Below are 114,421 nucleotides of genomic sequence, written 5' to 3'. Positions count from 1 at the left end.
CAGGTCCTCTCGCTCGACGTGGCACCGGGCGAGGTGACCGCCGTCGTCCAGGGCTCCCGGGCGAAGCCGTACCGGGTGTCGATCCGGTTCCGGCCGTTGACCGAGCGGGTCTGGACCCGGCTGGAGAGGCTGCTCGCCGCGCAGGCGCTGTTCAGCGCGCGGCTGCTGGCCGGCGACGTACCGCCGGAGCTGGAGGCGGTCTTCGCCGAGGCGGGCGCGCCACTCTTTCCGGCCGGGGTGGACGAGCTGACCCAGCGCTGCGACTGTCCCGACTTCGCCGTGCCGTGCAAGCACCTGGCCGCGACCTTCTATCTGCTCGCCGAGGCGTTCGACGCGGATCCGTTCCAGCTGCTGCACTGGCGGGGGCGGGACCGGGCCCGGCTACTGGCCCGGCTGCGGGCGCTGCGCGGTGCCGAATCCGGCGACGGCGGGGCGGCGCGGCGGAGCACCGACCCGGGGCGTGGTCGCGGGCCGGCGGGCCGGCGTGGGGCACGTACCGGTGCGTCCGACAGCGACACCGACACCGACACCGCCGGGCTGCCGGTTCCGACCGACCCGGGCCCGGCCGACTCACCGCCGGTCGGAGCCGGGCCGGCCCTCGCCGACCTGCCCGCCGAACCGTTGGCCGGAGCGCTCGACCGGTTCTGGGTCGCCCCGGTGCCGCTGCCGGCCCGCGCGCCCACCCTGGCGACCGAACCGGAGCTGGTACTGCGCCAGCTCGGACCGCCGGCCGCGGCGATCGGCGGGCCGGGCCTGACCGAGCGGCTCCGCCGCGCCTACCGCCGGTTCGGCGAGAGCGAGCCGGTCTGAGCCTGCCGTGTTGCCTGCCGTGTTGCCTGCCGTGTCCGGTTCGGCGACGACTGCGCTGCCCTCGCCCGAGCTCACCGGATCCGCCGGGCCTGCCACATCATCAGGGTGGCCGCGACCAGGACCGCCGGGGCGATAGCGACGGCGAGCCAGCCGCCGAGCACGACCAGGGCCGGCACGGTGGCCCAGAGTACGAAGGTCAACACGAGTATCAGCCGAGCGCGCCGCAGTTTGCCCCGGTCGCTCAACCGGGCGACGAACTCGGGATCGCTTATCCGGAGCTGGTGCGTGATCTCGTCGAATCGGCGCTGATCCTCTTTGCTGAGCATGGCGTGGGCCCTTTCCTCAGGCGTCAACCAGTCCGGCGCCGGATTACCCGGTCCGGGGCCGCTCTCACGCTCCTCGTACCCCTGCTACCAGCCCGGTCGCCGGCCAGGCGCGTCGCACCGGCCCGGCCGGCGCGAGCCCGCGCGGGCCGGGCCCGACGTGACCGCCCAGCACGGGCGACGGTGCCCGGGAGACACCCGGAAGGCATCCGGAGCGGGAACCGGCCACTCCGGGGCAGACGCGGCGGGAACCGACGATTCCGGCCCAGGCTAAGCGGAAACCCGGCGATTCCCGCCGAGACGCCGGCGGCGACCGACGATCCGGTGCCCTCAGTAGCCCCGGCGGGGGGCGGGCAGGTGGGCCGGGAAGAGCGGCTCGGGCAGCGCCGGAGCGACCGCCTCCAACGCCTCGACGATCAGCTCCTGGACGCCGTACGGGTCGGCCAGGCGCCAGCAGGTCTCCTCCGGGGACACCAGCCAGCGCACCGTCCCCTCCGGCAGCCGGGTCGGCGGGGCAGGAATCCACGAGCCGGAGCCGTGCCGGACCACGTAGAGGTTGTGTTCCAGTTCGGGCCGGAGCGGCTCGCCGGGGCGTACCAGGAACATCCACCGGCCGCCCGGTGTGACCGCGACCGGCCCGCGGACCTGGTTGGAGACGGCGCCGAACAGCCGCGGCCGGGCCTGCTCCAGCGCGAACCGGCCCAGGTAGGCGGGGACCTCCAGGACGTCGAAGGCGCGGCCGGTGGCGAGCAGGATCGAGTGCGGGCGGAGCCGCCACCAGGTGGCGACCCGGGCCGGGTCGGCGGTGGCGTTCTGCTCCCAATGCTCCAGCGCCGGATGGCAACCGGTGGTCGGACAGCCGGCCCGGCCACAGACGAAACGGTGCCGGGCCAGACACGCGCCGGGGGTGACCTGCCAGCCGTGGCTGGCATAGCGGACCGCGATCCGGCGCAGCCGGACCCGGTCGAGTTGGGCGAAACGGACCGAACGCGGACGGACCTTCTCCCACATTTTCGTGAACCCCCTACATTTATTGATCTCGGCCAGTTATGCAGGTCGAAGCCCGTCACTGGCGTCTGACGCGGTCGTTTGTCCGGGCAGACAGCCGCAAGTTGCATCGAAAGCTACGAGCGGCCGTCTCCGGAGTGACGTACATGCTGTGCGACCAGCGCAGATGTGAGTCGCACCCCGTTTTCGTACCGGCGCGGGCCCCCTACCGGACCGCCGACGCAGAAGGGAGGGCCGGACGTGGACGAACTGCCGATCGGGCGTCGCGTCGCCTACTGGCGCGGTCGCCGCAAAATGTCGCAACAGGTCTTCGCCGATCGGCTCGGAAAGTCGAAGAGCTGGGTGGACAAGGTCGAACGAGGCGTACGCCGCCTGGACAAGTTCTCGGTGCTCTACGAGATCGCCGACGTACTCCAACTCGATGCCCAACTCCTGCTCGGCAAGGCGCCGGAACGTCGGGCCGACGGGCTCACCTGCATCGACGAGGTGGAGGTCGACGAGATCCGCTCCGCCCTGGAGCGGTACGACTCGATGAGTTCGTTCCTCACCACGAATCCGCAGCCGCCCTCGTTGGCCGAGATGACCAAGTCGGTGAACCACGCCTGGCTGACGTTCCAGTACGCCCGGTACGGCGTGTTGACCCGGGCGCTGCCGAAGCTGCTCCGGGACGCACAGGCGCTGGACAGCGTGGCCGGCGGCGACGACGGCCCCAAGGCGGCCCACCTGCTCGGGCAGGTGTACCAGATCGCCTCGTCGGCGCTGCGCAAGCTCGGCGAGTACGAGCTGGCCTGGCTCGCCGCCGACCGGTCGATGGCGGTCTCACAGCGGGCCGGCGATCCGCTGCTGGCCGGGGTGGCCACCTACCGGGTCGGCAACGCCCTGCTGGCGCTCGGCCGGGCCCGGCCGGCGCTGGAGGTGAACGTGAGCGTCGCCAACCGCCTGGCGCCCGGCGGTGGCAACGACGCAGGGCCGGAGCGGCTCTCCGTCTACGGGATGCTGCTGTTGCAGGGGGCGATGGCGGCGGCCCGGATGGGCGACAACAACACGGTCAAGGACCTGATCTACGAGGCGGAGGGCGCGGCGGACCGGCTGGGCGGCGACCATAACCACTACTGGACCAGCTTCGGCCCGACCAACCTGGAGCTGCACCGCGCGGCGGCGGCGGTGGAGCTGGGCGAGGGCGGGAACGCGGTGCAGACCCACGAGCGGCGGATCATGCGGCGGGAGGGCTTCAACACGCTGCTGCCGGAGCGGCGGGCACACCACATGCTGGACCTGGCCCGCGGGTTCGCCCAGATCGGCGACCTGGACCGGGCGGGCGAGGCGCTGGTCGACGGCGACCGGCTGGCCCCGTCCGAGATCAGGTGCCGGCCGATCGCGCACGAGGTGATGTCAAACGTGCTGCGTCGCACACGGGGTGCGCCGCCCGCCGCGATTGCGGAGTTGGCTGAGCAGATGGGAGTAGCGATATGACGCGGCCGGTCCCCGGGCTTGCCCCAGCCACCCGGGCGGTGCCGGAGGTCGTCCGGTGACGGAGTCGAGCGGGTCCCGGGTGCTGTACGTGCTCGCCTGCGGCTCGCCGCTGACCCGGCACGTCGGTCGGCTGGTCACCTGCGCGCAGCGCGACGGCTGGGACGTCTGCGTGGTGTTGACCCCGGACGGGACGAAGTTCGCCGACGTACCGGCGCTGCGCCGGCAGACCGGGCATCCGGTGCGGTCGACGTACAAGAACCCCGGCGATCCGGACGTACTTCCCGACGCGGACGCGATGATCGTCTCTCCGGCGACGGTGAACACGATCAACAAGTGGGCCGCCGGGATAGCGGACACCCTCGCCCTCGGTCTGCTGGTCGAGGGGCTCGGCAAGGGGCTGCCGATCGTGGCGATGCCGTTCACCAACGCCGCGATGGCGGCCCATCCGGCCTTCCTGACCAGCCTCGCCCGGCTGCGGGACTGGCACGTCACGGTGCTCTTCGGCGACCACGTCATGCCGCTGCACGCACCCGGCACCGGGGAGCGCTACCTGGAGAGGTTTCCCTGGGAGATGGCGGTGACGGCGCTGCGGGCCAGGCTCTCGGTCAGCGGCCAGCGCGGCTGAACCGGGGCGGACCCGCCGACGGGCCGGGCCGGCGCCGGTAAGCTGGGCCGCCGTGGATGCATCCGGAGCTCAGGCGGTCAGTGTCGCCGACGTCGTGGCCGCGCTCGACCAGCGTTACCCGCCGGCCTGGGCCGAGGGGTGGGACCGGGTGGGACTGGTGGTCGGTGAGCCGTCCGCGCCGGTACGCCGGGTCTGCTGCGTGGTGGACGTGGTGCCGGAGACCGTCGCCGAGGCGCTCGGCTACGGTGCCGACCTGATCGTGGCGCACCATCCGCTGCTGCTGCGCGGGGTCTCGTCGGTGGCCGCGACGACGTACAAGGGCCGGGTTGTGCACCAGTTGATCCGCAACGACGTGGCCCTGTACGTGGCGCACACCAACGCCGACATCGCCAACCCAGGGGTCTCCGACGCGCTCGCCGTCCGGCTCGGCCTGACCGACCTGCGCCCGCTGCGCCCGGCCGACCCCGCCGGTCCGGCCACCGGGGCGGGGCGCGGCTTCGGGCGGATCGGCCGGCTGCCGCAGCCGGCGACGCTGGCCGAGTTCACCGGCCACGCGGCCCGGGTGCTCCCGCCCACCGCCTGGGGCGTACGCGCCGCCGGTGACCCCGGGCGGACGATCTCGACCGTGGCGGTCAGCGGCGGGGCCGGTGACTCCTTCCTCGCCGACGCCCTCCGGGCCGGCGTCGACGCCTTCCTCACCGCCGACCTGCGGCACCATCCGGTCAGCGAGTACCAGGCCGAGGAGGGGCCGGCTCTGCTGGACGCCGCGCACTGGGCGACCGAGCGGCCCTGGCTGGACGACCTGGCCGCACACCTGCGCGAGCGACTGGGCGTGGAGACCCTGGTGTCCGATCTGGACACCGATCCGTGGACGGTGCAGGCGGCGTCTCCCGTACCACCCGTGCTACCCCCCGCATCCCTCGTGGAGAAGGAGTCCCCCCGATGAAGGCCGACCCGAAAGACCAGCGTCGCCTGCTCGACCTGCAGGCGATCGACACCGGGCTCGCCCAGCTCGCGCACCGGCGCCGTACGCTGCCGGAGCACGCCGAGCTGGAGACGCTGGCCCGGGAGCTGTCCGCGCTGGAGGACGAGCGGGTCCGCGCCCAGGTGGCAGTGGACGACCTGGACCGGGACATCGCCCGGTTGGAGCGGGACGTCGAGCAGGTGCGGATCCGCAAGGACCGCAACGAGGCCCGGCTGACCGTCGGCTCGGGGCCGGCCCGCGAACTGGAGGCGCTGCAGCACGAGCTTGCCTCCCTCAACCGGCGGCAGACCGAGCTGGAGGACGCCGAGCTGGAGCTGATGGAGCAGCGGGAGACCGCGCAGGGCGTACTCGACGGGATCGAGCAGCGGCTGGCGGCGGCCCGGGAGCGGCGTGCGGAGACCGAGCAGCGGCGCGACCGGGCCCTTGCCGAGATCGGCAAGGAGGAGGAGTTCAAGGTCGGCTCGCGGCAGCCACTCGCGGCCGACCTCCCGGCCGACCTGGTGGCGCTCTACGACAAGATCCGGGAGGCGTCGGGCGGGCTCGGTGCGGCCCTGGTCGCTGGTGGGCGCTGTGGCGGCTGCCGGCTGGAGCTCTACGGCGCGGACCGGGGCCGGATCAAGGCCGCCGCTCCCGACGAGGTGGTGCGCTGCGAGGAGTGCCGGCGCATCATGGTGCGTACCGCCGAGTCCGGGCTGTGACGGCGTCGGTGACGGGATCGGGAGGTGGACCCGTGCCGGGTCGTAAGGTCGTGGTGGAGGCGGACGGCGGTGCCCGGGGCAATCCGGGGCCGGCCGGTTACGGCGCGGTGGTCCGGGACGCCGGCAGCGGCGAGGTGCTCGCCGAGCGCTCCGAGTCGATCGGGGTCGCCACCAACAACGTCGCGGAATACCGTGGCCTGATCGCCGGGTTGGAGGCCGCCCGCGCGTCCGGGGCGACCGGGGTCGAGGTGCGGATGGACTCCAAGCTGGTGGTCGAGCAGATGGCGGGCCGCTGGCAGATCAAGCATCCGGGCCTGCGTCCGCTCGCCGCCCAGGCGGCCGGGCTGGTCCGGAAGTTCGACTCGGTGACGTACACCTGGATTCCCCGGGAGCGCAACCGGCACGCGGACGCGCTGGCGAACGCGGCGATGGATCTGGCCGCCGGCAAGGCGCCGGAGGTCGCCCCGGACAGCGCGGCCGAGGCGGAGGCCGCGACGCCGGCCGATGCGTCCGGGCGGGCGCAGGCGCACGAGGTCGCCGCGCAGGGGTCGACCGCGAAGAGTTCCTGGGAACCGCGTCCGGCCGAGACCGCCACCCGGCTGCTGCTGCTCCGGCACGGCGAGACGGAGTACACCGCGAAGGGCCGCTACTCCGGCCGGGGTGACGTGCCGCTCTCCGACCGGGGCCTGGTCCAGGCGGGTGCGACGGCCCGCCGGGTGGCCGGGCTGGTCGACACGGTCGCGGCCGTGGTCAGCTCGCCCCTGTCCCGGTGTACGGCGATGGCCGGCATCATCGCGGGTGGGCTCGGCGGGGTGCCGGTGGTGGTCGAGCCGGATCTGATCGAGTGTGACTTCGGCGAGTGGGAGGGGCGTACCTTCGCCGAGGTACGCGAAGGCTGGCCCGCCGAACTGGACGCCTGGCTGGCCTCGCCGGCCGTGGCTCCGCCCGGCGGGGAGTCCTTCGTCGACGTCGGCGTCCGGGTCGGCCGGGCGATGGCCAAGCTGCTGGCCGACTACCCGGGGGAGACCGTGGTGGTGGTCTCGCACGTCTCGCCGGTGAAGATCGCGCTCCGTGACGCGCTGGCCGCGACCGACGCGTTCCTGCACCGGCTCTACCTGGACCCGGCCGGCCTGTCCCTGTTGGACATCTGGCCCGACGGCGGAATGGCGGTACGCACCGTCAACGACACCGCCCACCTGTGAGGATCTTGTAGGGGCGGGGTCCTGCCTAACACTTCCGGGGCGAGGGTTCGTCGGTGAGGAACGTGAGCAGGTTCTTGACGAACCGGGGCGGATCGTCGAGCCAGGGAAAGTGACTGGCGCCGTCCTGCACCACGGTTTCGGCGTTCGGGAAGAGCGCGGCGAGCGCCCGGGCCGCCTCCGGGGTGGGCGCCGGATCGAGTTCGCCGGCCACGACCAGCACCGGGGCGTCGAGTCGGGCCAGTGCGGTGCGGACCGCGGCGGTATCCGGGGCGAAGTCCTGGTAGAACCCGGCGGACGGCGCGTCCGGCCGTTCCTCCGGTTCGGCCTCGGCGTGTGCCCGGGCCCGCTCGTCCCACCGCCCGTACCCGAACGGCGCGGCACCGATGCGCAGCGAATTCACCTCGTCCGGCCCGGCGCCCCGCCCCGCCGCCTCCTGCCAGGCGTCCATCGCGGCCTTCGCCTCCGGGTACCACCACTGCGCGGAGCGGGCGGTGACCGCCTCGGCGAAGCCGAGTGTCTCCACCCCGACCGCACGCAGCCCCGGGGTGACGAGCAGCAGCCGGGAGATCCGGTGCGGATGCCGGGCCGCGTAGAGTTCCGCGAGGTTGCCGGCGGCCGAGTGGGCGAGCAGATCCATCCGGTCCAGTCCGAGGTGGACCCGGAACGCCTCGATGTCGTCGACCAGCCGGTCGCACCGGTAGCTCGCCGGGTCCTCGGGGACCGCCGACTCGCCGCTGCCGCGCAGGTCGAGCATGAGCAGGGTGCGATCCCGGCTCAGTCCACCAAGGTCGCCGAGGTAGCTCGTCGCCCGGGCCGGCCCGCCGGGCAGGCAGACGATCGGCGGTCCGGACCCCAGCACGTGGTAAGCGAGTGCGGTGCTGTCGTACGAGGGAAATCGCGGCACCCGGTCAGCATGGCAACCGGTCGATCGCCGATCAAGAGCAATCGCCATGCTTCGATGTTTTCTTTGCCCCGATAGGACCGTTTGGGGTGACCCTATTCTGGCCGTTGATCACCATTCGGCGCACCGTGGTCGCCGTTTGGCGCAGCGGGCCGATGTCGCCGAGGTGACCACCGTCACTCTGCCCTAACCTCCGGCGTCACATATAGGTCAACGCCGACACGTCATCCAGGTCAACGCCGATGCGTCATCGGAAGAGTCAACCGGGCGGGCCACCAGGCCGCAGCGCAGCGAGGAGACGGCATGAGCGAGCGTAGCGAGCGAATCTTCGAACACGGCGCCGATCTGCCTCAGGACGGTACGGAGCGAGAGGAGTGCCGGCATGAGCGACCCTGAGACGCCGGCGGCGCCGGCCGGCGAGGTGGTGGCGAAGGCCCGGGCGAAGGACCACAGTCCGTGGAACTGGCTGCTCTTCCTGCCGATCGTCGTGCCGCTGATCACGCCGTTGTTCAACGCCGACTCGCCCCGGCTGTTCGGCTTCCCGGTCTTCTACTGGCTCCAACTGGTGTTCATCCTGCTCGGGGTCGGCACCACGACCCTGGTCTACCAGATGACCAAGAAGCGGGGGTGACCGGTGATGTGGCGGGACCATCTCACTGAGATCGTCATCTTCACCCTGCTGTTCCTGCTGGTCAGCGGGATGGGCTTCGTCGCCGCCCGGTGGCGGGCACCGAACGACATGGCGCACCTGGACGAGTGGGGCCTGGGCGGGCGCAGTTTCGGCGGCTGGATCACCTGGTTCCTGGTCGGCGGCGACCTCTACACCGCGTACACCTTCGTGGCCGTGCCGGCGCTGCTCTTCGGGGCCGGCGCGGCCGGGTTCTTCGCGGTGCCGTACACGATCATCATCTATCCGCTGGTCTTCCTGGTGCTGGTCCGGCTCTGGTCGGTGTCGCACCGGCACGGCTTCGTCACCCCGGCCGACTTCGTCCGGAAGCGGTTCGACTCGCCGACCCTGGCACTGATCATCGCGATCACCGGGATCGTCGCGACGATGCCCTACATCGCGCTCCAGCTGGTCGGCATCGAGGCGGTACTCAAGACGATGGGGGTCAGCGGGGAGAGCACGGTCGCCCGGCACCTGCCGATCATCATCGCCTTCGCCATCCTGGCCGCCTACACCTACCAGTCCGGGCTACGGGCGCCGGCGCTGATCGCCTTCGTCAAGGACTCGCTGATCTACATCGTGATCCTGGTGGCGATCGTCTACCTGCCGTACAAGCTGGGTGGCTGGGGGAGCATCTTCGACGCGGCGGAGGCGAAGTTCGACGCCAGCCCGTCACCGAACGACGGCATCACGCTCAATGCCAACAACCAGTTGCAGTACATCACCCTGGCCCTCGGCTCGGCGCTGGCGCTCTTCCTCTACCCGCACAGCCTCACCGGCGTACTTGCCAGCCGGAGCCGGGACGTGATCAAGCGGAACATGTCGGCGCTCCCGGCGTACAGCCTGCTGCTGGGTCTGATCGCCCTGCTCGGGTACGCCGCCATCGCCGCCGAGGTGACCCCGCTGCCGGGCGCGACCGAGGGCACCGTGGACAACAACACCGTGGTACCGCTGCTGTTCGAGCAGCAGTTCCCGAGCTGGTTCGCCGGGATCGCGTTCGCCGCGATCGGGATCGGCGCGCTGGTGCCGGCCGCCATCATGTCGATCGCGGCGGCCAACCTCTTCACCCGGAACATCTACAAGGAGTACCTGCGCAAGGACGCCACCGCGGCCCAGGAGGCGAACGTCTCCAAGATCACATCGTTGGTGGTGAAGATCGGTGCGGTCGCCTGCATCGTCTTCCTCGACCCGCAGTTCTCGATCGACCTCCAACTCATCGGCGGGGTCATCATCCTGCAGACGCTGCCGGCGGTCGCCCTCGGCCTCTACACCCGGTGGTTCCACCGGGGCGCGCTGGTCGCCGGCTGGGTGGCCGGGATGGGCCTCGGGATGTGGATGCTCTACCAGATCCCGAACCCGGCGACCAAGCGGGCACACTTCGGCGGGTCCGCGTTCCCGCTGGAGAAGCTCGGCTTCGACGGCTCAGCCAAGACCATCTACGTCGGCCTGGTCGCCGTCGTGGTCAACCTGCTGGTCGCGGTGATCGTCACGCTGGTGCTCCGGGCCGCCAGGGTCCCCGCCGGGGTCGACGGGACCGAACAGGACGACTACTTCGCCGACCAGGGCGATCCGCGGCTCCTACCCAGCCCGAGGGAGTCGGCCGAGGTGGCCGGCGAGGCGGTCGAACCCTCGCCGAAGGTCTGACCGGTCCGCCACAAGCGCCGGCATCCGGCCACCTGCCATCGGGGTGGCCGGTGCCGGCGTCGGGGTCAACGCCAGGAGCGGTAGAGCAGCAGCAGGCCGATCACCGCACCGAAGAGCACGATCACGGCCTTGAGTATCTCGGGCCGCATCCGGCGGACGAGCCGCGCGCCCGCGTACCCCCCGACGACGGTCGCGGGGGCGACCACCGCGACGGCGGCCCAGTTCACCGGACCGAACGCGGCGAAGGCGACGATCGTGGTCAGCCCGACCACCGCGGAGAGCAGATTCTTGATCGCGCTGATCCGGACCAGCGACTCGTCCAGCACCAGCGCCAGCCCGGCCACCAGCATGACCCCGAGCGCGGCGCCGAAGTATCCGCCGTAGACCGCGCCGACCACCACCATGGTGTGCAGCGCGACACTCTGCCGGGAGCCGCTCCGCACCATCGTCCGGCCGGATGTGCCGGTGCCGGCGCCGGCGCCGGTCGTGGTGGGTTGCCCGCCGCGCCGTCCGACGAGGCGGCGAAGCTGGTCCTGGAACGCCAGCACGGCGGTCGCACCGAGCACCAGGAACGGTACGGTCACCTCGAATGCCCGGGCCGGGGTGGAGAGCAGCAACGCGCAGCCGGCGGCGGTGCCCAGCACGGTCCCGGGGACCAGCCGGAGCAGCCACCGGCGGTCCGGCAGATCGACCCGACTGCCCCACACGCTGGCCAGATAGCCGGGACAGACGGACATCGAGTTGCTCACGTTCGCCGGAACCGGCGGCAGCCCGACCGCGATCATGGCCGGAAAGGTGATGAGCGAGCCCCCGCCGGCCACCGCGTTGACCACGCCCGCGGCGAGCCCGGCAGCGACCAGTAGCAGCGCCTCGGGAAAATCCATAGCCTGTCGAGGCTAATCCGCGCTGATTCCTGTCTCTCGGTGGCCTGCCGGGTTCCGGGTCGGGCGTACCCGGGAGCGGCCGGGTGGATCGCTCTTCGGGAACATCGCTACGATTGGTACGCGACGGACGAGTCGACCGGGCGGTCGCGTCGGCGGGCCCCGAGCCCGCCGCCGAGGAACGTCCGGACTCCACAGGGCAGGGTGGTTGCTAACGGCAACCCGGGGTGACCCGCGGGAAAGTGCCACAGAAAACAGACCGCCGAGCGGGTGGTTTACGCGGAAACGCGTGGATCGACCGGTTCGGTAAGGGTGAAACGGTGGGGTAAGAGCCCACCAGCATCCCGGGTGACCGGGATGGCTCGGTAAACCCCACCCGGAGCAAGGCCAAGAGAGGGCCATCGCCGAAGGGCAACGGCCCGCGCAGGCGTTCGAGGGCGGCCCGCCCGATGCCTGCGGGTAGGCCGCTGGAGCCTGTCGGCAACGGCAGGCCGAGATGGATGACCGCCGCCGGCACCATCGGCAACGGTGCGTGTCGGGCACAAAATCCGGCGTACAGGTCGACTCGTCCGTCGTACTCCAGGTCACGGTCCTGATCAGGGCTGTGACCTGCTTCTTTGCCTGGTGTCGTTGGTTGACCTTGGTCAGCGTTGGGCGGCGTCTGACGGCCCGGTGACGGCCCAGACGGCCCAGAGACGGCCCGGGAGACGCTGACTGCCCGATCAATTGATCTCGGCTGTGGGTGGCCTTGTTGGGCTTTGCGCGGCCTGGTGCTCGTCGACGGCCGGCGACGCGGGGAGGGCTCGGGGTACGCCCTGGCGGTAGAGCTGGTGCCGCGACCCGGTGACCCGGTGGCAAGCCAGTCCCGGGGTTGGACTGGCGCGGCAGTCGGAAGCCCCAACCGCGACGACGAGCAATCCCGCTGGCTTCCGCACGGCCTCATCGGGTGCTGAGGCTCACGGGCTATCGCAGCGAAGCTCGCTCGTCGACGTGGTAGTCCGGTTCGCTAAGGAAGGCGTCTCGTGCCATAGGGCCGAAGCCGATGCTGACGGTATGCAGAACGTAATGCCAGTCGGCCATCCCGGTCATGGAGGAGTAGCGGTTGTTCATCTGCCACCGCACCCACTCGCCGTGCTGGAGCGTCACCACGGGGCGATGATTTCGGACCGGTACCCCGAAGCCTGCGGGGAGCTGTACGCGGAGCACGTCCCTCATGAGGCGGAGGCCCAGCTCGTGCCGTAGCGGTAGGTCGTGAACGATCCTGACGTCGGGCACGAAGTCGTTCTCCTCGCGCATGACGACTTCGTGGAGCATCGGCGCGGGGTCAGCCGGTAGGGGGAATGCGGTCGGGGCGGCGTTGCGGAGGGCTGCCTGTGGGAAGCCACGGGATCGCTTGCTCCAGGTCGTGCGGATCCGCTGCACGGTCACGTCCATGTGGTCATGGTCGTCGGTGCTGTCGCTGACCGGCAACCAACTTGTCGGCACGGGCGCGGTTGTCCGCCGGCTGTCGGTGGCCTTCCGCCCCGGCGCCGCAGGCAGCCGGGGCGGCTTGCCGCCGGGCGGTTCACCGCGCCTGCACCGCACGCAGCGCGGCGCCTTGATCCAATACAGAACTATTCGGCAAACCCATGACACCTGCTCAGGGGACCACCCGTGCTCATAAGGGCGTCTGATCTTGATGTTGCTGCCGATCGCTACCATCCGGTCACGCTCGACGGGGCGCCGCCGACCTGCTGAAGGAACCGCTGGCAGCGACAGCAGGGGTCGCCCCGACACCCTGAAGTGGTTGGGCTCCCTCGGCCGTGTCCGGCCGCGATACGGCGCGGCCCAGCGTGGTCACCGTGATCCGAGCACTCACCGGCCGCAGACGTCGATGACTACCACCGTCACGTTGTCGTGGCCACCATGTTCAAGGGCCAGCACGACGAGTTGGTCGGCCGTGTCCTCGGGATCCGTTCCGGAGCCCAGTGTGTCGCGGATCAGCTCCTGCGGCACGTACGAACTCAGGCCGTCCGAGCACAGCAGGATCCGGTCTCCCGGACGGAGTTGGACGGCGGTCAGGTCGGGAGATCGGCCGTCGTGCCGGCCATCGAGGAAGCGGGTCAGCATCCCTGGCAGGCTTGGCACCGCAGCGGCGTCGGCCACAAGCTGTTGATACGTGTGGTCGTCGCTCACCTGAACAAAACTGTGCCGCTGAGCGCTGCGGTTGCGCATGAGGTAGGCACGGGAGTCACCGATGTTTGCCAACATCGCGTCCGTTCCGGACCAGAGCAGGGCAACGAGCGTGGTGGCCATGCCGGTCAGCTCGGGTTGTGCCCGGATCCTCCGGCGTAGCGTCTCGTTCGCCTCGCTGATCGCCCTGCCCATGACGACGGCAAGATCCTCTGTTCCGACTGCACGGTCGTACGCTCTCAGCGTTTCGATGGCGGTGAAGCTGGCGACGTCCCCGGCGACGTGCCCGCCGAGCCCGTCGGCGACCGCGAACAGATGGCGGCCCTGAAAGCAGGAGTCTTCGTTGCGTCTCCGAACGTAGCCGACGTGCGTCCGACTCGCGGCATCGAGGATGATCGGTGAGTTCACAGGTCGCCTGTCGGCGTTGGATCCGTGGGCCAGGGATCTCGGGCGTTCTCGTCCCGATGCAGGACATGCACCGTTTCGACGCGGTCACTTGCCACGACGTACTCGGTGACTTCGACCGGCTGGTTGTCCGTACCTGATCGACCGACCCGCACGATCTCCAGCACCGGCAGGTTGGTGGGGATCTCCAGCAGGGTGGCTTCGTCCTTGCTGGGCATCCGCGCCCGGTGGATCTCGATCCAACTGAGCGGCCAGTGTCCGGCTGCCTCGATCCGGTACAACCACTCACCGGCTGCGGGGTTCGCGTCGATGCCGGTGACGATTTCGGCGACACGCGGATGGATCCATGAGACGTTGATCTGGAATGGAGCTTCCGAAGCTGGTCCCGTGACCCGGAACCGGCGCAACACCTCGGTGCCCGGCTCGACGCCGAGCAGCTTGGCGATGCGTGGGTCCTCCAGGAGGGCCGGCTCGTTGATCGCCGGGCCGTGTCGGACCCACACCTCCTGGCTGCTCGCCGAGGGAAACGAGTAGCCGGTCGCCTGCTTGTTGCGCTTGACCAGGTCGCCTCTGGGCCGGCGCGGTCGCATCGTGCCGTAGCGGACGGAGATTCCTCGGCCTTGGACCGCCCACACGTAGCCCTCGGTCTCCAGGACGGCGATCGCCCGGCCGACGGTGTCTCGGTTGGCTCCGTACTCGGCCGCGAAGTCGTCCAGCCGTGGTAGACGGGTGCCGGGCGTCCACTCTCCGGCCTCGATCCGCGCACGGATTCTGGCTGCGATGTCCCGGTACCGCGAGTGCACGGGCAAGGTGAGACCTCCGGTTTCTAAATTATCTTGGGATAATCCTTGACCTACGGACTGGATTGTCCCCACACTATCGGTGGTAGATTATCCCAAGACAATCTGGTACCTGAGGGGTGCTGCCGTTGGCACCGCTCACCGCACCCCGCAAGGAGGTCGTAATGGTTCGTGATCGTGCCCGTCCACTCGTTCGACACGCGTTCTGGCGGCGGTGTGGGGCGCTACCGCCTCTCGGGCAGCAGTTCTGGGTATCCGATGGGCGGTGGTCTCGGTGACCGGGGCATCCCAGCGGGCCGAGGTGGCGCACCCGCCATGGTGTCTGCCTCGGCGGTGCGAGTTCATGCTGCCTGCCGCGACGCAGCTGGGACGGCCGCTACCTCGGCACAAAGGGTCGGTCCGGACGGTCGGAGATCGACGGGACGGCGGCACCGTCGTTGTGTACCTCATCGCCGGGCGGGCAGGTCTGCCGATGCTCGGGATCCACTCTGCTGCCCGGTTCCTGGGAGCCGGCGGTGCCGTCCTCCGGTTGGTTGACGTGTGGCAGCTTGCCCGACATCTGGACGGCCTACTGACCGAAGCGGGATTTGCGCCGCCGCAGGGAGGCAGCTATGAGCGGACGTGATCAGGCCGGCGGCGAGCGGATGCCGGCGCGAGCCTCTGCGCCCGATCAGTGCCCGGTGTGGTGTCGAGGTTGCCGGCCGACGGCCCCGAGGCACCACAGCCGATCGGCAACCATCGGCCGGGAAGGCAGCGGTTGGCTCAGCGTGCAGCTGATCGCGGACCGTGGATGCGGACACGCACCTCTATTGCGGGTCGACGCGACGCGTGACACCGCCACCACGACGGTGCTGCTCACCTTCGCGCAGTTGGCGCGCGTGCTCGGGGAGGTCATCCACCTTCCACATCCGGTCGGCGCCTGGCAGTTGCAACAGGATCCGCTGCCGAGGAACGACGGCGGTAACCGACCGGCGGGGTGAGTTCTGCGGGATGTCCGGCCGGCCGCCTGGCGACTTCGGTGAGATCCGGTGGCCGTCGACGCGCATCGCGTACCGACGACCACCGGCGTGGTCGGTGTTTCCGTTCGACTTTGGGCGGGTGTGGGCTCCCGGTGGTTGTCGGCGTAGCCTCCCACACTGATCATCCTGTAGTTGCCGCTGATCGTTACCGTCGGGGCCATGTTCCGACGGGCCGGCACCGACCGCGCCAAGCGAGCCACCGGCGCCACTGGTGAATCCGCCCCGAAGCGCAGACGCGGTCGTGGCCCCGCCGTCGTCGTCACCAGCGTCATCGCCTTGATCATCTGCAACATTCCGGTCTACAGGCTGGTCACCGACTCGGCGGATGGCGGCTCCGTCGCCTTCGTTCTGATCGTCTTCGGTCCCGGCGCCCTGGTGGCGCTCAGCTGGCTCGTACGCCTGGTGCAGTGGTGTCTCGCCGCGCGTGCACCCGGCACCTCCGTGCTGGTGACGCCGCATCTCGCGCAGTCCCCGGTGCCGTTCGATCGGGGCCGCACCGGCATCGGTACCCGCCGCGGGCTGCGCAGCGAGGCTCGGGGGTACGCCGTCTGGCTGACCTGGCGCGGCTCGGACGGCGTGTACTGGCACCAGCGTGTCGTCTGGGAGCCGTGGCTTCGCAACCTGACCAGGCCGTGTCAGGCCACGGTACGTCGTGGCCCCGGCGCCGTCACCGTGATCGACGTGCGTGACCACGGTCGGCTCTGGCCGGCGAGTTTCACCCTGCGCCGCCGCCCGTTGGCGGTGCGACTCACGCCGTTCAGCAAGGCGCATCGGCTGCCGGAGCAGACCCGTCTCGACTTCGGTTCCCTGGCGTACCTGTTCCTGCTCCTCGTCATACCGGGCCTGGTCGGCGTCGTGGACGGCGACTGGATGATCCTCGGCTGGTGGATCGGCTACGTGATCGCCCTGATGGCCGCCGTCGGTACCTGGTTTGGCATCGTCCCGCCGGGTGCACTGCCTGGAGGGCAGCGGGGGCGCGGCTCGACGCCCGCCTCCCGCAGGATCCGATGAATATGGGCGGCGGAGCCACGCGCTCCGCCGCCCAACTCGCCTCCCGTCGTTACTGGGCCTTCTGTTTGATCGGGTCGTGGTGCCGGTACCGCAGGTCGAACGCGCGGGTGGTGGTTTGGGTCAGGGTGTTACCCGCCTTGTCCCAGACCTTGAGTTTCAGGCTGACCGCGCCGGTACCACCCTTGGGCTTGTACACGGCCTTCACCTCGAACTGGCCGTTGCCCTTGTTCTTGACCTGCGCGGGCTTCCAGGTCCGCCCGTCGTCCTGGCTGTACCACATCCGCACCCCGGCGATCTTGGGCATCGGTGTCCGGGACGGGGCGTGGTAGGCGTTCACCTTGAACCAGTGCGCCCCCGGGGCCTTGACCGTGTTGTCCAAGCCCAGCCGGGACCCCAGGTCGTAGGTGGCGTACACCAACGGCTCGGCCCGGCAGACGTTGGTCTGCTTGAACAGGCTGGTTGGGCAGTACAGGCCGTGCGCCTGGTTGGGCTGGTTCGCGGTGCCCTCGGAGTGGAACGTCCATTCCGACCTGGTCCGCAAACCGGGATCGTGCAGGGTCAGCCGGTAGTCCCCGGGCTCAGACGGCATCGTGAACCCCGGGATATCACCGTCGGTTTCGATCGGGATCTCCCGGTCTCCCTGGTAGAGATGGGTCAGATCTGGCCCGATGTAGTTGGTCATTTCGTATTCTCCGGTGCCAAAGATCCGCTGGAACACCGGGTAGAACTTGTCGCCTTCCCTGCACATCGAGCAGATGGTGATGCTGCGGTGGTACTGCGGGTCGTCCGGGTAGGTCAACTTCGCGAGCGCGTCGGAGTAGGTGGCCGACCCCGGTACCGCGGCGGTCCCGTTCCACGTCGTGTGGGTCCGGACCGGTTCGGTGAACAGGTTGATTTTCGTCATGTTGTACGGGGCCGGTTCGCTCGTGTGGACGACCCGGTCGGAGAGCGGTCCCACGTAGTGGGTGCGGGTGGCCGGCCCGTCCACCGGTGGCGAGAACACGATTGGGACCTGCACCGCGCGGTGCCCGTACGACAGCCAGCGCGGTGTGAACGTGGTGGGTTCGGTCGCGTGGTACTCGGCGTACTCCGTGGCCACGTTTCCGTCGGTCAGGTCGTAGGTCAACGAGTCGGGAACCTGGCCGATCTCGAACGGAACCGCCTTGTAGACGTAGGGGGAGACCGGGGTACCGGTGACCGTGATCCGGATTGGTTTCCGGGTGAGTCGGTCCCGCAGGGCTCGCCCCTCACCGGGTGCGACCGACGCGTAGGGGATGCCGATGTTCCGGTCCCGGTCAACGTCCGTTTCGACGACAGGCAGCGGGATGGTCGGCCCGTTCCAGCAGCCCGACGTGTTGACCTCATGGGAGGGCCAGGCCAGCACACCGGCCGCCCCAGCGTCCCGGAGGTTGTGCATCCGGTCGATGCGGATCGCGCACAGGCTGTCCATTTCGAGCAGCGCGAGAGCGCCGGTCAGATCACGACCGGCGATGTCCTCGGGGCGCCCGAGCCCGGCGTCGACCAGTTTCAGCGTCCGGGTTCCGGTGAACAGTTCCCCGGTGTATCCCATCATGAACTCGGTCCCGTTGTGTGGGAACGTCATCGGGTGCAGGTCGAGGTCGGAAACGCCCTCGACCCGCATGGTGACCTCGGGCGCGGCCAGTGGCATCCCCGTGTACACCTGCAGGTCCCCCACCTCCACCGGCTCGGTCGGCGTGGCCCAGTACTGGTAGAAGTTCGCCGAGTTCACGTAGCCGAAGTGTGTCGCGCCGCCTGTCACCGTCCGCTGCCACACCATCGTGATGGTTTCCCCGCTGGGCGAGACCTCGGCGGGTCGGGAGGTGCGGAAGGTGAACTTCTGGAGGGTCCTGGCGTCGAGGGTGATCTCCGTGTCGCCGGTCACCTCGACCTCGGGATCGAGGAGGTACCCGAAGTGGTTTCGATGAGACTCATCGATCCAATGGAAGGCCACGGCAACGCTGGTCGCTCCCACCGGGACGAGCGTCTTCCACACGCCGGGGGACACCCATTGGCCGAACTGTCCGAAGCTACCCAACTGATGGATGAGGTCGACCGCATCCACCAGGGTCGCGTAGGCCGGTTGGCCGTCGCGGCCGAGGACGTTGACCGTCAACGTGTGCATGGGCGGCTGACGGCGGAATCCGACCGGGGTGCTCAGGCTGGTGCCCGTGGTCTCGTCGGTGGCCACGACCGCTCCGGTGTAGGTGGCCACGTCCAGGTGGGCGGAGGTGAGGGTGACCGTGGCGGTGGCGGTGCCACCGGCCGGCACGGTCAACTGACCGTCGACGGTCAGCGTGTCGGCCGGTACGGGGTCACCACCGACCTTCCGCAGGCTCGGCGCCAGGGTGAGGGTCACATCGGCATCGCCGGTGTTGCGGTAGGTGATTTGTCGGGTGGCCGGGGCGGCGTCGGCCGGAACGATGCCGAAGTCCGCGTTCGGGGTGGTGGCGAAGACGGTCCGGGTGACCGCACGGGCGATGTCCACCCGCCCGGCGCCCTGCTGGTAGACGGAGTACCCGCCGTCGACGCTGGTGCTCATCAACGCGGTTTTGAGTTCGGCGTGGGTCCAGTCCGGGTGTTTCTGGGCCAGGATCGCCGCCGCCCCACTCACATGCGGGGTCGCCATGGACGTACCCCTCATGCCGACGTAGTACGGGTCATCACCGACCCCCGGGCTGGTACCTTTCGCGCGAGCGGCGGTGATCGCCACACCGGGTGCGGCGATGTCCGGCTTGAGCCCACCCTCCAGGAGTGGGCCCCGAGAGGAGAAGTCGGCGAGCTGGTCGGACTTGTCGACCGCGGCCACGGTCAGTGCCGAATCCGCGATCCCCGGCGAGCCGATCGTGAACTCGGCCGGACCGTCGTTGCCGGCGGCGATCACGAACAGCGCACCGGTCGACTCCGTCAACTCTTCGACGGCCTGGGCCGTCGGATCGTCGGGGATCGGGCTGGCGCCCAGGCTCATGCTGATGATGTCCGCACCGTTGGTCGCGGCCCATTCCATGCCCGCGATCACATCCGTGTACAGGCCGGATCCGTTGTCGCGCAGTACTTTGCCGATCATCAGGTCGACGCCCGGGGCGACACCCTTGTGGCGGCCGTCGGACGCGGCACCAGACCCGGCGATGGTGGACGCCACGTGGGTGCCGTGCCCGTTACCGTCGTGCGTCGAGGTGTCGCCGAAGAGGTCGAACCCCTTGGCGGCGACGACCTTGCCGGCCAGATCCGGGTGGTTCTCGTCGTACCCGGTGTCCAGGACCGCCACGGTCACCCCGGTACCGTCCAGACCCAGTCCCCAGGCTGCCGGGGCGCCGATCATCGGTACGCTTTCGGCCAGGCTGACCTCGACCCGGTGGTCCAACCACAACTTGCTGAGCCCGGTCGACAAAGCCCTGGCACGAACACCGGGACCAACCGTGGTCGGCCGGATCGCCGACCAGAAGTCGGCTGCGTCGTCCTTGGCGACCGCGAGCCCGGACGAGTTGATGCTGGACAACTCGACCGTGGGTTTGCTGGCTGGCAGCGCGTCGGCCGAGGCGGCCAGCGACCGGGTGGACCGGTGTTCGGGATACGACGCGATCACCGGCAGGCTGTCGATCTCTGCGTCGGTGTACCCGTTCTCCGCCAGGTAGGTCAGATTGAACAGGTCCCGATCCAACATGCCGGATTCGACCGCTGGCCGGGCGTCGTCCGGGTACAGGTAGAACGCGTTGTCGTCGCCCGTGCCCTCGAACCTCGGAATGTGACCGTCCGGGCGCGGCGCCGCGTCGACATCGACCGCGAACGCGTCCGAACCGGTGCCGGCATCCCTGAGCGTGACCTGGTCACCGGTGATCAACGTGATCGTCTTCGGACCCGGGGCGACGCCGTCCAGGGTGAGGACACCCGGGTCCTGGCCGGTCTGGTCGGACGCCGAGGAGCTGCTCGGTGGGTCGGCGTACGCGGCAGGCCCGGCCGTGAGCAGCCCAGCGGCCAGCGCGACGACCGCCAACACCGCGAACGGCGTTCGTCGTAACGTACTTATCGAGTGGTACATGGAACCTCCATATCCAGTGGGTGCTCGGTGCGCGTCACACGGGGACGTACGGGCCGCAGCCCTCGGCGCCGTCGGTCGGATCGGGCCTGTCGGAAACCGTGACCGGGGAATCGTTCCGGGGAGTCGGAGTCGGAGGCGGAGGCGGCTCGGGCGGGGCCGGTTCGGGCGCGGGGGTACGGCGCGAACCGGTTTGGTCGGTCATAGGCTGATCTCCACGAGACGTCGGGGACGAAGCGAGTCTCTGTCGGGATCAACACACTTGTAATTGGGCAGATGACCTAATCAATGGGGGCGGCCGGATCCTCGACGGCGGGCACCCGGTCGAGGTCGAGGACGCTGACCGCGAGCGCGGTCCGCGAGGTCACGCCGAGCTTGCGCATGGCCGAGTTGAGTTGGGCCGCGACGGTCTTCGGTGATCGGGACAGGGCCTGGCCGATCTCCCGGTTGGTCTTCCCGGTGACCAGCAACCGGAGTACCTCCATCTCCCGAGGGGAGATCTGCCCGCCGTAGCCGCGCCGTCCTCGCCGGTTGGGCCTGATCCGTATCCCGTGCTCGCCGAGCTGGCGTGCCACCCGGTCCGCGTCCGGTCGGGCGCCCAGGTGGACCAGCCCTTCGTGCGCGTCCATGAGCGCCGCGAGGGCGTCCGGTTCCCGGCCGGCCGCGAGCAGGCATCCGGCCCGGCGCTCCTCGGCCAGCAGCGCGCCGTACGGGCGGGACATCTCCTGCCAGGCAGCGGCGACCCGCGAATACCGGCGGGCCGCGTCGATCACATCCCCGCGATGCGCGGCCAGCGCCGCCCGGCACCAGGCCAGCGCCGCCCGCGGCGCGGGCATCTCCCGGCCGCGCAGCCCTCGGCCGAACCAGTCCACCACGTTGGCGGCCTCCGCGTGCTGGCCGGTCGCCAACAGGGCGTCCACCCGGACCGGGACCAGTTCGGTCGCCCACATCCACACGCGCTTGCTCCGCAGCACGGCGACAGGTGCCTCGGTGACCCGCGCCGCGTGCTCCGGGCTCCCCCGCTCCAGCCAGCACTGGCCCAGGTGCGCGGCCGCCCCGATCACCAGACTCAGTTCGGCGTGCCGGTCGGCCAGCACGGATTCGAACGCCTGGGCGGCACGCTCGATGGCACCGGTGACCCGTAGCATCAGTCCGGCGACGAGCCTCGCCTCCAACCGGCTCGGCCAGAGGGCGTCGTCATCGCCGTCGATCGCCCGGGCGCGCTCGGCCAAACCCTTCCACTGCCCGACGTACCAGTCGACGTGGCACCCGGTCGACCGGATCATGTCGTGGATCCCGGCGTCCTGGACGCGGTCGGCCAATGCCGCGGCATCGGCCAGGTGGGCGGTGGCCCGGTCGTACCAGCCCCATCGCATCGCGGCGTCCGCCATGTTCACCCGTGCCGACGCCAGGGCGTGGCGCTCCGCCGCGGTGGTCGCGTCGTCGGGCAGGTCCCGGGCCGCCACCCAGCCCTCGTCCAGGCCCAGCGCGAGCAGTGCACTGGCCTCGTTCACCTGGTACGCCAACCGGCTGGCCCGATCCGCCGGTCTGGGCAGCGCGGCAGCGCGGCGCAACCATCGCAGGTGCTCGGCGACTGAGCAGCTCAGACCGGCGGGGATGGCCAGGGCCAGCATCGCCCGGCTGGCGATCGCCGGATCATCGCGCACGTCCGGGACCACGCGCAGCAGCTCGACCCGACCCTCCTCGTCGCGTTTGGCGAGTATCAGCAATCGGGCCAGCGGGAACCGGACCTGAGCCCGTTGGTCGGGGGGCAGGTCGAGCCGGTCCAGCATCGACCGCAGCGCGTCGGTCAGCTCCGTGTACCGGCCCGGAGGGCGCACGCTGCTGACCTCGATGGTGCTGACCAGCCGCAACACCGACCGGTCCGCCCGGTCGGCGTTGGCCAGCAGGTCCCGCAGCAGCGAAACGGCCGAGGTGTGGTCGCCGGCATCCAGCGCCCTCGCCGCGGCCAGCTCGGCGTACCGGCACCACCGGGAAAGTTGACCGGCGCGCCGGAAGTGGTATGCCAGCCGCTCCACCGGCTGACCGGTGACCGACTCGAGTATCTGACCGGCGCGCAGGTGCAGCTCCCGACGCCGGCCCACCGGGATCGTGTCGTAGATCGCCGTCGCCGCCAGCGCGTGTCGTGGGGCGATCGTGCCGCGGTCGACGACGAGCAACCCGGACTCCAGGGCCGCGCCCAAGGCTCCCTCCGCGTCGGGCGGGTCGGCCACGGCCAGCAGGGTGGCCTCGTCGACCGGGTCGCCCAGCACCGCGGCGGCCCGGAGGAGTCCACCGACCTCCGGCGGCAGCCGGCCGACCCGTTCCAGTACGGCGTCACGGACCGTGGGCGGCACCTCGATCGAGGTCAATTCGCGGCGCATCCAGTGGCCGCCCTCATGAACGAGGTCGGCCCGGTCGTACAGCAGGCGGACGAGTTGTTCGATGACGAACGGGATCCCCCCGGTCCGCCGGCACACCAGCTCGGTGAACTCTCCGGACACGGCTTCACCGCCGAGCATCGCCGACACCAACTCACCCGTACGAGCCGCGTCCAGCCCGGCCAGGCTCAGCCGGATGAACGTGGCGCCGGCCGGTGCCCTGGAGGTCAGCCGGGGCAGCAGCGAGCCGGCGGATACGTCCTCGGGCCGGTACGTGACCACCAGGCTCATCGGCCGGGCCGGCCGCGCCGCCACGAACATCAGGAACTCGATCGTGGCCTCGTCCGCCCAGTGCGTGTCCTCGGCCACCAGGACCGTCACACCCAACTTGTCGAGCACCTCGACCAGCGCCCGGAACAACCGGTGCCGGGACGCCCGTGCGTCCTCAAGCGGTTCGGGCGCGGGCGGCAGCTCGCCGGCCCACTCCGGGAACAGCGGCCGCAGTGTCCCGGCCAGGCCGGACAGGCGCAGCCCGGCGACGTGGTCGACGGCCTGACGGATCGCGTCGACGACCGGCCCCAGGGTGAACGGCTCCCGGAAAGGTGGACAGACCATGGTCAGACACCGGTGCCGCCGACCTTCGGGCGAGGCGAGCAGTTCGCGAACCAGCCAGCTCTTGCCGATACCGGCCTCACCCTCGACCAGCAGGACCGCCGGTGGGCGGGCGAGCGCCCGCGCCAAGGCGGTGAGCTCCGCGTCCCGGCCGACAAACACGCGATCGAAGGGCACGACCCGCTGACGATCCCCCGAGACCGCGTTTCCAGCAACCGATGAACCCATCCACCAGCACCGCCCGAGTGATGCCCCGACCCGTTGTGGGAACCGACAATAACCGGTGATCACCCCAGCTCATAGCGTTGATCAGATTCTCGCAGCGAAGCTCTCTCGTGATGGCCAGCGGCTATGGGTGAGGCCGGACGTCATGAGCGGGTGGGCGGACCGGCGGCTGGACGCGGCGGGCCAGCCTGCGCCCCCATGTCTGGCTCGGCGCTTCGATGTGACGGTAGGTCAGTACGCACAGCGGAATCAGGACCGCGTAGAACGCCACTTCGAGTACGAGATTGTTCTGCTGCCACCGGCCGATGGTGCCGTCGGTCACCGCCAGCAGCACCGGATGCACCAGGTAGACCGAATAACTGATCGTGCCCAGTCCGGTCAACCAGCCCGGTACCCGTCGATGGCGTAACGCCAGCCCGACGCCGAAGGTGAGCACGGCCAGCAGGAAGGCCACGATCCAGCCGCGCCGGGTGAAATGTCCCGCATCGCCGAACGCGTACGCACTTCCTACCGCGCAGCTGAGCACCACGGCGGCGGTGCAGCCCGCGACCCGCCAGGAACTCTGACCGTGCTCGGCCCGGTAGATGGCGGTGCCGAGGAACATGACGGCGAGGATCACCATCCCCTCCCAGATCGGCACCGTGCCGTTGAGGGGGACCAGAAGGAGCGCCAGCGCCCCGCCCAACAAGCCACCGAACAGGCGAAACGCGAGTGGCGTGGCGCTCGCACCGCAGATGGCGATCACCATGGCGATCGAGGCAAGCGCGATCAGCGGGCCGGTGCCGACCCTGTCGGAGAGGGCCGAGGCCGGCAATGTGAGACCCGCCGCCACGCTCGCGGCGGCGAGCACGGCCAGGATGACCGCGACCGCCGTCGAGCGTTGGTGCAGACGGACGGTGAAGAGAGCCACGACCAGCAGGTAGAAGGCCATCTCGTACGACAGCGTCCATAGGACGAGCAGGAGATTGGGCGTACCCAGCAGCTCCTGGAGCATGGTGAGGTGGGCGAGGGTCACCGTGGCCACATTCCGCTGACCGAAGTCGCGGAGGTTCGCGACGCCCAGCAGACCGGCGGCAAGGACCGCGACGACGACCGCCACCCACAACGGGTAGATGCGGAACACCCGTCCGATCCAGAATGTCCTGATGCAGCCCCTGCGCTCCAGCGACGCCGGGATGATGTAGCCGCTGACCAGGAAGAACACCATGATGCCGTACCTGCTGGTGTTGAACTGTGCCATCAGCTCCGGTCGCAGCTCCGCCATGAAGGCGTACGACGAGTGGTCGAAGACGACGACGAGTGCCGCGATGCCGCGCAGCGCGTCCAACCAGCCCAAGCGTGATGCGCGGCCGGAGGCACCGGATGCGGCTGGCCGTGCCGGCGCGGCGGATGCTCCCGGCGGCGGGTGGACGGGGTGGGCGGTGTCCATACTCATCCTTTGCATGAATCGTCGCCGATGTCCGACGACGACCATCATGCACCGGTCGATCTCGATCCGATGCTTGGCTGGGGCGCGTACCGGGGGTGCGGTTGCGATGCCGATGGCGTACCGGATTGAGCCTCGGGAGCGTGCCCTCCGGGGCGCGGAGCGGGAAACTGATTGAATGGCGGCCCGACGAGGTCATCCGCGAGGAGGGGCATGACCCTGACCAGCCGTCTCGCCCGGCGTACGGACCTACCGGAGCTGCTGCCGCTGATCGACGCCGCGATCACCGAGCTGCAGAAGGGTTTCCTCGACGAGGCGCAGATCGCCTCCAGCCGCTCGATCATGGGCATCGACACCCAGCTCATCGACGACGGCACCTACTTCGTGGTCGAGTCCGGCGGCAGGCTCGCCGGCTGTGGCGGGTGGAGCCGTCGGGCCACCCTCTACGGCGGTGACCACTCGTCCGGACGCGACCCGGCGATGCTCGACCCGGCCCGGGATCCCGCGAAGGTCCGCGCCATGTACACCCATCCGGACTGCACGCGCCGGGGCGTCGGCCGGCTGATCCTCGCCCGTTGCGAGGAAGCCGCCGCCGCCGAGGGTTTTCGCACCCTCGAACTGATGTCGACGCTCGCCGGCCGGCCACTCTACGAGCCGGCCGGGTTCGTACCGGTCGAGCAGGTGGTGGACCCGGCCGGCGGCGTACCCGTGCGGCTGGTCCGGATGCGCAAGCCGATCGAGGCGGTGGCGCGCTGACAACCCGGCGGGGCGGGCGGCCGCCACGGAACGCGTCGGCGGCCACCGGGTCGAGCTGACCGCCTCCGGGCGGTCAGCCGCCGTCGATCGCGCGTTCGAGCAGGGTACGGTGCCGGACCTCCATCCGGCGGTCCGCGTCCGCCAGGGGAGCGCCCGCAGCGGGCGGCCGGGGCGGTCGACTCCGGCGTCGCCGCCCGCCCGTTCGCCGACGGAGCCGACCGTGCCGGACGCGGTGAAGCTGCTCTGACGCTGTGAAGCCGATCTGAAGTAGCCGAGCGCGATGGTGGTGGCGGTCGAACCGACCATCAAACGCGCGAGAAGGGGGACCGATCATGCGTAATGTTCGGTGGCGTCATCGACCGCTCCGGTTGGCCAGGGCGGTTGCCGTCGTACTGACGTTGGCGGGCGTGGGGGTGGTGGCCTCCGCGCAGTCGAGCAGCGCGGCGAGCGAACGGGAGTGCCAGATCGTGCTCGGTGCCGCACCGGCACCGGGTGCCGCCTCGCCGGTGTTGTCCCGGGAGTGTGCCGGGTCGGGCGAACGGCTGGTCGCGCCCGCCGCCGACACGCTGCTCATGACGTGGTACGAGGGCTACAACTACGGCGGAGACTCGACCAAGGTGTACGGATCAGGTGGCCCGTGCGACACGGGTGGCTACGGCATCGCCAACGTGGGTGCGGCATGGAATGACCGGATCCGGTCCTACAAGGTGTTCAACGAGTTTTAGCGGGGAATCCCGGCCGTTCAGGGTCGGGAGGAATCGCGTCACGGACCGGGATGTTTCTGGTTCTCTATGTACTCGCGGATCACGCTCAGCGGCGCGCCGCCGCACGAGCCGGCGAAGTAGGAGGGTGACCAGAGGTGGCCGTGCATGATGTGTCGGTTGATCCGGCCGGTGAACTCCTGCCGCAAGTAGTGGGCGGAGACGCCCTTGAGCCGGTTGACCAGGGTGGAGATTGGCAGCTTCGGCGGGTAGTGGACGAGCAGGTGCACGTGGTCGTCCTCGCCGTTGAACTCGTGCAGATCGGCGCCGAGCTTGGCGCAGACGTCGGCCATCACCTGTCGGCAGCGGGTCAGCATTTCGTCGGTCAGCACGTCACGGCGATACTTGGTGACGAAGACAAGATGGACGTGCAGGTTGTAGACCACGCTGCGACCGCGACGAACATTGGGGTCGGGCGACCATCGAGGCGACATAGACAAGATGCTACATTGGGTGATGTGAAGGTCACGGTACAGGTCCGATTGTTTCCCGACGCCACCCAGGAGGCGGCGCTGCGGGCGACCCTGGACCTGTGCAACGAGGCCGCGAACTGGACCTCGTCCGAGGCGTACCGAACCCGGACGTTTGCGAAGCAGGCGGTGCAACGACTCACCTACGGCCGCCTGAAGACAATGGGCCTGTCCGCACAGCCGGCGATCCACGTGGCCCGTAAGGTCGCCGGCGCGTACGCCACCCTGAAGGCGAACATCAGGGCCGGAAACCTCGGCAAGCCCGGATCGAACCGGCGGACGAAGGCCGAGAGCAAGCCGATTGCGTTCCGGCGGGACGCGGCCCAACCGTTCGACGACCGCTGCCTGTCGTGGCAGATCGCCGACCGCACCGTGTCGATCTGGACGGTCGGAGGCCGGCTGAACAAGGTCCGGTTCGCCTGCTCCGACAGTCAGCACGCGACCCTGGCCACGTACCGCGCAGGCGAGTCCGACCTGGTCCACCGAGACGGCAAGTGGTACCTGTACGCCACCTGCGACCTGCCGGACGTCGAGACGAAGGAGCCCGGTGGTTTCCTTGGCGTCGACCTCGGCATCGCGAACATCGCGACGACCTCCGACGGCGCCCGCTACTGCGGCAAGGGCCTGTACCGGGTCCGGCACCGCAACCAACGGCTGCGGACCAAACTCCAGAAGATCGCTACGAAGTCCGCAAAGCGGTTGCTGCGCAAGCGTTCCCGCAAGGAATCGCGGTTCGCCGCCGACACCAACCACGTCATCTCGAAACGCATCGTGACCGAGGCCGAACGCACCGGCCGTGGAATCGCCCTGGAAGACCTCGGCGGCATCCGCGACCGGGTACGGCTCCGACGGCCCCAGCGGGTCACTTTGCACTCGTGGTCGTTCCACCAGCTCGGCCGGTTCGTCGCCTACAAGGCGGCCCGCGCCGGGGTCGCGGTCGCCCACATCGACCCGGCGTACACCTCGCAGGCGTGTTCCACCTGCGGGCACATCGCCCGAGCGAACCGCCCCAACCAGTCCACCTTCAGATGCACGTCGTGCGGCTTCGCTGAGCATGCCGACGTGAACGCGGCCCGAAACATCGCAGCACGCGGTGTCGAGGGCTGGGCAGCTGTCAGCCTGCCGAACGCGGCGTGACCGATGCATCCAACACCGAGTCGCGATCCGCAAGCTCGGCCCTTCAAGGCCGAGAAGCTGACCAACTGCAACTACTCGGCGACCTTCGAACACGTGAACTGGGGCGGACTCTGTTTCGAGGGGTACGGCACCGTGCTGTCGAGAGCGCCGATCACCAGCTCGGTCTGGGTCTCCAGCGGCAAGTTCGCCTGGGATCTGTGTGACTGAGAACCGGTAGTCGCGGTCGACCGTGGGAGAACGCCGGGGTGACCGGCTTCTCCCACGTCGTCGTCGACACCGACGACGACATGGGGCGGCCGAGCGGCCCTGCACGGCCGGGTGCGGCCTTGTCCCACTGCCCGGTGCCCCACTGCCCGGACCTTGGTTGACTGGCGGGCGACACAGGCACTATCGAGTCCAGCCGTTCGATCATGGGCATCGACACCCAGTTGATCGACGACGGGACCTACTTCGTGGTCGAGTCGTCCGGCACGCTCGCCGGCTGCGGCGGATGGAGTCGCCGGGCCACCCTCTACGGCGGTGACCACTCCCGGGGCCGCCACCCCGGACTGCTCGACCCGACCCGGGATCCGGCCAGGGTCCGCGGCATGTACACCCATCCGGGGTTCGTCCGGCGGGGCGTCGGTCGGCTGATCCTCGCCCGCTGCGAGGAGGCCGCCGCGGCCGAGGGCTTCCGGACGCTCGAACTGATGTCGATGCTCGCCGGTCGGCCACTCTACGAGGCCGCCGGGTTCGTGCCGGTCGAGCAGGTTGAGGACCCGACCGGCGGCGTACCCGTGCGACTGGTCCGGATGCGCAAGCCGATCGCGGCGCCGACACACTGACCAGATCCGCGGCCGACGGCCGCCGGCGCGCTGAACGTGCCGACGGCCGCCGGGCACTCAGCCGCCGGAAACGGCGCGGTCGAGCAGGGTACGGTGCCGGATCATCCATCCGGCGGCCCGCGCCCGCCAGGCCAGCGCCCAGAGCGGCGTCGGGTCGGTCGACTCCGGCGTGATCCGGGCCCGGGCCGCCTCGGCGGCACAGTCCCGGATCGCGAACTCGATCATCCGGCCGACCAGGCCGGCCCGGTCCGCCGCCGGCAGCTCGTAGCCGTCCAGGAACAGCCGTAGCTGCCGGGCCCGGCCTGCCGAATCCGGCAGGTGGTGGCGTTCGGCGATGTCGTCGTCGTGCAACTGGGCGTTCCACCATGCGGTGCCGACCACCTCGTCGAGCCGGTCGACCGGTCCGGCGAGGGTCCAGTCGATGAACGCCACCGGCCGGCCGGCCCGGGCCACGACGTGCCACGGCCCGGCGTCGCAGTGCCCGATCACCGTGTCGGGCCCCTCCCGGTGCATCCACCACGGCTGCCACCGGGCGCCCGGCGGTGGCCGGAAGCTCGCGGTGGCGTCGTGCAGGTCGCGCAGCAGCCTGCCGACCTGCCAGATCCCTTCGTCCGTCCAGGCGTGTGGGTGCATGATGTCGCCCTCGACGTACGTCAGCATCTCGTTGCCGTTGCCGTCGATGCCGGTACCGACCACCCAGGGTGAGCCGGGAAACCCGACCTCTTCCAGGTGGTGCAGCAGGGCGTGCACGGTACCGGTCCAGGGTTTCGCGGCACGCCGCACGATCTGGCCGGTACGGATGACCTGACTTGGTCCGCCCTCGGCCGCCGTCAACGGCTCGAAGGATGTCGCGGAATCCACTAGTACTCCTCGGTTCAGCGCAATGAGCGGTGAGAGACAGCATCGGATCGCCGACGCCAAGGGCTGGCCGCGGAGGGCTTCCGCGGCCAGCGGGGACCGCTACGACGCGAGGAGTCGGCGGCTCGGCCGGCGGGGAAGGGCCGGCAGGAGCCGCTGGGGCGGGTGTCCGGAGGTCAGCTCGCGGTGCGACCGCGCGTCGTGGCGGTGGTGGCTATCGCGCCAGTGACCGGGTGAGCCATCTCGTCGACCTCCTCGAAGAGTCGGGGCATCGCGAGGCTACGACACCGCCCCACCGGCCGCCACCGGATTTCCGCCGGCCGGCCGGCGGGGCCGGTCACCGGACTCCGCCGGCCGGTCCCGCCGGTTGAACGTGCCCGCGGCGCTGCTGAAACCGGGCAACCGAGGCGGTCCCTGGGGTCCGTGGTAGCGCCTAGACTCCGTGCTGTGCAGCAGATCGTGCCGTTCGTGGTGCTGGCCGGCGCGCTCGCCGCGGTCCTGGGCGGGTTCGCCTGGCTTGCCTCCCGGGCCCGACGGAGCGGCGTCGGCCGGGCGCTCCTGGGTCCGCTCGACGAGGTCTACCACCCGGCCGCGCACCGGTCGCGGATCGAGATCCAGGTGCAGGCCGAGCGTCAGGCGCCGGCACCGGCGCCGGGTGACGGGTTGCGCCGGGCCGGAGCCGCGCGGCCAGGTCCGGCCGGGGACTGGTGATTGGAGCGGACGCGCGGGCCGGCTGAGGTCACGCCCGCGCCGCTCAGGAAAGTGCGGAGGAGTCCGGGGCGAACCAGCTCCCGGCGGTCTCCGTGGCGAGCGCGTGCGCGATCGTGGTCCGGGCGTGCTCGTCCAGCGGCGGCAGCCGATCGGGCGCGAACCAGCCGACCGCGACCGACTCGTCGTCGTTGACCCGGGCGACGCCGTCGAGCAGCCGGCAACGGAAGCCGATGTTGAGGAACTGGCACCGGTCGCCGTTCGGATAGGTGTGCGGGCGGGCCACCACGCTCGTCACCCGCTCCGGCAGCACCCGTACGCCGGTCTCCTCGAAGACCTCCCGGACCAGTGCCTCGGCGGGCTGCTCGTCGGGCTCGACGATGCCGCTGACGACCGACCAGCGCCGGTCGTCGGAGCGCTGGCCGAGCAGCAGCTCCCCGGCGTCGTTGCAGACCACGGCGCTCACGCTGGGCAGCCAGAGCAGGTCGTGCCCGACGAGTTTGCGGATCCGTGCGACGTACTCCGGGACGGCCATGCCGAGGACCATAACCGCCGGCCGGCCACGGGACCCTGACGCGCCCGGTGCCGGTCTCAGCCGCCCGGTCCGGCGGCCGGGCTGGGCTCGTCGGCCGGATGGCCGGGCTCGTCGAATGGGCGGCCAGGGTTGTCGACCGGCTGGCTGGGCTTGTCGACCGGCTCCGTGCCGGGTGTCGGCGCGGGCTGGCCGGCCGGCTGGCTCGGTACCGCCGTCGGCGTCATCCCGGGCAGCATGCTGTCCGGGCAGGGCACCTCGACCCGGGAGAAGTCGGCCCGCTCCTGGTCGACGACCTGACGGAAACAGACCCGTACCTCGGTCCGCTTCCGCCCGGCCATCGCGGGCCGGGACATCGTCACGTGCACCCGGAACACCAGCCGTACGCCGGGGGAGCGACGCCGGTCGGTGCCGTTGACGCTGAGTACCTCGACCCGTCCGCTCCGGGTCGCGGTCTGCCCGAGTTCGGCGGCGCTGTCGCCGACGCCGTGCACGAGTGCCTCACCGATCAGCGCGGCCTGGCGTACCGCTTCCTGTCGGGCCCGTTCCTCGATCGACGGCTCTGTCGCGATACGGATAATGGTGTGCGCGGCGCTGCCGACGAGCAGCACCAGAATGGCCAGCGCGACCATTGACAGGACCCGGCCGAGCCGTCCTGTCGCACCCAAGCGTCGCATGCTGCCCACACCGCGAATTGTGCTCCATCCTGCGCCGCGAAGTGCCAGGTCAGCCTGATGAGGCGGGAGATGGAGCCGGTCGGCGGGGAAATTCTTTCCGGCGCCCGCGCGGCACGTCGCCATCGCCTTCGGGGGCCGCTGACGGCGGTGAATCCCTTGCCGCAGAATGCCTTTCCCCCGTACGGCGGCACTTTGCCGTTTCTCCGGTGACGGTTATCCGATCGGGTCTACTGTGGAAGTCGCTCTGTCATTTTGCGCGAAACGGTAGCGCTTGGGCGGTTTGCCGTGCACAGTTACCCCATGAGCGACAGCGGGAGTGATGTGCGGTACTTCTGGTGCATCCGTCATCACCGGGTCGAGACCGGTGACGACGTCTGCCCGGCGAGGTACGTGCTCGGTCCGTACGCCTCGACAGCCGACGCGGAGCAGGCGCTGCAGCAGGTGCAGCAGCGCAACGAAGCGTGGGACGCCGAGGATGCCCGCTGGGCCGGGGAGGAGCGCTAGACCGGCGCGGCGACAGCCCGCGTCGAGAAACTCCGTGGTGCTCCGCGAGGAGACCCCCGAGAGCATGTCCCGCAAGGAGGAACACAGATGGCCGAAGCAACCAGGGCCACCCGCTCGGTAGCGAGAAGTGCTGCCGGCAAGAAGACCGCGGCGCGCAGCCGGACCGTGGGGGCCAGCCGGGCCACCCCGGCCCGCAAGGCCGCCAGTTCGTCGGTGGCCAAGCAGGCACCCGCGAAGAAGGCCCCGGCCAAGCGTGCGACGGCGGCGAAGAAGGCGCCGGCGAAGAAGGCAGCGGCAAAGCGGGCGCCGGCGAAGAAGGCCACCGCGAAGACCACCGCGCGGGCGGCGACGGGCCGCGCCGGCACGGCGAAGCGCACCACCGCGGCGGCGAAGAAGACCGCCGGCACCGCGAAGCGCACCACCGCGGCGGCGGCGAAGAAGACCGCCACCGCGGCGAAACGGGCCACGGCCGGCAAGAAGACCACCGCTGCGGCGCGGAAGAGCACCGCGGGGGCGAAGCGGACCACCGCGGCGGCGAAGAAGGCCCCCGCCAAGCGGACGACCGCGACCAAGGCGCCGGCGAAGCGGGCGACCGCGAAGAAGGCCCCGGCCAAACGGGCGACCGCGACCAAGGCACCGGCCAAGCGGGCGACGGCCAAGAAGGCACCGGCAAAGCGGGCGACCGCGGCGACGAAGCGGACCGGCACGACGGCGAGCAAGGTCACCGGCCGTAAGGCGCCCGGCCGGCAGGCCGCGGCCCGGAAGGCTCCGGCGAAGGCGCCGGCGCGGAAGGCCACTAGGGCGACCGCGCGGAAGATGACGGGTTGAGTTCCCACCGGAACGCCCGGCGGGCGTTCCGGTGCGGTGGCAATCCCCGGGTACCTCACGCCGCCCGGCCCGGCACCGCCGACGGGCCGGGCGGTCTGCGAGGATTCCGGCATGGCATATGACGCGAGCGTGCTGCCGGACGTCACCGGACTCACCGTCGGCATCATCGGCGGCACGGGCGACCAGGGACGGGGACTGGCCTACCGGCTGGCCCGGGCGGGGCAGCCGGTGCTCGTCGGCTCCCGCTCGGCGGGCCGGGCGGAGCAGATGGCGGCCGAACTCCGTACCCTGCCCGGAATGCCGGCCGACGCGTCGATCGCCGGCGGCGACAACGCCGAGGTGGCGGGCCGCTCGGACGTGGTCATCATCGCGGTGCCCTGGGAGGGACACCGGGACACCGTCGCCGGGCTGCGCGAGGCGCTGGCCGGCAAGGTGGTCGTCGACTGCGTCAACCCGCTCGGCTTCGACCGGCAGGGGCCGTACCCGCTGCGGGTCGAGGAGGGTAGCGCCGTGCAGCAGGCGGCGGCGCTGCTGCCGGACTCCCGGGTCTGCGCCGCCTTCAACCACGTCAGCGCGCCACTGCTGGCCGACCCGGAGGTCGACCGGATCGAGCTCGACGTGCTGATCTGCACCGAGGAACGCGAGCTGGTGGGGCTGGTCGGCGCGCTGGCCGCGCGGATCCCCGGCATGCGCGGCGTCTACGCCGGGCGGCTGCGCAACGCGCACCAGATCGAGGCGTTCACCGCCAACCTGATCGCGATCAACCGGCGCTACAAGGCGCACGCCGGGATCCGGGTCACCGACGTCTGAGAGCGCGGCGGCGGGGCCGGCTCCGGCCCGCCGGGAGGACCACCACCACGGCGGCGGCCCTCCCGACCGGTCGGGATCGTCGGGGACCGGAAGGGTGGATCAGAAGGTGTGCTCGTCGGTGGGGAACTCGCCGTCCCGCACCTCGGCGGCGAACCGCCGGGTCGCCTCGGTGAGCGTGCCGTGCAGGTCCGCGTAGCGCTTCACGAACCGGGGCAGCCGGCCGGACCGCAGCCCGGCCATGTCCTGCCAGACCAGCACCTGGGCGTCGGTGTCCGGGCCGGCCCCGATCCCGATGGTGGGAATCGCCAGCTCGTGCGTGACCCGCTTGGCCACCTCGCCCGGCACCATCTCCAGGACGACCGAGAAGGCTCCCGCCTCGGCGACCGCGAGGGCGTCCGCCAGCACGTCGTCGGCGGCCTCGCCCCGGCCCTGCACCCGGTAGCCGCCGATGGCGTGCTCCCGTTGCGGGGTGAACCCGATGTGCGCCATCACCGGCACGCCGGCCCCGGTGATCGCCCGGATCTGCTCCGCCACCTGCCGGCCGCCCTCCAGCTTGACCGCGTGGCAGCCGCCCTCCTTCATGAACCGTACGGCGGTGCGCAGCGCCTGGGCCGGCCCCTCCTCGTACGAACCGAACGGGAGGTCGCCGACGACCAGCGGGTAGCTGGTGGCGCCCACCACCGCGCGCACCAGCGGAAGCAAATCGTCGACGGTGACCGGCAGGGTCGTGGGGTAGCCGAAGACGTTGTTCGCCGCCGAGTCGCCGACCAGCAGTACCGGAATCCCGGCCTGGTCGAAGATCGCGGCGGTGTACTGGTCGTACGAGGTGAGCATCGGCCACCGCTCGCCGCGCTCCTTGGCGGCTACCAGGTCGCGGGCGCGTACCCGCCGGGTCGCCGGACCGCCGTACAGCGTCGCCACCTCGGCCGGGGCGGACGCCATCTGGTGTTCGGACATCGCTGTCTCCTCTCGCCTCGAGGCCGCGTTCGCGGTCCCCGGGTCACTGCCGATCGTCCCACCGCCGTGGGCGGCGACGGCAGGGAAGAGTGCAGGTTCTCACACCGGGAGACTGGTTCCGGGCCGGTCAGGGGCGCTCACGCCACCGGTTGGTGATCGGCAGCCGGCGATCCCGCCCGAACGCCTTCATGGAGATCTTCGGGCCGGGTGCGGACTGCCGCCGCTTGTATTCGGCGATGTCCACCATCCGGAGCACCTTGTCCACCACCTCCGGGTCGTGCCCGGCCGCGACCAGGTCGTCCCTGCCCTGGTCTCCGTCGACATAGCCGACCAGGATCGCGTCCAGGATCGAGTAGTCCGGCAGGGTGTCGGTGTCGAGCTGGCCGGGGCTCAGCTCGGCGCTCGGCGGCTTCCGGATCGAGTTCTCCGGGATCGGCGGCGTCTCGCCGCGCCGGACCGCCTCCGCGTTGCGCCAGTTCGCCAGCTTCCAGACCAGGCTCTTCCAGACGTCCTTGAGCGGATTGAAGCCGCCGACCGAGTCGCCGTAGAGGGTGGAGTAGCCGACCGCGAGTTCGCTCTTGTTGCCGGTGGTGAGCACGAGGTGGCCCTCCTGGTTCGACAGCGCCATCAGCAGCACCCCGCGTACCCGGGCCTGGAGGTTCTCCACCGACATCCCGTGCAGCGACAGGTTGGCCAGGAAGCCGTCGACCATCGGCTGGATCGGCTCGACCCGGTAGTCCAGCCCGGTCCGCTGGGCCAGTTCGGCGGCGTCGTCCCGGGAGTGTTCCGACGAGTGCTGGCTCGGCATCGAGACCCCGACCACCCGCTCCGGGCCGAGCGCGTCCACCGCGATCGTGGCGACCAGCGCCGAGTCGATGCCGCCGGAGAGGCCGAGCACCACCGAGCGGAAGCCGTTCTTGTCGGTGTAGTCGCGCAGCCCCAGCACCAGGGCCTGCCACACCTCGCCCTCGTCGACGACCGGCTGGGTGACGCCGCCGGTGACCCGGGGCCCGGTCGGGGCGGGCAGTCCGTCGCTGACCCGGACCCGGACGACGGCCATCTCGGCCCGGGCCGCGGCTCTGTCCTCCCGGGCGGCGGCCGTGTCCTCCGGGACGCCGGTCACGTCCTCCCGGGCGCCGGCCGTGTCCTCCGTGGCGGCGGCCACGTCCTCCCGGGCGCCGGCCGGCACCGGCTGTGCCGGCTCGGCGCCGGACGGGTCGACCCGGCCGGCGGGCAGGTCGAGGTCGTGCAGCAGCAGGTGCTCGACGAACTGCGGGGCGCGGGCCAGCAGGGTGCCGTCGGACGCGACGATCATCGAGTCGCCGTCGAAGACCAACTCGTCCTGGCCGCCGACCAGGTTGACGTACGCGACCGTCGCCTCGGCCTCGGCGGCTCGGCGGCGGACCAGCGGCAGGCGTACGTCGTCCTTGTTCAGCTCGTACGGCGAACCGTTGATGGTGACGACCAGCCCGACCCCGGCGCGGCGGGCGACCGTGAACGGGCCGCCGGCCTGCCACAGGTCCTCGCAGATGGTCAGCGCGACGTCGACCCCGCCGATCCGGACCACCGTCAGGGTGTCGCCCGGCACGAAGTAGCGGTCCTCGTCGAAGACCCCGTAGTTCGGCAGGTGGTGCTTGAAGTAGCGGGCGACGGTCCGCCCGTCGTGCAGGACGGCGAGGGCGTTGCGCGGCCCCCGGGCCGGGGTGGCCTCGGCGTTGGCGCTGGCCGGGCCGTCGGAGTCGAGGTAGCCGACCAGCACCGGCAGCCCGCCGAGCCCGTCGGCGGCGAGGTCGGCGGCGAGCCGGTCGAGGGTGGACCGGGAGGCGGCGACGAAGGAGTCCCGGAAGACCAGGTCCTCGACCGGGTACCCGGTGAGCGCCATCTCCGGGAAGACCACGAGGTGCGCGCCGGCTCCGGCAGCCTCCCGGGACCGCGCGCGGATCAGGGCCGAGTTGCCGGCGACGTCGCCGACGGTGGGGTTGACCTGGGCCAGGGCGATGCGCAAGGTCGGCATGTCCCCATCTTGCCGCAGCCGGTCCGGTTCGGCTCGGGCGCGCAGGGAGCCGTCCGGTCGGCTCGGGCGCGCGGGGCGCCGTCCGGTCGGTCCGCCGCGCCGGGAACCGCCCGGTGGACGCCGGAGCCGGTCCGGGGGTTATGTTTGGGGCGAACGCCCGGTAAGTACGCAGGCCGTGCCAGCCCACGCATCGGTTCCGATCTAGTTCCCGTAACGTCGGCGTAACGGAACCGGTGAAGACTGGACCGTCAGGCCGTGCGCCGGCTGGGCCGGTCCGAACATAGTGTGCGAGGGGTAGCGGTGGACCGTCAGCAGGAGTTCGTGCTCCGCACGCTGGAAGAGCGTGACATTCGTTTCGTCCGGTTGTGGTTCACCGACGTGCTCGGCACGCTGAAGAGCGTCTCGGTGGCCCCCGCCGAGCTGGAGGCGGCCTTCGACGAGGGGATCGGCTTCGACGGCTCCGCCATCGAGGGCTTCGCCCGGGTCTTCGAGTCGGACATGGTGGCGATGCCCGACCCGACCACCTTCCAGGTCTTCCCCTTCGAGGGCGGGGTCAGTGGCGAGAGCGCCCGGATGTTCTGCGACATCCTGCTCCCCGACGGCAGCCCGTCCTGGGCGGACCCGCGGCACGTGCTGCGCCGGGCGCTGTCCCGGGCCGCCGAGAAGGGCTTCACCTTCTACACCCACCCCGAGATCGAGTTCTTCCTGCTGGAGAACGGCCCCAACGACGGCTCGCTGCCGATCCCGGTCGACGACGGCGGCTACTTCGAGCACACCACCCACGCGGTGGCCCGGGACTTCCGCCGGCAGGCGGTACTGGCGTTGGAGCGGATCGGCATCTCGGTGGAGTACAGCCACCACGAGGTCGCGCCCGGCCAGCAGGAGATCGACCTGCGCTACGCCGACGCGCTCACCACGGCCGACAACATCATGACCTTCCGGCACATGGTCAAGGAGGTCGCGCTCTCCACCGGGGTACGGGCCAGCTTCATGCCGAAGCCCTTCACCGACCAGCCCGGCAGCGGGATGCACACCCACCTGTCGCTGTTCGAGGGGGAGCGGAACGCGTTCCACGACGCCAGCGACCCGATGAAGCTCTCCAAGGTCGGCCGCGCCTTCATCGCCGGGCTGCTGGTGCACGCCCGCGAATACACCGCGGTCACCAACCAGTGGGTCAACTCCTACAAGCGGCTCTTCCCGCAGGCGCTGCCGGACCGGATCACCGAGTCCCCGGCGTACGTCTGCTGGGGGCACCTGAACCGCTCCGCGCTGGTTCGGGTGCCCGCGTACGGCAAGCCGAACTCGGCCCGGGTGGAGATCCGCTCGCCGGACTCGGCCACCAACCCCTACCTCGCCTTCGCGGTACTGCTCGGCGCCGGGCTCAAGGGCATCGAGGAGGGCTACGAGCTGCCGCCGGGGGCCGAGGACGACGTCTGGGCGCTCTCCAACGCCGAGCGCAAGGCGGTGGGATACGAGTCGCTGCCGGAGAACCTCGCCGAGGCGATCGACGTGATGGCCGGCTCGGAGTTGGTCGCCGAGGTGCTCGGCGAGCACGTCTTCGACTTCTTCCTGCGCAACAAGCGCGCCGAGTGGGAGCAGTACCGCCGCGAGGTCACCCCCTACGAGCGGCAGCGCTACCTGGGTCTGCTCTAGCCGGGCGCTGCTCCGGGGTATCGGTCAGCCGCGCTTGTCGGGCCGCGTTATCGTCCCTGACGACGCGGCCCCCTCGTACGGCCGCCCACACCCGATCGGAGACAGACGGTGGTCGAGGACCTGCTCGTGGGAGCCTGGCAGAGCATCGTGTTCGGCGTGGTCGGCATCGCCTTGATGGCCGCGGGTTTCGGGCTTGTCGACCTGCTCACCCCGGGCCGGCTGCGCGAGCTGATCTGGGCACGCCGCAACGGCAACGCGGCGCTGTTGCTGCTCGCCAACCAACTCGGCATCGCCGCCATCGTCTTCACCGCGATCCTGACCAGCTACAGCGACTTCACCAAAGGGCTCGCCTCGACCGTCCTGTTCGGACTGATCGGCCTCGGGGTCATGGCGCTCGGCTTCCTGGTGCTCGACTGGCTCACGCCCGGCAAGCTCGGCGAGGTGATCTGCGCCGACGAGCCGCACCCCGCCGCCCGGGTCAGCGCCGCCACCCACTTCGGCGCCGCGCTCATCGTCTGCGCCAGCATCGCCTGACTCACCCCGCTGCTCGACCCGGTCCTTCCATCCCCGGCTGGTGGCGTCGAGGACCCACCCGGGAGTTCCGGGCTCAGCGTACGGCGGGGGAGACCGTCAGGGTGCCGGCGTCCGCATCCAGCGTCGCCGGTACGCCGACCGGCACGGTGAGCTGCCCGACCCCGTGCCCGATCGGCAGCCCGCCGAGCACCGGCACGCCCAGGTCGCCGAGGCGTTCGGCCAGCACCTCGGCCACCCCGACCGCCCAGCCGTCCGCGCAGTCGGTGAACTGGCCGACCGCCACCCCGGCCACCCCGGCCAGCGCCCCGGTGCGGCGCAGGTGGGTGAGCATCCGGTCGATCTTGTACGGCGGCTCCCCGACATCCTCGACCAGCAGGACCGCCCCGGTCAGGTCCGGCATGTCGGGGGTGCCGAGGGAGTGTGTGAGCAGGCAGAGGTTGCCGCCGAGCAGCCGGCCGGTGGCCCTACCGGGAACCAGCACGCTCGCGGTCTCCTCGGTCGGCAGCCGGTGCACCACCACCGGCTCGGGGCACATCAGCGCGGCGCGCAGCGACTCGGCCGAGACCGGTGGGGTGCGCTCGTCCAGCCAGGCCGCTCCCGGGCCGTGCACGGTGGCCAGCCGGGCGCCGCGCCAGAGCGCGAGTTGCAGCGCGGTGATGTCGGAGAACCCGGCCACCACCTTCGGGTCGCGGCGCACCGCCGACATGTCGATCGCGTCGACCACCCGCTGCGCGCCGTAGCCGCCCCGGGTGCAGAGCACGCCGCGTACCGCCGGGTCGGCGAAGGCCGCGTTCAGGTCGGCGGCGCGCAGCGCGTCGTCCCCGGCGAGGTAGCCGCGCCGGGCGTACGCGTTCGGGGCGAGGACCGGACGAAGGCCCCAACCGGTGAGCAGTTCCACGCCGCGGGCGACCCGGTCCGCCCGGGTCGGCCCGGACGGCGACACCAGCAGCACCGTGTCACCGGGCCGCAGCGCCGGTGGTCGCACCGCCTGATCGTCGGCCACCTCGCCTCCTCGCTCCGCTCGGCCCCGAGCCTATCGGTGGCGGTCGGGCGCACCGGATAGCCTCGACACCGTGGCAACCGAGACCGGAACCGAGAGCGACACCGGCAGCACGGGCGGCACCGCCACCGCGCTGGTGATCGAGAACGACCCGACGGACGACGTCCGCCGGCTGGGGGAGTGGCTCACCGAGGCCGGACTCGACCTGGCGGTGCTCCGGCCGCACGCCGGGGACCCGCTGCCCGACGACCTGACCGGGTACGCCGCTCTCGTGGTCCTCGGCGGCTACCAGCATCCGTACCCGGCACCCGACGGCACCCCCGGGGCGCCCTGGTTCCCCGCCCTGGAGGGGCTGCTCCGCAAGGCGGTCCGGCACCGGGTGCCGACCCTGGCGATCTGCCTCGGCGCCCAACTGCTGGCCACCGCGCACGCCGGTACGGTGCAGCGGAGCGCGGCCGGGCCGGAGGTCGGGCCCAGCGTGGTCGGCAAGCGCGACGCGGCCGAGCACGATCCGCTCTTCCGGTACGTGCCGATGATCCCGGACGTGTTCCAGTGGCACGTCGACGAGATCACCGAGCTGCCGCAGGGCGCGACCCTGCTGGCCGCCTCGACCCGCTATCCGCACCAGGCGTTCCGGCTCGGTGACCGGGCCTGGGGCCTCCAGTTCCACATCGAGTGCGACGCCGCGATGATCGCCGACTGGGCGACCGACTCGGCGACGCTGGCCGAGCTGGGCTACGACCCGGAGCTGGTGGTGGCCGCCTGTGCCGAGGTGCTGGCCGACGTGGAAGAGGTGTGGCAGCCGTTCGCGGCCCGGTTCGCGGCCCTGGCCCAGGGCCGGCTCGACGACGTCCCGCCCCGGCCCACCCTGCCGCTGCTCGGGCACTAGGAGCCGCCGCCGATGACGGACCCGGGAGACCGCCCCCGATCGACACGACGGACTCCGGTGTGGTCGTCGACGACCGACACGGGAGGCGGCCGCCGATGAGCAGACCGATCAGCGCGACCGGCCGGCTCGCCCGGTACGGCTTCGGGGTGGGCGACCGGGAACGGGTTGGCGGCGACGGGGTGGGCCGCGCTGCCGACCTGCTCGGGCCGGACGGGCTCGGGCTGTGGGACGTCGACACCCAGGAGCCGGTGGACGAGCCGGCCGGCGAGCTGCTCACCGCGCTTTCCCGGGCCGCCGACCCGGACCTGGCCCTGCGCCAACTCCACCGGATCGTCGAGGCGGAACGCCGCATCGCGCCCCCGGCGAGGCGTGCCGGCGCGGCTGGCGGCAGGGGCGCCGACAGCGCGCTTGGCGACACCGGCGACGACACGGGCGACGGAGGGGGGAGCCTGCTCGCCGCCCTGCACACCGATTCGGGGCTGCGTCGCCGGCTGCTCGCCGTGCTGGGCGCCTCGTCCGCGCTCGGCGACCACCTGGTGGCCCACCCGGAGCAGTGGCGGGCACTGCGTACCGGGGTCGACGGACTGCCACCGGACGCCGACGGACTGCTGCATCGGGATCGCGCCGATCCCGGCGGCGGACCGGACCCGCTGCCGGTGGTGGCGGCGCTGCGCCGGGCGTACCGGCTGGCCCTGCTGCGGATCGCGGCGGCCGACCTGACCGGCGGGCGCGGCCTGGAGCAGACCATGGCGGCGCTGTCGGCGCTCGCCGACGCCACCCTGGCCGACGCGTACGGTATCGCGGTCGGCGAGCTGCCGGCGGGTAAGGCGCCCCGGCTGGCGGTGGTGGCGATGGGCAAGTGCGGCGGCAACGAGCTGAACTACGTCTCCGACGTCGACGTGATCTTCGTGGCCGCCACCGACGAGGACCTGCCGGCCGCCACCCGGGTGGCGACCCGGATCATCGAGATCTGCGGGCTGGTGGCCTGGCCGGTGGACGCCGCGCTGCGGCCGGAGGGCAACCGGGGGCCGCTGGTGCGTACCCTCGCCAGCCACCTCGCCTACTACCGCCGCTGGGCCCGGACCTGGGAGTTCCAGGCGCTGCTCAAGGCCCGCCCGGCGGCCGGCGACGTCGCGCTGGCCCAGGAGTGGATCGACGCGCTCGCCCCGCTGGTCTGGCAGGCCGCCGAACGGCCGGAGGCGGTCGAGGACGTCCGGGCGATGCGCCGCAAGATCATCGACAACATACCGCCCCGCGAGCTGGAGCGGGAGATCAAGCGTGGGCCGGGCGGGCTGCGGGACATCGAGTTCGCGGTGCAGCTCCTGCAACTGGTGCACGGCCGGGGCGACGAGTCGCTGCGTGCCCCCGGCACCATCCCGGCACTGCGGGCCCTGGTTGCCGGCGGATACGTGGGGCGGGCCGACGGCGAGGCGCTGCTGCGCGGGTACCGCTTTCTGCGCGGGGTCGAGCACCGGCTCCAGTTGCAGGCGCTGCGGCGTACCCACACCGTGCCGGCGGACCGGCCGGCACTGCGCTGGCTCGCGCACGCGCTCGGCTACACGGCGCTGCCCGGCCGGGACGCCGTCGAGGCGTTCCGGGCCGACTGGGTCGGCCACGCCACCGAGGTACGCCGGCTGCACGCCAAACTGCTCTACCGCCCGCTGCTGGAGGCGGTCGCCCGGGTCCCCGCCGACGGGCTGCGACTCACCCCGGAGGCGGCTCGGAACAGGTTGGAGATCCTCGGCTTCGCCGACCCGACCCGGGCGCTGCGGCACCTGGAGGCGCTGACCGGCGGGGTGACCCGGACGGCCGCGATCCAGCGCACCCTGCTGCCGGTGCTGCTCCAGGAGTTCGCCGACGCGCCCGAGCCGGACCGGGGACTGCTCAACTACCGCCAGGTCTCCGACAAGCTCGGCGGCACCCCGTGGTACCTGCGGCTGCTCCGTGACGGGGGGCCGGTGGCCCGCCGGCTGGCCCGTACCCTGGCGGTCTCCCGCTACGTCGCCGACCTGCTGGCCCGGGACCCGGAGGCGCTGCGGCTGCTCGCCGACGACACCGAGCTGACCCCCCGGGACACCGAGGTGTTGCGGGACGGGTTCGTGGCCGCAGCCGACCGCTACCTCGTCGGCCGGGGATCGCAGCCGGCCGACCCGACCGAGGCGATCCGGTCGGTCCGGGCGCTGCGTGGCAGGGAACTGATCCGGATCGCCTGCGCCGACGTGCTCTACCGGGCGGGGTCGTTGGCCCCGGCCGGTCGGACCGGGATGGCCGTGACCGTCGCCCCGGAACCGGCCCCGGCCGGCGTCGTCGGCGACTCCGATGTGCTCACCGTCGGCGCGGCGCTCTCCGCCGTCACCGACGCCACCCTGCGGGCGGCGCTGCGGGTGGCCCGGGCGACCCGGCCGGCAATGCCCGGACTGCGGTTCGCGGTGATCGGGATGGGTCGGCTCGGCGGGTACGAGATGAACTACCTCTCCGACGCCGACGTGCTCTTCGTCTACGACGCCCCGCCCGGGGTGGCCGAGGACGCGGCCAGCGCGGCGGCCCGGGCGATCGCCGAGGAACTGCGCCGGCTGCTCGCCATGCCGGCCGCCGACCCGCCGCTCGGGGTCGACGCCGACCTGCGCCCCGAGGGCCGGCAGGGGCCGCTGGTCCGCAGCCTCGGCGCGTACGCGCAGTACTATGCCCGCTGGTCCGAGGTCTGGGAGGCACAGGCACTCCTGCGGGCCCGGCACGTCTGCGGCGACGCCGACCTCGGGCGCGAGTTCGAGGCGGTCGCCGATCCGGTGCGCTATCCGGAACGAGGACTGGCCCGGGAGCAGGTGGTGGAGATCCGCCGGATCAAGGCCCGGGTGGAGACCGAACGGCTGCCCCGGGGCGCCGACCCGGCCACGCACACCAAACTGGGCCGGGGCGGGCTGGCCGACGTGGAGTGGGCGGTGCAGCTCACCCAGCTCCGGCACGCCGGTCGACTGCCCGAGCTGCGCTGCACGCGTACCCTCGACGCGCTGGCCGCCGCCCGGGAGGCCGGGGTGATCGACGGCGCCGACGCGGCCGCGATGGCCGCCGGGTGGAGCATGGCGGCCCAGGTGCGCAACGCGCTGATGCTGGTACGCGGCCGGGCCGGCGACCAGCTGCCCCGGCACGGTGTGGAGCTGGCCGGCGTGGTACGCCTGCTCGGCGGCGGCGACCCGGGCGAGTTCCTGGACCACTACCTGCGGACGGCGCGACGATCCCGGGCGGCGGCGGAGCGTGTGCTGAATGCCTGACCGGCGCCGGGTCATCCGGGTGCTGTCCGGCGCGGTCGGCCTGGCCGGCGTGCTGACGGTCGCCTTCCTGCTCGCCCCACCGCTCGGCACCGACCTCTCCGCCCAGGTCGCCCGGGCCAACTTCTTCGGCCGGCACGGAATTGCCCCGCTGGACCTCGGGTGGTACGCCGGAATCTCGCCGTACGGCTACAGCATCGTCACCCCGCCGCTGATGCACTGGCTCGGTGCCGACACCCTCGGCCCCCGGCTGGCCGGTGCGCTCGCCCTGCTGGTCTCGGCGGCGGCACTGGCGCTGCTGATGCTGCGCACCGGCGCCCGCCGGCCGGTGCTCGGCGGAATGGTCGGCGCCGCCTGCATCGCCGGCAACCTCGTCTCCGGCCGGATCACCTACGCGATCGGGGTGGCATTCGGACTCCTCGCCCTGCTCGCGCTGACCAGCACCGTCCGGCCGGCGCTGCGCCGGGGCCTGGCCGGGACGGCGGCCGCGCTGGCCGGGGCGGCGAGCCCGGTGGCGGGCCTCTTCGTGATGCTCGCCGGCGCGGGTAAGGAAGGGCCCCCGCTTATCGCTTTCGGTAGTAGAAGGGCCCCCTCCTTACACCTCAGCCTCGACGGGCCGGTGCTGGTGGCGGCCGCCGGGGTGCCGACGGTGGCGCTGGGGCTGGTGTTCGGCGCGGGTGGCTGGATGAACATCAGCCTGGCGGACACGGTGACGGCGGCGGTGGCGAGTGTGCTGGTGGCGCTGCTGGTGCCGCGCCGGGAGGTCCGGGCCGGGGCGGTGCTGGCCACGCTGGGAGTGCTGGCCGCGTTCGCCATCCGGACCCCGGTGGGGCTGAACGCCACCCGGCTGGCCGCGATGTTCGCGCTGCCGGTGCTGGTGGGCTATGGGACGCTGCCGGCCGGACTGGTCCGGAGGTGGCCCCGGCGGGCGGCCGGAGCGGTGCTGGTCGCGATCATGGCGTTGGTCGCCGTGGTGGAGCCGCCGGTCTCGGTGGCGGACCTGCGCGCGGCCGGGGACCCGACGGCGTCCCGGAGCTACTTCGCACCGCTGCTGGCCGAGCTGGCCCGCCGGCCACCCGGCCGGGTCGAGGTGATTCCGACGGCGAACTACTGGGAGGCGGCGTACGTCCCGGAGGCCGCGCCGCTGGCCCGGGGCTGGCTGCGCCAGGCTGACCAGGCACACAACCGGCTCTTCCTGGACGGCAGCGTCGACGCGGAGTCGTACGGGCACTGGCTGCGGCACAACGGTGTCCGGTACGTCGCGCTGGCCGGGGCGGAGCCGTCCTGGGTCGGCCGCCGGGAGGCGGAACTGGTCCGGGGCGGGCTGCCGTACCTGACCCCGGTCTGGCGGCACCCGGACTGGACCCTGTACGCGGTCGCCGGCTCGCCGTCCATCGTGGAGGCGATCGGGTCACCGCCGGTCACCCCGGGTGGGGGCGACCCACCGGACGGTGCCGAGGGACCGGTGCCCGGGACCCCGGGCGTGGAGCTGGTGCGGGCGACGTCGGCGGAGTTGACGGTCGACGTGCCGGCGGCAGGGGAGACCCTGCTCCGGCTGCGCTGGTCGAGGTGGCTGCGGGTGGAGGGCCCCGACGCCTGCCTGGCCCCGTACGGCGACTGGACGGTGCTCCGGGTGGCACGGGCCGGCAGGTACTCGATCAGCGGTGCCCTGGCCGGCGCGGGGCCGCGCTGTCCGGGCTGATCGACCCCCCGCCCGCCCCGCGGCGGAGCGGCACGTGGGCCGCTGGCGGCCAGGCCACGCGGCCCGCGTCGTTGCGCGGGGTCGGCAGTGGGTGGCGGTACCATCCTTCTGTCCATTTGCTCCCCGTCTTGAGTGAAAGGCACTTTTAGTGAGTCTCATTCAGGAGCCGGGGAAGCGCTGACCCGTGGCCAAATCTCCCGCCTCGCAACCTCCCGCCTCGCGGCTGACCCGACGCGAGATCGCCTCCGGGGTGGTCCTCGGGCACCTACCCGGGCAGTCCATGCAGCGAGCCGGCCCGGCACGGTGGTCACTCGGCTGGGCCCCGCCGGAGACCGCTGCGGACCCGGGGCGCGCGGTGACCCCGCTCGGCGCCCTCGAACGGGCGGTACTGCCCGCGCTGCGCCGACCGCCGTGCCTGGTCGGCTTCTCCGGCGGGCCGGACTCGTCGCTCGTGCTCGCGGTCGCGCTGCGGGTGGCCCGGCGGGAGGGGCTGCCGCACCCGGTGCCGGTCACCTGGCGGTTCTCCGGGGTGTCCCCGGCCGGCGAGTCACGCTGGCAGGATCGGATCGTCCAGGCGCTGGGCATCGGGGACTGGCAACTCCTCCAGGCGGACGACGATCTGGACCTGGTCGGTCCGACGGCGGGGCGGCTGCTGCGCCGGCACGGTCTGCGGCACCCGGTGAACCTGCACCTGCACCTGCCCATCGTCGAGCTGGCGGCCGGTGGTGCCATGCTCACCGGCGCCGGTGGGGACCAGGTGTTCGGTGGCTGGCGTACCGCCGGGTCCGGTCAACCATGGGTACGGTTGCGCCGGGCCGCCGGCCAGCTTCGGACCGCGCTCCGGGGGCACAGGTCGAGCCGGGACATGTTTCCGTGGCTGCGCCCGGAGGTGTCGGCGGAGATCTACCGGGCCTTCCGGGCGGAACGGCGCGGGGAGCCCCGCCGGCTCGACCGCCGGATCGCCTGGCACGTTCGTCGGCGGGACCTCGGGCTGACCTGTGCCAGCCTGGCCGCGCTCGGCACCACCCACGGGGTGACGGTGGTGAATCCGCTGCTCGATCCCGACTTCCTGGGTACCCTCACCGGGCCGGCGGGCCGGCGCGGCTGCCCGCCCCGGGACCAGTTGGTCGCCGAGATCGCCGCCGGGATGCTGCCGGAGGTGGTCACCGCGCCCCGGCCGAGGGCGCGCTTCCTGGACGCCTTCCTCCGGGGGCCGACCCGCCGGTTCGTCCAGCGCTGGGACGGCAGCGGCGTCGACGAGGAACTCGTCGACGTGGCAGCGTTGCGGAGGCTCTGGTCCCGGTGGCCGATCCCCGGCGGTACGGCGGGACTGGTCCAGGAGGTGTGGCTCGCCGCCAGCTCCGGCGGGGCGGGCCGGTGAGCTGCGGCGGTGACCACCGCCGGGTGATTGCTCTGTCCTCGTCGGTGGCGCCGGTGGCAGGGTGACCAGCGCCGGGCGATCCGCCCCTGTCACCGTGGTCGCGCCGGTGCCAGGGGACCGGACCGGTGGACGGCGTGCCGGAGGCCGGCGTGCCCGGAGCGGAGGAGAGCGGGATGGGCGACCCGTTGCACGATCGGGACGCGGCGGCGGAGGTGCTGCGCCAGGTGTACGCGGCCGCCGGTCCCTACCTGGACTCGCTCGCCGACCGTCCGGTGCACGAGCCGGCCACCGAGGCGCTGCTGACCGAACTCTCCACACTGTCCAATTCGGACCCGTCCACCGGTGCCGGTGAACAACCGACCGGGACGACGCCCGGCGATCTGCCGGAGCGGGGCATCGGAGCGGCGGCCGCCCTGGAGCGGCTGCTTCGGATCGGCGCCGCCGCCGCGACCCACTCCGCCGGACCGCGGTTCTTCCACTTCGTCATCGGCGGCGCCACCCCGGCCGCGCTCGCCGGTGACTGGACCGCCGCGCTGCTGGACCAGAACGCCGCCTTCCGGGCCTCCTCGCCACTCGCCGCCGAGCTGGAGGCGATCGCGCTGCGCTGGCTGCGGGAACTGTTCGGGCTGCCCGACCGGTACGGCGGGGCGCTGGTCGCCAGCGCCACCTTCGCGAACTTCACCTCGCTGGCCGTCGCCACGCACTGGTGGGCCGAGCGGCACGGCGTGGACGTCGCGGCGGACGGGCTCGGCACGCTGCCCCGGATGCCGGTGCTCTCCGGCGGCTACCTGCATGCCAGCGCACGCAAGGCGTTGCAGATGCTCGGGCACGGCCGGGACACCGCCGAGGTGTACGCCCGGGACCGGGTGGGCCGGGTCGACCTGCCGGCGATCGAGCGGCGCCTCGCCGAACTGGACGGGCCGGCGGTGCTGATCGCCAACGCCGGTGAGGTGAACGCGGGCGACTTCGACCCGGTCGACGCCCTCGCCGACCTCGCCGAGCGGTACGGCGCCTGGTTGCATGTGGACGGCGCGTTCGGTTTGTTCGCCGCGCTCTCGCCCCGGACCGCCGCTCTGGTGCGCGGGATCGAGCGGGCCGACTCGATCGCCTGTGACGGGCACAAGTGGCTCAACGTGCCGTACGAGAGCGGGTTCGCCTTTCTCCGCGAGCCGGCCCGGTTGCCGGTGGCGTTCGGGATGCCCGGCACGACGTACCTGCCGGGGCCGGGGAGCCCACTGTGGTCGGGGCAGCCGGGGCCGGTGGACTACGCGCTGCACGGGCCGGAGTCGTCCCGCCGGGCGCGGTCGATGCCGATCTGGGCGACCCTGGCCGCGTACGGCCGCCAGGGCCACCGGGCGATGGTGGAGCGGCAGCTCGACCTGGCCCAGCGCCTCGCCCGGGGAGTGGACGAGGCGCCCGAGCTGGAACGGTTGGCCGAGGTGCCGCTCTGCATCGTCTGCTTCCGGGCCGCTCCGGAGCACGTGCCGCCGGACGGACTCGACGACCTCAACCGGCGGCTCGGTGCGGCTCTGCTGGACGACGGCCGGGTCTTCGTCGGCACCACCGTCTACGACGGCCGGGTCGCGCTCCGCCCGGCGATCGTGAACTGGCGGACCACCGAGACCGACATCGACCTGCTGGTCGAGGTGGTACGCGAGCTGACCGCCCAGCTTGCTCCGGCACCCCGCGCCTAGTACGCCACGGTGAAGTGCCGCGTACCGAGCTGGGGGTTCTCGATCTCGTCCACAGCGGCGACGGCCAAGTCCTCTGCGGAGATGCGCGACTCTCCGTTGACGTCGATGAGGAGCTGGTTTCCTCCGCGTCGGTAGCTCCCGGTGCGGGTGCCGGACCCGAGCAACGCCGGAGGGCTCAGGTAGGTCCAGTCCGCGTCGTGAGCCCCGCAGGCGTTGAACTGGTCGACGCTGGCCTGGGCGATGCTTCGCCACTGCTCGGGAACGAAGCGCTGGTCATCGATCACGAGCTGGTCCGGGCGGTCAGGGCACCGCAGCGGGCCTGCGCCGCCGATCACGATGACGCGGCGCCCGGCGCCAAGGGCTGCGTCCAGGACGACGGTCACTGGGGATGTGGCATCCTCTCGCGTCCCAGGAGCTGGTCTGGTGGCCAGCACGATGACGTCGTGCTCAGCCGCGATCCGACCCATGGCTTCCGGGTCGGTGGCGTCAGCGGTCGACAAGGTGATTCCGGGGGCGGTTCGTCCGGCACTGGCTTCTGAGCGTGAGTACCCGGAGTCGATGTGTCCTCGACGCGCTGCTTCTACGGCGATGCGGGAGCCTGCCATTCCTGTCGCGCCGATGATCGCAATCTTCATGATCCTGTCCTGGTCCGCGCGGCGAGCAACGCCGGCCGGTTGGTGTCCGGATCCGTGGTCTGGGTGATGTTCGGGGTGCGAGAGGGCGTCTTCTTGCGCGGAGTGACCTGCCCTGCCGCGATCGCCGCCAGGGCAAGCGCGAACCCGACCATCTGTACGACGCCGAGGGTCTGGCCCAGGAGGAGCGCTCCGAGTCCGGCGGCGACCAGTGGCGAGAGCAGTCCGAGCACGGCGACCGAAGCGGCCGGCAGCCGGGCGATGCCGCTGAACCACAGCGTGTAGGTGAGGAGCCCACCGACAAGTCCGAGCCACGCGTAACCGGCCAGTGCGGTGACATCGATGGTCACGGGGACGCCCTCGACAAGCAGGGTGACGGGCAGGAGGAACAGTCCGCCCGCCGTCAGTTGCCATCCGGCGAGGCCCATCGCGGGCACCCCTGCGGCTCGCCCCCACTTCTTGGTGAGAGTGACGCCGAAGCCCATGGACACGGCGCTCAGCAGCCCGGCGAGCACACCGACCGCATCGAGTGTCGCGGTGGAACGCAGTACGACCAGGGCGACACCGATGATCCCGACGATTCCCCACCACAGGCGCCACGCAGAGAACGACTCGCGCAGGATGACGACGACGAGGATCGCGACGACGAGTGGTTGCGCGGCTCCGAGTGTGGCGGCAACGCCGCCGGGCAGGTGGTAGGCGGCGACGAAGAGCAGCGGGAAGAACGCGCCGATGTTGAGTACACCCAGCACGGCAGACTTCCACCACCACGCACCCGTGGGTCGTGCCCTGGTCAGCGCGATCGCGACCAGCCCCGCGGGCAATGCTCGTACCAGCGAGGCGAACAGCGGATGCCCGTCGGGCAACATTTCGGTCGTCACGATGTACGTCGTCCCCCACGTCGCCGGGGCGATCGCCGTGAGCAACGTGGTGCGGAGCTTGTCCATACAACCCCTCAGCCTTGAACTGTTTAACGTTGAGGAGACTACGGTGTTAAAGTGCTTGCCGTCAAACAGTTCAACGTTGAGAGGTGTATGGGGTGGAGGACAGCGTCGACCGAATCGTTGCCCAGTGGGCGCGGGTGCGCCCGGATGTCGATGTCAGCCCGATGGGGGTGTTCGGCCGGCTCTCTCGGCTCACACGTCTGTTCGAGCGCGAGCTACAGACAGTCTTCTCTCAGCACGGCCTGCAACCGGGAGAGTTCGACATCCTGGCGACCCTGCGGCGCGCCGACACCGAAGGGCGCGGTCTGACCGCGGGCCAGCTTGCCGACAGCACCATGGTCACATCCGGCGCGATCACCAACCGGCTCGACCGGCTCGTCGCCAAAGGACTCGTCACCCGTGAGCCCGACCCGCACAGCCGCCGCACAATCCGGGTCGCCCTCACCCAACGGGGGCGGGAGGTCATCGACGCGGCACTGGACGACCATGTCTCCAATGAGGAACGCCTGCTCGCAACGATGACGGCCAGCCAGCGGCGACAGCTCGAAGAACTGCTCCGCGGCCTCCTCGACCACCATGAGAGCCAGGCTTGACGTCCGGTGCGAGACGACGCTTCGCGGCACGACCACCCCTGGCAGCGACGCCGCTGATCCGCAGGGAAGCCTGCCGGCGTCAGCATCGCCTGAATCTCCGCCAGTGCCACCCAGGTCCACGTGCCCACATGTGGGGTTGACGTCGATCGTCGACGCGGAGCGGGATGCGGGGTCGATGGGTGGGGTCGCTATTCCGCGTCGTCGCCTGGCGGCGGGCTCGGATGGCGGAGCACGCGGCCTGGGTGGTGGAGCGCGGCATCGACGAGCTGCGGCAGGCGTACGCGGGATTGGTGTTGAGCCTCGGACGGGCTCGGGCGGTGACGACCGGCTCGCGGCATCCGCTGCCGGCCCGCGCGCTGCGGCGCTGGGACGCCGCCCTGGAGCAGGCCGGTCAGGTGCAGCGGCAGCTCAGCGGCGGGGTCGGCGAACTGTGCCGGTTGTCGGGGGTCGGGCCGGTCGGCGGCGTCGGCGAGGCGGTCGCCGCGCTGCGTAGGGCAGCCGACGAGGTATGCGCCAGCACCGCCAGCCTGGTCGAGCTGCGTGCTCGGATCGCCGCCACCACCGCCATGGAGTCGGGCGAGGCGCTGCCGGCTGCCGCGCTCACGCGACTACGGACCGGAGCGGGCGAGCTGGAGGAGTTGACCGCACGGATGCAGCAGGGCTGTGTGGCGCTGTCCGCGTACACGGATGGGGTTTCCGGGGTTGACCTGATGCCCGGCCGGACCGCCCGGGCCGGCGCACTGGCGCGGGTGAGCTGGCACCCGCCCGACGGCGTCGGCGTGGGCGCGGAGCTGGCGGGGCGGCTGGTGGCCGCCGGCGGTCGCCGGGCCCGCCCGCGCCGGCACACCTGCGGGTGCCGTTGCGGCGCCGGGCGGCCTGGCGCGCGTCGCGCGGCTTCTGGGCCTCCGGCGGGTCGCGGCTGGCCAGCCCGCACACCGACGGCGCCTTCTTCGCTCTGCCTACGTGCCGTGCTCCTGCTGACCAGGGGAAACACCATCTGGTACGCCGACCGCCTCGACCTGTTCCGCCGGGCCGGAGCGCTCGACGGGTATGTCGACGCGCTCGCCGCCGCGGTGGTGGTGGCGGTGGACCGGCGGCTGACCCGGGTCGGTGACGGCGCGACGGTACGGCGGCTCGCCGCCCGGATACACGACCGCTACGACGGCGGTACCCAGGAGGTGCCGCCGGAGGTGGCCGGAGCGCTGATCCGGGCCGCGCTCGGTGTGGCACGCCCGCCGGCAGCCGATCCAGTCCGGCTGATCCTGTTGCAGACCCTGCTCCTGGTGGATCTGCTCGGCGACGAGCGGCTCACCCGAGCGGACCAGGCCGCCTTCGCTCGGGTTGTCCATCGCGCCGCGCCGGGCTGATCAGGGCATTGCCCGGCCCTCCTCAGCGTCGGCCCGTCGTGCGAGACCGGATACGTGCCCACAGGTCGGGCACGGGTCGCCGGCCGAGCGTGCCCGGATCGCCCGGTACCGGCCGCCGTGCCAGGCGACCACGGCCAGTAGCAGGACCGTGCCGACCAGGGGGAGTACGGCGGCGGTGGCGGCGAGTTCGAGCCAGGTCAGGGCGCCGCCCCAGTACCAGCCGGCGATCGGTTGGATCCCGAGCAGACCGGCCGGGGTCACCAGCAGTACGACCGACCACAGTGCACCACTGTCACCGGTGACCGCTCGAACGAGACCGAAGGCCAGAGCCAGCCCGACCAACAACACACCCGCCATCGCCAGGATCTCGATCGTGGAGTTGTAGCTGGTGAACCAGCCGCCGCTCCCGGTGACCTCGAACAGCACGCCCACCGCCGTACCGGTCAGCGCCCCGAGCAGGGGCGGGATCCGGCCCGCCCAGCCAGGACGGGCGGGCAGTGCCAACGTCATCAGACCGAACGCCAACACCGGGACGAGCACGTAGAGCGGGGGCCGGGGCAGCCCGGACAGCGGTGCGGCCGGGATCACGGCCAGCGTCAGCAGGATGGCGGCGGCGACGCCCCGGCGTGCCCAGTGCGCCGGCAGTACCATCGTGGCGAGCGCGGCCAGCAGCCAGCCGGCCCAGAGGAACGCACCGAGGGTCTGCGCCGGGCCGACCTTCGCGGGCAGAACGTCGGCCGGCAGGTTGGTGAACTCGACCTGGATGAGCAGGAACGCCGCGATCGCCGCCAGCGTGCTCATCGCGATTGTCGCGGCGATCGGCAGGCCGGCGGCGAGCCCGGAAGCGCCCTGCTCGCGCAGCCGCTGGCGTAGCCCGGCACGCAGCACGTCGACGACGTCGTGCCGGGAGGGCCGGCGCCGATCCGGCTCGGCCAGATCGAGGTACGTCCCGACCAGTTCGTCGCCCCGGCTCGACCGGTAGCGGCGCGGGTACGCGTACAGCAGTCGCCGGTAGCGCCGCTCCAGCGGACTCACCTCGGCGGCCGGACCGTCCTGCCCGGTCCCGTCGGGCTGCCCGGTCATGCCGTCCTGCCCGGCTCCGCCGGGCTGCTCGCTCATGCCGGGGCTCCGGCGAGCCGGATGGCGGGGCGGACTGCCGGCGCCGGACGGGCGGTCGAGCCCTCGGACGCTCGGGCGCTGCGGGCTCGCAGGCGTTGGGTGGCCGCCTCGACGTTGCGGCGCAGCCGCTCGGTCTCGGCGGTGAGCGCGGCGGTCCCGTTGTCGGTGAGCCGGTAGTAGCGGCGGAGCCGGCCGCCGACGATCTCCTCCCGGTCCGGCTCGACCAGGCCCTCGTCGGAGAGTCGGTCGAGCGCGCCGTAGAGGGTGCCGGGCCGCAGGTTCAGCCGGCCGTCGGAGAGCGCGGCGACCTCGGAGACGATGCCGTAGCCGTGCATCGGCTCCCGGGCGAGCGCGGTGAGGATCAGGAACGTCGGTTCCCGTAACGGGGCAGGTGTGGTCATGCGGGGGAGTATATCGGTGACCAAGCTATAACGGCTACGAAGGTATAGAAGGCCCGAGACAGTGCGGCGCGCCGCCGACCGAGCCCCTGCGGGGTTGAGCCCCGGTGGGGTCTGGTCGACGACGCGCCCGACGTGCTGGTGTCGCCTGTCCCCGGGGCCGTGCGGGAAGCACGACCCCGGGCCGACGATTGGTTCTATACGTCGAAGTTCTATACGTCGAAGTACATCGCGAACTCGTGCGGGGTCGGCCGCAGCCGGACCGGATCGACCTCGTTGGTGCGCTTCCACTCGACCCAGGTGGAGATCAGGTCCGGGGTGAAGACGCCACCCTCCAGCAGGAAGTCGTGGTCGGCCTCCAGCGAGTCGAGCACCTCGGGCAGCGAGCCGGGCACCTGCTTGACCGAACCCCACTCCTCCGGCGGGAGGTCGTAGAGGTCCTTGTCGATCGGCTCCGGCGGCTCGATCTTGCTCTTGATGCCGTCCAGACCGGCCATCATCATCGCCGAGAACGCCAGGTAGACGTTGGCCGACGGGTCCGGCACCCGGAACTCGACCCGCTTCGCCTTGGCGTTGCTGCCGGTGACCGGGATGCGGGTGCAGGCGGAGCGGTTCCGCTGCGAGTAGACCAGGTTGACCGGGGCCTCGAAGCCCGGCACCAGCCGGCGGTACGAGTTGACCGTCGGGTTGGTGAAGGCCAATAGCGACGGCGCGTGGTGCAGCAGGCCACCGATGTACCAGCGGGCGGTGTCGGAGAGGCCGGCGTAGCCGGTCTCGTCGTAGAACAGCGGTTCGCCGTTCAGCCAGAGGCTCTGGTGGGTGTGCATCCCGGAGCCGTTGTCGCCGAAGAGCGGCTTGGGCATGAAGGTCGCGGTCTTGCCGTTCGCCCAGGCGGTGTTCTTCACGATGTACTTGAAGAGCTGGAGCTGGTCGCCCGCGTGCAGCAGGGTGGAGAACCTGTAGTTGATCTCAGCCTGGCCGGCGGTGCCCACCTCGTGGTGCGAACGCTCGACGGTGAAGCCGGCGTTGAGCAGCCGCTGGACGATCTCGTCGCGCAGGTCGGCGTAGTGGTCGACCGGCGGGACCGGGAAGTAGCCGCCCTTGTACGCGGTCTTGTAACCGCGGTTGCCGCCCGCTTCCTCGCGGCCGGTGTTCCACCAGCCCTCGACGGAGTCGATGTAGTAGTAGGACTGGTTCGCCGAGGTCTCGTGCCGGATCGAGTCGAAGATGTAGAACTCGGCCTCCGGGCCGAAGTACGCGGTGTCGGCGATGCCGCTGGCGGCGAGGTACGCCTCCGCCTTCTTCGCCACGTTCCGCGGGTCCCGGGAGTACGCCTCCCGGGTGAACGGGTCGTGGATGAAGAAGTTCAGTGCCAGTGTCTTCTGTGTCCGGAAGGGGTCGATGAAGGCGGTGGCGACGTCGGGCAGCAACAGCATGTCCGACTCGTGGATCGCCTGGAAACCGCGGATCGACGATCCGTCGAAGGCGAGACCGTCGGTGAAGACCGATTCGTCGAACGACTCGACCGGCAGGTTGAAGTGCTGCATCACGCCGGGCAGGTCACAGAAACGAACATCGACGAACCGTACGTCCTCGTTCTTGAGGTATCGCAGGAGTTCCTCGGGGTTGGCGAACACACGTCCTCCTGGCACGTCCACTGATGGCTAGGCTGGTGGCGACGCTATGGCCATGCGATTGCCCGAGCGTGTCTCTGATGTTTCTGCCGTGTTACGTCGTCTGCGGAGCGTGATCCCCGCAGGTGGTCGGCTCGGGCCTACTCCGGGATGATACTCCGGTTTGGTTGGTGGGCCTGGTTTGTTGCGTTTCGCTCCCGGTGGGGTGACGCGGGTCCCGGCCGGCGGAGCCTGCCGGGACGTGATCGCCACCAGCCGATACCCTGGTTGACCGTGGCAGCACAGCAGAACGGCGTCGCTCCGCCCGCACCGGCGGACGACCCGACCAGTCCGCCGCCGAGCCTGGCGCGCCGGTTCGCCGCGTTGAGCATCGACTGGATCCTGTGCCTGCTGGTCACCAACCTCTACGCCGACCCGATCGTCGACAGTTGGGCTCCGGTCCTCACGCTGGTCGTCGTCTACGGCTTCTTCGTCGGCCTCTTCGCGCAGACCCCGGGCATGCGGCTGTGCCGGCTCAGTTGCGTCCGGTACGCCGACGGCGGCCGGATCGGCGTGCTCCGCGGGCTGCTCCGGGGCGCCCTGCTCGGATTGGTGATCCCGGCGCTGGTCATGGACGCTCGCAACCGTGGCCTGCATGACCGGGCCGCTGGCTCGATCGTGGTCTGGATGCCGTCGACCCGCCACACCGGCTGAATCGGCCCGCCCCACCTGCCCTGAATCGGCCCGCCGGCCACGCCGGACGATCCACCGAGGGCACCTGCAGAGTCATCCCGCTGGCGTACCGCGCTGGATGGGCGTACTGTATCGATCCAGAAGACCTACTGGATCGATACAGAAGGCGGATTGGTGAAGCCAACGTTACAGACCGTGGCCGATGCCGTGGGCGTTTCCCGCAGCACGGTCTCCAACGCCTACAGCCGGCCGGACCAGTTGTCCCCGGCGCTGCGGGAGCGGATCCACGAGGCGGCCCGCCGGCTGGGCTACCCGGGGCCGGACCCGACGGCACGGTCGCTGCGCCGGGGTCGGGTCGGGGCGATCGGGGTGCTCTTCACCTCGGCGCTCTCCTACGCCTTCACCGACCCGTACGCGGTGCAGTTCCTCCGGGGCATCGCCGAGACCGCCGAACGGCACGGCAACGGCCTGCTGCTGATCCCGCTCTCCAGGTCGGAGGAGCAGACCGGCATCGAGGCGGTCCGCAACGCATCTGTCGACGGCTTCTGCGTGTACTGCGTACCGGCCTGGCACCCGGCGCTGGACGTGACCCGGTCCCGGGGTCTGCCGACGGTCGCCGCCGAGCGCCCCGCCGAGGTCGGACCGGAGACCATGTACGTCGGGATCGACGAGGTGGCCGCCGCCCGTACCGTCGGCAGTCACCTCGCCCGGCTGGGTCACCGCCGGGTCGCGGTGGTCTCCGACTTCCTGGTCGCGCAGCGCCGGACCGGTCCGGTCACCGTCACCGACCCGGCCGAGATCCGCTACGACGTCACCCGCGAGCGGCTGCGTGGCTTCGCCGAAGGGCTGGCCGAGGGCGGTGTCGGCTGGTCCGACCTGCTGCTCTGCAACGCCGGCGCGAACAGCCGGGGCGAGGGCGAGCGCGCGGCGGCGTACGCGCTGGACCGCGTGGACCGGCCGACGGCGGTGCTGGCCATCACCGACCTGCTGGCGCTCGGGGTGCTCGACGCGCTCGCCGCCCGGGGGCTGCGACCCGGCCGGGACGTCTCGGTCACCGGCTTCGACGACATCCCGGAGGCGACCGCCGTCGGGCTCACCACGATCCGGCAACCGGCGGTGGAGAAGGGCGCGATCGCCGGCCGACTGCTGCTGGACCCACCGGAGGACCCCGCCGCCCGCCAGGTGCTGCTCCCCACCGACCTGGTCGTCCGCACCTCGACCGGTCCCGTCGAAAGGAAGTGAACCTCATGGATCCCGTCGGTTACCACCTCGCGCTGGGCGCGACCGAGCGGCACGTACGGTCGGCCCGGCCGGACGCACCGGTCCGGCCCGACCGGGAACCGGCTCCGGACGCCGGCCCGGGACGGCTCCGGCGGAGCACCGCCGCGATGCTGCGACGGGTTGCGGACCGGCTCGCACCGGCCCCGCCGACGCTGCCGTCCACGACCACCCGGGCCTGCCCGTCGTGAGCCGGACTACCGGCCGCGCATCTGCCGGAACGCCCCCTTGGGCGGGCGCATGTTCTTCGGGATCGCGCCCTTCGGCAGTTGCGGCCGGGCCGCGGAAAGCGCCTTGAGCCGCTTGTCCAGGGCGTTCACGTCCTTGCCCTTGAGGTTCGGCGGCAGTCGCAACAGGGTCGTACGCAGCTTGCGGATGGACAGTTCGTCCTCGCCCTGGCCGATCAGGTAGTCGTAGAGCGGGGCGCTGCCGATCACCTTGGCGAGCCGCCGCTTCTCCTGGCCGAGCAGGCTCCGGGTCCGCTGCGGGTTGCCCTCGCCGAGCAGGATCACCCCGGGCTTGCCGACGACCAGGTGCACCATGTCCATCTGGGTGGTGGAACTGACCGCCGGGGTGACCCGCCAGTCACCCCGCATGCTCTCCAGGATCGAGGCAGCCGCACCCGGCTGCCCCTCGGCCGCGTTCATCATCGCCCGGTTGGAGCGCAGGTTCAGCACGATGAGCAGCGCGAGCAGGGCGAGCAGGATGCCGATCGGCAGCCAGAGCCAGCCCCAGTTCAGCACCGCCACCACGGTGACGGCGATCGGGACCAGCACCGCGACGACGGCGAGCGGCACGAACCACTTGTCGCGTTTGGCGGTGAACGAGAACACCATCCCGATCTGCTTCAGCCGCTGGCCGAACGACACCTTCTCCTGCGCCTTTGCCATGCGACGGAGTCTAGTGGGCCGGGACCGCCCGCCCGTTCCCCGGCCGGACCGTCCCCGTGCCCGGGGTGACCGTCGGCGGGCGGCCGGGCGGCGGGTAAGGACCTTACCGAGCGCGGGCATCCCGGAGAGGCCCAACTGAGGAGGCCGGCCCGGCAGACATGAGGCGGTGCACCAATGTGCCGCAGGTGCCTTCACCCGAAGAGTGGACATCAGCGACGAGTACCGGATCGAACGGAGTACAGCGATGTTCAGCACCGACCCACAGTTCCTGCTCACCCTGCACCGTAGCCACGCCGACGAGCTGCGGGCCGAGGCCGACGCGGCCCGGCTGGCCCGCTCGGTGGCCCGCGGTCCCCGGCAACACCCGACCCGGACCGGGCGGAGACGCCGGTTCGGCTCCCACCGGCACCAGGGGCCGGCCGCCGAGTGAGCGTGGACACCACCACCGCCGCCCCGCGACCCGACCGGGTCGACGGGCGGCCCACAAACCCGCCCACCGGCGGCGGTCCGGAGGTTCGGATCTTCGAGGATGCCGTCCGGCGTGGCATGCTCGATCCCGTGACCACTCGTGCCGCCAGCAGCGTTCTCGTCGGCCGCCAGTCCGAACTCGCCATCCTGCGCGACGCGCTCAAGCGAGTCCGGGCCGACGAGCCGGCCGCGCTGCTGGTCGGCGGCGAGGCGGGCGTCGGCAAGAGCCGGCTGATCGAGGAGTTCGGCCGGGCCGCCGTCGCCGACGGCAACCAGCTCCTCGTCGGGCAGTGCCTGGAGCTCGGCGAGGAGGGCCTGCCGTTCGCGCCGTTCGCCGCCGCGCTCCGGCAGGTGCTGCGCCGCGACGGGGTGGCGGCCTTCGAGGGGTACGAGCGGGAGTTCGCCCGCCTCCTGCCCGAGCTGGCCCGGCTCGCGGCCGGGCCGACCGGCACCGACACCCGGGCCGCCCCGAACGGGCCGGACCTCTCCCTGGACCCGCACCGGGGCTACCTCTTCGAGCTGGTCGCCGAACTCTTCACCCGGCTCGCCGCGCAGCGCCCGCTGGTGCTGGTGATCGAGGACCTGCACTGGGCCGACCGGTCGACCCGAGACCTGATCTCCTTCCTTGCCCGCGCGGTCCGGCCGGCCCGGGTACTGCTGATCTGCACCTACCGCTCCGACGAGCTGCACCGGGGGCATCCGCTCCGCCCGTTCCTGGCCGAACTGGACCGGGCCCGGGGCGTCGAGCGGCTGGAACTGGACCGGCTCGACCGGGAGGGCACCGGCGAGGTGCTGGCCGACCTGTTCGGCTTCGAACCCAGCGACCGGGCCATCGACACCATCCACGACCGGACCCAGGGCAATCCGTTCTTCGTCGAGGAGCTTGCCGCCGCGAGCGACCCGAGCGGCTGCGCCGACCTGCCGGACACCCTGCGCGACCTGCTGCTGGCCCGGGTCGACCGGCTGCCCGAGCCGGCCCAGCGGGTGCTGCGGATCGCCGGGGCCGGCGGCACCCGGATCGCCCACGAACTCCTCGCCGAGGTCGCCGGGGTGCCGGAGACCGAGCTGGAGGAGGCGCTCCGGGCCGCCGTCGCCGCCCAGCTCGTGGTCGCCGACCCGGACGGCGGCTACGAGTTCCGGCACGCGTTGGTCCGGGAGGCCGTACACGAGGACCTGCTCCCCGGCGAGCACGCCCGGCTGCACGCCCGGTACGCGGCCGCGATCGAGGCACAGCCGCAGCTCGTCGCCGACGGTCGGGCCCCGGCCGAGCTGGCCCACCACTGGTACGCGGCACACGACTACCCCCGGGCGCTGACCGCGGCCTGGGCCGCCGCCGAGGCGGCCGGCTCCCGGTACGCGTACGCCGAGCAGGGGCGGCTGCTGGAGCGGGTGCTCGAACTCTGGGAGCAGGTGCCGGACGCGGAGCAGCGGCTCGGCCGCGACCACCTGGCCGTGCTGGAGGCGACGCTCTCGGCGACCTCGACCGCCGGCGACTACAGCCGGGCGCTCGCGTTGACCCGGGCCATGCTGACCGAGCTGGACGGTGCGACCGAACCGGTCCGGACGGCCCGGGTACGGCTGCTGCGCGGCCGGCTGCTCCGGATCCTCGGCAAGTCCGACGGCGCCGAGGAGCTGCGCGAGGCGTACCGGCTGGTTGCCGGGAGCGACGACGATCCGCAGCGGGTACGGCTGCTCGCCGACATCGCCTTCCAGGTGGCCCGGGTGGACCGTGCCGAGGGAGGGCGGATGGCCGCCGAGGCGGTGGCCGCCGCGACGGCTCTCGCCGACGAGGACGCCGTACTGCGCGCGACGCTCGCCGCCGCCTGGGTGTGCAGCCGGCTGGCCTCGATCGACGCCGGCCTGGCCGACCTGCGCCGCGCGGTCGACCTGGCCCGGACCGCGGGTGATTCCTCCGTCCTGGTGACCGCGCTGGTGGTCAGCTCCGACGCCCTCTGCGAGGTCGGCCGGTACGCCGAGTCCGTCGAGGCGGCCGCCGAGGGGTACGCCGAGGCACGGCGGGTCGGGATCAGCCGCTCCACCGGCGCCTTCCTGCTCTCCAACCAGGCCGAGGCGCTGATCGCACTCGGCCGCTGGGACGAGGCCGACGAGTTGTGCGGGCAGGCGGCCCGGCTCGACCTGCCGGGCATCACCGGCTACCACTGGTTGCAGTTGCGGGCCGGGCTGCGGCTGGCCCGGGGCCAGGCCGGTGCCGACGAACTGGTGGCCCGGGCGCTGGGCTTCCTCCGCCGGCCCTTCCTGCCATTGGAGCTGCCCCTGTACGAGCTGCGCCTGGAGGCGGCGCTGGCCGCCGGGGACGTCGCGGGGGCGGTGGAGGCGGCCCGGGCTCTGCTCGGCCGGCGGCTCGAGAGCAGCCTCCGGTACGCCTGGCCGGCGCTGGCCACCGCTGCCCGGGCCGCCAGCGCGGCCGGGGACCGGGAACTCGCCGAGCGGGTACGGTCGGCTGCCGCCGGCATCCCGGTCCGCTATCCGGCCGAGGTGGCGTACGCGGCCCAGGTGCCGGCAGCGCTGGCCGTCGACGCCGCCGAGGCGGTGTCGCGCTGGCAGGAGACGGTGGCGGCCTGGCGGGTGGACGGCCAGCGGTATCCGCTCGGTCGCTCCCTGTTCTGGCTGGCCGAGGCGGCGGCCGGGGCCGGGGACCGGACGCTGGCCGCGAGCGCGCTGGAGGAGGCGGCGGGGATCGCTGGCGAGCTGGCGGCCGTACCGCTGGGGGATCAGGTGGCGACGCTGGCCCGGCGGCTCGGGTTGCGGGCCGGGCCCGGCGCGGCGCCCGGCACCGACCTGCTGACCGCCCGGGAGCAGGAGGTGCTGCGGCTGGTCGCGGAGGGGCACAGCAACAGCCGGATCGCGGAGCAGCTCTACATCTCGCCGAAGACGGCGAGCGTGCACGTGTCCCGGATCATCGCCAAACTCGACGTGGCGAACCGGATCGAGGCGGCGGCAGTCGCGCACCGCCTCGGCCTGCTCGCCCCGCAACCCGACGCTGGCGTGTAAGCAAGGGTGCCCGCTTAGCGCTTTCTGTTGTCGAAGGGGCCCTTCCTTACTCAGCCCGGCACGGCGGTCCGGGGGAGCACCGGGGCGGCCCGGCCGGTGCCGTGCTCGCCCGGCCCCTTCTCCTCGTGGTATTCCTCCTCCACGTTGACCGTCCACACGTCGTGCTCGGTACCGTCGAGAATGTTCGAGACCGAGAGCAGTGCGGTCATCATCGAGTGGTCCGCGTTGTTGTAGCGGTGCATCCCGTTGCGGCCCACCGGGTGCACGTTCGGCACCTCGGCCGCGAGCCAGTCGCGGATGGTGGCGACGTTCTCCTTGTAGGCGAAGTCGTAGAACGGGTAGGCGCGGGGCATCCGCACCACGTAGCCGGCCTCGACGGCGCCGGGGCGGACCAGGCCGAGTCGCTCCAGCTCGGCGGTGCCCAGGGCGATCAGCTCGGCGTCCGGGCTGTTCCACAGTTCGTCGCCGATGCTGAGGAAGTACTCCAGCCCGAGGCAGGTCCGCCCGTCCTTGACCAGGTACGGCGACCAGGAGCCGAAGTTCTGGATCCGGCCCACCTGCACCTCCGGGGCGTGGATGTAGATCCAGTTGTCCGGAAAGCTGAACTCGGCCGGCACCACCAGGGCCACGGTCAGGAAGTCGCGGTAGCCCAGTTGCTTCGCGGCAGCCACCACGGCCGGCGGGGCCGGCGGGTCCATCGCCAGCACCAGGTGCGAGATCGGCATCGACGACACCACGTGGTCGGCAGCCACCCGGCGCTGCCCGTCCGGCCCGTCGACGGTCACCGCGACCGCGCGGCCGCCGGTCCGGTGCACGGCAGTGACCCCGGTGTTCAGGGTGACCCGACCGCCGCGCTTCTCGACGTGTTCGGCGCAGCGTTCCCACATCATCCCCGGGCCGTACTTCGGATAGTTGAACTCCTCGATCAGGCTGGTGATCTCCTTCTGGTTCCGCTTGGGCAGCAGCGCGCTCCAGACCGCGTTGGACAGCGACAGATTCTTGATCCGCTGTGCGGCCCAGTCGGCGGAGAGCTCGGTCGCCGGAACCCCCCACAGCTTCTCGTTGTATGTCTTGAAGAAGTGCTCGAACAGCCGCCGGCCGAACCGGGCGGTCACCCAGCCGGCGAGGTGTGACTGGTCCTTCGGCGGCGCCATCTTGGCCCAGAGATAGGAGCCGACGCAGCGGAACGCCTCGACGATGCCGAGGTTGCGCAGCGCGTTGCCGGCCCGAAGTGGATAGTCGTACAGCCTTCCCCGGTAGTGGATCCGGCTCATCCGGGGGCGGAGCAGGAAGTCCTCGGCGGGCAGGATCTCGTGCCAGAGCGCCTCGACCTGGGGGACCTTGGTGAAGAACCGGTGCCCGCCTATGTCGAACCGCCAGCCGTCGCGCTCTACGGTACGGCTGATCCCGCCCACCACGTCATCGGCCTCGAACACGTCGACGGTGGCGTTGCGCTTGGTCAGCTCGTACGCCGCGGTCAGCCCAGCGGGGCCAGCGCCGACGATCACGGTGTGGGGTGCGGTCATCCCTCTATTCATCACCTTCGACGTGTCGTCGGCAAGGGGTCTCCCAGTTGGCGGCCGAACCCGCCGCGGTAGCCCCGCCGCCGGGTGACCTTGATCACTTGCCAGGAGTTTGGGGCCGCGCCACCTACACCCGCCCACCTGGGTCCGGCAGCTGCTCGCCGCCTACGACCTGGGCAGAGACGAATTCTGCGGGCGCATCGAGAAAGGCCAAGGGCCGCGCGAGGTTCCCGAAATTCTGCCGCTCCCTGCGAGACGTTCACCCGGGCGAGGGGTGTGTCGTAACCGCGTCCGACAACTACCCCCCACAGCTGACCACCAAGCGCTCAGGGGCCGCTGACCGAGCTGGTCCACCGACCGGCGGTCCAGGAAGCACTGCGTACGGCTGCCCGAGGCGGCCGGGCGAATCTCGGTGAGCGGCGCCGGTAGCTACAGCCGGGGTGCTGTCCGAAGAAGATCAACGGGCGCCGGCCGTGTTGCCGGCTGGCGCCGTCCGGGCCTCGACGGCCTGCTGGTAGAGCCGGCCGGCCCGGTACGACGAACGCACCAGCGGCCCGCTCATCACCCCGGCGAAGCCGATCTGCTCGGCCTCCTCGCGCAGCTCCACGAACTCCTCCGGGCGGACCCACCGCTCGACGGGGTGATGCCGGGGCGTCGGGCGCAGGTACTGCGTGACGGTGACCAGCTCGCAGCCGGCCGCGTGCAGGTCGCGAAGCGCCTGGGAGATCTCGGCGCGCTCCTCGCCGAGCCCGAGGATCAGGTTGGACTTGGTCACCAGCCCGGCGGCCCGGGCCTGGGTGAGTACGTCGAGCGAGCGCTCGTAGCGGAACGCCGGCCGGATCCGCTTGAAGATCCGGGGCACCGTCTCGACGTTGTGCGCGAGCACCTCCGGGCGGGTGTCGAAGACCTCGGCGAGCTGCTCCGGGTTGCCGTTGAAGTCGGGGATCAGCAGCTCCACCCCGCAGTGCGGCAGCGCGTCCAGGGCCCCGGCGGTGTTCCCGGCGCCGTCGACCGCAGCCACGGCGGCGGCCGGCCGCTCCCGTCGGGTCAGCCCGTGGATCTGCCGGACCGTTTCGGCGTAGAGCCAGGCACCGCCGTCGGGGAGGTCGTCCCGGGCCACCCCGGTGACGGTGGCGTACCGCAGGCCCATCGTGACCACCGACTCGGCGACCCGGCGCGGCTCGTCGGCGTCGAACTCGGCCGGCTTGCCGGTGTCGATCTGGCAGAAGTCGCAGCGGCGGGTGCACTGGTCGCCGCCGATCAGGAAGGTCGCCTCCCGGTCTTCCCAGCACTCGTAGATGTTGGGACAGCCGGCCTCCTGGCAGACGGTGTGCAACCCCTCCCGGGAAACCAGCCCACGGAGTTGGGTGTACTCGGGACCCATCTTCGCCTTGACCTTGATCCACGGCGGCTTGCGCTCGATCGGCGTCGCCGCGTTGCGGGCCTCGACCCGCAGCAGCCGGCGCCCCTCCGGCGCGACGGGATGGCCGGTGCGGTGCTCCGGTGCGGTCACGACGCTCACTCCTCCGGCTTCGGCGGCGGTGGATGGCGCGGCTTGCTCGATGGTCACGAATCCGAGCCTACGCGTCACGGTGCGGCCGATCGACCACCAGCGACCGGACTCACGTGCTGGACCAGGTGATACCACTCACGCAGTACCTGGGCGGCAGGCGGCGGTCACCTTCCCCAGTCGCTGGCGAGTCGCTCGTACACCACCCTGGCGGCCCAGCACCGACCGGTGTGGTCCGGCTGGTTTCTTCCGCACGACCGGCGGGCACCGCGGGGATGCCATACCCGAAAATGCCTTGCCGACATGGCGGTCGGCCCGGCTAGTCTGCCGGCAGAGCGTCGACGGAGCCGAGTACCACCCGACAACCGGAGTCCAGAGAGTCACCGTCGCTGGAAGGTGATCTCCGGCCGGGCTGGGAAGACCCTCCCGAGCTGCGGGAAGAACGGCGTTCCGGCGCCTGGTAGAACCCGCCGTCCGGCCCGCGTCACGGTCCACGAACGAGGCCGTCGGCCCTGGCGCCGACGGTGAAGGTGTGGTGGCACCGCGAGTTCCCGCTCGCCCACACTCCCCGGGGCCATCGGCGCGTCCGACGCGCCGCGACCAGATCGAGGAGTACCCCAGGTGTCCCGCGTCCTCTCCACCTCCCTGTCCGCGCACGTCGGCGCGACGGTGACCGCCGCCGGCTGGGCGCACCGGCGCCGGCAGCTCAAGTCGGTCACGTTCCTGATCCTGCGGGACGCCACCGGGCTGGCCCAGGTGGTGGTGACCGACGCCGACCTGCGGGCCCGGTTGGCCGAGCTGCCGGAGGAGTCGGTGCTGGAGGTGACGGGCCGGGTGGTCCGCAACCCCGCCGCGCCCGCCGGGGTCGAGCTGGTCGACCCGACGGTACGAACACTCGGCGACCCGGCCGTGCCGCCGCCGTTCGACGTGTACCGCCCGGAGTTGACCGCATCGCTGCCCACCCAGCTCGACCACGCGGCGGTGGCGCTGCGCCATCCCACCCGATCGGCGGCGCTGCGGGTCTCGGCGGCCCTGGTGGCCGGCTTCCGGGCCACCCTCGACCGGCTCGGCTTCGTCGAGGTGCACACCCCGAAGATCGTCGCCGCCGCCACCGAGAGCGGCGCCAACGTCTTCGCGCTGGACTATTTCGGTCGATCCGGCTACCTGGCCCAGTCCCCGCAGTTCTACAAGCAGATGCTGGTCGGGGTACTGGAGCGGGTCTACGAGGTGGGGCCGGTGTTCCGGGCCGAGCCGCATGACACCACCCGGCATCTGGCCCAGTACACCTCGCTGGACGTCGAGTTCGGCTTCGTCGCCGACCACCGGGACGTGATGCGGCTGCTCCGCGAGGTACTGGCCGGGATGCTGGACCGACTCGCGGACCATCCGGCGCCGGTCACCCAGATCCCGGTGGTGCCGGCGGAGATTCCGGCGCTGCACTTCACCGAGGCGCTGGGCATCGCCGGGGCGCCGCCGGACGAGCCGGACCTCGCCCCGGCGCACGAGCGGGCGCTCGGCGAGTGGGCCCGGGCCGAGCACGGGTCGGACTTTCTCTTCGTCACCGGCTATCCGCTGGCCAAGCGCCCGTTCTACACCCACCCGGCGACCGGGGACAGCCCGTCGGGCGGCCCGGCACGGGCGTACTCGAACGGGTTCGACCTGCTCTTCCGGGGCGTGGAGCTGGTCACCGGCGGGCAGCGGCTGCACCGGTACGCCGACTACCTGGCCGCGCTCGCGCGGCGGGGCGAGCCGGTCGAGCCGTACGCCGGCTATCTGGACGCGTTCCGGCACGGCATGCCGCCACACGGCGGTTTCGCGATCGGTCTGGAGCGGATGGTGGCCCGGCTGCTCGGGGTGGCGAACGTCCGCGAGGTCACCGCCTTCCCCCGCGACCTGCACCGGCTGACCCCGTAGACGCGAACCCATCTGCAGGACGTGCTGTTTCCGGGAAGTAGTGGCTTGACCGGCCGCCGGAAGGCACTACATCGGGGAAACAGTGGATCCCTGCCGACCCACGTCAGGGAAGCAGGGTCGGCAGGTGACGTTCGACCACCGGCAGGACCTCGGCGACGGTGACCGGGCGGCCGAGTTCGGCGGTGAGCGAGGTGTTGCCGACGTCGCGCAGCCCGCAGGCGACGATCCGGTCGTACGCGGCGAGGTCGCAGTCGCAGTTGATCGAGAAGCCGTGCTGGGTAACTCCCCGGGCCACCCGGATGCCGATCGCGGCCACCTTGCGTTCCGGCCCACGCTCGTCGGCCGGCACCCAGACCCCGCTGCGCCCCTCGACCAGCATTACGCTGGTCAGTCCGAGTTCGGTGCAGACGGCGAGCAGCAGTTGCTCGGTACGCCGGACGAAGGCGACCACGTCCACCGGCAGCCCGGTGTCCGCTCCGGGGAGCTTGAGGATCGGATAGCCGACGAGCTGCCCCGGCCCGTGCCAGGTGATCTTGCCGCCCCGGTCCACGTCGATCACCGGCGTACCGTCCGTCGGCCGGTCCCAGGGCTCGGTGCGCTTGCCGGCCGTGTAGACGTCCGGGTGCTCGAGGAGCAGTACGGTGTCCGGCCGCTCCCCGGCGACCACCGCGTCGTGTACCCGACGCTGCTCTTCCCAGGCGGCCAGATAGTCGACGGTCCCGAGCCGGACGCTGGTCAACCCGGCAACTGTGCTGCTCACCGCTCCAGCTTAGTTCGCTACCGGCGGGTCGCTCCGGTTGGTGGCGGGGTTCACGGGCGCGCGGCCGGTGACCGGGGGCGGGGATGATGCCCGGATGGACGAGTTGCTGACCACGATGGTCCTGTTGCACGCCGGGGTCTCGGCGCTGTGGCTGGGCTCGATGGCGTACAGCCTCTTCGTCGTGGCGCCGAAACTGACCCGGATGCTCGGCGGCTCCGACGGGGCGGAAGAGGCGCGGCGGGCGGAGGACGCATCGCGGCACGCGGAGGCGCACCAGGACGCGGAGGCGCACCAGGACGCGGAGGCGCACCAGGTCGCGGAGGCGCAGCGGATCGCGGGGGCACAGCGGATCGCGGAGGCGCAGCGGGTGGAGGAGGCGCAGCGGGTGCTGGCGCACGGCAACCGGTGGCCCGTCGTCGGGCTGGTCGGTGTGCTCTGGGTGACCGGGCTCGTCCTGGTGCTGCTTGCCGGCGACCGCCCGGCCGTCTGGTGGGCGCTGGTCGCCGCCAAGGGGGTGCTGCTGGCCGCCGCGACCGGACTGTTCTGGTGGGTCTCCTGGCGGGGCTGGCCGCGCCGGGTCTTCGCCCTGCCCGCCGAGCTGCCGGCACTGTCCCGCCGGTTCCGCCGCGTCGCGGTGCTGATGTTCGCCCTGGTCGCCGCCGCCTACACCCTCGGCATCCTGGCCGCGCACTCCTGAGCGGCGTTGCGGCGTGGCCCGGCAACCCCGGCCGGCCAGGGCACGTCGGACGCTACCGCGTCACGGACGACCGCGTCACAGGCGACCGCGTCACAGGCGACTGGCGTCACAGGCGACCGCGTTACGGACGACCGCGTCACAGGCGACCGCGTCACGGACGACTGGCGTCACAAGGTGAGGCGCCAGAGCCAGACGTCGGCTACCCGTTCCGGCGGGCCGAGCAGGTCGGTGGTGACGTCGAGCAGGGCGTCGGCGTGGATCGGGAACTTCGCCCCGTGCACCCGGTCGGCCAGCACCACCGCCTCGACCCGCCAGTGGCGCAGGTCGGCCCGGGCGGCGGCCCGGTCGGCGTCGGTGACGACCGGCCGCTCGCCGGTCTCGGCCACCCGCATCAGCAGCGCGTCGGTGGCCCGGGGCACCGGCCCGATCCGTCCCCGGCCGTCGGGGCCGCCGGGGCCGAGGAAGAAGCCGGAGGGGATGCGGAACTCGCCCTGCCGGTGGCTGAGCGCGTACGCCTGCCAGCGTTGCCCGTCCGGGGCCAGGTCGAGGGTGAGCGGCAGCGGGGTCAGCACCCCGCCGGGGGAGACGTACTGCCGCCAGGTGCCGGCGGTGATGAACTCCGGGATCGGTGCCCGGGCGGTGCTGAGCAGCGGCACCGGCAGCAGCGGCAGGAGTGCCACGGCGAACCCGGCCACCCAGCCGACCCGGGCCCGCCGGGATGTCGGGCCGGCCCGCAGCAGATCGACGGTGTGCGCCAACAGCAGCCCGACCAGTGGCGCCACCACCAGGGCGAGCCGGGACGGCAGGGCGGCGTTGAAGACCGGCAGGTGCCCGAGCAGGGCGTACGGCAGTGGGATGTCGGTGTGCTCGCCGAAGATCTTCACCCGGGGGCCCCAGGAGAGTACGGCGAAGACCAGTGCGGTCACCCCGATCGCCCGTACGGTGGCCCGGCGCTCGGGGTCGGTGCGCCGCCACAGCACGACGAAGCAGAGCACGGCCAGCACCAGCAGCGGCAGCCCGAGGAAGGAGTTCTCCTCGGTCGGGTTCGGCGCCAGTGAGGTGTCCAGCCCGGCCACTCCGGCGAGGGTCCGCTGCGGGTACGCCCCGTACGCGGCGATGTCCTCGGCGTGGATCACCGGGTCGAAGCCGGTGCCGTGGAACCGCTGCGGGCCGAGGAAGTGCAGCCAGAGCGGATACGCCAGCAGCACGAACGCGGTCAGCGCGGTGACGCCGAGCCCGCGTAGGAAGTCCGGCAGCGCCGCTCGCGCCTCCGCCCGGCGGCGGCGGTCCAGTGCCCAGGTGCCGAAGAAGACGGCGCAGGCCAGCGCGGTGAAGAAGAGTCCCTCGGCGGCGATCGAGAAGGCGACCGCGACCAGTACCCCGAGCAGCAGCCCGCCCGGCAGCCACCGGCCGGGCTGGCGCAGCCGGAGTACGCCCCAGAGCAGCATCGGGACCACCCAGCCGGCGCTCCAGTTCAGGTGCGCGTTGGCGTGCGCGACGAGGCCCGGAGCGAAGCCGATGAACAGCCCGCCGAGGACGGCGGCCGGGGCGCTGCGGACGAGTTTCCGGGAGAGCAGCCAGTACCAGCCGAATGCGGTGGCGGCGATGTTCCCGGTGAGGACCACCAGGAAGGTGGCCGGGGCGCCGACGGTGTATGTGAGCGGGGCGAAGACGACGGCGTAGACCGTGACCGAGGTGTTGACCGCGAGGTTGACCCCGTCCGGGACGTTCAGCAGGTCGGTGAAGAACGGGTTCTGCCCGTGGGCGATCGCGTGTGCGCCGTACGCGAGGAGCCATTCGAAGAGGGCCTGGTCGCTGGAGTTGACGGTGATCGCCCGCCCGCTCGGGTCGGGCCAGAGTCCGCTGGTGACCCAGCCCGCCCCGGCGATCGCGACCAGCGCGACGAGCAGGTCGGTCCGGCGGCTCCGTCGGGTGCCCGGGGGCCTGGGCGACGGGGGCGAGGTCGGCCCGGCGAGCGCGGGCGGGGAGTGCGGCACGGGGCGGAGGTTACCAACCCGGATCGGACACGCCGAGGAGGTGGGCAACCTTGACGAACTTGATGGGAATGATTTCCAATTGAATTAACGTCGCAGAGTGCACCGGAGGATCCGTACCGTGAAGGTTTCGTTCGTCGGCAAGGGCGGCAGCGGCAAGACCACCCTGGCCGCCCTCTTCGCCCGGCATCTCGCCGGCACCGACCCGGCCGATGGTGGTTCGCCGCCGCTGCTCGCCATCGACGCCGACATCAACCAGCACCTGGGGACCGCGCTCGGCGCCACCGAGGCGGAGGCGGCCCGGCTGCCGACGCTCGGCGACCACCTCCCGCTGATCAAGGAGTACCTGCGCGGCGACAACCCCCGGATCTCCTCGCCCGCGGCGATGGTCAAGACCACCCCGCCCGGCCGTGGCTCCCGACTACTGCCGGTCGACGGCGACAACCCGCTGTACGCGGCGGTTGTCCGCGAGGTGGCCGGGGTCCGGCTCGCGGTGACCGGCCCGTTCGGCGCCGACGACCTCGGGGTCTCCTGCTACCACGCCAAGGTCGGCGCGGTGGAGCTCCTGCTCAACCACCTGGTCGACGGCCCGGGGGAGTACGTGGTGGTGGACATGACCGCCGGAGCGGACTCGTTCGCCTCCGGACTGTTCACCCGCTTCGACGCCACCTTCCTGGTCTGCGAGCCGACCCTGCGCAGCGTCGCCGTCTACCGGCAGTACGTCGGCCACGCCCGGGAATACGGCGTCCGGGTGCACGTGGTCGGCAACAAGGTCGACGACGACGCCGACGTGGAGTTCCTGCGTCAGCACGTCGGCGCCGACCTGCTCACCTGGCTGACCCGCTCCGACTACGTACGCGGCGCCGAACGGGGCGTACCGGCGCCGCTACACGCCCTGGAGCCGGCCAACCGGGCCGCGCTCGACCTGCTCCGGGCCACCGTCGACGCACAGGTGCGGGACTGGGCGACCTTCCAGCGGCACGCGGTCGAGTTCCACCTGCGCAACGCGGTCGCCTGGGCGAACGAACGGATCGGCGAGAACCTGGCCGACCAGGTGGACCCGGACTTCACGCCCGGGCCGCCGATCGTGTCCGGGCTGCCGGTGGTGTCCGGGCTGCCCGACGAGGTGACCCGGCGCACGGGGACGGTATCCGGGCCGCCGGTGGTGTCCGGATCGCCGGCGCCGGCCGGGTGACGGCGTCGCCGGTCGGGACTGTTCGGTCCGGTCGCCGCGATGGCGCCGGCTGAGGTGTTGCCGGTCCGGGCGCCTGGCCCGGATCGGGTCGAATCGACGACAGGAGAAGAGATGTCCCTGGACGTACCTGCCGCACTGCTGGAGCGGGCCGAGGCCGGCCGGGTCGACGACGAGGAGTTCGTCGACTGTGTCCGGCGGTCCCTGCCGTACGCCTGGGCGGTGGTCGCCGAGGTCTCGGCCCGGGTCCACGCGTCCCCCGCCGACTACGCCGACCACGCCGTACCGCCGCCGGGTGAGGCGGAGCGGGGCCAACTGCTCCGTGCGCTGGCCAGCGACGCCATCCGGGGCGGACTGGAACGCCACTTCGGGGTACGCCTCGCGTTCCAGAACTGCCACCGGGTGGCCGCGTTCCGGCCGGCGGCGGTGGGCGGGACGACGTACCGCTGGTTCGTCTCGCCGCTGGCCCAGGTCCGCAACCAGTCCCCGGAGCTGCGCGACTGCTGACCGCTGTGTCGCGGGGCCCGTCCGGCTAACCGGTGGGCCCCGCCTCGCCGGCGCGGCGGGATCGGCGGGCGACCGCCACGATCAGGGCGCCGGTGAGCACCAGCAGGGCGCCGAGCGCCGGTAGCCAGCCCGCCGACGCCGGGTCACCGCCGCCGGTGACCGGTAGGTGCTCCGAGGGCGCCGGTCGGGGGGTGGGCGGCTGCGGGGTGGGCCCCGTCGGTTGCGGTGTCGGCGCCGCGGGTATCACCCGGAAGGTGACGGTGCCGGGCTCCGCCGATTCCGACGGCTCCGGAGCGGCCGCCGCGATGCCGGTCCGGCCGTCCGGCCGGCCGGGTGAGGCGACCGCCGTACCGGCGGCGGCCAGGCCGGCGCAGAGCGCAAGCGTGACGACCATCGCCTGCCGGGAGCGGGTCGGGATGACCGGTCGGCCGGTGCGGTCCTGCACGGTCACTACGGCCTCCAGCCGGGGCGGGCGCCGCCTCTCGGCGCGGATCACCCCTCGGGACGGACTGGTAACCCGGATGTCGGGATACCGAATGTTATGTCCGCATGAAAGGTGAAATTACCTTCGCACACTCCTTCACGTTCGTTGGCCGTTTCCGGCCGACCGCGCCCGTTACGGCGATCCTCCACCCGGCTCAGCGACCGGCCACGGCTTTCCTGGACCCGGCTCAGCGACCGGCCACGGCTTTCCTCGGCCCGGCTCAGCGACCGGCCAGCGCGGCTTCCAGCGCACCGGGCAGGTCGGGATGCCGGTACTCGAACCCGGCCCGGTTCAGCACCCCCGGTAGTACCCGGAGGCTGCGCAGCGGCTCGACCGACATCCCGCCGAGCAGGATCCGCAGCGCGATCGCGGGTACCGGCATCACGGTCGGCCGGTGCAGCGCCCGGCCCAGCGCCTTGGTGAACTCGGCGTTCGTCACCGGCGCCGGGCCGACGACGTTGACCGGGCCGGCGATCTCCTCGCGGTCCAGCAGGAACGTCATCACGGCCAGCCAGTCCGCCATCGAGATCCACGGGATCCACTGCCGGCCGCTGCCGAACTTGCCCCCGATCCCCAGCCGGTACGGCAGCAGCTGCGGCTTGAGTAGCCCGCCGGTGTGCTCCAACGGCAGGCCGATGCGTAGCCGTACCACCCGGACCCCGGCCTGCTCGGCGGGCGCGGTCGCCGCCTCCCAGACCCTGCACAGGTCGGCCATGAAGCCGTCCCCGGCCGGCTCGTCCTCCTCGACCGGCCGGTCGCCGGTGTCGCCGTACCAGCCGATCGCCGAGCCGTTCAACAGTGCCCGGGGCCGCTGTTCGGCCGGCAGCGCGGCGATCGCCCTGGCCAGCGTCGCCGTGCTGTCGACCCGGCTCGCCCGGAGCACCTCCTTGAAGCCCGAGGTCCAGCGCCGGTCGCCGACGTTGGCGCCGGCCAGGTTGATCACCGCGTCGGCGCCGGAGAGATTCGCCGGGTCGAGTTGGCCGGCGGCGGGATCCCAGCGCACCTCGTCCGGGCCCCGAGCCGGGCGCCGGACCAGCCGGACTATGTCGTGCGCCGCTGCCCGGAGCCGACCGGTCAGACGGGTACCGAGCCAGCCGGACGCGCCGGCAATCAGGATTCGCATCCTCGTATCTTCGCCCACTCCGCCCCGGGCGTCCGGCCGGCGGCCGGACGCCCCGCGGGACGTTCTGGTGCGGTCAGGACAGCCCGAGTTCGGCCTCGAACTGGGCGGCCTCCAGCCGCTCCTTGATCGCGGACAGGAACCGGGCGGCGTCCGCACCGTCGATCAGCCGGTGGTCGTAGGAGAGGGCCAGGTAGATCATCGAGCGCGGCGCGATCACCTCGCCGAGCTGCGGGTCGTTGATCACCATCGGCCGCTTGACCACCGCGCCGGTGCCGAGCATCGCGGACTGCGGCGCTGGGACGATCGGGGTGTCGAAGAGCGCGCCCCGGCTGCCCGTGTTGGTCAGCGTGAAGGTCGCACCGGCGATCTCGTCCGGGCTGATCTTGTTGGTACGGGTCCGTTCGGCGAGGTCCGCGACCCTGCGGGCGATCCCGGCCAGGTTCAGGTCCCCCGCGTTGTGGATCACCGGCACCATCAGGCCGCGCTCGGTGTCCACGGCGATGCCGAGGTGCTCCGCCTCCGGGTAGGTGATCGTCCCGGCTTCGAGGTCCATCCGGGCGTTGACGACCGGGTAGGTCTGCAACGCCTCGACGGCGGCCAGCGCGAAGAACGGCAGGAACGACAGCTTGACCCCGTGCCGCTGGAGGAACGTCTCCTTGGCCCTGGCCCGCAGCCGGGCGACCCTGGTGACGTCCACCTCGATGACCGTGGTGAGCTGCGCCGTCTCGTGCAGCGACTCCTGCATCCGCCTGGCGATGACCGCGCGGATCCGGGTCAGCTTCTGGGTGCTGCCGCGCAGCGGGCTCGGTGCCGCCTTCGGCGCCGGTGCAGCCGGGGCGGCGGCCTCCGTGGCCGGCTGTGCGGCCGGGGCCTGTGCGGCCGCGCGGGCCCGCTCCGCCGCCTCTATCACGTCCTGCTTGCGGATCCGGCCACCGACCCCGGTACCGCTGACCGTGGAGAGGTCGACACCCTGGTCGCTGGCGAGCTTGCGGACCAGCGGGGTGACGTAGCCGGCACCGTTCTCGCGGGACGGCGCCGGGGCCGGGGTACGCGCCGCAGCCGGCTGGGCAGCCTGCTCGGTCCGGACCGGCTGCTCGGAACGCTCGGTCTCCGGTGCCGGGGACTCGTACGACGCACCTGCCGCCGCCGTCGCCGTCTCGGGCTCGGGCTCGGGCTCGGGCTCGGGGGTCGGCTTCGCGGCCTCCGGAGCGGGCTTCGCCGGCTCGGCGGCCGGGGCGGCACCTCCGGCGGCGCCGATCACCGCCAGATCGGCGCCGACCGGCGCGGTCTCGTCCTGGCCGACCCGGATCTCCAGCAGGGTGCCGGCGGCCGGGGAGGGGATCTCGGTGTCGACCTTGTCGGTGGAGACCTCGACCAGCGGCTCGTCGGCCTCGACGGTGTCGCCGACCTTCTTCAGCCAGCGGGTCACCGTGCCCTCGGTGACGCTCTCGCCCAGCGCCGGCATCTTGAGCACGGTGCCGGAGTCGCCGGCCGGCGCGGTCTGCGCCGCGACCGTCTCCGGCTCGGGCTGCTCGGCCTGCTCCGGCTGACCGGCCGGCTCCGCCGCCTCGGCCGACGGGGTGGCCGCGGCCTGCTCCGGCTGCGCCTCGGCCCGTTCCGGCTCGGCCTCGGCCTGCTCAGGCTGGGCCGGCCGGGACTCGCCGCCGGGCTCGCCGTCGCCGTCGATCACCGCCAGCTCGCTGCCGACCTCGGCGGTCTCGTCCTCGCTCACCACGATCCGGGCCAGCACGCCGGCGGCCGGGGAGGGGATCTCGGTGTCGACCTTGTCGGTGGAGACCTCGAGCAGGGGTTCGTCGACCTCGACGCGGTCGCCCTCCTGCTTCAGCCACCGGGTGACGGTGCCCTCGGTGACGCTCTCGCCCAGCCGGGGCATGGTGACCGATACCGGCATGTTTCATACTCCTTCGTGGCCTGTGCGATCCTGGCCCGGTTTCGTCGGGCGCGCGCGGAGATTCTGTGGTCAGGCGTGTGCGTGCAGCGGCTTGCCGGCCAGGGCCAGGTGAGCCTCGCCGAGCGCCTCGCTCTGGGTGGGGTGGGCGTGGATGAGCTGCGCCACCTCGGCCGGGTACGCCTCCCAGTTGAAGATGAGCTGCGCCTCGCCGACCAGCTCACCGACCCGGGCACCCACCATGTGCAGGCCGACCACGGGACCGTCGTCGACCCGGACCAGCTTGACGAAGCCGGCGGTCTTGAGGATCTGGCTCTTGCCGTTGCCACCGAGGTTGTAGTTGTAGGTCTTCACCCTGTCGGCGCCGTACTGCTCCTTGGCCCGGGCCTCGGTGAGCCCGACCGAGGCCAGCTCCGGGTCGGAGTAGGTGACCCGGGGAATGCCGTTTTCGTCGATCACGGCGGGGTTGCGGCCGGCGATCTCCTCGGCCACGAAGATGCCCTGCTGGAAGCCGCGGTGCGCGAGCTGGAGGCCGGGCACGATGTCGCCGACGGCGTAGACGTTCGGCACGCCGGTGCGCAGCCGCTCGTCGGTGAGCACGAAGCCCCGGTCGAGCTTGACGCCCTGCTCCTCGTAGCCGAGGTTGGCGGTGTTCGGGCCGCGGCCGACCGCGACGAGCAGCAGCTCGGCCTCGAAGGTCTCGCCACCGGAGATGGTGACCTTGACGCCCTTCTCGGTGTGCTCCACCTTCTCGAAGCGCTTGCCGGTCTTGAACCCGATGCCGCGCTTGCGGAACGCCCGCTCCAGCGCCTTGGACGACTCCTCGTCCTCGGCCGCCACCAGCCGGGGCAGCGCCTCGATGATCGTGACGTCGACCCCGAACGACTTCCAGACGCTGGCGAACTCGACGCCGATCACGCCGCCGCCGAGCACGATCGCCGAGGCCGGCAGCCGGTCCAGGGTCAGCGCGTGGTCACTGGTGATCACCCGCTCGCCGTCGATCTCCAGACCGGGCAGGGTCCGGGCGTACGAGCCGGTGGCCAGGATGACGTTGCGGCCGGTGTAGCGGGCCCCGTCCACCTCGACGGTGTCGGCCGTGACGAGCCTGCCCTCGCCCTCGACGAGAGTGATCTTGGCACCCTTGACCAGCCCCTGGAGGCCCTTGTAGAGCCGCGAGACCACACCGTCCTTGTAGGCGTTGACGCCGGCCATGTCGATGCCGACCAGCTCGGCCTTGACGCCGAACTGCTCGGACTCGCGGGTCTGGTCGGCGATTTCGGCCGCGTGCAGCAGCGCCTTCGTCGGAATGCAGCCGTTGTGCAGGCAGGTGCCGCCGACCTTGGCCTTCTCGATCATCGCGACCGAGAGGTCCAGTTGGGCGGCGCGCAGCGCCGCCGCGTACCCGCCGCTGCCACCTCCGAGGATGACGACATCGAACGTTCCGCCGTTCGGCTCGCTCACAGTTAACTCCCAGGTCGCGTCGCTGCTACGAGGGGATGCCGGTCAACCGGGCATACCGCCACCCCCCGGTCGGGTTCTCCGCCCGGCGGGGGCATGGACTTTCTCCGGAACTGTCAGTCGGACCGGGGAGCGCCCACCTCGGTCATCTTGTCACTAGTGGAAGCGGGCCGCGTACCGAGGTGCCCAAGGACACGTCGTAGGGACGTACGCTTGCCGGAAGTCGCCACTGTCGCCGAGGGGCGGCGTGCCGGGGAGGAGAGGGTCGGGTTGGCCTGGTTTCGCCGACGCAAGAAGGCGGTTGTCACGGCGGGTGACCGTCCCGCAAACCGTGCGGATCTTGATCATCTTGAGCAGTTCGTCCGGTCGAGGCGCGGGGTCGAGGCGTTCATCGAGCCCCGGACGACCGTGACCGAGACCACCGTGATGCTGATCGCGCACGATGGCGAATGGACCCGGCGCCGCATCGACGGCCCGGACGGTGCCCGGCGGTTCGCCCACAAGATGGCGATCCCGGTCTACGACGTGCGGTTGGTCGGCTATCCGCAGCGGATGCGCGACTTCAACGAGCGCCGCAAACGGCGGCCCACCGGCTGACCGCCCGGCCACCGCCGACCCCGTCTGCGGGTCGGCGGCCGGCCGGCGGATCAGTCGTTGGCGGCAATGTCGTCCACCAGCTCCAGCAGGGTACGGACCGGCACCCCGGTGCCGCCCTTGGTCCAGTACCCGGTCGGCTCGCCCGCGTGGTAGCTCGGCCCGGCGATGTCGATGTGCGCCCACGGCACCTCGTCGGCGACGAACTCGCGCAGGAACACACCGCCCTGGAGCATGTGGCCGGCCCGGTCCATCGTCGCGTTGACCTGAGAGATGTCCGCGACCTCGGAGTCCATTCCCTTCCGCACGTCGTCCGGCAGCGGCATCGGCCAGGTCGGCTCGCCGGCGGCGTCACCGGCCCGCTGGACCCGCTGGCAGAGGTCGGCGCTGCCCATCACCCCGGCCACCCGCTTGCCGAGCGCCACCACCTGACCACCGGTCAGGGTGGAGGTCTCGACCAGGTAGTCGCAGCCGTCCGCACAGGCCCGGGCCATCGCGTCGCCGAGCACCATCCGGCCCTCGGCGTCGGTGTTCAGCACCTCGACCCGCTTACCGTTGAACATCGTGACCACGTCGCCGGGACGGTACGCGGTCGCCGACGGCATGTTCTCGGCCATCGGCAGGTACCCGGTCACCGCGACCGCCGGTTTCAGCTCGGCGATCGCCAGCATGGTGGCGGCGACCGCCGCCGCGCCGGCCATGTCGGACTTCATCTCCCACATGCCCTGGGCCGGCTTGATCGAGACGCCGCCGGTGTCGAAGGTGATGCCCTTGCCCACCAGCGCCAGCCGCTTCACCGCACCCTCACCGGCGGCTGCCGGGTCGTAGGAGAGTTTCACCAGCCGGGGCGGCGCCTCCGAGCCGAGCCCGACGGCCAGGATGCCGCCGTAACCGCCGTCGGCCAGTGCCCGCTCGTCGAGGACCTCCACGCCGAGTCCCGCCTCCCGGGCGGCGGCGGCCACCGAGTCGGCGAAGGCGGGCGGGCGCAGCTCGTTCGGTGCCGTGTTCACCCAGTCCCGGGTCCGGGCGACCGCCCGGGCCACCACACCGGCCCGGTTGACCTCCTCGCGGGCCCGGTCGTCACCGGCGTCCGGCACGTGCACCGCGATCGCGGCCACCGCCGGGCGGCGGGTCGGCTGCGGCCGGGTCTTGTAACCGGCGAACCGGTAGGCGCCGAGCAGGGCACCCTCGGCGGCGGCGCGTAGCGCGGCCGGGCCGTCCTCGTCGTCGGGTACCGGAAGGGTCAGCGCGATCCGCTCGGTGCCGGCCAGCGCCCGGACGGCGGAGGCGGCCGCCCGGCGCAGGGTCTCCGGTGCGGGGGCCGCGCCGGTCGGCTCGGGGCCGAGCCCGACGGCGGCGACCAGCGGCGCCGTCACGGTGCCCAGGGTGGCCAGCTTGACCACCTCGCCCGGGCTGCCGGTGGCGCCCAGCAGCGCCAGGGTCTCGGTCAGCCTGCCGTCGAACGCCGCGGCGATGCTCTCCGCGCCGGTCGCGAGGAGCAGGGTCCCGGCGAAGTTCGTGGTCGGACCCGGTTCGTCCACCGTCTGGCTGTGCAACCCGATGACGACGGCGTCGACGGCGAGTTCGGCAGGGTCGGTGTCGACCAGGCTGAGGGTGGTGCTGGGCGATGTCACTGTGCGGCTCCGGACGGGCGTGGCCGGCCGCCTGGTTGCGGCCGGGCGTTGTGGTCTCCGGCGCAACCTACCCGCCGGACGGATGGACTGTCCCGCCGACGATCCGCCGGACGGGTCCCGCCGATGCTAACCATCAGCCGGATCGCAGGTAGGTCGCGGCCCAGGACCGATCCGACGCACAGGTAGGTCGCGGCCCAGGGCCGACTCGACGGACAGGTAGGTTGCGACCCATGACCAACCCGACGCAGGTGACCGGCGAGACCCCGGAACCTTCCGCCGACGCACTTCGACGATCGCCACTGCACGAGCGGCACGCCGCGCTCGGCGCCAAGTTCGCCGCCTTCGGCGGCTGGTCCATGCCGCTGGAGTACGCCGGCGGCGGAGTCCTCCGGGAACACACCGCGGTGCGTACCGGGGTTGGCGTGTTCGACGTCTCCCACCTGGGCAAGGCCCGGGTCACCGGCCCGGGGGCGGCGGACTTCGTCAACGCCTGCCTCAGCAACGACCTCGGCCGGATCGGGCCGGGACGGGCGCAGTACACGCTCTGCTGCGACGAGGTGACCGGCGGGGTGGTGGACGACATCATCGCCTACCTGCACGGTTCCGAGCACGTCTTCCTGATCCCGAACGCCGCCAACACCGCCGAGGTGGTACGCCGGCTCCGCGCCGCCGCGCCGGCCGGGATCACCGTGACCAACGAGCACGAGGCGTACGCCGTGCTGGCGGTCCAGGGGCCACGCTCGGCCGAGCTGCTCGGCAGCCTTGGACTGCCCACCGGGCACGACTACATGAGCTTCTCCACCGCCGAACTCGGCCTCTCCAGCACCGGGGCGGACACCCCGGACGGCGACCTGGTGTCGCTGGTGGTCTGCCGGACCGGTTACACGGGCGAGCACGGGTACGAGCTGGTGGTGCCGGCCGAGGCGGCGACCACGGTCTGGGACGCGCTGTTGGCGGCCGGCGAGCCGTACGGGATCCGCGCCTGCGGGCTCGGCGCCCGGGACACCCTGCGGACCGAGATGGGCTACCCGCTGCACGGCCAGGATCTCTCCCCGGAGATCACCCCGGTGCAGGCCCGGGCGGGCTGGGCGGTCGGCTGGGACAAGCCGGCGTTCTGGGGACGGGACGCGCTGCTCGCGGAGAAGGCGGCCGGGCCGCGGCGCACCCTGTGGGGGCTGCTGGCGCTGGACCGGGGCATCCCGCGGCCGGGCATGACGGTGCTCTCCGCCGACGGAACGCCCGTCGGCACGGTCACCAGCGGCACCTTCTCGCCGACCCGGAAGGCCGGTATCGCCCTCGCCCTGCTGGACAGCGCCGCCGGGCTGGGCCAGGACGACGAGGTCGAGGTCGACGTGCGGGGCCGCCGCGCGGCGATGCGGGTGATGCGTCCCCCCTTCGTCCAACCGTCCGTGAAGTAGCGGCCCGCCGCCGCCGTTCGGCGAGACCGGGAGTCCAGGCGGGGTGGGATCGAGGGGGCGGCGGATGGGGGCGTGGTCAGCGCTGCGAGCGGTCGCCAGCGTCGAGTACCGCCTGCGTCCAGCCGCCCTCGATCACCCCGCTGCCGTCCAGCAGGGCCCAGTCGACCACGTCGACGGCGTCCACCACGACGGGCTGACCGATCCGGACCGCCGGATCGGCGGCGGCGTCGCTGACGCTGGCCCCGACGATCCGTTCCGGGTTCGCCCACGAGGTGACCCCGGCCCAGACGAACTCCGGTCCCTCGTCGGTCGGCAGGCCGTACTTGACCAGCAACTGCACCCCGTCGGGCAGGGTGCCGGCGAGGAACCGCTCCCGGATGCCGGGCAGCCCGTCCCGGGCGGTGGCGATCGCCCGGGCCATCGCGTCGTCCGGCCGGGCGTACCGGACGTCGGACTGGGCGGCGGCGCCGAACAGCGCGGCGCAGACCGCGGCGAAGTACCGTCCGGTCGGACCGGGATGGCCGGACGGCGGTAGCAGGGTCAGGAACGAGTCGGCGTCCGGGTCGGTGGCCGGGTCGAGTTCCAGCCGCAGCGCAGCCGGGCCGGTGGTGTCGTGTTGCTGCGGGTTGCCGTACGCCACCGCGATGTCGTGCCCGCTGACCGAGGTGACCACCGGCAACTGGACGAAGGCCGGCACCTCGCTGTCGGAGAGCCCGTCGGTCCAGGCCCGGAGCAGCCGCCGGGCCACCCCGGTCATCACCGCGCCCCAGGCCCGGGTCAGGTGCGTCGGCACCCCCTGGGCCTGCAACTCCAGCAGCCCGAACCGGCGCAGTCCCTTGGTGGTGAACCAGAGGCCGTCGTCGTCCGACGAGTAGGGCACCAGGACCCAGTCGATCAGGCGTACCCTGCCCTCGGCATCCGGCAGCGAGCGCAGCGCGGTGGCCGGGTCCAGGAACTGCAACGCGAAGACGTCCACCACGTCGGCGCCGAGAGACTCGGCGACGGCGCAGGCGACCGTACGGGCCGCCCACTCGTGCGCGGGCGGCCAGCCGGGCCGGTAGCTGGCCTGCACCACCACCAGGTCGGTGGCGGCGTCCAGCCGGGCCAACTGGGTGTCGGTGGCACCGAACGCGGTGAGCAGGTCCGGCGGCAGGTGCGGAAACTCGGCGATCGGCCGGGTGTCGACCGTCATCAGCGGGCTGTCCAGCATCTGCCGGGCGAGGTCGTGCACGGGCGTGGGGAGCCGCCCGCCGAGCGCCGCCACCGCCTCGGTCGGGGCGGGGTCGACCTGGCCGGTGGTGGGCACCAGGTAGGTCGCTGTCAGCGACTCCGGGACCGGCACGGGCAGGAAATCGTCCGTGATGAGCATTACGTTCCCCCGCTCGACCGCCTGTTGGCCTGGTACTCGTGCTGGTGTCCTTTTCGCGAACGCTACCCGCGAACGCCAGCCCCGGTCAGCCGGTCAGCACGACACCCAGGTAGCACATTGTGCTGGCGAGTTCGACGGCCGCGCCGAGCACGTCGCCGGTGATGCCGCCGAGCCGGCGTACCACGTGCCGGACCAGCAGCAGTGTGCCGGCCAGCGCCACGGCGACGGCGAGCGGACCCTGCCAGGGGCGATCCGGCACCGCAGGCACGGCGAGCAGCGCCACCCCGGCCGAGAGCCCGACCAGTGCCGCCGGGCCGACGGTGCCGGCGACCAGCGCGCCGAGCCCCTCCGGGCGGGCCGCCGGGACGCCGCGCCGGCAGGCCCAGGTCACCGCCAGCCGGCCGGTCGCGGCTCCGGCGGCCAGCGCCGCGAGCAGCGCGCTCCACGGCCGGGTGGCCAGCGCCGCGAAGGAGGCGGCCTGGAGCAGGAGTACGAGGAGCAGCGCGGTCACCCCGAACGGGCCGACGTCCGGCTGCCGCATGATCCGCAGCGCCGCCTCCCCGGAGCGGTACGAGCCGAGCGCGTCCACGGTGTCGGCCAGCCCGTCCAGGTGCAGTCCCCGGGTCAGCAGCGCCGCAACCGCCACGGTCACCACGCCGGCGACCAGCGGCGGGGCGAGCGCGCCCAGCCCGCCGAGCACTCCGGCGAGGAGTACCCCGAGCAGCGCGCCGACCACCGGGGCCAGGATCATCGCCGTACCGGCGGTGGTCCGGTCGACCCGACCGGCCCGCAGCGGCGCGACGGTGAACGTGGTCAGTGCAAGCCGGCCGCCGTCGGCGAGCCGGCCCTCAGACACCCGGTGGCACGATGGCGCCGTCCCGACGCCCGTCCTCGGGCACGGCGGTGGGGCCGGGACCGGTCGGTGACGGCTCGATGAACTCCCAGTCGTCATCCGGGGCGCCGTCGTTCCGTCCGGGGCTCTCGGTGGCCGGTTCCGAGCCTTCGGTAGGAGGTTCCGGGCCTTCGGTGGCCGGTTCCGGGTGTTCGGTCGCCGGGTCGGCCGGCTCCGTCGCCAGGCTCGGATGCACCGGCAGGGCGCCGGCGAGGGTCAGCGCGGCGCGCAGCAGCGGCAGCGCGGCCAGTGCCGCGGCGCCTTCGCCGAGGCCGAGCCGCAGGTCCAGCAGCGGCCTCAGGTCGAGCACGTCGGCGCCGAACTCGACGGCCGGCTGGCCGCCGTGGTCCGGCAGCAGGCACCAGTGCCGGGCCTGACCGGCGAGGTCCCGGCTGACCAGGCCGGCCGCCACCCCGACCGGCCCGTCCAGCAGCACCGGGGTACGTCTGGCCGTCGCGCCGAGCAGCACGCCGGCGGCGATCGCCAGGTCGCCGCCACCGAGTTCGGCGAGTACGTCCTTGGCGTCCCGGGGGCTGCGTCGGGTGCGGTGCATCGCGTCCCGTACCGCCGCGCAGCGACGCATCCACGCCTCGTCGTCCACCTGCCCGCCGGGCGTCACCACCCGGCCGAGTACCGCCGCGGGTTCGGCACCGGTCGTGGCGGCCAGCACGGCTGCGGCGGCGGCCCCGGTACCGGCACCGCAGGCGGCAAGGACCAGCAGGTCCACGCCCGCCTCCACCGCCTCCTCCGCGAGCCGCCAGCCGTAGCGCAGGGCCGCCTCGACCTCGTCGGCGGTCAGCGCCGGGCCCTCCTCGATGGGCCGGGACAGCGGCGCCTCGACCACCTGGAGGGTGGCGTCGGCCTCGGCGGCGAGCCGGGCGATCGGCCCCGCGCCCCGCCTGGCCTGCTCGGCGCGGCGGGCGGACTCGCCCGGAACCGTGCCGGCGGCGGCTCCGCCGGAGTGGTCGCCGTGCAGCAGCAGTACCCGGACCGAGCGCCACGGCTGCGGCGTCGGCGTACCCTGCGTGGCGGCGGCGAACGAGACCACCCGGTCCAGGCGGCCGAGGCCGCTGCCGGGCAGATCGAGCGTGCCGAGCCGGTCGACGGCGGCCGGGCCGGCGTACTCGTCCGGCATCGGCAGGTCCATCCCGGCCTGGATGACCAGGCCGGTGGCGACCACCGGCAGTGTCATGGTCGGCGCGGTCCACCCCGGCGTGGTCGCGGTACCCGGCGACGGCACGGGATCGGCCGCCGCCGCCGGCAGCACGGTCGGGCGGAGGACCTGCGGCACCTCGCCCATCACCTCGGTCCAGGCCGAGGGGGCGGCAGCGGCCCGGTCGGCAGCGGTCCGGTCGGCGGTGGTCCGGTCGGCGGTGGCCCGGTCGGCCTGCGTCGGTACGCCCGGCAGGCCGGCACCGCCCGGCGTCGGCGCCGGCCGGTCCGCCCCGGCCTTCAGCCAGGCCGGCTGTCCGGCGATTACCAGCACCACCGCGTCGCAGGCGTCCGCGACCGCCTGGTTGGTGGTGCCGAGCGCGTCGGCGAAGGCCCGCCCGAGCGGGGTCACCGGCACGGTCGACAGCCCCACCTCGGGGCTGACCAGCACCAGCCTGGCCGGGCAGTCCCGGATCGCGGCGCCGAGTTCGCCGATGGTGGCGACGTCGTCGGCGGGCTGGTGCGCCGGATCGAGCAGCACGGTCACCCAGCCGCCGAGGTCGTCGACGAGCAGCGTGTCGCCGGGGCCGGCGTCGGCGATCAGTTCGGCGAGCCGGGACGGGTCGGCGTTGGCCTCCTCGGTCGTCCAGCCCGCCGGCCGGCGGAGCCGATGGGCGTCGATCCGCGCCGTCCAGTCCGGGTCGTCCGGGTCGGTCGCGGCTGTCGCGACATAACGGACAACCGGTACGTCCTTCAGCAGCGACTCGGCGAACTCGGACTTGCCGGAGCGGATCCCGCCCAGCACCAGAAGCCTGCTCCACCCGTCAACGGACATGTCCGTACCTTAGAGCGCTCGGCTGGGCATCCCGCGATGAGGTACGGGGTGCGGAAATCGCTGCGGACCGCTCTGGCAGGCTCGCACCGGCCGGCCGACTAGGCTGGCGGAGGTTTGTCGGCGCGGAAGATCGGCGAGGGGAGACGCGACATGCCGTGGAGCTGGCGGTACGAGGGCGCGAACGGCGATCCGGTGAACGGACCGGCCGAGGCGTTCAGCAGCCAGGCCGACGCCGAGTCGTGGATCGGGCAGACCTGGCGCGAACTCGCCGCCGGGGGTGTCGCCTCGGTGCTGCTCGTGGAGGACGACCGGGTGGAATACCGAATGAGCCTGCTGCCCGCGGCCGAGTGACAGCATGAACTTCGACCGACGCGGCCGGGACCGGCTGGTCCTCGGCGTGCCTCCGGAGGCATTCCGGCCCAGCCCGATCTTCCTGGCCCTGGTCGCGCTCTTCGTGACCAGTGGCGCCATGGCGTGGAACGGGTTCGGCAACCTCCGACTCGACGTCTTCCTCTTCGTCATCACGGGCTGGCTGGTCTCACTCTGCCTGCACGAGTACGCCCACGCCGTGGTGGCGTACCGGGCCGGCGACCATGCGGTGGCGCACCGTGGCTACCTGACGCTCAACCCGCTGAAGTACAGCCACCCGCTGCTGTCGATCATCCTGCCCGTCGCGGTGGTGCTGCTCGGCGGCATCGGTCTGCCCGGCGGTGCCGTCTGGGTCGACCGGCACCAGATCCCCGGCCGGCTGCGGCACTCACTGGTCAGCCTGGCCGGTCCGGCCACCAACGTGCTGTTCGCGCTGCTGCTGGTCGTACCGTTCGCGATCGGGGTGGACGTCGTCGCCCGGCCGGAGTTCTGGTCCGGCGTCGCGCTGCTCGCCTTCCTTCAGCTCACCGCGAGCGTGCTCAACCTGCTGCCGGTGCCCGGCCTGGACGGCGGCAACATCATCCAGCCCTGGCTCAACGCACAGTGGCGGCGCGGCTACGACCTGATGGCGCCGTTCGGCTTCATCCTGCTCTTCGCCCTGCTATGGAACCCGCGCCTCGGCGGCTGGTTCTTCGACGGGGTCTTCGCGGTCGGCGACCTGATCGGCCTGCCCGACTACCTCTACGCCGAGGGTCTGCGCCTGATCCGCTTCTGGCAGGGCTGACCCGCCCGGTACCCGACAGGCCCCCGCCCGGCGCGTGCCGGACGGGGGCCTTCGACGGTGCTGCCGGAGTGCTCAGGGCAGCGACAGGCTCACGGCCGCTTGGCGGGACTCTGCGTCTTCGCCGGGTCCCGCTCGGTGATCGGGTCGAGGATCTCGTCGATCGCCTTGAGCAGCTCGGCGTCGAGCTTCACCCCGGCCGCCTTGACGTTGTCGTGCACCTGCTCCGGGCGGGATGCGCCGATGATCGCCGAGGAGACGTTCCGGTTCTGCAGCACCCAGGCGACCGCGAGCTGGGCCATGCTGAGACCGGCCTGCTCGGCCAGCGGCTTGAGCTGCTGCACCCGGGTCAGCACCTCGTCGGACATGAACCGGGCGATGAAGCCCGCCCCGCCGGAGGTGTCGGTCGCCCGGGAGCCGGCCGGCGGCTCCTGACCGGGCAGGTACTTGCCGGTCAGCACACCCTGGCCAATCGGCGAGAAGACGATCTGCCCGACCCCGAGTTCCTCACTGGTCGGCACGACCTCGGCCTCGATGACCCGCCACAGCATCGAGTACTGCGGCTGGTTCGAGACGAGCTGGATCTTCAGCTCGCGGGCCAGCGCGTGCGCCGCGCGGATCTCGGACGCCTTCCACTCGGAGACGCCGATGTAGTGCGCCTTGCCGGAGTGCACGACGTCGGCGAACGCCTCCATCGTCTCCTCCAGCGGCGTGGCGTAGTCGTACCGGTGCGCCTGGTAGACGTCGACGTAGTCGGTCTGCAGCCGGTGCAGCGAGCCGTTGATCGACTCCATGATGTGCTTGCGGGACAGGCCCCGGTCGTTCCGGCCCGGGCCGGTCGGCCAGAAGACCTTGGTGAGGATCTCCAGACCCTCCCGGCGCTCGCCCTTCAGGGCCCGGCCCAGTACCGCCTCGGCCTTCGTGCCGGCGTACACGTCGGCGGTGTCGAAGGTGGTGATGCCGACGTCCAGAGCCGCGCGCACGCACGAGAGCGCGGCCTCCTCCTCGATCTGGGAGCCGTGGGTGATCCAGTTTCCGTACGAGATCTCACTGACCAGCAGGCCCGAGCGGCCAAGGTGTCGGAATTCCATACCTGCGACCCTAGCCCCCGTGCCCCGATTCGATCAGATTGGGCGACGGCTGGGGAACCAGGTCACCCCCGGCCCGGCACCGGACCATCGCTCGGGGCCGGCCCTGCACACCGCAGGCACGGCTGCCGTCACGTCGGATCACAGCACGGGCTTGGTGTCGGCGAGCAGCCGGTCGATCTCCTCCATCACGTCGTTCCGGCTCGGGTGCACCGCGTCGATCAACGGCTCGCCCCGGCGGTCGAGCGCGCCCCACTGCCCGGTGCCGTTGCCGATCAGGAACGCGACCGGGTGGATCACCAGCGCCGGGTGGGCCGGGGCGACCAGCACCTGCCCGGTCCGGTCCACCACGCCCTTGCGCCCGCCCGCGTCGACGATCGCCAGCCCCTCGTCGGTGAACCCGTCGACGTACCGGCCGTCGGTGAGCGCGGTGGTGAAGCCGGTGTAGCGGGTCGGCAGTACCACCTTGCCGGCCCGGTCGATCGCACCCCAGCCGCCCCGCCGGACGGCGGCGACACCGCGCCGGAACGGGCGTACGTCCTCGAAGCCGGCCGGGATGACCACCTTGTTGGACTTGTCGATCGCGATCCAACCGCCGGTACCGTCCGGGGAGACCCAGGCCAGCCCGTCGGAGAAGGAGCCGACTCCGAGGTACCCGGTCGACGCGTCGATCAGCAGCTCGCCGGTCTCGTCGATCAGCTCCCAGGTACGGGTCTCGGGTCGGCGTACCCAGGCCACCCCGTCCCGGAACGGTTGCACGTCGGCGTAGCTCGGCGCGATCGCCAGTTGGCCGTCGGGGTCGGCGTACCCCCAGCGCTGCACCTTCTCGCTGAACTTCGGCACCGGTGGCCGGTGCACCTGGAGGATCTCGTCCCGGTCGCGCGGGTACGGACCCCAGCCGTTCTGCGCGACCTTGTTGAAGACCGCGTCGAGCGCGAGTTCGGTCCGGGCGATCAGATCCGGATCCTCGACCTTGCGCAGCTCCAGCGCCTTCTCGAAGTGGTTGCAGGCTTCCATGTACCGGCCCTGGTCGTAACAGGACCGTCCGGCGTGCTCGTGCATGGTCGCCCGCAGCCGGTCCGGCAACTCGGAGGAGTTCGCCTCCTCGAAGAGCCGGTCCGCCTCGGCGAAGTCACCCCGCCACTGGAGTACGTGTGCCAGCCGGGCCTGCGCGATCGCGATCCGCCGCAGTTGACCGGTCGCCTCCGCGTGCGCCAGCGCCAGCTTGCCGTCGGAGAGCGCCTTGCCCAACTCGCCGAGGATGCGGGAGACCACCGCCCGCAGGCTCAGCAGCCGCGCCCGGGTGGCGTTGTCCGTCGCCGGTTCGAGCTTCTCCGTCAGCCGATCCCGGATCGCCCGTAGCGACTCGGGGTCCTCGACCAGCTCCCGCAGGGTTTCGTGGTGGAACCGCCACTCGTACGACGCCAGCACCTGTTCCGGGTCGGTGGCCGCGGGCTCCGGCGTGACGTCGGCGGGCTCCGGCTCGGCCGGTCCCCGCTTCTCACCCGGTCGGACGATCGGGGTGAGCATGGTGGGCGCGCTCAGTGCGGTCGCGGCTCCGGCGGCCGGCCCGGTCGGCAGCACCGTGTCCGGACTGGCCTCGACGACCGGCGAGCCCGGTGGCGAGGTGGCCAGCGGCGGTTCGGAGGTCGGGGCCGGCGGTCCGGAGGTCGGGGCCCCGGCCGGCGGTCCGGAGACGGGTACTCCGGAGGCCGGGGCGGCCGGCGAGGACTCGGATGTCGGCACGGCGGCCGGCGGGCCGGAACTGGCCGCCGGCTGCGACGGGCCGCCGGCGGGTGCGGTTGCCGGTGCCGTGGTCGCTGCCGGACCGTCCACCGCGGTGGACGGGACCGGTGTGTCCGTCCGGGTGGCCGGCGCCGGTGTGTCGCCCGCGGCCGGGGCGTCCGCCGGTGGCCCGGCGTCGACCGTCAGCTCCGGTGCGCCTTCGCGCGGCTGGCCCGCCGCGCCGGCACCTTCGTCGGCGACCGGGGGCACGTCCGTGCCCGGCTCGGTGGGGGAGGGTGCCGCCGGGGCGGCATCGGTGAGCGGCCCGACTGGGGCGCGGTCCGCGACAGGTCCGGTCTTTGGCATGGAGGGTACGGAAGTCTCACTCGGGTCGGTGGCCCGTCCGGACTCCGGCGCTGGCCCGGCGTCGGCCGGTTCGATCGGAGGACCGGACGAGGGGACGGGCGAGGCGGGTTCGATGACGGGACCCGCCGCCGGAGTGGCGGCGGCTGGTTCGACCGACGCGCCGGTCTCCGCTCCGGCCGCCGGATTCGGGACCGGGCTGGCGGGCGGCGTCGACTCGGCGGGCGTGGCCGGGGACGGGGTGCCGGTGGGCACCGGTGCGGGCAGGAACTCCAGCCGTAGGCCGGTGGTCGGGGGTGGCACGACCGGAGGGCGCTGGCCTGTCTCGTCGGCGGAGGGCTGTCGGGGCGGCCGGGAAGCCGGTTCCGCCGGGGTGGCCGGGGTCAGCCAACCCGTCACCGGCTCGCGTGCTGGCTCCGTCGGGGCCGCCGGCTCGGTTGGGCTGGCCGGCTCGGCCGGGGGCGGCGTGAGCCACGGCCCGGGGTCGACGGTGCGGGGCGGCTCGACCTGCCGGGTACGGGGCGGTTGCACCTGCCGGGGTGGCTCTGCCGGGCGGGGCGGCTCTGCCGGGCGGGGCGGCTCTGCCGGGCGGGGCGGCTCGACCGGGCGCGGTGGCTCGACCGGACGGCCGGGCTCGATCGGCCGGGGCTCGATCGACCGGGACTGCTCGACCCGGCGTACCGGCTCGACCTGGTGTGCCGGGTCGAGCCGGCGCGCGGGCTCGACCGGGCGGGGCTGCTCGGCGGCGCGGGCGGGTTCGCCGGTCCTGGGCGGGACCCGATTGGCACCCGGGATCGGCGTCCGGTCCGGTCGCCCGTATCCCGGTGCCAGTTCGGCTGCGGTGCGGTCGACGCCGGGTGGAGTCGGGCCGACCCGGTCGCCCCGGGGGATCGGGCCCGGACGGGCGGCCGGATCGGTACCGCGCGGATCGCGAGCGGGCGGACGGCCCGAACCGAGGTCGGGGAAGCGTCGGCCCTCGCGCGGTTCCTGGCCCGAGCCACGCTGGGCCGGCCAGCTCGGCGCACCGGGCGGTCCCGCGGCGGGCCGCCGCGCCGGCGGCTCGGCCCCGGGGCGTTCGGGGCGGATCCGGGGCGGCGTACGTCCCGGAGGCATCTCGTGGCTCCCGGGAGGCGGTGGGCCACCGGCTCGGGCCGCCCGACCGTCGGCCCGGTCCGGTCCGGGAGCGCCCCGGTCGGGACCGGGAGAGCCGTCGAAGGCCGCCGGCATGGCCGGACGGCCACCCGGGCCGACCCGACCCCGACCGTCGCGCGGTCCAGGCCGGCCGTCCGAGGGCATCGGACGCCGGTCCGGCAGCGGCTGCGTCTCCTCGGACGCCGGCCCGGTCAGCCACCGTCCGCGGCGCTCGGGCGGGGCGGCGGAGCGGCCCGGCCGGTCGTCGCCGGAGCGGTGCGGATCGTGCGCCGACGCTGCCCGACCGCCGGCGAAGCCGCCATCGCCGCGACCTCCGCGTGGTCCGGGCTCGCTACCGCCGGGCGACCGCCGGTCGTCCCGGCCGACCGGCACCGTGCCCCCGGTGCGGTACTCGGCCGGTGGCCGGCCGCGTCCGTTCGACGGCTGGTCCCAGGAGTCCGGCCCGTCGTCGCGCGAGTCGGGCGGCGGGTTCCGGCCGGCGGAACGGGTGTCCCAGCGGTCGAGCCGCCCGGTACGGGTCTCGCGCGGCGACCCGTCGGCCCGGGCCGCCGGGCGCGCACCGGTCGGCTGCCCGGGCCGCCCGCTCGGCAGCGCCTCGGGACGCCCGTACGGCGGTGCGTCCGGGCGCCCGTTCGGCGGTGCGTCGGGCTGGCCGTTCGGCGGTGCGTCCGGGCGCCCGTTCGGCAGGCTGTCCGGGCGGCCGTTGGCGACCGGCTCGGGGCGACCGAAGGACTCCACCTCACCGGGGCGGCTGCCCGGCGGTGGCACCTTGGCCCGACCGGTCGGTACCGCTGCCCGACCGGCCGGCCGGCGGCGGCGCTGATGACCGATGTCTCCGGGATAGCGCTGGCCCGGGAACTGCGGCGCCCACTCCGCGGTCGGCTCGACCACCCAGGACGGTTCGGCGGCCTCGCCCCAGCGCCCGGAGTATCGACCGCTCATACCGGCGCTCCGGGCCGTACGTCGCCGTATCGGCCGGTCCGGTGCCCGATGGCACGACCGGTGCGCCGAACCGCGCGCGACGCGGCCGGGAAAGCCGGCTCACGTCGCTCACTCACGGGGTGTCACCTCGTCGAAAATCTCGCTGGGCAGCCGGGCGTTCCGGGTAAAGCCACCCGGCTAGGTGCAGCGTGGTCGCGGAAGGAGGGTAACGGCGTGGGCTTGGTCACCGCCACTGTGGCACCAACCATCAGCCGAAACATCATCCCACGGTTCCGGACATCTGCCACCATAACCGGACCAAGGTTTCGTCGGTAGCCTACCTATCGGCAATTTGCCGACGCCTTCGCCGACACCGTCTTCGGCTTCTGCTGTTGCCCGGTCCTGTCCGCCGTCGCCGCCGGCCCGGCGACGGCGACCCGCGCACGTGGTGCGGCGGGAACGGCCGGCCCCACCCGCTGCGCGGCGTGGATCAGATCGAGTCGCCGCGGTTGACCCGGGGGACCGGAGCGCGCATCCGGCGGAACGTGATCGAGCGCATGATCGCGTAGAGGTAGAGCGAGCCCATCCGCTGGTCGGTCTTTGGGAACCGCTGCCGGACCAACTTCTTGATCTTCCGCGAGATCAGCACCGAGTCGATCACCAGGGCGATCGCCAGCAGGCCCCAGAGCAGGTTGGAGGCAAACCGCACCACCGGTGGCATGGTGTTCGCCGAACCGATCAGCACCACCAGGGCGCCGCCGAAGAACCAGGTCCCGACCGTACGCCGGGAGTCCACCACGTCCCGGGCGAGCCCACGCTCCGGAGCCCGGTCCCGAGGGCCGCCCTCCCGGCGGAACTCCGCTGCCGCCTCGGCGCGCGTCTGCCGGCGCCGTTCCCGGGCCTCCTGCTTGGTGAGTGGCTTCGTGTCACCGGCGACCCGCCGGCCGACGCTCGGGCGCTTCGGGGTCTCCCTGCCCAGTTCCTTCTTGCTCGGGGTGTAACTGCGGGGACGGGCGGGCGCGGACTCCTCCTCGGGGGTCACCTGAGCGGTGCTCTCCTTGACGAGGTCCGTGGACTTGCGGCGAAACAGCGACGGCACGCGGCAAGGGTAGCCAACCGCCGGACGGAGCCGCACGTCGCGGTACGCCGGCAGCCCTCCGCCGCCGCCCCGGAGCCGGGTGAGCAGGTCTCACCCGGCCCGGTCCGCTCTCGTCCTACTCCTACCCGTCCCCTGTCCCACGGGCGCTCGACCTACGGCGGGCTCTTACCTCCGGCGGGCTCTCACCTCCGGCGCGCTCTCACCTCCGGCGCGCTCTTATCTACGGGCGCTCGACGTGCGCGCCGAGATCGGCGAGCTTGGCCTCGAAGTCCTCGTAACCCCGGTTGATCAGATCCACCCCGTAGACCCGGGAGGTGCCCTCGGCGGCCAGCGCGGCGATCAGGTGGCTGAACCCGGCCCGCAGGTCCGGGATCACCAGGTCGGCGGCGTGCAGCTTCGACGGCCCGGCGATCACGGCCGAGTGCTTGAAGTTGCGGCGGCCGAATCGGCAGGGCGTACCGCCGAGGCAGTCCCGGTAGACCTGGATGGTCGCACCCATCTTGTTCAGCGCCTCGGTGTAGCCGAGTCGCTGCTCGTACACGGTCTCGTGCACGATCGACAGGCCACGGGCCTGGGTGAGCGCCACCACCAGCGGCTGCTGCCAGTCGGTCATGAACCCGGGGTGCACGTCGGTCTCCAGCGCCACCGCCCGCAGCTCGCCGCCGGGGTGCCAGAACCGGATCCCGCCCTCCTGGCCCGGGCTGCCCTGCCGGGGCGGCCGGGTGTCGGTGACCTCGTACGCCCCGCCGACCGAGCGGAACACGTTGAGGAACGTCATCATGTCGGCCTGCTCTGCGCCGAGCACCTCGACCCGGCCACCCGTGGCCAGCGCGGCGGCGGCCCAGCTCGCCGCCTCGATCCGGTCCGGGATCGGCCGGTGGGTGTAGCCGCCCAGCCGGGCCACGCCCTGCACCTCGATCACCCGGTCGGTGTGCACCTTGATGATCGCGCCCATCTTCTGGAGTACGCAGATCAGGTCGATGATCTCCGGCTCGACGGCCGCGTTGCGCAGCTCGGTGACACCCTCGGCGAGCACCGCGGTCAGCAGCACCTGCTCGGTGGCGCCCACGCTCGGGTACGGCAGCTCGAACTTGGTGCCGTGCAGGCCGTTGGGCGCGGTCAGGTGCATCCCCTCGGGCGTCTTGTCCACCACCGCGCCGAACTGCCGCAGCGCCTGGATGTGGAAGTCGATCGGCCGGGGGCCGATGTGGCAGCCGCCGAGGTCGGGGATGAACGCGTGGCCAAGCCGGTGCAGCAGCGGGCCGCAGAACAGGATCGGGATCCGGCTGGACCCGGCGTGCACGTTGATTTCGTCCGTGCTGGCGCCCTCGACGTTGGCCGGGTCGAAGACCAGTTCGCCGGCCTCGGCGCCGTCGGTCACCTTCACGCCGTGCAGTCCGAGCAGCCCTCGGACGACCTCGACGTCGCGGATCCGTGGCACGTCGAAGAGCCGGCTGGGCTCGTCGCCGAGCAGGGCGGCGACCATCGCCTTGGAGACGAGATTCTTCGCGCCGCGCACTCGGATCTGCCCGGAAAGGGGCGTACCTCCGTGTACGACGAGGACGTCGTCGGTCAACGCAACCTCCAGCGGGTCGATGCTGCTCTACGTCGATGCTGTCCGCGAGGGTGAACCATCCGGTCCACACAGCCGTCGCCCCGTGGCCCGGCCGGCACGGCACGTAGCGTCGCGTCCGCCGGCCCGGACTCTGTCACGGCCCCGGGCAGCATAGCGCTCGGTCACGAAAAAAGAGCGGTCACAGCGCGACGGATGGCGCGAAACGGGGACAGCGGCAGGAATCCGTACCTCGGCGATTACCCTCGGTAGCTACTCGGGTTCGCTGCGCAGGGCCGGCATCCGGGGTCTACGGCAGGGCCAGCATCTGGTCCAGCGCCACCCGGGCGTGATGTGCGGTGGCCGGGTCCACGGTGATCTGGTTCGGCACCCGGCCAGCGACCAGTTCCTCCAGCGACCAGACCAGGTGCGGCAGGTCGATCCGGTTCATGGTCGAGCAGTAGCAGACGGTCCGGTCCAAGAAAATGACCTGCTTGTCGGGGTGGGCGTTGGCCAGCCGGCGGACCAGGTTCAGTTCGGTGCCGACCGCCCAGGCCGAACCGGGCGGCGCCGCCTCGATGGTGTTGATGATGTACTCCGTCGAGCCGACGTGGTCGGCCGCGGTCACCACGTCGTACCGGCACTCGGGGTGGACCAGTACGTTGACCCCGGGCACCCGCATCCGGACCTCGTCCACGCTGCTCCGGGTGAACCGGCCGTGCACCGAGCAGTGCCCCCGCCACAGGATCATCCGGGCTTCCCGGAGCTGCTTCGCGGTGAGTCCGCCACCCGGCTTGTGTGGGTCGTAGAGCACGCAGTCGTCGGCGTCCAGCCCCATCTTCAGCACCGCCGTGTTGCGGCCCAGGTGCTGGTCGGGGAGGAAGAGCACCCGCTGCCCGCGCTCGAATGCCCAGCGCAGCGCCCGCTCCGCGTTCGACGAGGTGCAGACCACCCCGCCGTTGCGCCCGACGAAGCCCTTGATGTCGGCCGACGAGTTCATGTACGTCACCGGCACCGTCGAGTCGGCGACGCCCACCTCCGCCAGCGCCTCCCAGGCCGCCTCGACCTGCGACAGCGCCGCCATGTCCGCCATCGAGCAGCCGGCGGCCAGGTCGGGCAGTACCACCCGCTGGGCGTCGGCGGTGAGGATGTCGGCGCTCTCGGCCATGAAGTGCACGCCGCAGAAGACGATGTACTCCGCGTCCGGCCGGGCCGCCGCCTCGCGGGCGAGCTTGAACGAGTCGCCGGTGACGTCGGCGAACTGGATGACCTCGTCCCGCTGGTAGTGGTGACCGAGCACGAAGACCCGCTCGCCGAGCGCCGCCTTCGCCGCACCGGCCCGGGCGACCAGGTCGGGGTCGCTGGGCGGCGGCAGCTCGCCGGGACAGTCGACGCCGCGCTCGCTGGCCGGGTCGGCGCCCCGGCCGAGCAGCAGCAGGGCGGTTGCGGTGCTGGACGGCTCTACCCACGTCGAAGTCACGTTCTCCATGCTTCCACAGCCGGGGCCGCTTTCCGGCCGTCCCGATGTGGCCTGCCACACTCGTGATCCATGCGGATCCTGATCTGTCCGGACAAGTTCGCCGGCACCCTCTCCGCGTCCGAGGTGGCCGAGGCGATCCGGGAGGGCTGGCTTGAGGTAGCCCCCGGCGACGACCTGGTGCTGCGGCCGCTCTCCGACGGCGGGCCGGGCTTCGTCGAGGTGCTTGCCGTCGCCCTGCCCGGACGCCGGGTACCGGTCCGCACCGTCGACCCGCTGGGCCGGCCGGTCGACGGTGAGATCCTGCTCACCGCCGACGGCGGTACCGCGTACCTGGAGAGCGCCCAGGCGTGCGGACTGCACCTGCTCGCCACGGACGAGCGCGACCCGAGGCGGACCACCTCGTACGGGCTCGGCGCGCTGCTCGCCACCGCCGCCGAGGCGGGAGCCCGGCGTGCCGTCGTGGGACTGGGCGGCTCGGCCGTGAACGACGCGGGCGCGGGGCTGCTGGCCGCGCTGAACGCCGTACCGGTGGACGACTCCGGACAGGCCCTCCCGTACGGCGGGGCCGCGTTGCTCGCCGTCGCCGGGCTGGCCGGCCGGCCCCAGACACGCGGGATGGAACTGGTCGGGGCGACCGACGTCGACAACCCGCTGACCGGGCTGACCGGGGCGTCGAACGTCTTCGGGCCGCAGAAGGGCGCGACGCGCGAGGACGTACTCCTGCTCGACGACGCGCTGCGGCGCTTCGCCGAGGTGCTGGAGCGGGACCTGCCCGGCTGCCCGCCCGGGCTGGCCGGGCTGCCCGGTGCCGGCGCGGCCGGCGGGCTCGGTGCGGCGTTGCTCGCACTGGGCGGCAGCTGCGAGTCCGGCATCGAGCTGGTCACCCGGCTGACCGGGCTGGACGCCGCGTACGACGGGGCCGATCTGGTGATCACCGGGGAGGGCTCCTTCGACCACCAGTCGCTGCGCGGCAAGGTGGTCGCCGGGGTGGCCGGGGCGGCCCGGGACCGCGGGGTGCCCTGCGTGGTGCTGGCCGGCCGGGTCAGCGCCGGACGGCGGGAGTCGGCGGCGGCCGGGGTGACCGAGACGCACAGCCTGGTGGACCACTTCGGCGGGGAACCACACGGCGGGGTCGAGCGGGCGATGAGCCGGCCGGCGGAGGGGCTGCGGGCGCTGGCGGGGCGGCTGGCCGGGCAGTGGAGCCGGTGACGCTGCGGCGCGTTCGGCCCCGCCGACGGGCGGCCGGGACGATCCGGCACACCGGGGCCGGTTCCGCCGAGCCGGGGTGACCTGCGTCGCATCGGCCTAGAATCGATCCCGTACCCGCATTGGGAATCATCGGCCAGCCGGCTAGCGTTGGCCAGTACGGACAACCATCGCACCGGCGCAGGGGAGACTTTCATCGTGACAACGCCAGCGCAGACCGAGACGACCGCGGCAACCGCTCCGAGCACCGTCGTCCTGACCGACGTCGCGGCGGAGAAGGTGAAGGCCCTGATCGAGCAGGAGGGCCGCGACGACCTGCGGCTGCGGGTCGCGGTGCAGCCGGGTGGCTGCTCGGGCCTGCGGTACCAGCTCTTCTTCGACGAGCGTTCGCTGGACGGTGACGTGGTCAGCGACTTCGGCGGGGTCGAGGTGGTCGTCGACCGGATGAGCGCCCCGTACCTGACCGGCGCCACCATCGACTTCGCCGACCGGATCGACGCCCAGGGCTTCACCATCGACAACCCCAATGCGCAGAACTCGTGCGCTTGTGGCGATTCGTTCCACTGATTGGTGCTTTGTCCCGGTTTAGCCGGTGTACCCAGATTTACAGTTGCATACTGGTTGCCTGAGCGGGTCGCCCCGGCGGGCGGTGTGACGTTTACCCGGAGAGTCCGTCACGCCGTCGCGCGGGAGCGGCCCGTTCGGCGTTCCTGGCCGGTACCCGATCGATTCGGGGCGTGGCACCCGACGGACCGGTAGGCTGACCCGGCCGCAGTTCCGTCTCCCACTCCGAGGGCCCGACATGAAGATCGCCGTCACCGGTTCGATCGCCACCGACCACCTGATGAACTTCCCGGGCCGGTTCGCCGATCAGTTCATCGCCGAGCAGCTGCACAAGGTCTCGCTCTCCTTCCTCGTCGACGAGCTGGTGCTCCGGCGCGGCGGGGTGGCCGCCAACATCGCCTTCGGGATGGCGCAGCTCGGTCTGCGGCCGGTGCTGCTCGGCGCGGTCGGTGCCGACTTCGACGACTACCGGTCCTGGCTGGAGCGGCACGGGGTCGACTGCACCTCCGTGCACGTCAGCGAGGTCGCCCACACGGCCCGGTTCGTCTGCACCACCGACACCGAGATGTGCCAGATCGCCTCCTTCTACGCCGGGGCGATGAGCGAGGCCCGCAACATCGAGCTGGCCCCGGTCGCCGAACGGGTCGGCGGGCTGGACCTGGTGCTGGTCAGCGCGAACGACCCGGCCGCGATGCTGCGGCACTCCGAGGAGTGCCGCCAGCGGGGGTTCGCGTTCGCCGCCGACCCGTCGCAGCAGCTCGCCCGGATGGACGGCTCCGACGTCCTCGGCCTGATCGACGGCGCCGACTACCTGCTCACCAACGACTACGAGAAGTCGCTGCTGCAGAGCAAGGCCGGGCTCACCGACGACCAGTTGCTGGACCGGGTGAGGATCCGGGTCACCACGCTGGGCAAGGACGGCGTGGAGATCGTCGGCCGGGACATCGAGCGGATCCACGTGCCGATCGCCCGCGAGTTGCACGTCGCCGACCCGACCGGGGTGGGCGACGGCTTCCGGGCCGGCTTCTTCGCCGGTCTCTCCTGGGGCCTGGGGCTGGAGCGGTCCGCCCAGATCGGCGCGCTCCTCGCCACGCTGGTGCTGGAGACCGTCGGCACCCAGGAGTACGAGGTCCGCGCCGACCTCTTCGTCAAGCGCCTCGCGGAGTCGTACGGCGACCAGGCCGCCGAGGAGGTCCGTCAGCACCTGGGCTGAGCCCCTGCCGGGGAGACCGGCGCGGGCGATCACCCCACCCGCGCGGGCCGGGGGTCAGTGGGCGCGGCGGATGTCGTACGCGGGGGAGCCGTCGACGGTCGGGGTGTCGACGAGTTCCTGTCCCCGCATCCGGCACCAGGCCGGAATGTCGATCGCCGCGGCCGGGTCGTCGGCGAGGACCCGGAGCACGCCACCGACCCGCAGCTGGGGCAGCCGCCGGGCCGCCGCGATGACCGGCAGCGGGCAGCGTTGCCCGAGACAGTCGACGACCTCGTCCGGCCCGTTCACCGATGACCTCCCGACACTCGGGTACGACCCTTTCCGATCTGCTCTCTGGCGATTGTCCGACGCCGGCCGGTGTCCGGCCAGCCGGCCTGCCGTCGCGGGTCCCAGCCCGCCTGCCGTCGTGGACCTCACAGCCCGACCACGCCGGCCTCGGCGCGCAGCCCGGCCACGATGTCCGGCAGTTCGGCGAGGAACCGGTCGACCTCCGCCGCGGTGCTCTCCCGGTGCAGCGAGATCCGGATGTTGCCGTGCGACAGCACCCCCATCGCCTCCAACACGTGCGACGGGCGCAGCGTGGACGAGGTGCAGGACGAGCCGGACGAGACGGCGAAGCCGCGCCGGTCCAGGGCGTGCAGCAGCGCCTCGCCGTCCAGGTAGAGGCAGGAGAAGGTGACCAGGTGCGGCAGCCGGTCCACCGGGTCGCCGAGCACCTCCACGTCGGGCACCGTCGCCGCCACGGTGGCGCGGATCCGGTCGACCAGCGGACCGAGCCGGGCGGCCTCGGCGGCAGCCTCCGCGTGCACCGCCCGCAGCGCGGCGGCCGCCGCCACGATCGCCGGCAGGTTTCCGACCCCGGGTGTACGGCCCGCCTCCCGCTCGTCCGCCGGATACGGCGACTCCCAGCGGGTGCCCTTGCGGACCACCAACAGCCCGACCCCGGCCGGACCGCCCCACTTGTGCGCGCTGGCCGACAGGATCGACCAGCCCTCCGGCACCGGCAGCCGGCCCACCGACTGGGCGGCGTCGACGTGCAGCGGCACCCCGGCCGCCGCGCAGGCCCGGGCCGCCTCGGCCACCGGCTGCACCGTACCCACCTCGTGGCTGGCGCTGATCAGGGTGGCGAGCGCCACCCGGGGGCCGGCGACCGCCGACGACCAGGCGTCGAGATCGAGCCGCCCGGCCCGGTCCACCGGGATCGGGGTGGCCCGGCCGCCGGCGGCCACGTGCCGTTCCGCCGCGTGCAGCACCGCGGAGTGCTCGATCGCCGAGTGCACCAGTGTGCCGCCCGCCCGACGTCGCCCGGCCAGCCCGCCGAGCACCGCGGCGTGCGCCGCCGCCGTACCGCTGGGGGTAAAGGAGAGTTCGTCGGGGCGTACCCCGAGCACCTCGGCGGTGGCTGCCCGGGCCGCGTCGAGGAGCTGGCGGGCCCGACGGGCCGGCGCGTAGAGCCGGGCCGGATCGGCCCAGCCGTCCTCCAGCGCGGCGAGCATCGCCTGCCGGGCTACCGGGTGTAACGGTGCCGATGAGGCCGCGTCGAAGTACGCCGGATGGTCGCTCACCAGCAAACCGTAGCGCGGCCCGGGGTCGGGCAAGATCCCCCGGCAGAGTGGGGACACCGACCCCAAGGCCGTCCAGCCCACGCAGGTCGAGTAATCTGCGACCGTCGGTGACGCCTTTGCCGCCGGCGTCGACAACCGCCGACGCCGCGGCGCGCTAGGGAGGCAGGACCAGGTGGTCGCAAGGGGTTCGGAGGTACGGCCGTCGGCCGTACGGCAGAGCAGTCCCCGGAACGCCCGAGGGCGCGGCCCACGCCCGTCGATTGCCCGGCTGGCCGGGCTCGGCGCCGGTGGCGCCGCGCTGCTCGCCCTGCTCACCGGTTGTGACGTCGGCCGGACGTTCGACGGGTTCGGGTGGCCTCAGCAGGGCATCAGCCCCGAGGCCAACCGCATGTACGACCTCTGGATCGGCTCGTCGATCGCGGCCCTGGCGGTCGGCGCGCTCGTCTGGGGCCTGATCTTCTGGTGCATCATCCGCTACCGCAAGCGGGGTGAGGCGCTGCCGGTGCAGACCCGGTTCAACATGCCGATGGAGTTCCTCTACACGATCACGCCGATCCTGGTGGTCGCCGTGCTCTTCTACTACACGGCGGTCGTGCAGACCGGGGTCGACAAGGTCAGAAGCAACCCGGACGTGACCGTCGAGGTGGTTGCCTTCAAGTGGAACTGGCAGTTCAACTACCGGGACAGGCCGGGTGAGGACGCCAACACCGTCGCCTCGACGCTCGGCACCACCGAGGTGATCCCGATCCTGGTGCTGCCGACCGGCCGGAGCATCCGGTTCGAGGAGACCAGCAGGGACGTCATCCACTCGTTCTGGGTGCCGGAGATGTTGTTCAAGCGGGACGTCTTCCCCGGAAACGTCCGTAACGTCTTCGAGGTCAGTAGCCTCGACACCGAGGGGGCGTACGTCGGCCGCTGCGCCGAGCTGTGCGGCACGTACCACTCGATGATGAACTTCGAGCTGCGGGTCGTCTCGCCGGACCAGTACGACCGGTTCATCGAGGCGAAGCGGGGCGGCCAGTCGACCCAGGAGGCACTGATCGCCGTCGGTGAGGAGCCGCTGGCCCAGACCACCCACCCGTTCGAGACCAAGCGGGACAACAACAACTTCGGTAACGCGAGCGCGGGAAGCTGAGGTCCCAATGAAGACCGAGTGGAAGATTTTCAGCGTCGTCTCGATCTTCCTGGCCCTCGCGGCGGTCGTCTACGGGCTGTGGACCTCCGGCGCGGACGGGCGGGTCGAGTGGATCGGTACGATCGCGCTGGGGCTGTCAGCCGGGCTCACCGCGATGTGCGGCGGCTTCTTCTGGTTCGTGTCGCGGCGGATCGACCTGCGTCCGGAGGACCGGGCGGACGCCGAGATCGCGGACGGCGCGGGTGAGGTCGGCTTCTTCAGCCCGGGCAGCTACTGGCCGATCGGGCTGGCCTTCGCCGCCACCCTCACCGGTCTCGGCCTGGTCTTCTGGCAGTGGTGGCTGATCATCGGGGGCCTGGTCACGGTGATCTTCGCCGCCTGTGGCCTGCTCTTCGAGTACTACTCCGGCACCCGGCGCACCGCGGAGCACTGACCGGCCGCCTCGCGACTTCTCCGACGACCCGCAGTCCCCGTCTCGGGGTGCGGGTCGTCGTCGTCAGCGCCCCGCCAGCCTTGCTGAGCGGGGCGTTCCGGGAAGATGGCCAGCTCCGATCGCGAGTACTTCCGCGTGCCGGGCGGCATGCAGAGTGATCCGTCTCACACCTGTTCACGGCGGTCGGTCATCCGGTGTCTTGACGCCGAACGCCTGGAAACGGAGGAGACAGCATGAGCGGGAGCACTGTGGTGGTGGTCGGCGGCGGGTACGCCGGCGTCATGGCGGCCAACCGGCTGAGGCAGCGCGTCGACGTGTCGGTGATATTGATCAACTCGCGCCCGACCTTTGTCCAGCGGGTCCGCCTACAACAACTGGTGGGCGGGTCCCACGACGCGGTGATCGACTACAGAGAAGTCCTGGGTGAGGGTGTTCGGCTGGTGGTGGACACCGTGGATCGCATCGACGCGGCCGGGCGCAGGGTCACGTTGGCGAGCGGCGGCACGGTCGGCTACGACTACCTGATCTACGCGGTGGGCAGCGGCAGTGCCGACCCGAGCGTGCCCGGAGCCGCCGAGTTCGGCTATCCGATCGCCAGCCTGGAGGAGGCGCAGCGGCTGCGGTCGGCCCTGCAGGCTACGCCCGCGACGGCCCCGGTCACGGTGGTCGGAGCCGGTCCGACCGGCATCGAGATCGCTGCCGAGCTGGCGGAGCTGGGCCGGACCGTGACGCTGGTCTGCGGCCCGGTGCTCAACCCGTACCTGCACCTTCGGGGTCGACGCTCGGTTGCCAAGCGGCTGGCCAAGCTCGGGGTGACGGTGTTGCAGGGAGCTGACGCGAGGGCGACCGGTGTGACTCCCGATGCCGTGCGGCTCAGCGGTGGCCGCAGGCTGCCGAGCCAGGTGACCGTCTGGACCGTCGGGTTCGGCGTGCCGGACCTGGCCGTCCGTAGCGGACTGAGCACCGACGCGGTTGGCCGCCTGCTCACCGACGAGACGTTGACGAGCGTGGACGACGTACGCATCGTCGCGGCCGGGGATTCGGCGGCACCGTCGGACCTGCCGTTCCGGATGAGCGGTCAGGCCGCGTTCCACCTGGGCGCGCACGCCGCCGACACGGTGCTCAGCCGGATCGCGGGTGGGCAACCCGCGCCCATCAGCCTGGGGTTCGCCGGCCAGTGCATCAGCCTGGGGCGTCGCGCCGGCATTTTCCAGTTCGCCCACCCCAACGACATCGCAAAGGGGTTCCACATCGCCGGCCGTCCCGGGGCGAAGCTCAAGGAGTTCGCCAACCAGATCGGCCTCAAGCACCTGACGACCGAGGCACGCAAGCCCGGCTCGCACACCTGGACCAAGGATGACAAGCGCCGGCAGCTGCTGCGGGCCAAGCGCGGCGAGACGCTGGCCAGTGAACGGGCATCCTAGCGGCTACCGTCGGAGCGCCGAGGCGGCACCGCGAAGCCTTGCTGTGGGTGGCCTTGCTGTGGATGCAGGCGCGATTGCCGTGGCAACCACCGGCCGCAACTGCAGGAGGGTCGAGACGTGAGCGACCACACCACCCAGGTGGCCACCGAGGCCTTCCTCGCCCACCGCGACCTGCTGTTCACCGTCGCGTACGAGATGCTCGGATCGGCGGCCGACGCCGAGGACGTACTCCAGGAGACCTGGCTGCGGTGGGTCAGGGTCGACCTGGAGCAGGTGCGCGACCAGCGCGCCTACCTGATCCGGATCACGACCCGGCAGTCGCTCAACCGGCTGCGTACGATAAACCGGCGCAAGGAAGCATATGTCGGCCCCTGGCTGCCCGAGCCGCTGCTCACCGCACCGGATGTGGCCGAGGACGTCGTGCTCGCCGAAAGCCTGTCGATGGCGCTCATGGTCGTCCTTGAGACGCTGTCGCCGACCGAGCGCGCCGTCTTCGTGCTGCGCGAGGTCTTCGACGTCAGCTACGACGAGATCGCAGCCGCCGTCGGTACCAGCCGCGCAGTCGTCCGCCAGATCGCGCACCGCGCCCGCCAGCACGTCGGGGCCCGCCGCCCTCGCGGAGTGGTGTCCCCGAGCGAGACCCGGGCGGCCCTGGCGGCGCTCCAGCGCGCGGTCGAAACCGGGGATCCACAGGGCCTCCTCGACGTGCTCGCCCCGGAGGTCGTCCTTGTCACCGACGGCGGCGGCGTCAGACAGACCGCGCCGCGACCGATCATCGGCGCCGAGAAGATCCTCCGCTCCTTCATCGGCAATCTCCGCAGGACCGAGGGCACACTCACCGCTGAAGCCACCGTGGTCAACGGGAACCCGGCGCTCGTACTCCGACTGGACGGCGAGATCGACGGCGTCCTGGCGATCCGGGTCGACAATGCCCGCGTCACCGGCCTCTACTACGTCCGCAACCCGGAGAAGCTGACCCGCGTCGAAGCCGAGACCCCACTCCAGCGCTGAGTACCGGTGGTGGAATCGACACGGTCGGATGCAGGGTCAGGTGCGGACGATCATCAGTCGGTCAGGAAGCGCGCCAGTGCCGAGGAGAGAACCGCCGGATCGGCGACGTGTGTCTGGCCCTCGATGATCAGGCGCTCGGCGTTGGGGATCGTCGCGGCGATCGCGTCGGCGGCCGCGTCGAAGAACCCGGGTTGCAACCCACCGGTATGGGGGTCTGGCACTCCGCCGGTGGCCACGAGGGTCGGCTGGGTGATCCGCGCCAGCCGCTCGGTCGGCGGCCGGCCGTCGCCAAGGCACGCCGCGTCATAGGCGAGTGTCGGCGCCAGCGCCTCCAGCCCCGGCCACAGCGGAGAGTTTCTCGCTCCGGCGATATCGTCCTCGGACGAGCCCGCCAGCCGCATGAACAGTTCGATCGCGTCGCCCCGTCGCCCTCCGCCGAGCGCGTGTTTCAGTTCGTTCACGTACTGCACGTAGTGTCCCTGGACGACGTCATCTGTCATGTATGGCACCTCGTAGACGGCGATCCTGTCGATAGGCAGCCCGGCAGCGGCCGCTTCCAGCGCGAGTGCGCCGCCGGAGGAGGCACCGAACAGCGAGGCCGGCCCGGCTGCCTCGGCGATCAACGCATCGATGTCCTCGATCTCGCGTTCGACGGCGTACGGGAGGGTGTCCGCGCTGGCGCCTCGGCCACGGCGGGCGTAGTTGAACACGGTGAACCGCGATGCCAGCTCAGCGGCGAGCGGCGCGTTCTCCGCGCCGTCGTCGAGACCCCCGCCGACCAGAATGACGGCCGGTCCCCGTCCCAGCCGTTCGTAGGCGATCGAGGTGCCGTCCTTCGATGTTGCGCGGTTCATCCTGACCATCCTTCGGGAAGCCGTTCCATGTGACTCCTACTCTAGGAGCGTCTACCGCGACTAGGCAAGTGAAAGCTATTGTTGGGGGATGCGAGGATACGACGATGCGTGCGGAATCGCCCGAGCGTTGGGCGCCGTCGGGGAGCGTTGGGCACTCCTGGTGGTGCGCGAGCTGATGTTCGGGCCGAAGCGATACATCGACCTGCGCCGTGGACTGCCCACCATGAGCGAGAACGTGTTGTCGCAACGTCTGCGCGAGCTGGAGCGGAGCGGTGTCCTCCTCCGCCGTCGGCTTGGACCGCCCAGCAGCGTATGGGTGTACGAGTTGACCGCCCGCGGGCGCGAACTCGAGCCCGTCCTGATCGCGTTGGCGCGTTGGGGGACCCGGGTTCCACTCGATGCCGCGATCACCGCAGATCTGAGCGTCGATGCGCTTGTCTTCGCGTTGAAAACCACCTTCGACGCGGAGACCGCGGGTGCGTTGAGGACGACGTGCCAGCTACGGCTCGGTGACGACCGCTTCCACGCCGATGTCGCCGACGGACAATTCCGGGTAGCACGCGGCGAGATCGACGACGTCGACGCCACCCTCACGGCATCCGCGTCGACGCTGCAGAGCCTGGTGTTCGGCGACCGGCCGCTGGCCGACGCCGAACAAGCCGGCGATGCCCTCATCGAGGGCAACCGCCGAGCCACCGAGCGCCTGCTCCGGTGCTTTCCGCGCACCGTCCCCTGCACGCCCACCTCGCCATAGCGGCACACGTGGGCCTGCCAACTCGATCAGCTGCACGGACGTGGTCGGCCGACAAGGACGGCGGCGGTCGTCGCCGAAACGGGCGTGGCGCCCGCCGGACGGATCCGGCGGGCGCCACGTGGCGTGCCTGTAACTCAGCGGCGGTCGCCGCTGCCGATCTCCCGGCGCTCGGGGCGCGGCTCGACCGGCGGGTGGCCGGGCGAGACCGGCGCCTCGGCCGGCTTCTCGATCGGGTAGAAGAAGCCCCGGATCGCCGGGCCGAGCGCGCCGAGCCGGTTCATCTTCTTCGGTACGACCCAGCCGACGTACTCCAGCTCGCTGTGGCCGTGCTCGTCGGTCGGGCCGAGCGGCTGGTGCACCTCCAGGAACTGTCCGTTCGGGAGCCGGCGGATGATGCCGGTCTCGACGCCGTGCGCGAGTACCTCCCGGTCGTGCTGCTGGAGCCCGAGGCAGATCCGGTAGGTGATGTAGTACGCCAGCGGCGGCACGATGATCAACCCGATCCGGCCCGCCCAGGTCATCGCGTTCAGGCTGATGAAGAACTTCTCCGCGATGACGTCGTTGGCCCCGGAGAGCGTCAGCACCACCCAGAAGGACACCGCCATGGCGCCCAGCGCCGTCCGGCCCGGTACGTCGCGGGGACGCTGGAGCAGGTGGTGGCTGCGGCGGTCCTTGTTGATCCGGGCCTCGATGAACGGGTAGAGCAATGGCACCACGGTCAGGATCCCGGGTAGCACCACGGTCGGCCAGAACAGTGGCGGGATCACGTAGCCGTCACCGATCGGGATGTAGATCTCCCACGGCGGCATCAACCGGGTGGATCCGTCGAGGAACATGACGTACCAGTCGGGCTGGCTCGCCGCCGAGACGACTCCCGCCTCGTACGGGCCGAAGAACCAGATCGGGTTGATCTGCACCAGGCCGCCGAGCAGAGCGATCACCCCGAAGATGATCATGAAGAAGGCGCCCTGCTTGATCGCGTAGCGCGGGAACATCCGTTCGCCGACCACGTTCGCGTTGGTCCGGCCGGGGCCGGGCCACTGGGTGTGCTTCTGCTTGAAGACCAGTCCGAGGTGCACGCTGATCAGGGCCACCAGCAGGGCGGGGATCAGCAGTACGTGCGCGATGAAGAACCGGCTGATGATGATCTCACCGGGGAACTCCCCGGCGAAGATCGACGAGGTCAGCCAGGTGCCGATGACCGGGATGGAGAGCATGATCGCGGAGGCGATCCGCAGGCCGGTGCCGGAGAGGCCGTCGTCCGGGAGCGAGTACCCGGTGAAGCCGGCCAGGAAGCCGACCCAGAAGAGCAGGTACCCGATGATCCAGTTCAGCTCGCGCGGCTTGCGGAACGCTCCGGTGAAGAAGATCCGCATCATGTGCACGATGATCGCGGCCATGAACAGCAGCGCAGACCAGTGGTGCATCTGCCGCATGATCAGGCCGCCGCGGATGTCGAACGAGATGTCCAGCGACGAGGAGTACGCGGCGGACATGTGGGTGCCCTGCAGCGGTCGGAAGCTGCCGTCGTAGACGACCTCGCGCATCGAGGGCTCGAAGAACAGCGTCAGGTAGACGCCGGTCAGCAGCAGCACGATGAAGGAGAAGAGCGCGATCTCGCCCAGCAGGAACGACCAGTGGTCCGGGAAGACCTTGTTCAGCAGGGACCGCAGCGGGGTCGCTACGTGCAACCTGTCGTCGACCTCGCGGGCGGCCTTGCCGGGCACCGCCGCCATGTCCAACCTTCGGCGCTTCATGGCCGCTCCCAGAAGTCTGGCCCTACGGTCTCGGTGAAGTCGGACTTCGCCACGAAGAAGCCCCCCTCGACCGCGAGGGGCAGTTGGGGAAGTCGCCGGTTCGCCGGTCCGAAGATCGGGCGGGCGTTGTCGGTGATCAGGAACTGTGACTGGTGGCAGGGGCAGAGCAGGCGGTTGGTCTGCTGCTCGTAGAGGCTCGCCGGGCAGCCGGCGTGCGTGCAGATCTTGGAGTAGGCGATGTAGTTGCCCCACATGAAGTCCGGCTTGTCCTCCCGGAGGTTCGCCGCCTTCGCGTCGGCGGCGTCAGCCTCCCGCAGGTGGATCAGCAGGACCGGCGAGTCCGCGTACTTGTTGGTGGCGCCGCCCTCGATCCCGGGGTACACGGTGATCTGACCGCCGGGGCTGACGTCCTCCGGGCGTACCGGGGTGCCGTCGTGGTGGGCGAGGTGGATCAACCTGCCGTCCTGCGGCCGCCAGCCGGTGACGAACATCTGGTTGTTCTTGTGGGGTTGCTCGATCAGCCCGCCGATCAGCGGTGCCGCGGCGACCGCACCCACCGGGGCGAGGCCGGCCAGCAGCGAGACGCCCAGCAGCGGCCGGCGTCGTACGCCCATCTCGTCGGCCATGTAGAGCATCGTGTTGCCGGTGAGCTTGCGCTCGTCCTCGTCGACGTGCTCGTCGTGCCGACCCTGGATCGACACCTCCTTGGGCAGGAGCTTCTTGCCCCAGGCGAGGAGACCGAAGCCGACCAGGAGCAGCGCGAGCCCGAGGGTGACGCCGAGCAGCGGGGTGTACAGCACCCCGATCCCGCTCTGGGACTCGTAGTCCCAGGGCCACCAGATGTAGATCGCCAGGAAGGCGGTCCCCAGGAGACCGACGAGGAGGAACATCAGGGTGATGGTCCGGGTCAACCGGCGCTCCGCCTTGGTGCCCGGCACCGGGAACTGCGACTCGTAGTGAACGATCTCGATGTCGTCTCGCCGGGCCCCCTCGAGGACGACGTCGAACCGGGACAACGTTCGGTCGTCCAGGTCGACCGGCGTCCGTCCGGCCCCGTGCGGCTGTCCGTCGTTGGCAGTGCTCATGACTTACCCGCAATCCACAGAGCAGCGAAGATCAGGGCTACCATGCCGACCAGGAAGATCACCAGCGCCTCGGTGGCCGGGCCGTAACGGCCGAGGTTGAACCCGCCGGGATCGTTGTCGGCCTGCACCGTCTCGTTCAGGTACGCGATGATGTCGGCCTTCTGCTCCGGCCGCAGCTGGTTGTCGCCGAAGACCGGCATGTTCTGCGGTCCGGTCAGCATCGCGGCGTAGATCTGCCGGTCGGTCGCGTCCCGCAGGCTCGGCGCGAACTTCCCGGACGAGAGGGCGCCGCCGCCACCGCCGTAGGCGTGGCAGGAGGAGCAGTTGATCCGGAACAGCCGGCCCCCCTCGGCCGCGTCCCCGCCACGGTGCAGGTTCTCGCCCTCGGGGAGCTGCGGCCCACCGCCCAGTTCCTGCACGTACTGCGCGAGCTGCTGGGTCTCTTCCTCGTTGAAGACCCGCGGCTTCGCCTCGGCCTGGGCCTCCTGCCGGGCCATCGGCATCCGGCCGGTGCCCACCTGGAACTCCACGGAGGCGGCGCCGACGCCGATCAGACTCGGCCCGCGCCCCTCGATGCCCTGTGCGTTGCGTCCATGGCAGCTCACACAGCTCGTGTCGAAGAGCGCCTTGCCCTCCTGCGCGGCCGAGGTGAGCTGCGGGGTGTCCTGCGCCGAGATGCCCGGTGCGAAGACGGTGTAGGCGCCGCCGGCCAGGATGAGTGCGGCCAGCAGCCGGACTGCGGCGCCCAGTCGACGACGCGCCTTGCCGCGCGGCCTCGACCGCGCGCGGCGAAGCCGCGGGAGCAGCCCGCGGGAGCGGTCGCCGCCGGGGGTGTCAGAAGTCATGGCCTGTGTCCTTAACGGTTTTCTCGACCTTGTCTCAGGGACGGGGCAACGGGGCGGAACGTGACAGCTCCAAGATCACTGAAGCCAGTAGATCATGCCGTAGAGCGCGAGCCAGACCACATCGACGAAGTGCCAGTAGTAGGAGACGACGATCGCCGAGGTGGCCTGTGCCGGGGTGAACCGGCCCATGGTCGTCCGGATCATGAAGATGATGAAGGCGATCAGGCCGCCGCTCACGTGCAGCGCGTGGAAGCCGGTGGTCAGGTAGAAGACCGACCCGTACCCGTCGCCGTTGATCTTCACGCCGTGGCTCACCAGCTCGCGGTACTCGTTGAGCTGACCGAGGACGAAGACCAGGCCCATCAGGAACGTGATCGTGAACCAGCGACGCAGTGCGTGCACGTCACCCCGCTCGGCGGCGAAGACCCCGATCTGGCAGGTGACCGAGGAGAGCACCAGGATCACCGTGAAGGTCGTCGCGTACGGGATGTTGAGCACCTCGGTGTGCTTCTCCCACTGCTCGGGCGCTGCCGCCCGGATGGAGAAGTACATCGCGAAGAGCGCCGCGAAGAACATGAGTTCGCTCGAGAGCCACACGATCGTCCCGACGCTGACCATGTTGGGTCGGGTCAGCGAGTGGATCCGGCTCTTGTCAATGGCTGAGGCCGCAGTCACGCGGTCATTATTGCCCCTGACCGGCATCGGCGATCCTCGGGGTGGCCCAACTGCCTCGTCGGACGGGGTGACGTCCCCCGCCCGGTTGGTCTGGCCTAGCCTGAAAACGTGCTGCACCTCGATCCCGGTACCGCCTCGGCGGTGCCCCCGGCACCGGCCGTTCTCGCCGGTGGGGGCACCGAGACGGCACCGTTCACCGTCTCGACCATCTTCACCGAGGCGACGCTGAACAGCTGGCTCGCCGTCGTCCTGGTGCTGGCCGCCGCCTGCTACCTGTACGGCGTGCACCGGCTGCGGGTGCGCGGGCACTCCTGGCCGGTGTCGCGCACCGTGTTCTTCCTCGGGCCGGGGCTGGGCGGGATCGCCTCGGTGACGCTCACCGGGCTGGGCGCGTACGACACCACCCTGCTGTCGGTACACATGATCCAGCACATGGTGCTGTCGATGGTCGCGCCGATCTTCCTCGCGCTGGGTGCCCCGGTGACGCTGGCGCTGCGTACCCTCGGCAAGGCGCCCCGGCGGCGGCTGCTCGCCGTGCTGCACAGCCGGGTGGCGAAGGTCCTCTCCTTCCCGCTCTACGCCTACGCGATCTTCGTGATCAACCCGTTCGTGCTGTACTTCTCCGGGCTCTACCGGCTGACCCTGGAGAACCCGTTCGTCCACGAGGCGGTGCACGCGCACTTCATCCTCACCGGCTGCCTCTTCTTCTGGCCGCTGATCGGGCTCGACCCGCTGCCGGGCCGCTGGCCGTACCCGGCCCGGGCGCTGCTGATGGTGCTCTCGGTGCCGTTCCACACCGTGCTCGGGCTCACAGTCATGCAGAGCAGCACGCTCTTCGGCGGCGACTGGTACCCGTCCCTGGGGCTGACCTGGTCCGATCCGTGGAGCGACCAGGAGGTCGCCGGCGGCATCCTCTGGGCCGGTGGCGAGTTCGTCAGCGTCACGATGCTCGCCGTGCTGGTGGTGCAGTGGGTGCGGCAGTCCGAGCGGGAGGCCCGCCGGATGGACCGGGAGTTGGACCGCCAGGAGGCCCGGGAGCGCGCCGCCGGCACCCCGGTGTAACGGCCCGGGCCGGGGCGACGTCCGGCGCGGCGGACGTCCCGGGATTCGGGCGGTGCCACCCCCGGAGGCCGGGCGGGCCGGTCGGGGCCCGGAGCCGACCGGTACGATCGGCGGGCAGCTACGAGGTGGGAGCCCAGCGACCGATGAGCGATCGTCAATTCACCGTCCTGCTCTACAGCGACGACCCGGAGGTCCGCGACCGGATGCGGCTCGCGGTCGGCACCCGGCCGGCGGCCGACCTGACCGTCGAGTTCGTCGACGCGGCCAGCTACGACGAGTGCATCCGGCTGGTCGACGACTACGAGATCGACCTGCTGCTGCTCGACGGCGAGGCGACCCCGGCCGGCGGGCTCGGCATCGCCCGGCAGATCAAGGACGACCGGGAGGACGCCCCGCCCACCTGCGTCGTGATCGCCCGCGCCGCCGACCGCTGGCTCGCGGCCTACGCCGAGGTCGACGCCACCCTGGTGCACCCGCTCGACCCGGTGACCACCGGCCAGACCGTGGCCGCCCTGCTCCGCGCCCGCGCCGACGGGGCGGGCGCCCGCTCCTAGGGCTCCGGGAACCGCACAGCACACACCCGCCAACCACCCGCCCCGCCCGGGAGGCCCGCATGGGGGAACGGACCTGGCCCAACCTCCTCGCCGCGCTGCTGCGCGCCGAGGAGCTCTCCACCGCCGACACCGCGTGGGCGATGGGGGAGATCATGTCGGGGTCGGCCACCCCGGTGCAGATCGCCGGGTTCGCCACGGCGCTGCGGGCCAAGGGGGAGACCCCGGTCGAACTGGCCGGCCTGGTCGAGGCGATGCTGGACCGGGCGACCCTGGTGGAGCTGCCCGAGCCGCTGCGGGCCGACGCCGTGGACGTGGTCGGCACCGGTGGTGACCGGGCGCACACCGTCAACATCTCCACCATGACCGCGATGGTGGTGGCCGGTGCCGGGGTGCGCGTCGTCAAGCACGGCAACCGGGCCGCCTCCTCCACCTGCGGGGCCGCGGATCTGCTCGAGTTCCTCGGTGTACCGCTCGACCTGGGGCCGACCGGGGTGGCCCGGTGCGTGACCGAGGTCGGCATCGGGTTCTGTTTCGCCGCCCGGTTCCACCCCGGCATGCGGCACACCGCCGTGCCCCGACGCGAGATGGGTGTGCCGACGGTCTTCAACTTCCTCGGCCCGCTGACCAACCCCGCCCGACCCCGGTCCGGCGCGGTGGGGTGTTTCGACCCCCGGATGGCTCCGGTGATGGCCGAGGTCTTCGCCCGGCGTGACGACTCGGTGCTGGTGATGCGTGGCGAGGACGGGCTGGACGAGTTCAGCACCGCCGCGCCGACCCGGCTGTGGATCGCGCACCAGGGCGGGGTCACCGAGACGGTGGTCGATGCCGCCGACCTCGACCTGCCCCGCTCGGCGCCCGGCGACCTGCGCGGTGGCGACGCCGCCTTCAACGCCGACGTGACCCGCCGGCTGCTGGCCGGCGAGCGTGGCCCGGTCCGGGACGCGGTGCTGGTCAACGCCGCTGCCGCACTGGCGGCGAAGGGCGGGTTCGCCGGCGGGCTGCTGCCGGCCCTGCGGGACGGGCTGGTCCGGGCGGCCGAGTCGATCGACTCCGGCGCCGCCGCCCGTACCCTCGACGGCTGGGTCGAGGTCGCCAAGGCCGCCAGGGCCGACGAACTGTAGCGGCCCGCGCGGGCCCTCCCGGGCGCGGCCACCCCCCGGTACCGGTCCCGGGCGCGGCCTACCCGGCGGATCGACCCACAAACGCGGCGTCCGGTTCGCCCCCGGGTGCCGGTCGGGCGGGGCGTGTCGGACCTGGCCGATCTCGGCTGCCCTGGGTCCGCGTGCGATCGGGTCAACCGGGTATCCCCGAAGTTCAACGACGGAGGGGGGAACAACATGTTGGTCGTCAAACGCTTGGGTGTGCTCGTCTCGATGGCGCTGCTCGGCCTCGTACCGGCGGGAGCCGCGTACGGCGCCGCCGTGGCACCGTCGGGGACGCCGTCGGCCACGCCGTCCGCTTCGCTGTCGGCGCAGGACAAACAGTTCCTGCAGTCGATCCACCAGGTGAACCTCGCGGAGATCGCGACCGGCAACCTGGCCAAGCAGAAGGGGGCGAACCAGGAGGTCAAGGACCTCGGCGGTCGGTTCGTGACGGATCACACCCAGCTCGACCAGAAGGTGCAGAGCGTCGCCTCGGCGGCGTCCCTGACCCTGCCGAACAAGGTGACCAGCGAGCAGCAGGCGGTCATCAATCAGTTGCAGAACGTCACTGGTGCGGACTTCGACACGCAGTGGGTCACTGCCCAGCTGACCGCACACACCCAGGCGATGCAACTGGTGCAGGCCGAGCTGACCCAGGGTTCCGACCCGTCGGCCAAGCAGGTGGCGCAGCAGGCGGCTCCGGTGCTCCAGGCGCACCACCACGCGCTGGTGGCGTTGGCCCAGAGCCTGGGCATCCCGATCCCGGGTGGCACCACGGTGGCACCGAGTCCGGGAGTCAGCTCCGGCGCTCCGTCGCCGGGTGGCACGGTGACGCCGAGCCCGACCATCAGCTAGCCTGCCGCCGCACCGCGGCGGCATGACGGGTCCTCCGGTCACTACTGCTCCGGGGGGCCCGTCGCCGCGCGACCGTGGCTACCGGCCGGGTCGGACCGCGAGGCTACCGGGGCGGCAGCTCCGCGACGAACGCCGCCACCCGGGCGGCGATCGGCGCCGACGCGCGTACCCAGGTGAAGTGGTCGAGTCGGATACCGCTCTCGGCGACGGTGTGCCGGGTACGCCGGATCGGCGCGGCGACCAGCTTGTCGCAGAGGTAGTCGAGAGTCTCGTGCGGGGTGTACTGGTCGTGGTCGACGCTGACCGCCAGCACGGGGGTACGGACCTGCCGGACGGCCGCCTCGGCATCCACCCCGTCGAGCCGGGGAAACCGCCCCGTCCGGGCCGCGTACGCCCAGTCCCGGATCACCCCGCGCGCCTGCCGGCCGCCGAAGCCCCATCCCGGCCAGTAGCCGAGGACGGCCGCGCAGCCGTGCACCAACTGGCTGCCGGTGAGGACCGCGAGGCG

General features: G+C 72.0%; 101 protein-coding genes and 1 other RNA gene (2 of these 102 only partly in view). 54 read left to right on the top strand and 48 right to left on the bottom strand.

Features of this window, described 5'->3' with window-relative positions; all coding sequences use genetic code 11:
- Positions 1-810: the 3' portion of an SWIM zinc finger family protein gene (locus ABNF97_RS12690; protein WP_349338638.1), read on the top strand. 174 nt of this gene lie to the left of the window's left edge; 810 of the gene's 984 nt are visible here — the last part of the coding sequence; its start codon lies off the left edge, out of view; the stop codon is at positions 808-810.
- A gap of 71 nt (positions 811-881) precedes the next feature.
- Here the strand turns inward: ABNF97_RS12690 and ABNF97_RS12685 are convergent, their stop codons facing one another.
- Positions 882-1,136, bottom strand: coding sequence for a DUF3040 domain-containing protein (locus ABNF97_RS12685; RefSeq protein ID WP_130460874.1), 255 nt, complete (start codon positions 1,134-1,136; stop codon positions 882-884).
- 327 nt (positions 1,137-1,463) lie between these two features.
- Positions 1,464-2,144 carry a bifunctional DNA primase/polymerase gene (locus tag ABNF97_RS12680; RefSeq protein ID WP_130460873.1) on the bottom strand — a complete coding sequence of 227 codons (681 nt, stop codon included), beginning with the start codon at positions 2,142-2,144 and terminating at the stop codon, positions 1,464-1,466.
- Between the two features lie 237 nt (positions 2,145-2,381).
- Here ABNF97_RS12680 and ABNF97_RS12675 point away from each other — a divergent pair, with 237 nt between their 5' ends.
- Genes ABNF97_RS12675 through ABNF97_RS12655 form a run of 5 tightly spaced genes read left to right on the top strand, consistent with a single transcriptional unit; the run spans position 2,382 to position 7,124 of the window.
- Positions 2,382-3,614, top strand: a complete 1,233-nt coding sequence (locus tag ABNF97_RS12675) for a helix-turn-helix domain-containing protein (RefSeq protein WP_130460872.1) — start codon at positions 2,382-2,384, stop codon at positions 3,612-3,614.
- A gap of 55 nt (positions 3,615-3,669) precedes the next feature.
- Positions 3,670-4,239: a flavoprotein gene (locus tag ABNF97_RS12670; RefSeq protein ID WP_349338637.1), complete on the top strand. Its 570-nt coding sequence runs from the start codon at positions 3,670-3,672 to the stop codon at positions 4,237-4,239.
- A gap of 52 nt (positions 4,240-4,291) precedes the next feature.
- Positions 4,292-5,185, top strand: a complete 894-nt coding sequence (locus ABNF97_RS12665) for a Nif3-like dinuclear metal center hexameric protein (RefSeq protein WP_349338636.1) — start codon at positions 4,292-4,294, stop codon at positions 5,183-5,185.
- The gene (locus tag ABNF97_RS12660; RefSeq protein WP_130460871.1) at positions 5,182-5,922 is read left to right on the top strand and encodes a CT398-like coiled coil hairpin domain-containing protein; all 741 of its coding nucleotides are present in this window, start codon (positions 5,182-5,184) and stop codon (positions 5,920-5,922) included. The genes ABNF97_RS12665 and ABNF97_RS12660 overlap by 4 nt, the downstream gene beginning before the upstream one ends.
- A 32-nt stretch (positions 5,923-5,954) precedes the next feature.
- Positions 5,955-7,124, top strand: a complete 1,170-nt coding sequence (locus ABNF97_RS12655) for a bifunctional RNase H/acid phosphatase (RefSeq protein WP_349338635.1) — start codon at positions 5,955-5,957, stop codon at positions 7,122-7,124.
- Between the two features lie 25 nt (positions 7,125-7,149).
- Here the strand turns inward: ABNF97_RS12655 and ABNF97_RS12650 are convergent, their stop codons facing one another.
- On the bottom strand, positions 7,150-8,028 hold the full coding sequence (locus ABNF97_RS12650) for an alpha/beta fold hydrolase (RefSeq protein ID WP_349338634.1): 879 nt from the start codon (positions 8,026-8,028) through the stop codon (positions 7,150-7,152).
- Between the two features lie 379 nt (positions 8,029-8,407).
- On the opposite strand from ABNF97_RS12650, the gene ABNF97_RS12645 reads away from it, so the two are divergent.
- Both ABNF97_RS12645 and mctP read left to right on the top strand, forming a co-directional pair.
- Complete coding sequence (locus ABNF97_RS12645) at positions 8,408-8,656, top strand: DUF3311 domain-containing protein (RefSeq protein ID WP_130460868.1); 249 nt, start codon at positions 8,408-8,410, stop codon at positions 8,654-8,656.
- Between the two features lie 6 nt (positions 8,657-8,662).
- A complete protein-coding gene (gene mctP / locus ABNF97_RS12640) occupies positions 8,663-10,336 on the top strand; it encodes a monocarboxylate uptake permease MctP (RefSeq protein WP_349338633.1) in 1,674 nt (557 codons plus the stop codon).
- A 65-nt stretch (positions 10,337-10,401) separates the two neighbouring features.
- On the opposite strand, the gene ABNF97_RS12635 is transcribed toward mctP, so the two are convergent.
- Positions 10,402-11,220, bottom strand: a complete 819-nt coding sequence (locus tag ABNF97_RS12635; protein WP_349338632.1) for a sulfite exporter TauE/SafE family protein — start codon at positions 11,218-11,220, stop codon at positions 10,402-10,404.
- 128 nt (positions 11,221-11,348) lie between these two features.
- Here ABNF97_RS12635 and rnpB point away from each other — a divergent pair.
- Positions 11,349-11,789: RNase P RNA component class A (rnpB, locus tag ABNF97_RS12630), an RNA gene on the top strand.
- A gap of 391 nt (positions 11,790-12,180) precedes the next feature.
- On the opposite strand, the gene ABNF97_RS12625 is transcribed toward rnpB, so the two are convergent.
- The 3 genes from ABNF97_RS12625 to ABNF97_RS12615 all read right to left on the bottom strand — a co-directional run bounded on the left by ABNF97_RS12625 (position 12,181) and on the right by ABNF97_RS12615 (position 14,597).
- On the bottom strand, positions 12,181-12,651 hold the full coding sequence (locus ABNF97_RS12625) for a hypothetical protein (protein ID WP_349338631.1): 471 nt from the start codon (positions 12,649-12,651) through the stop codon (positions 12,181-12,183).
- Positions 12,652-13,071: 420 nt separating this feature from the next.
- Entirely contained in the window at positions 13,072-13,797 is a 726-nt protein-coding gene (locus ABNF97_RS12620) for a PP2C family protein-serine/threonine phosphatase (protein WP_349338630.1), read from the bottom strand.
- Positions 13,794-14,597: a GntR family transcriptional regulator gene (locus tag ABNF97_RS12615; protein WP_349338694.1), complete on the bottom strand. Its 804-nt coding sequence runs from the start codon at positions 14,595-14,597 to the stop codon at positions 13,794-13,796. Before ABNF97_RS12615 ends, ABNF97_RS12620 begins: the two co-directional genes overlap by 4 nt.
- A gap of 764 nt (positions 14,598-15,361) precedes the next feature.
- Between ABNF97_RS12615 and ABNF97_RS12610 the strand changes: the two genes are divergently transcribed.
- Complete coding sequence (locus tag ABNF97_RS12610; protein WP_349338629.1) at positions 15,362-15,574, top strand: hypothetical protein; 213 nt, start codon at positions 15,362-15,364, stop codon at positions 15,572-15,574.
- Positions 15,575-15,772: 198 nt separating this feature from the next.
- Complete coding sequence (locus tag ABNF97_RS12605) at positions 15,773-16,624, top strand: hypothetical protein (protein ID WP_349338628.1); 852 nt, start codon at positions 15,773-15,775, stop codon at positions 16,622-16,624.
- A gap of 49 nt (positions 16,625-16,673) precedes the next feature.
- On the opposite strand, the gene ABNF97_RS12600 is transcribed toward ABNF97_RS12605, so the two are convergent.
- The 3 genes from ABNF97_RS12600 to ABNF97_RS12590 form a co-directional block, all read right to left on the bottom strand.
- On the bottom strand, positions 16,674-20,681 hold the full coding sequence (locus ABNF97_RS12600) for a S8 family serine peptidase (protein WP_349338627.1): 4,008 nt from the start codon (positions 20,679-20,681) through the stop codon (positions 16,674-16,676).
- 278 nt (positions 20,682-20,959) lie between these two features.
- A complete protein-coding gene (locus ABNF97_RS12595; RefSeq protein ID WP_349338626.1) occupies positions 20,960-23,848 on the bottom strand; it encodes a helix-turn-helix transcriptional regulator in 2,889 nt (962 codons plus the stop codon).
- 172 nt (positions 23,849-24,020) lie between these two features.
- On the bottom strand, positions 24,021-25,223 hold the full coding sequence (locus ABNF97_RS12590; RefSeq protein WP_349338625.1) for an acyltransferase family protein: 1,203 nt from the start codon (positions 25,221-25,223) through the stop codon (positions 24,021-24,023).
- A 312-nt stretch (positions 25,224-25,535) separates the two neighbouring features.
- On the opposite strand from ABNF97_RS12590, the gene ABNF97_RS12585 reads away from it, so the two are divergent.
- Positions 25,536-26,078 carry a GNAT family N-acetyltransferase gene (locus ABNF97_RS12585; protein ID WP_349338624.1) on the top strand — a complete coding sequence of 181 codons (543 nt, stop codon included), beginning with the start codon at positions 25,536-25,538 and terminating at the stop codon, positions 26,076-26,078.
- A 332-nt stretch (positions 26,079-26,410) separates the two neighbouring features.
- The gene (locus tag ABNF97_RS12580; RefSeq protein WP_130460845.1) at positions 26,411-26,803 is read left to right on the top strand and encodes a hypothetical protein; all 393 of its coding nucleotides are present in this window, start codon (positions 26,411-26,413) and stop codon (positions 26,801-26,803) included.
- A 38-nt stretch (positions 26,804-26,841) separates the two neighbouring features.
- Here the strand turns inward: ABNF97_RS12580 and tnpA are convergent, their stop codons facing one another.
- Complete coding sequence (gene tnpA / locus ABNF97_RS12575) at positions 26,842-27,273, bottom strand: IS200/IS605 family transposase (protein ID WP_130460844.1); 432 nt, start codon at positions 27,271-27,273, stop codon at positions 26,842-26,844.
- Between tnpA and ABNF97_RS12570 the strand changes: the two genes are divergently transcribed.
- The 3 genes from ABNF97_RS12570 to ABNF97_RS12560 all read left to right on the top strand — a co-directional run bounded on the left by ABNF97_RS12570 (position 27,202) and on the right by ABNF97_RS12560 (position 29,270).
- Positions 27,202-28,446, top strand: coding sequence for an RNA-guided endonuclease InsQ/TnpB family protein (locus tag ABNF97_RS12570; protein WP_349338623.1), 1,245 nt, complete (start codon positions 27,202-27,204; stop codon positions 28,444-28,446). The two genes, tnpA and ABNF97_RS12570, sit on opposite strands and share 72 nt — an antisense overlap.
- Positions 28,447-28,449: 3 nt before the next feature.
- Positions 28,450-28,653, top strand: a complete 204-nt coding sequence (locus ABNF97_RS12565; RefSeq protein ID WP_130460842.1) for a hypothetical protein — start codon at positions 28,450-28,452, stop codon at positions 28,651-28,653.
- Positions 28,654-28,856: 203 nt separating this feature from the next.
- Positions 28,857-29,270 carry a GNAT family N-acetyltransferase gene (locus tag ABNF97_RS12560; RefSeq protein ID WP_130460841.1) on the top strand — a complete coding sequence of 138 codons (414 nt, stop codon included), beginning with the start codon at positions 28,857-28,859 and terminating at the stop codon, positions 29,268-29,270.
- Positions 29,271-29,327: 57 nt separating this feature from the next.
- Here the strand turns inward: ABNF97_RS12560 and ABNF97_RS12555 are convergent, their stop codons facing one another.
- Positions 29,328-30,131, bottom strand: a complete 804-nt coding sequence (locus ABNF97_RS12555) for an aminoglycoside phosphotransferase/kinase family protein (protein ID WP_207230401.1) — start codon at positions 30,129-30,131, stop codon at positions 29,328-29,330.
- A gap of 444 nt (positions 30,132-30,575) precedes the next feature.
- Here ABNF97_RS12555 and ABNF97_RS12550 point away from each other — a divergent pair, with 444 nt between their 5' ends.
- Positions 30,576-30,839 carry a hypothetical protein gene (locus ABNF97_RS12550; protein ID WP_349338622.1) on the top strand — a complete coding sequence of 88 codons (264 nt, stop codon included), beginning with the start codon at positions 30,576-30,578 and terminating at the stop codon, positions 30,837-30,839.
- A gap of 43 nt (positions 30,840-30,882) precedes the next feature.
- On the opposite strand, the gene ABNF97_RS12545 is transcribed toward ABNF97_RS12550, so the two are convergent.
- Together ABNF97_RS12545 and ABNF97_RS12540 are read right to left on the bottom strand one after the other, a co-directional pair.
- Positions 30,883-31,371: an NUDIX hydrolase gene (locus ABNF97_RS12545; protein ID WP_349338621.1), complete on the bottom strand. Its 489-nt coding sequence runs from the start codon at positions 31,369-31,371 to the stop codon at positions 30,883-30,885.
- A 56-nt stretch (positions 31,372-31,427) separates the two neighbouring features.
- Positions 31,428-32,036 (bottom strand): hypothetical protein, encoded by a 609-nt coding sequence (locus tag ABNF97_RS12540; protein WP_130460839.1) that lies wholly within the window; start codon positions 32,034-32,036, stop codon positions 31,428-31,430.
- Between the two features lie 309 nt (positions 32,037-32,345).
- Here ABNF97_RS12540 and ABNF97_RS12535 point away from each other — a divergent pair, with 309 nt between their 5' ends.
- The 3 genes from ABNF97_RS12535 (at position 32,346) to npdG (ending at position 34,187) form a co-directional block, all read left to right on the top strand.
- Positions 32,346-32,549: a hypothetical protein gene (locus ABNF97_RS12535; protein WP_130460838.1), complete on the top strand. Its 204-nt coding sequence runs from the start codon at positions 32,346-32,348 to the stop codon at positions 32,547-32,549.
- 87 nt (positions 32,550-32,636) lie between these two features.
- Positions 32,637-33,377, top strand: a complete 741-nt coding sequence (locus ABNF97_RS12530; protein ID WP_165436595.1) for a histone — start codon at positions 32,637-32,639, stop codon at positions 33,375-33,377.
- A 111-nt stretch (positions 33,378-33,488) separates the two neighbouring features.
- Positions 33,489-34,187 (top strand): NADPH-dependent F420 reductase, encoded by a 699-nt coding sequence (gene npdG, locus ABNF97_RS12525; protein WP_130460836.1) that lies wholly within the window; start codon positions 33,489-33,491, stop codon positions 34,185-34,187.
- A gap of 99 nt (positions 34,188-34,286) precedes the next feature.
- Here the strand turns inward: npdG and panB are convergent, their stop codons facing one another.
- The gene (gene panB / locus ABNF97_RS12520; RefSeq protein WP_502930479.1) at positions 34,287-35,144 is read right to left on the bottom strand and encodes a 3-methyl-2-oxobutanoate hydroxymethyltransferase; all 858 of its coding nucleotides are present in this window, start codon (positions 35,142-35,144) and stop codon (positions 34,287-34,289) included.
- Positions 35,145-35,271: 127 nt separating this feature from the next.
- Positions 35,272-37,158 carry an NAD+ synthase gene (locus tag ABNF97_RS12515; RefSeq protein ID WP_349338620.1) on the bottom strand — a complete coding sequence of 629 codons (1,887 nt, stop codon included), beginning with the start codon at positions 37,156-37,158 and terminating at the stop codon, positions 35,272-35,274.
- A 300-nt stretch (positions 37,159-37,458) separates the two neighbouring features.
- Between ABNF97_RS12515 and glnA (ABNF97_RS12510) the strand changes: the two genes are divergently transcribed.
- Both glnA (ABNF97_RS12510) and ABNF97_RS12505 read left to right on the top strand, forming a co-directional pair.
- Entirely contained in the window at positions 37,459-38,811 is a 1,353-nt protein-coding gene (gene glnA, locus ABNF97_RS12510) for a type I glutamate--ammonia ligase (protein WP_130460834.1), read from the top strand.
- A 108-nt stretch (positions 38,812-38,919) separates the two neighbouring features.
- Positions 38,920-39,345: a DUF350 domain-containing protein gene (locus ABNF97_RS12505; protein WP_130460833.1), complete on the top strand. Its 426-nt coding sequence runs from the start codon at positions 38,920-38,922 to the stop codon at positions 39,343-39,345.
- 73 nt (positions 39,346-39,418) lie between these two features.
- On the opposite strand, the gene ABNF97_RS12500 is transcribed toward ABNF97_RS12505, so the two are convergent.
- Positions 39,419-40,348, bottom strand: coding sequence for an LD-carboxypeptidase (locus ABNF97_RS12500; RefSeq protein WP_130460832.1), 930 nt, complete (start codon positions 40,346-40,348; stop codon positions 39,419-39,421).
- 70 nt (positions 40,349-40,418) lie between these two features.
- Between ABNF97_RS12500 and ABNF97_RS12495 the strand changes: the two genes are divergently transcribed.
- From ABNF97_RS12495 to ABNF97_RS12475, 5 genes are all read left to right on the top strand, one after another.
- Positions 40,419-41,234: a glutamine amidotransferase-related protein gene (locus ABNF97_RS12495; RefSeq protein ID WP_130460831.1), complete on the top strand. Its 816-nt coding sequence runs from the start codon at positions 40,419-40,421 to the stop codon at positions 41,232-41,234.
- 95 nt (positions 41,235-41,329) lie between these two features.
- Positions 41,330-44,503, top strand: coding sequence for a bifunctional [glutamine synthetase] adenylyltransferase/[glutamine synthetase]-adenylyl-L-tyrosine phosphorylase (locus tag ABNF97_RS12490; protein ID WP_130460830.1), 3,174 nt, complete (start codon positions 41,330-41,332; stop codon positions 44,501-44,503).
- Entirely contained in the window at positions 44,496-46,202 is a 1,707-nt protein-coding gene (locus tag ABNF97_RS12485; protein WP_349338619.1) for a hypothetical protein, read from the top strand. The genes ABNF97_RS12490 and ABNF97_RS12485 overlap by 8 nt, the downstream gene beginning before the upstream one ends.
- A 184-nt stretch (positions 46,203-46,386) precedes the next feature.
- Positions 46,387-47,583: an asparagine synthase-related protein gene (locus ABNF97_RS12480; protein ID WP_130460828.1), complete on the top strand. Its 1,197-nt coding sequence runs from the start codon at positions 46,387-46,389 to the stop codon at positions 47,581-47,583.
- A gap of 125 nt (positions 47,584-47,708) precedes the next feature.
- A complete protein-coding gene (locus ABNF97_RS12475) occupies positions 47,709-49,277 on the top strand; it encodes a pyridoxal phosphate-dependent decarboxylase family protein (protein WP_349338618.1) in 1,569 nt (522 codons plus the stop codon).
- On the opposite strand, the gene ABNF97_RS12470 is transcribed toward ABNF97_RS12475, so the two are convergent.
- Positions 49,274-49,912: an NAD(P)-dependent oxidoreductase gene (locus ABNF97_RS12470; RefSeq protein WP_349338617.1), complete on the bottom strand. Its 639-nt coding sequence runs from the start codon at positions 49,910-49,912 to the stop codon at positions 49,274-49,276. The two genes, ABNF97_RS12475 and ABNF97_RS12470, sit on opposite strands and share 4 nt — an antisense overlap.
- Complete coding sequence (locus ABNF97_RS12465) at positions 49,909-50,856, bottom strand: EamA family transporter (RefSeq protein WP_130460826.1); 948 nt, start codon at positions 50,854-50,856, stop codon at positions 49,909-49,911. The genes ABNF97_RS12470 and ABNF97_RS12465 overlap by 4 nt, the downstream gene beginning before the upstream one ends.
- Positions 50,857-50,948: 92 nt before the next feature.
- Between ABNF97_RS12465 and ABNF97_RS12460 the strand changes: the two genes are divergently transcribed.
- Positions 50,949-51,446 carry a MarR family winged helix-turn-helix transcriptional regulator gene (locus ABNF97_RS12460; protein ID WP_349338616.1) on the top strand — a complete coding sequence of 166 codons (498 nt, stop codon included), beginning with the start codon at positions 50,949-50,951 and terminating at the stop codon, positions 51,444-51,446.
- Positions 51,447-51,667: 221 nt separating this feature from the next.
- Positions 51,668-52,813 (top strand): hypothetical protein, encoded by a 1,146-nt coding sequence (locus ABNF97_RS12455; RefSeq protein WP_130460825.1) that lies wholly within the window; start codon positions 51,668-51,670, stop codon positions 52,811-52,813.
- Here the strand turns inward: ABNF97_RS12455 and ABNF97_RS12450 are convergent, their stop codons facing one another.
- The 3 genes from ABNF97_RS12450 to glnA (ABNF97_RS12440) all read right to left on the bottom strand — a co-directional run bounded on the left by ABNF97_RS12450 (position 52,814) and on the right by glnA (ABNF97_RS12440) (position 55,967).
- The gene (locus ABNF97_RS12450) at positions 52,814-53,932 is read right to left on the bottom strand and encodes a GlsB/YeaQ/YmgE family stress response membrane protein (RefSeq protein WP_349338615.1); all 1,119 of its coding nucleotides are present in this window, start codon (positions 53,930-53,932) and stop codon (positions 52,814-52,816) included.
- Positions 53,929-54,333, bottom strand: coding sequence for a PadR family transcriptional regulator (locus ABNF97_RS12445; protein WP_349338614.1), 405 nt, complete (start codon positions 54,331-54,333; stop codon positions 53,929-53,931). The genes ABNF97_RS12450 and ABNF97_RS12445 overlap by 4 nt, the downstream gene beginning before the upstream one ends.
- A gap of 209 nt (positions 54,334-54,542) precedes the next feature.
- Positions 54,543-55,967 carry a type I glutamate--ammonia ligase gene (gene glnA / locus ABNF97_RS12440; RefSeq protein ID WP_130460823.1) on the bottom strand — a complete coding sequence of 475 codons (1,425 nt, stop codon included), beginning with the start codon at positions 55,965-55,967 and terminating at the stop codon, positions 54,543-54,545.
- A gap of 264 nt (positions 55,968-56,231) precedes the next feature.
- On the opposite strand from glnA (ABNF97_RS12440), the gene ABNF97_RS12435 reads away from it, so the two are divergent.
- From ABNF97_RS12435 to ABNF97_RS12425, 3 genes are all read left to right on the top strand, one after another.
- Positions 56,232-56,657: an RDD family protein gene (locus tag ABNF97_RS12435; RefSeq protein ID WP_486484468.1), complete on the top strand. Its 426-nt coding sequence runs from the start codon at positions 56,232-56,234 to the stop codon at positions 56,655-56,657.
- Between the two features lie 153 nt (positions 56,658-56,810).
- Positions 56,811-57,878: a substrate-binding domain-containing protein gene (locus ABNF97_RS12430; RefSeq protein WP_130460821.1), complete on the top strand. Its 1,068-nt coding sequence runs from the start codon at positions 56,811-56,813 to the stop codon at positions 57,876-57,878.
- A 5-nt stretch (positions 57,879-57,883) separates the two neighbouring features.
- On the top strand, positions 57,884-58,105 hold the full coding sequence (locus ABNF97_RS12425) for a hypothetical protein (RefSeq protein ID WP_130460820.1): 222 nt from the start codon (positions 57,884-57,886) through the stop codon (positions 58,103-58,105).
- Between the two features lie 6 nt (positions 58,106-58,111).
- Here ABNF97_RS12425 and ABNF97_RS12420 read toward each other — a convergent pair whose 3' ends face one another.
- A complete protein-coding gene (locus ABNF97_RS12420; RefSeq protein ID WP_130460819.1) occupies positions 58,112-58,804 on the bottom strand; it encodes a DUF4191 family protein in 693 nt (230 codons plus the stop codon).
- A 244-nt stretch (positions 58,805-59,048) separates the two neighbouring features.
- Between ABNF97_RS12420 and ABNF97_RS12415 the strand changes: the two genes are divergently transcribed.
- Positions 59,049-59,234, top strand: coding sequence for a hypothetical protein (locus ABNF97_RS12415; protein WP_130460818.1), 186 nt, complete (start codon positions 59,049-59,051; stop codon positions 59,232-59,234).
- Positions 59,235-59,362: 128 nt separating this feature from the next.
- Positions 59,363-62,284 carry a helix-turn-helix transcriptional regulator gene (locus ABNF97_RS12410; RefSeq protein ID WP_349338613.1) on the top strand — a complete coding sequence of 974 codons (2,922 nt, stop codon included), beginning with the start codon at positions 59,363-59,365 and terminating at the stop codon, positions 62,282-62,284.
- A gap of 50 nt (positions 62,285-62,334) precedes the next feature.
- On the opposite strand, the gene ABNF97_RS12405 is transcribed toward ABNF97_RS12410, so the two are convergent.
- Together ABNF97_RS12405 and ABNF97_RS12400 are read right to left on the bottom strand one after the other, a co-directional pair.
- Positions 62,335-63,810, bottom strand: a complete 1,476-nt coding sequence (locus ABNF97_RS12405) for an FAD-dependent oxidoreductase (RefSeq protein WP_130460817.1) — start codon at positions 63,808-63,810, stop codon at positions 62,335-62,337.
- A 454-nt stretch (positions 63,811-64,264) separates the two neighbouring features.
- Positions 64,265-65,377: a lipoyl synthase gene (locus tag ABNF97_RS12400; protein ID WP_349338612.1), complete on the bottom strand. Its 1,113-nt coding sequence runs from the start codon at positions 65,375-65,377 to the stop codon at positions 64,265-64,267.
- A gap of 561 nt (positions 65,378-65,938) precedes the next feature.
- Here ABNF97_RS12400 and aspS point away from each other — a divergent pair.
- A complete protein-coding gene (gene aspS, locus ABNF97_RS12395) occupies positions 65,939-67,231 on the top strand; it encodes an aspartate--tRNA(Asn) ligase (RefSeq protein WP_349338611.1) in 1,293 nt (430 codons plus the stop codon).
- Positions 67,232-67,334: 103 nt separating this feature from the next.
- On the opposite strand, the gene lipB is transcribed toward aspS, so the two are convergent.
- Positions 67,335-67,991, bottom strand: coding sequence for a lipoyl(octanoyl) transferase LipB (gene lipB / locus ABNF97_RS12390; protein WP_349338610.1), 657 nt, complete (start codon positions 67,989-67,991; stop codon positions 67,335-67,337).
- A gap of 94 nt (positions 67,992-68,085) precedes the next feature.
- Here lipB and ABNF97_RS12385 point away from each other — a divergent pair, with 94 nt between their 5' ends.
- Positions 68,086-68,688, top strand: a complete 603-nt coding sequence (locus tag ABNF97_RS12385) for a hypothetical protein (protein WP_349338609.1) — start codon at positions 68,086-68,088, stop codon at positions 68,686-68,688.
- 167 nt (positions 68,689-68,855) lie between these two features.
- Here the strand turns inward: ABNF97_RS12385 and ABNF97_RS12380 are convergent, their stop codons facing one another.
- Positions 68,856-70,685 (bottom strand): DUF6311 domain-containing protein, encoded by a 1,830-nt coding sequence (locus ABNF97_RS12380; protein WP_349338608.1) that lies wholly within the window; start codon positions 70,683-70,685, stop codon positions 68,856-68,858.
- Positions 70,686-70,803: 118 nt separating this feature from the next.
- On the opposite strand from ABNF97_RS12380, the gene ABNF97_RS12375 reads away from it, so the two are divergent.
- Together ABNF97_RS12375 and ABNF97_RS12370 are read left to right on the top strand one after the other, a co-directional pair.
- Positions 70,804-71,877, top strand: coding sequence for an ATP-binding protein (locus ABNF97_RS12375; protein ID WP_349338607.1), 1,074 nt, complete (start codon positions 70,804-70,806; stop codon positions 71,875-71,877).
- Between the two features lie 111 nt (positions 71,878-71,988).
- Positions 71,989-72,381 (top strand): SCO5389 family protein, encoded by a 393-nt coding sequence (locus tag ABNF97_RS12370; RefSeq protein WP_130460812.1) that lies wholly within the window; start codon positions 71,989-71,991, stop codon positions 72,379-72,381.
- 25 nt (positions 72,382-72,406) lie between these two features.
- On the opposite strand, the gene ABNF97_RS12365 is transcribed toward ABNF97_RS12370, so the two are convergent.
- The 4 genes from ABNF97_RS12365 to lpdA form a co-directional block, all read right to left on the bottom strand.
- Positions 72,407-72,832, bottom strand: a complete 426-nt coding sequence (locus ABNF97_RS12365; RefSeq protein ID WP_349338606.1) for a hypothetical protein — start codon at positions 72,830-72,832, stop codon at positions 72,407-72,409.
- A gap of 253 nt (positions 72,833-73,085) precedes the next feature.
- On the bottom strand, positions 73,086-73,988 hold the full coding sequence (locus ABNF97_RS12360; protein WP_349338605.1) for a TIGR01777 family oxidoreductase: 903 nt from the start codon (positions 73,986-73,988) through the stop codon (positions 73,086-73,088).
- A gap of 73 nt (positions 73,989-74,061) precedes the next feature.
- Positions 74,062-75,900 carry a 2-oxoglutarate dehydrogenase, E2 component, dihydrolipoamide succinyltransferase gene (gene sucB, locus ABNF97_RS12355; protein WP_349338604.1) on the bottom strand — a complete coding sequence of 613 codons (1,839 nt, stop codon included), beginning with the start codon at positions 75,898-75,900 and terminating at the stop codon, positions 74,062-74,064.
- Positions 75,901-75,969: 69 nt separating this feature from the next.
- Positions 75,970-77,358 carry a dihydrolipoyl dehydrogenase gene (lpdA, locus tag ABNF97_RS12350; RefSeq protein ID WP_349338603.1) on the bottom strand — a complete coding sequence of 463 codons (1,389 nt, stop codon included), beginning with the start codon at positions 77,356-77,358 and terminating at the stop codon, positions 75,970-75,972.
- Positions 77,359-77,625: 267 nt separating this feature from the next.
- Here lpdA and ABNF97_RS12345 point away from each other — a divergent pair, with 267 nt between their 5' ends.
- On the top strand, positions 77,626-77,952 hold the full coding sequence (locus tag ABNF97_RS12345) for a hypothetical protein (RefSeq protein ID WP_130460807.1): 327 nt from the start codon (positions 77,626-77,628) through the stop codon (positions 77,950-77,952).
- A 50-nt stretch (positions 77,953-78,002) separates the two neighbouring features.
- Here the strand turns inward: ABNF97_RS12345 and ABNF97_RS12340 are convergent, their stop codons facing one another.
- Complete coding sequence (locus ABNF97_RS12340; RefSeq protein WP_349338602.1) at positions 78,003-79,583, bottom strand: leucyl aminopeptidase; 1,581 nt, start codon at positions 79,581-79,583, stop codon at positions 78,003-78,005.
- Between the two features lie 230 nt (positions 79,584-79,813).
- Here ABNF97_RS12340 and gcvT point away from each other — a divergent pair, with 230 nt between their 5' ends.
- Positions 79,814-81,001: a glycine cleavage system aminomethyltransferase GcvT gene (gcvT, locus tag ABNF97_RS12335; RefSeq protein WP_349338601.1), complete on the top strand. Its 1,188-nt coding sequence runs from the start codon at positions 79,814-79,816 to the stop codon at positions 80,999-81,001.
- 76 nt (positions 81,002-81,077) lie between these two features.
- Here the strand turns inward: gcvT and ABNF97_RS12330 are convergent, their stop codons facing one another.
- From ABNF97_RS12330 to ABNF97_RS12320, 3 genes are all read right to left on the bottom strand, one after another.
- Positions 81,078-82,370, bottom strand: a complete 1,293-nt coding sequence (locus ABNF97_RS12330) for a DUF2314 domain-containing protein (protein ID WP_349338600.1) — start codon at positions 82,368-82,370, stop codon at positions 81,078-81,080.
- Positions 82,371-82,455: 85 nt separating this feature from the next.
- A complete protein-coding gene (locus ABNF97_RS12325) occupies positions 82,456-83,226 on the bottom strand; it encodes an adenosylcobinamide-GDP ribazoletransferase (RefSeq protein WP_349338599.1) in 771 nt (256 codons plus the stop codon).
- Positions 83,219-85,249, bottom strand: coding sequence for a bifunctional adenosylcobinamide kinase/adenosylcobinamide-phosphate guanylyltransferase (locus ABNF97_RS12320; RefSeq protein ID WP_349338598.1), 2,031 nt, complete (start codon positions 85,247-85,249; stop codon positions 83,219-83,221). The genes ABNF97_RS12325 and ABNF97_RS12320 overlap by 8 nt, the downstream gene beginning before the upstream one ends.
- A 150-nt stretch (positions 85,250-85,399) precedes the next feature.
- Here ABNF97_RS12320 and ABNF97_RS12315 point away from each other — a divergent pair, with 150 nt between their 5' ends.
- Entirely contained in the window at positions 85,400-85,600 is a 201-nt protein-coding gene (locus tag ABNF97_RS12315) for a hypothetical protein (RefSeq protein ID WP_130460802.1), read from the top strand.
- 4 nt (positions 85,601-85,604) lie between these two features.
- Complete coding sequence (locus tag ABNF97_RS12310) at positions 85,605-86,402, top strand: zinc metalloprotease (RefSeq protein ID WP_130460801.1); 798 nt, start codon at positions 85,605-85,607, stop codon at positions 86,400-86,402.
- Positions 86,403-86,491: 89 nt separating this feature from the next.
- Here the strand turns inward: ABNF97_RS12310 and ABNF97_RS12305 are convergent, their stop codons facing one another.
- The 5 genes from ABNF97_RS12305 to nadA all read right to left on the bottom strand — a co-directional run bounded on the left by ABNF97_RS12305 (position 86,492) and on the right by nadA (position 95,779).
- On the bottom strand, positions 86,492-87,490 hold the full coding sequence (locus ABNF97_RS12305; protein ID WP_130460800.1) for an aldo/keto reductase: 999 nt from the start codon (positions 87,488-87,490) through the stop codon (positions 86,492-86,494).
- 138 nt (positions 87,491-87,628) lie between these two features.
- The gene (locus ABNF97_RS12300; protein WP_349338597.1) at positions 87,629-91,669 is read right to left on the bottom strand and encodes a WG repeat-containing protein; all 4,041 of its coding nucleotides are present in this window, start codon (positions 91,667-91,669) and stop codon (positions 87,629-87,631) included.
- A gap of 469 nt (positions 91,670-92,138) precedes the next feature.
- On the bottom strand, positions 92,139-92,747 hold the full coding sequence (locus tag ABNF97_RS12295; RefSeq protein ID WP_130460799.1) for a DUF3043 domain-containing protein: 609 nt from the start codon (positions 92,745-92,747) through the stop codon (positions 92,139-92,141).
- Between the two features lie 220 nt (positions 92,748-92,967).
- On the bottom strand, positions 92,968-94,323 hold the full coding sequence (gene murA, locus ABNF97_RS12290) for a UDP-N-acetylglucosamine 1-carboxyvinyltransferase (protein WP_349338596.1): 1,356 nt from the start codon (positions 94,321-94,323) through the stop codon (positions 92,968-92,970).
- A gap of 286 nt (positions 94,324-94,609) precedes the next feature.
- Positions 94,610-95,779, bottom strand: coding sequence for a quinolinate synthase NadA (nadA, locus tag ABNF97_RS12285; RefSeq protein ID WP_349338595.1), 1,170 nt, complete (start codon positions 95,777-95,779; stop codon positions 94,610-94,612).
- A 69-nt stretch (positions 95,780-95,848) separates the two neighbouring features.
- On the opposite strand from nadA, the gene ABNF97_RS12280 reads away from it, so the two are divergent.
- The 3 genes from ABNF97_RS12280 (at position 95,849) to ABNF97_RS12270 (ending at position 98,762) form a co-directional block, all read left to right on the top strand.
- Entirely contained in the window at positions 95,849-96,988 is a 1,140-nt protein-coding gene (locus tag ABNF97_RS12280) for a glycerate kinase (RefSeq protein WP_130460796.1), read from the top strand.
- Between the two features lie 195 nt (positions 96,989-97,183).
- Complete coding sequence (gene erpA, locus ABNF97_RS12275; RefSeq protein WP_130460795.1) at positions 97,184-97,552, top strand: iron-sulfur cluster insertion protein ErpA; 369 nt, start codon at positions 97,184-97,186, stop codon at positions 97,550-97,552.
- Between the two features lie 235 nt (positions 97,553-97,787).
- On the top strand, positions 97,788-98,762 hold the full coding sequence (locus ABNF97_RS12270) for a PfkB family carbohydrate kinase (RefSeq protein WP_130460794.1): 975 nt from the start codon (positions 97,788-97,790) through the stop codon (positions 98,760-98,762).
- Between the two features lie 54 nt (positions 98,763-98,816).
- Here the strand turns inward: ABNF97_RS12270 and ABNF97_RS12265 are convergent, their stop codons facing one another.
- Together ABNF97_RS12265 and ABNF97_RS12260 are read right to left on the bottom strand one after the other, a co-directional pair.
- Entirely contained in the window at positions 98,817-99,050 is a 234-nt protein-coding gene (locus ABNF97_RS12265) for a sulfurtransferase TusA family protein (protein WP_130460793.1), read from the bottom strand.
- A 125-nt stretch (positions 99,051-99,175) separates the two neighbouring features.
- Positions 99,176-100,327: an aminotransferase class V-fold PLP-dependent enzyme gene (locus ABNF97_RS12260; RefSeq protein ID WP_130460792.1), complete on the bottom strand. Its 1,152-nt coding sequence runs from the start codon at positions 100,325-100,327 to the stop codon at positions 99,176-99,178.
- A gap of 172 nt (positions 100,328-100,499) precedes the next feature.
- Here ABNF97_RS12260 and ctaC point away from each other — a divergent pair, with 172 nt between their 5' ends.
- The 4 genes from ctaC to ABNF97_RS12240 all read left to right on the top strand — a co-directional run bounded on the left by ctaC (position 100,500) and on the right by ABNF97_RS12240 (position 104,330).
- Complete coding sequence (gene ctaC / locus ABNF97_RS12255) at positions 100,500-101,462, top strand: aa3-type cytochrome oxidase subunit II (protein ID WP_130460791.1); 963 nt, start codon at positions 100,500-100,502, stop codon at positions 101,460-101,462.
- A gap of 7 nt (positions 101,463-101,469) precedes the next feature.
- Positions 101,470-101,895 carry an aa3-type cytochrome oxidase subunit IV gene (locus ABNF97_RS12250; protein ID WP_130460790.1) on the top strand — a complete coding sequence of 142 codons (426 nt, stop codon included), beginning with the start codon at positions 101,470-101,472 and terminating at the stop codon, positions 101,893-101,895.
- A gap of 233 nt (positions 101,896-102,128) precedes the next feature.
- Entirely contained in the window at positions 102,129-103,319 is a 1,191-nt protein-coding gene (locus tag ABNF97_RS12245) for an NAD(P)/FAD-dependent oxidoreductase (protein ID WP_349338594.1), read from the top strand.
- 117 nt (positions 103,320-103,436) lie between these two features.
- Positions 103,437-104,330, top strand: a complete 894-nt coding sequence (locus ABNF97_RS12240; RefSeq protein ID WP_130460788.1) for an RNA polymerase sigma-70 factor — start codon at positions 103,437-103,439, stop codon at positions 104,328-104,330.
- A gap of 53 nt (positions 104,331-104,383) precedes the next feature.
- Here ABNF97_RS12240 and ABNF97_RS12235 read toward each other — a convergent pair whose 3' ends face one another.
- Positions 104,384-105,193, bottom strand: coding sequence for an alpha/beta fold hydrolase (locus ABNF97_RS12235; protein WP_349338593.1), 810 nt, complete (start codon positions 105,191-105,193; stop codon positions 104,384-104,386).
- A 79-nt stretch (positions 105,194-105,272) separates the two neighbouring features.
- On the opposite strand from ABNF97_RS12235, the gene ABNF97_RS12230 reads away from it, so the two are divergent.
- Positions 105,273-105,938: a winged helix-turn-helix transcriptional regulator gene (locus ABNF97_RS12230; protein ID WP_207230393.1), complete on the top strand. Its 666-nt coding sequence runs from the start codon at positions 105,273-105,275 to the stop codon at positions 105,936-105,938.
- A 134-nt stretch (positions 105,939-106,072) separates the two neighbouring features.
- Here the strand turns inward: ABNF97_RS12230 and qcrB are convergent, their stop codons facing one another.
- The 4 genes from qcrB to ctaE all read right to left on the bottom strand — a co-directional run bounded on the left by qcrB (position 106,073) and on the right by ctaE (position 110,300).
- Positions 106,073-107,695: a cytochrome bc1 complex cytochrome b subunit gene (qcrB, locus tag ABNF97_RS12225; RefSeq protein ID WP_130460786.1), complete on the bottom strand. Its 1,623-nt coding sequence runs from the start codon at positions 107,693-107,695 to the stop codon at positions 106,073-106,075.
- On the bottom strand, positions 107,692-108,780 hold the full coding sequence (gene qcrA, locus ABNF97_RS12220; RefSeq protein ID WP_130460785.1) for a cytochrome bc1 complex Rieske iron-sulfur subunit: 1,089 nt from the start codon (positions 108,778-108,780) through the stop codon (positions 107,692-107,694). The genes qcrB and qcrA overlap by 4 nt, the downstream gene beginning before the upstream one ends.
- The gene (qcrC, locus tag ABNF97_RS12215; protein ID WP_130460784.1) at positions 108,777-109,625 is read right to left on the bottom strand and encodes a cytochrome bc1 complex diheme cytochrome c subunit; all 849 of its coding nucleotides are present in this window, start codon (positions 109,623-109,625) and stop codon (positions 108,777-108,779) included. The genes qcrA and qcrC overlap by 4 nt, the downstream gene beginning before the upstream one ends.
- Positions 109,626-109,700: 75 nt before the next feature.
- The gene (ctaE, locus tag ABNF97_RS12210) at positions 109,701-110,300 is read right to left on the bottom strand and encodes an aa3-type cytochrome oxidase subunit III (RefSeq protein WP_207230392.1); all 600 of its coding nucleotides are present in this window, start codon (positions 110,298-110,300) and stop codon (positions 109,701-109,703) included.
- Between the two features lie 108 nt (positions 110,301-110,408).
- Here ctaE and ABNF97_RS12205 point away from each other — a divergent pair, with 108 nt between their 5' ends.
- The 4 genes from ABNF97_RS12205 to ABNF97_RS12190 all read left to right on the top strand — a co-directional run bounded on the left by ABNF97_RS12205 (position 110,409) and on the right by ABNF97_RS12190 (position 113,913).
- A complete protein-coding gene (locus ABNF97_RS12205) occupies positions 110,409-111,362 on the top strand; it encodes a cytochrome c oxidase assembly protein (RefSeq protein ID WP_130460783.1) in 954 nt (317 codons plus the stop codon).
- A gap of 143 nt (positions 111,363-111,505) precedes the next feature.
- Positions 111,506-111,916: a response regulator gene (locus tag ABNF97_RS12200; RefSeq protein ID WP_130460782.1), complete on the top strand. Its 411-nt coding sequence runs from the start codon at positions 111,506-111,508 to the stop codon at positions 111,914-111,916.
- 59 nt (positions 111,917-111,975) lie between these two features.
- Positions 111,976-113,037 (top strand): anthranilate phosphoribosyltransferase, encoded by a 1,062-nt coding sequence (trpD, locus tag ABNF97_RS12195; RefSeq protein WP_130460781.1) that lies wholly within the window; start codon positions 111,976-111,978, stop codon positions 113,035-113,037.
- Between the two features lie 216 nt (positions 113,038-113,253).
- Positions 113,254-113,913 (top strand): DUF4142 domain-containing protein, encoded by a 660-nt coding sequence (locus tag ABNF97_RS12190; RefSeq protein WP_130460780.1) that lies wholly within the window; start codon positions 113,254-113,256, stop codon positions 113,911-113,913.
- A gap of 103 nt (positions 113,914-114,016) precedes the next feature.
- Here the strand turns inward: ABNF97_RS12190 and ABNF97_RS12185 are convergent, their stop codons facing one another.
- Positions 114,017-114,421, bottom strand: the 3' portion of a protein-coding gene (locus ABNF97_RS12185) for an alpha/beta hydrolase family protein (RefSeq protein ID WP_349338592.1). Its footprint extends 495 nt past the window's final position; the window shows 405 of its 900 coding nt (coding positions 496-900); the start codon falls outside the window, past its right edge; the stop codon is at positions 114,017-114,019.

This window comes from Plantactinospora sp. B6F1 (assembly GCF_040120695.1).
In the GTDB taxonomy this organism is placed as follows: Bacteria; Actinomycetota; Actinomycetes; order Mycobacteriales; family Micromonosporaceae; genus Plantactinospora.
Note: the sequence above shows the minus strand (reverse complement) of the source record. Positions and strands in the feature narration are given on the sequence as shown.

Excerpts from the sequence above, each read along its gene's own strand:
- ABNF97_RS12635 (WP_349338632.1), bottom strand. The coding sequence starts at position 11,220 with ATGGATTTTCCCGAGGCGCTGCTACTGGTCGCTGCCGGGCTCGCCGCG.
- qcrC (WP_130460784.1), bottom strand. The coding sequence starts at position 109,625 with ATGACTTCTGACACCCCCGGCGGCGACCGCTCCCGCGGGCTGCTCCCG.
- ABNF97_RS12585 (WP_349338624.1), top strand. The coding sequence starts at position 25,536 with ATGACCCTGACCAGCCGTCTCGCCCGGCGTACGGACCTACCGGAGCTG.
- ABNF97_RS12190 (WP_130460780.1), top strand. The coding sequence starts at position 113,254 with ATGTTGGTCGTCAAACGCTTGGGTGTGCTCGTCTCGATGGCGCTGCTC.
- ABNF97_RS12200 (WP_130460782.1), top strand. The coding sequence starts at position 111,506 with ATGAGCGATCGTCAATTCACCGTCCTGCTCTACAGCGACGACCCGGAG.
- ABNF97_RS12235 (WP_349338593.1), bottom strand. The coding sequence starts at position 105,193 with ATGGTCAGGATGAACCGCGCAACATCGAAGGACGGCACCTCGATCGCC.
- ABNF97_RS12565 (WP_130460842.1), top strand. The coding sequence starts at position 28,450 with ATGCATCCAACACCGAGTCGCGATCCGCAAGCTCGGCCCTTCAAGGCC.
- ABNF97_RS12320 (WP_349338598.1), bottom strand. The coding sequence starts at position 85,249 with ATGTCCGTTGACGGGTGGAGCAGGCTTCTGGTGCTGGGCGGGATCCGC.
- sucB (WP_349338604.1), bottom strand. The coding sequence starts at position 75,900 with ATGCCGGTATCGGTCACCATGCCCCGGCTGGGCGAGAGCGTCACCGAG.
- ABNF97_RS12370 (WP_130460812.1), top strand. The coding sequence starts at position 71,989 with ATGTCCCTGGACGTACCTGCCGCACTGCTGGAGCGGGCCGAGGCCGGC.
- ABNF97_RS12450 (WP_349338615.1), bottom strand. The coding sequence starts at position 53,932 with ATGAGCGAGCAGCCCGGCGGAGCCGGGCAGGACGGCATGACCGGGCAG.
- ABNF97_RS12685 (WP_130460874.1), bottom strand. The coding sequence starts at position 1,136 with ATGCTCAGCAAAGAGGATCAGCGCCGATTCGACGAGATCACGCACCAG.
- ABNF97_RS12445 (WP_349338614.1), bottom strand. The coding sequence starts at position 54,333 with ATGACCACACCTGCCCCGTTACGGGAACCGACGTTCCTGATCCTCACC.
- ABNF97_RS12660 (WP_130460871.1), top strand. The coding sequence starts at position 5,182 with ATGAAGGCCGACCCGAAAGACCAGCGTCGCCTGCTCGACCTGCAGGCG.
- ABNF97_RS12530 (WP_165436595.1), top strand. The coding sequence starts at position 32,637 with ATGGCCGAAGCAACCAGGGCCACCCGCTCGGTAGCGAGAAGTGCTGCC.
- ABNF97_RS12680 (WP_130460873.1), bottom strand. The coding sequence starts at position 2,144 with ATGTGGGAGAAGGTCCGTCCGCGTTCGGTCCGTTTCGCCCAACTCGAC.
- mctP (WP_349338633.1), top strand. The coding sequence starts at position 8,663 with ATGTGGCGGGACCATCTCACTGAGATCGTCATCTTCACCCTGCTGTTC.
- tnpA (WP_130460844.1), bottom strand. The coding sequence starts at position 27,273 with ATGTCGCCTCGATGGTCGCCCGACCCCAATGTTCGTCGCGGTCGCAGC.
- ABNF97_RS12600 (WP_349338627.1), bottom strand. The coding sequence starts at position 20,681 with ATGTACCACTCGATAAGTACGTTACGACGAACGCCGTTCGCGGTGTTG.
- ABNF97_RS12315 (WP_130460802.1), top strand. The coding sequence starts at position 85,400 with ATGCCGTGGAGCTGGCGGTACGAGGGCGCGAACGGCGATCCGGTGAAC.
- ABNF97_RS12455 (WP_130460825.1), top strand. The coding sequence starts at position 51,668 with ATGGCGGAGCACGCGGCCTGGGTGGTGGAGCGCGGCATCGACGAGCTG.
- ABNF97_RS12305 (WP_130460800.1), bottom strand. The coding sequence starts at position 87,490 with ATGGAATTCCGACACCTTGGCCGCTCGGGCCTGCTGGTCAGTGAGATC.
- ABNF97_RS12420 (WP_130460819.1), bottom strand. The coding sequence starts at position 58,804 with ATGGCAAAGGCGCAGGAGAAGGTGTCGTTCGGCCAGCGGCTGAAGCAG.
- ABNF97_RS12645 (WP_130460868.1), top strand. The coding sequence starts at position 8,408 with ATGAGCGACCCTGAGACGCCGGCGGCGCCGGCCGGCGAGGTGGTGGCG.
- ABNF97_RS12360 (WP_349338605.1), bottom strand. The coding sequence starts at position 73,988 with ATGCGAATCCTGATTGCCGGCGCGTCCGGCTGGCTCGGTACCCGTCTG.
- ABNF97_RS12625 (WP_349338631.1), bottom strand. The coding sequence starts at position 12,651 with ATGGACGTGACCGTGCAGCGGATCCGCACGACCTGGAGCAAGCGATCC.
- ABNF97_RS12405 (WP_130460817.1), bottom strand. The coding sequence starts at position 63,810 with ATGACCGCACCCCACACCGTGATCGTCGGCGCTGGCCCCGCTGGGCTG.
- gcvT (WP_349338601.1), top strand. The coding sequence starts at position 79,814 with ATGACCAACCCGACGCAGGTGACCGGCGAGACCCCGGAACCTTCCGCC.
- ABNF97_RS12560 (WP_130460841.1), top strand. The coding sequence starts at position 28,857 with ATGGGCATCGACACCCAGTTGATCGACGACGGGACCTACTTCGTGGTC.
- ABNF97_RS12245 (WP_349338594.1), top strand. The coding sequence starts at position 102,129 with ATGAGCGGGAGCACTGTGGTGGTGGTCGGCGGCGGGTACGCCGGCGTC.
- ABNF97_RS12415 (WP_130460818.1), top strand. The coding sequence starts at position 59,049 with ATGTTCAGCACCGACCCACAGTTCCTGCTCACCCTGCACCGTAGCCAC.
- qcrB (WP_130460786.1), bottom strand. The coding sequence starts at position 107,695 with ATGAAGCGCCGAAGGTTGGACATGGCGGCGGTGCCCGGCAAGGCCGCC.
- ABNF97_RS12485 (WP_349338619.1), top strand. The coding sequence starts at position 44,496 with ATGCCTGACCGGCGCCGGGTCATCCGGGTGCTGTCCGGCGCGGTCGGC.
- ABNF97_RS12310 (WP_130460801.1), top strand. The coding sequence starts at position 85,605 with ATGAACTTCGACCGACGCGGCCGGGACCGGCTGGTCCTCGGCGTGCCT.
- ABNF97_RS12515 (WP_349338620.1), bottom strand. The coding sequence starts at position 37,158 with ATGCCGACCTTGCGCATCGCCCTGGCCCAGGTCAACCCCACCGTCGGC.
- ABNF97_RS12545 (WP_349338621.1), bottom strand. The coding sequence starts at position 31,371 with ATGGCCGTCCCGGAGTACGTCGCACGGATCCGCAAACTCGTCGGGCAC.
- qcrA (WP_130460785.1), bottom strand. The coding sequence starts at position 108,780 with ATGAGCACTGCCAACGACGGACAGCCGCACGGGGCCGGACGGACGCCG.
- ABNF97_RS12270 (WP_130460794.1), top strand. The coding sequence starts at position 97,788 with ATGAAGATCGCCGTCACCGGTTCGATCGCCACCGACCACCTGATGAAC.
- ABNF97_RS12535 (WP_130460838.1), top strand. The coding sequence starts at position 32,346 with ATGAGCGACAGCGGGAGTGATGTGCGGTACTTCTGGTGCATCCGTCAT.
- ABNF97_RS12465 (WP_130460826.1), bottom strand. The coding sequence starts at position 50,856 with ATGGACAAGCTCCGCACCACGTTGCTCACGGCGATCGCCCCGGCGACG.
- ABNF97_RS12230 (WP_207230393.1), top strand. The coding sequence starts at position 105,273 with ATGCGAGGATACGACGATGCGTGCGGAATCGCCCGAGCGTTGGGCGCC.
- ABNF97_RS12580 (WP_130460845.1), top strand. The coding sequence starts at position 26,411 with ATGCGTAATGTTCGGTGGCGTCATCGACCGCTCCGGTTGGCCAGGGCG.
- panB (WP_502930479.1), bottom strand. The coding sequence starts at position 35,144 with ATGTCCGAACACCAGATGGCGTCCGCCCCGGCCGAGGTGGCGACGCTG.
- ABNF97_RS12425 (WP_130460820.1), top strand. The coding sequence starts at position 57,884 with ATGGATCCCGTCGGTTACCACCTCGCGCTGGGCGCGACCGAGCGGCAC.
- ABNF97_RS12280 (WP_130460796.1), top strand. The coding sequence starts at position 95,849 with ATGCGGATCCTGATCTGTCCGGACAAGTTCGCCGGCACCCTCTCCGCG.
- ABNF97_RS12470 (WP_349338617.1), bottom strand. The coding sequence starts at position 49,912 with ATGAAGATTGCGATCATCGGCGCGACAGGAATGGCAGGCTCCCGCATC.
- ABNF97_RS12490 (WP_130460830.1), top strand. The coding sequence starts at position 41,330 with ATGAGCAGACCGATCAGCGCGACCGGCCGGCTCGCCCGGTACGGCTTC.
- ABNF97_RS12300 (WP_349338597.1), bottom strand. The coding sequence starts at position 91,669 with ATGAGCGGTCGATACTCCGGGCGCTGGGGCGAGGCCGCCGAACCGTCC.
- ABNF97_RS12330 (WP_349338600.1), bottom strand. The coding sequence starts at position 82,370 with ATGCTCATCACGGACGATTTCCTGCCCGTGCCGGTCCCGGAGTCGCTG.
- ABNF97_RS12570 (WP_349338623.1), top strand. The coding sequence starts at position 27,202 with ATGGACGTGCAGGTTGTAGACCACGCTGCGACCGCGACGAACATTGGG.
- trpD (WP_130460781.1), top strand. The coding sequence starts at position 111,976 with ATGGGGGAACGGACCTGGCCCAACCTCCTCGCCGCGCTGCTGCGCGCC.
- ABNF97_RS12250 (WP_130460790.1), top strand. The coding sequence starts at position 101,470 with ATGAAGACCGAGTGGAAGATTTTCAGCGTCGTCTCGATCTTCCTGGCC.
- npdG (WP_130460836.1), top strand. The coding sequence starts at position 33,489 with ATGGCATATGACGCGAGCGTGCTGCCGGACGTCACCGGACTCACCGTC.
- ABNF97_RS12385 (WP_349338609.1), top strand. The coding sequence starts at position 68,086 with ATGGACGAGTTGCTGACCACGATGGTCCTGTTGCACGCCGGGGTCTCG.
- ABNF97_RS12605 (WP_349338628.1), top strand. The coding sequence starts at position 15,773 with ATGTTCCGACGGGCCGGCACCGACCGCGCCAAGCGAGCCACCGGCGCC.